At 65.5% G+C, this 111939-nt stretch carries 108 protein-coding genes, 2 tRNA genes, 2 pseudogenes and 1 riboswitch (2 of these 113 only partly in view); of the genes and pseudogenes, 57 read left to right on the top strand and 55 right to left on the bottom strand.

Annotated features, from left to right (window positions below; genetic code table 11):
• From P73_RS18370 to P73_RS18330, 9 genes are all read right to left on the bottom strand, one after another.
• On the bottom strand, window positions 1-702 hold the 5' portion of the coding sequence (locus tag P73_RS18370) for a threonine aldolase family protein (protein WP_043870705.1). The gene continues 336 nt to the left of window position 1, outside the view; 702 of the gene's 1038 nt are visible here — the first part of the coding sequence; it begins with the start codon at window positions 700-702; its stop codon lies beyond the left edge, outside the window.
• Window positions 702-1151: a YcgN family cysteine cluster protein gene (locus tag P73_RS18365; protein WP_043870704.1), complete on the bottom strand. Its 450-nt coding sequence runs from the start codon at window positions 1149-1151 to the stop codon at window positions 702-704. The genes P73_RS18370 and P73_RS18365 overlap by 1 nt, the downstream gene beginning before the upstream one ends.
• Window positions 1148-2074 carry a bifunctional riboflavin kinase/FAD synthetase gene (locus tag P73_RS18360; RefSeq protein WP_043870703.1) on the bottom strand — a complete coding sequence of 309 codons (927 nt, stop codon included), beginning with the start codon at window positions 2072-2074 and terminating at the stop codon, window positions 1148-1150. The genes P73_RS18365 and P73_RS18360 overlap by 4 nt, the downstream gene beginning before the upstream one ends.
• A 31-nt stretch (window positions 2075-2105) precedes the next feature.
• Window positions 2106-2549: a MaoC family dehydratase gene (locus tag P73_RS18355; RefSeq protein ID WP_043871932.1), complete on the bottom strand. Its 444-nt coding sequence runs from the start codon at window positions 2547-2549 to the stop codon at window positions 2106-2108.
• Between the two features lie 127 nt (window positions 2550-2676).
• Complete coding sequence (locus P73_RS18350; protein ID WP_043870702.1) at window positions 2677-3549, bottom strand: TIGR01459 family HAD-type hydrolase; 873 nt, start codon at window positions 3547-3549, stop codon at window positions 2677-2679.
• Between the two features lie 88 nt (window positions 3550-3637).
• Window positions 3638-4114 carry a GNAT family N-acetyltransferase gene (locus tag P73_RS18345; protein WP_043870701.1) on the bottom strand — a complete coding sequence of 159 codons (477 nt, stop codon included), beginning with the start codon at window positions 4112-4114 and terminating at the stop codon, window positions 3638-3640.
• Window positions 4115-4163: 49 nt separating this feature from the next.
• Window positions 4164-5084 carry a manganese-dependent inorganic pyrophosphatase gene (locus tag P73_RS18340; protein WP_043870700.1) on the bottom strand — a complete coding sequence of 307 codons (921 nt, stop codon included), beginning with the start codon at window positions 5082-5084 and terminating at the stop codon, window positions 4164-4166.
• Between the two features lie 84 nt (window positions 5085-5168).
• Entirely contained in the window at window positions 5169-5507 is a 339-nt protein-coding gene (locus P73_RS18335) for a DUF4440 domain-containing protein (protein WP_043870699.1), read from the bottom strand.
• Between the two features lie 13 nt (window positions 5508-5520).
• Window positions 5521-6243 carry a ZIP family metal transporter gene (locus P73_RS18330; protein WP_245629195.1) on the bottom strand — a complete coding sequence of 241 codons (723 nt, stop codon included), beginning with the start codon at window positions 6241-6243 and terminating at the stop codon, window positions 5521-5523.
• Between the two features lie 40 nt (window positions 6244-6283).
• On the opposite strand from P73_RS18330, the gene P73_RS18325 reads away from it, so the two are divergent.
• The 4 genes from P73_RS18325 to P73_RS24545 all read left to right on the top strand — a co-directional run bounded on the left by P73_RS18325 (window position 6284) and on the right by P73_RS24545 (window position 9824).
• Window positions 6284-6949, top strand: a complete 666-nt coding sequence (locus P73_RS18325) for a DUF2161 domain-containing phosphodiesterase (RefSeq protein WP_174446916.1) — start codon at window positions 6284-6286, stop codon at window positions 6947-6949.
• Window positions 6950-7129: 180 nt separating this feature from the next.
• Window positions 7130-7417 carry a co-chaperone GroES gene (gene groES, locus P73_RS18320; RefSeq protein ID WP_043870698.1) on the top strand — a complete coding sequence of 96 codons (288 nt, stop codon included), beginning with the start codon at window positions 7130-7132 and terminating at the stop codon, window positions 7415-7417.
• Window positions 7418-7453: 36 nt separating this feature from the next.
• A complete protein-coding gene (gene groL / locus P73_RS18315; RefSeq protein WP_043870697.1) occupies window positions 7454-9097 on the top strand; it encodes a chaperonin GroEL in 1644 nt (547 codons plus the stop codon).
• 226 nt (window positions 9098-9323) lie between these two features.
• On the top strand, window positions 9324-9824 hold the full coding sequence (locus P73_RS24545; RefSeq protein WP_052453401.1) for a GNAT family N-acetyltransferase: 501 nt from the start codon (window positions 9324-9326) through the stop codon (window positions 9822-9824).
• Between the two features lie 17 nt (window positions 9825-9841).
• Here the strand turns inward: P73_RS24545 and P73_RS18305 are convergent, their stop codons facing one another.
• Genes P73_RS18305 through P73_RS18295 form a run of 3 tightly spaced genes read right to left on the bottom strand, consistent with a single transcriptional unit; the run spans window position 9842 to window position 11672 of the window.
• Complete coding sequence (locus tag P73_RS18305) at window positions 9842-10918, bottom strand: 5-(carboxyamino)imidazole ribonucleotide synthase (RefSeq protein WP_043870696.1); 1077 nt, start codon at window positions 10916-10918, stop codon at window positions 9842-9844.
• Entirely contained in the window at window positions 10911-11396 is a 486-nt protein-coding gene (gene purE, locus P73_RS18300; RefSeq protein WP_043870695.1) for a 5-(carboxyamino)imidazole ribonucleotide mutase, read from the bottom strand. The genes P73_RS18305 and purE overlap by 8 nt, the downstream gene beginning before the upstream one ends.
• A gap of 57 nt (window positions 11397-11453) precedes the next feature.
• A complete protein-coding gene (locus tag P73_RS18295) occupies window positions 11454-11672 on the bottom strand; it encodes a YdcH family protein (protein ID WP_043870694.1) in 219 nt (72 codons plus the stop codon).
• Between the two features lie 228 nt (window positions 11673-11900).
• On the opposite strand from P73_RS18295, the gene P73_RS18290 reads away from it, so the two are divergent.
• The 3 genes from P73_RS18290 (at window position 11901) to P73_RS18280 (ending at window position 13534) form a co-directional block, all read left to right on the top strand.
• Window positions 11901-12314: an Hsp20 family protein gene (locus P73_RS18290; RefSeq protein ID WP_043870693.1), complete on the top strand. Its 414-nt coding sequence runs from the start codon at window positions 11901-11903 to the stop codon at window positions 12312-12314.
• 4 nt (window positions 12315-12318) lie between these two features.
• The gene (locus P73_RS18285; protein ID WP_043870692.1) at window positions 12319-12546 is read left to right on the top strand and encodes a DUF1150 family protein; all 228 of its coding nucleotides are present in this window, start codon (window positions 12319-12321) and stop codon (window positions 12544-12546) included.
• Window positions 12547-12637: 91 nt separating this feature from the next.
• Window positions 12638-13534, top strand: a complete 897-nt coding sequence (locus P73_RS18280; protein WP_139267123.1) for a glycosyltransferase family 2 protein — start codon at window positions 12638-12640, stop codon at window positions 13532-13534.
• 59 nt (window positions 13535-13593) lie between these two features.
• On the opposite strand, the gene P73_RS18275 is transcribed toward P73_RS18280, so the two are convergent.
• Together P73_RS18275 and trxB are read right to left on the bottom strand one after the other, a co-directional pair.
• A complete protein-coding gene (locus tag P73_RS18275) occupies window positions 13594-15306 on the bottom strand; it encodes a bifunctional sulfate adenylyltransferase/adenylylsulfate kinase (RefSeq protein WP_043870691.1) in 1713 nt (570 codons plus the stop codon).
• Window positions 15307-15571: 265 nt separating this feature from the next.
• Window positions 15572-16516 carry a thioredoxin-disulfide reductase gene (trxB, locus tag P73_RS18270; protein ID WP_043870690.1) on the bottom strand — a complete coding sequence of 315 codons (945 nt, stop codon included), beginning with the start codon at window positions 16514-16516 and terminating at the stop codon, window positions 15572-15574.
• 296 nt (window positions 16517-16812) lie between these two features.
• On the opposite strand from trxB, the gene P73_RS18265 reads away from it, so the two are divergent.
• Window positions 16813-17313, top strand: a complete 501-nt coding sequence (locus P73_RS18265) for an Lrp/AsnC family transcriptional regulator (RefSeq protein ID WP_043870689.1) — start codon at window positions 16813-16815, stop codon at window positions 17311-17313.
• Between the two features lie 15 nt (window positions 17314-17328).
• On the opposite strand, the gene P73_RS18260 is transcribed toward P73_RS18265, so the two are convergent.
• From P73_RS18260 to lgt, 5 genes are all read right to left on the bottom strand, one after another.
• A complete protein-coding gene (locus tag P73_RS18260) occupies window positions 17329-18138 on the bottom strand; it encodes a Hint domain-containing protein (protein ID WP_052453399.1) in 810 nt (269 codons plus the stop codon).
• 211 nt (window positions 18139-18349) lie between these two features.
• Complete coding sequence (locus tag P73_RS26200; RefSeq protein WP_169747684.1) at window positions 18350-18496, bottom strand: hypothetical protein; 147 nt, start codon at window positions 18494-18496, stop codon at window positions 18350-18352.
• Window positions 18497-18756: 260 nt separating this feature from the next.
• The gene (gene pgeF / locus P73_RS18255; protein WP_043870688.1) at window positions 18757-19515 is read right to left on the bottom strand and encodes a peptidoglycan editing factor PgeF; all 759 of its coding nucleotides are present in this window, start codon (window positions 19513-19515) and stop codon (window positions 18757-18759) included.
• Window positions 19512-20582, bottom strand: coding sequence for a class I SAM-dependent methyltransferase (locus P73_RS18250; protein ID WP_043870687.1), 1071 nt, complete (start codon window positions 20580-20582; stop codon window positions 19512-19514). The genes pgeF and P73_RS18250 overlap by 4 nt, the downstream gene beginning before the upstream one ends.
• Window positions 20579-21448, bottom strand: coding sequence for a prolipoprotein diacylglyceryl transferase (gene lgt, locus P73_RS18245; RefSeq protein WP_174446929.1), 870 nt, complete (start codon window positions 21446-21448; stop codon window positions 20579-20581). The genes P73_RS18250 and lgt overlap by 4 nt, the downstream gene beginning before the upstream one ends.
• Before the next feature lie 117 nt (window positions 21449-21565).
• Here lgt and P73_RS18240 point away from each other — a divergent pair, with 117 nt between their 5' ends.
• From P73_RS18240 to P73_RS18225, 4 genes are all read left to right on the top strand, one after another.
• Complete coding sequence (locus P73_RS18240; protein ID WP_043870686.1) at window positions 21566-21814, top strand: accessory factor UbiK family protein; 249 nt, start codon at window positions 21566-21568, stop codon at window positions 21812-21814.
• 280 nt (window positions 21815-22094) lie between these two features.
• On the top strand, window positions 22095-22595 hold the full coding sequence (locus P73_RS18235; RefSeq protein ID WP_043870685.1) for a type III secretion system chaperone family protein: 501 nt from the start codon (window positions 22095-22097) through the stop codon (window positions 22593-22595).
• 108 nt (window positions 22596-22703) lie between these two features.
• Entirely contained in the window at window positions 22704-23507 is an 804-nt protein-coding gene (proC, locus tag P73_RS18230) for a pyrroline-5-carboxylate reductase (RefSeq protein ID WP_043870684.1), read from the top strand.
• On the top strand, window positions 23504-23845 hold the full coding sequence (locus P73_RS18225) for a tRNA-binding protein (RefSeq protein ID WP_043870683.1): 342 nt from the start codon (window positions 23504-23506) through the stop codon (window positions 23843-23845). The genes proC and P73_RS18225 overlap by 4 nt, the downstream gene beginning before the upstream one ends.
• Before the next feature lie 22 nt (window positions 23846-23867).
• Here P73_RS18225 and P73_RS18220 read toward each other — a convergent pair whose 3' ends face one another.
• Complete coding sequence (locus P73_RS18220; RefSeq protein ID WP_043871925.1) at window positions 23868-24455, bottom strand: thymidine kinase; 588 nt, start codon at window positions 24453-24455, stop codon at window positions 23868-23870.
• 363 nt (window positions 24456-24818) lie between these two features.
• Here P73_RS18220 and P73_RS18215 point away from each other — a divergent pair, with 363 nt between their 5' ends.
• Window positions 24819-25277, top strand: coding sequence for a hypothetical protein (locus tag P73_RS18215; protein WP_043870682.1), 459 nt, complete (start codon window positions 24819-24821; stop codon window positions 25275-25277).
• Between the two features lie 66 nt (window positions 25278-25343).
• Here the strand turns inward: P73_RS18215 and P73_RS18210 are convergent, their stop codons facing one another.
• From P73_RS18210 to P73_RS18195, 3 genes are all read right to left on the bottom strand, one after another.
• Window positions 25344-26651: a DEAD/DEAH box helicase gene (locus tag P73_RS18210; RefSeq protein ID WP_043870681.1), complete on the bottom strand. Its 1308-nt coding sequence runs from the start codon at window positions 26649-26651 to the stop codon at window positions 25344-25346.
• A 556-nt stretch (window positions 26652-27207) separates the two neighbouring features.
• Window positions 27208-30567 (bottom strand): carbamoyl-phosphate synthase large subunit, encoded by a 3360-nt coding sequence (gene carB, locus P73_RS18200; RefSeq protein ID WP_043870679.1) that lies wholly within the window; start codon window positions 30565-30567, stop codon window positions 27208-27210.
• A 128-nt stretch (window positions 30568-30695) separates the two neighbouring features.
• Entirely contained in the window at window positions 30696-31982 is a 1287-nt protein-coding gene (locus P73_RS18195; RefSeq protein ID WP_043870678.1) for a glycosyltransferase 87 family protein, read from the bottom strand.
• Window positions 31983-32201: 219 nt separating this feature from the next.
• Between P73_RS18195 and aspS the strand changes: the two genes are divergently transcribed.
• Window positions 32202-33995 (top strand): aspartate--tRNA ligase, encoded by a 1794-nt coding sequence (gene aspS / locus P73_RS18190; protein ID WP_043870677.1) that lies wholly within the window; start codon window positions 32202-32204, stop codon window positions 33993-33995.
• 207 nt (window positions 33996-34202) lie between these two features.
• Here the strand turns inward: aspS and P73_RS18185 are convergent, their stop codons facing one another.
• Both P73_RS18185 and P73_RS18180 read right to left on the bottom strand, forming a co-directional pair.
• A complete protein-coding gene (locus tag P73_RS18185; protein ID WP_043870676.1) occupies window positions 34203-34679 on the bottom strand; it encodes a hemerythrin domain-containing protein in 477 nt (158 codons plus the stop codon).
• Window positions 34680-34752: 73 nt separating this feature from the next.
• Window positions 34753-35472 (bottom strand): response regulator, encoded by a 720-nt coding sequence (locus P73_RS18180; protein ID WP_043870675.1) that lies wholly within the window; start codon window positions 35470-35472, stop codon window positions 34753-34755.
• 155 nt (window positions 35473-35627) lie between these two features.
• Between P73_RS18180 and mce the strand changes: the two genes are divergently transcribed.
• Window positions 35628-36032, top strand: a complete 405-nt coding sequence (mce, locus tag P73_RS18175; RefSeq protein WP_043870674.1) for a methylmalonyl-CoA epimerase — start codon at window positions 35628-35630, stop codon at window positions 36030-36032.
• Window positions 36033-36057: 25 nt separating this feature from the next.
• Window positions 36058-36339 (top strand): DUF1467 family protein, encoded by a 282-nt coding sequence (locus P73_RS18170; protein WP_043870673.1) that lies wholly within the window; start codon window positions 36058-36060, stop codon window positions 36337-36339.
• Between the two features lie 21 nt (window positions 36340-36360).
• Here P73_RS18170 and P73_RS18165 read toward each other — a convergent pair whose 3' ends face one another.
• Together P73_RS18165 and P73_RS18160 are read right to left on the bottom strand one after the other, a co-directional pair.
• Complete coding sequence (locus P73_RS18165) at window positions 36361-37059, bottom strand: EI24 domain-containing protein (RefSeq protein WP_174446915.1); 699 nt, start codon at window positions 37057-37059, stop codon at window positions 36361-36363.
• Window positions 37059-37637, bottom strand: coding sequence for a nitroreductase family protein (locus P73_RS18160; protein WP_043870671.1), 579 nt, complete (start codon window positions 37635-37637; stop codon window positions 37059-37061). The genes P73_RS18165 and P73_RS18160 overlap by 1 nt, the downstream gene beginning before the upstream one ends.
• Window positions 37638-37722: 85 nt before the next feature.
• Here P73_RS18160 and P73_RS18155 point away from each other — a divergent pair, with 85 nt between their 5' ends.
• Complete coding sequence (locus P73_RS18155) at window positions 37723-37995, top strand: DUF167 domain-containing protein (protein ID WP_043870670.1); 273 nt, start codon at window positions 37723-37725, stop codon at window positions 37993-37995.
• Window positions 37996-38049: 54 nt separating this feature from the next.
• On the top strand, window positions 38050-39282 hold the full coding sequence (locus P73_RS18150; RefSeq protein WP_043870669.1) for an Hsp70 family protein: 1233 nt from the start codon (window positions 38050-38052) through the stop codon (window positions 39280-39282).
• Here the strand turns inward: P73_RS18150 and P73_RS18145 are convergent.
• From P73_RS18145 to P73_RS18135, 3 genes are all read right to left on the bottom strand, one after another.
• Window positions 39279-40229, bottom strand: a complete 951-nt coding sequence (locus P73_RS18145; protein ID WP_043870668.1) for a 1-phosphofructokinase family hexose kinase — start codon at window positions 40227-40229, stop codon at window positions 39279-39281. The two genes, P73_RS18150 and P73_RS18145, sit on opposite strands and share 4 nt — an antisense overlap.
• Before the next feature lie 193 nt (window positions 40230-40422).
• Window positions 40423-41352 carry an MBL fold metallo-hydrolase gene (locus tag P73_RS18140; protein WP_043870667.1) on the bottom strand — a complete coding sequence of 310 codons (930 nt, stop codon included), beginning with the start codon at window positions 41350-41352 and terminating at the stop codon, window positions 40423-40425.
• 117 nt (window positions 41353-41469) lie between these two features.
• Window positions 41470-41886 (bottom strand): metallopeptidase family protein, encoded by a 417-nt coding sequence (locus P73_RS18135; protein ID WP_043870666.1) that lies wholly within the window; start codon window positions 41884-41886, stop codon window positions 41470-41472.
• An 84-nt stretch (window positions 41887-41970) separates the two neighbouring features.
• Between P73_RS18135 and gltX the strand changes: the two genes are divergently transcribed.
• The 7 genes from gltX (at window position 41971) to P73_RS18100 (ending at window position 49329) form a co-directional block, all read left to right on the top strand.
• On the top strand, window positions 41971-43293 hold the full coding sequence (gene gltX, locus P73_RS18130) for a glutamate--tRNA ligase (protein WP_043870665.1): 1323 nt from the start codon (window positions 41971-41973) through the stop codon (window positions 43291-43293).
• 110 nt (window positions 43294-43403) lie between these two features.
• Window positions 43404-43889: a DUF411 domain-containing protein gene (locus P73_RS18125; protein WP_043870664.1), complete on the top strand. Its 486-nt coding sequence runs from the start codon at window positions 43404-43406 to the stop codon at window positions 43887-43889.
• Window positions 43890-43973: 84 nt separating this feature from the next.
• Window positions 43974-44059: riboswitch (glycine riboswitch) on the top strand.
• Window positions 44060-44236: 177 nt separating this feature from the next.
• Window positions 44237-45373, top strand: coding sequence for a glycine cleavage system aminomethyltransferase GcvT (gene gcvT / locus P73_RS18120; protein ID WP_043870663.1), 1137 nt, complete (start codon window positions 44237-44239; stop codon window positions 45371-45373).
• Between the two features lie 43 nt (window positions 45374-45416).
• Entirely contained in the window at window positions 45417-45776 is a 360-nt protein-coding gene (gene gcvH, locus P73_RS18115) for a glycine cleavage system protein GcvH (RefSeq protein ID WP_043871924.1), read from the top strand.
• Between the two features lie 10 nt (window positions 45777-45786).
• Window positions 45787-48633 (top strand): aminomethyl-transferring glycine dehydrogenase, encoded by a 2847-nt coding sequence (gcvP, locus tag P73_RS18110; protein WP_043870662.1) that lies wholly within the window; start codon window positions 45787-45789, stop codon window positions 48631-48633.
• 78 nt (window positions 48634-48711) lie between these two features.
• Entirely contained in the window at window positions 48712-49170 is a 459-nt protein-coding gene (gene trxC / locus P73_RS18105) for a thioredoxin TrxC (protein ID WP_043870661.1), read from the top strand.
• A gap of 83 nt (window positions 49171-49253) precedes the next feature.
• A tRNA-Ala gene (locus P73_RS18100) sits at window positions 49254-49329 on the top strand.
• 124 nt (window positions 49330-49453) lie between these two features.
• Here the strand turns inward: P73_RS18100 and P73_RS18095 are convergent.
• Both P73_RS18095 and P73_RS18090 read right to left on the bottom strand, forming a co-directional pair.
• Window positions 49454-53134 carry a translocation/assembly module TamB domain-containing protein gene (locus P73_RS18095; protein ID WP_043870660.1) on the bottom strand — a complete coding sequence of 1227 codons (3681 nt, stop codon included), beginning with the start codon at window positions 53132-53134 and terminating at the stop codon, window positions 49454-49456.
• On the bottom strand, window positions 53131-54906 hold the full coding sequence (locus P73_RS18090) for an autotransporter assembly complex protein TamA (RefSeq protein ID WP_043871923.1): 1776 nt from the start codon (window positions 54904-54906) through the stop codon (window positions 53131-53133). The genes P73_RS18095 and P73_RS18090 overlap by 4 nt, the downstream gene beginning before the upstream one ends.
• Window positions 54907-55185: 279 nt before the next feature.
• On the opposite strand from P73_RS18090, the gene P73_RS18085 reads away from it, so the two are divergent.
• On the top strand, window positions 55186-56136 hold the full coding sequence (locus tag P73_RS18085; protein ID WP_043870659.1) for a class I SAM-dependent methyltransferase: 951 nt from the start codon (window positions 55186-55188) through the stop codon (window positions 56134-56136).
• Window positions 56137-56236: 100 nt separating this feature from the next.
• On the opposite strand, the gene P73_RS18080 is transcribed toward P73_RS18085, so the two are convergent.
• The gene (locus P73_RS18080) at window positions 56237-56443 is read right to left on the bottom strand and encodes a cold-shock protein (RefSeq protein ID WP_043870658.1); all 207 of its coding nucleotides are present in this window, start codon (window positions 56441-56443) and stop codon (window positions 56237-56239) included.
• A 476-nt stretch (window positions 56444-56919) separates the two neighbouring features.
• On the opposite strand from P73_RS18080, the gene P73_RS18075 reads away from it, so the two are divergent.
• The gene (locus tag P73_RS18075; RefSeq protein WP_043870657.1) at window positions 56920-57132 is read left to right on the top strand and encodes a hypothetical protein; all 213 of its coding nucleotides are present in this window, start codon (window positions 56920-56922) and stop codon (window positions 57130-57132) included.
• A gap of 117 nt (window positions 57133-57249) precedes the next feature.
• On the opposite strand, the gene ettA is transcribed toward P73_RS18075, so the two are convergent.
• A complete protein-coding gene (gene ettA, locus P73_RS18070) occupies window positions 57250-58905 on the bottom strand; it encodes an energy-dependent translational throttle protein EttA (protein WP_043870656.1) in 1656 nt (551 codons plus the stop codon).
• 66 nt (window positions 58906-58971) lie between these two features.
• On the opposite strand from ettA, the gene P73_RS18065 reads away from it, so the two are divergent.
• Both P73_RS18065 and P73_RS25745 read left to right on the top strand, forming a co-directional pair.
• Window positions 58972-59223, top strand: a complete 252-nt coding sequence (locus P73_RS18065) for a hypothetical protein (protein WP_139267120.1) — start codon at window positions 58972-58974, stop codon at window positions 59221-59223.
• A 36-nt stretch (window positions 59224-59259) separates the two neighbouring features.
• Window positions 59260-59757, top strand: coding sequence for an HNH endonuclease (locus tag P73_RS25745; RefSeq protein ID WP_139267119.1), 498 nt, complete (start codon window positions 59260-59262; stop codon window positions 59755-59757).
• On the opposite strand, the gene P73_RS18060 is transcribed toward P73_RS25745, so the two are convergent.
• Window positions 59711-60586, bottom strand: a complete 876-nt coding sequence (locus P73_RS18060) for a GNAT family N-acetyltransferase (RefSeq protein WP_043870654.1) — start codon at window positions 60584-60586, stop codon at window positions 59711-59713. The genes P73_RS25745 and P73_RS18060 overlap by 47 nt on opposite strands.
• Before the next feature lie 102 nt (window positions 60587-60688).
• On the opposite strand from P73_RS18060, the gene P73_RS18055 reads away from it, so the two are divergent.
• On the top strand, window positions 60689-61294 hold the full coding sequence (locus P73_RS18055) for a nicotinate-nucleotide adenylyltransferase (protein WP_043871922.1): 606 nt from the start codon (window positions 60689-60691) through the stop codon (window positions 61292-61294).
• A 120-nt stretch (window positions 61295-61414) separates the two neighbouring features.
• Window positions 61415-62899 (top strand): D-alanyl-D-alanine carboxypeptidase/D-alanyl-D-alanine endopeptidase, encoded by a 1485-nt coding sequence (gene dacB / locus P73_RS18050; RefSeq protein ID WP_043870653.1) that lies wholly within the window; start codon window positions 61415-61417, stop codon window positions 62897-62899.
• 24 nt (window positions 62900-62923) lie between these two features.
• Here dacB and P73_RS18045 read toward each other — a convergent pair whose 3' ends face one another.
• A complete protein-coding gene (locus tag P73_RS18045) occupies window positions 62924-63358 on the bottom strand; it encodes a tellurite resistance TerB family protein (RefSeq protein ID WP_043870652.1) in 435 nt (144 codons plus the stop codon).
• A gap of 113 nt (window positions 63359-63471) precedes the next feature.
• On the opposite strand from P73_RS18045, the gene P73_RS18040 reads away from it, so the two are divergent.
• Window positions 63472-65115, top strand: a complete 1644-nt coding sequence (locus P73_RS18040; protein ID WP_043870651.1) for a lysine--tRNA ligase — start codon at window positions 63472-63474, stop codon at window positions 65113-65115.
• Between the two features lie 93 nt (window positions 65116-65208).
• A complete protein-coding gene (locus tag P73_RS18035) occupies window positions 65209-65607 on the top strand; it encodes a DUF4864 domain-containing protein (protein WP_043870650.1) in 399 nt (132 codons plus the stop codon).
• Between the two features lie 24 nt (window positions 65608-65631).
• On the opposite strand, the gene P73_RS18030 is transcribed toward P73_RS18035, so the two are convergent.
• Window positions 65632-66519 (bottom strand): CHAD domain-containing protein, encoded by an 888-nt coding sequence (locus P73_RS18030; RefSeq protein ID WP_052453397.1) that lies wholly within the window; start codon window positions 66517-66519, stop codon window positions 65632-65634.
• Window positions 66520-66682: 163 nt separating this feature from the next.
• Here P73_RS18030 and P73_RS18025 point away from each other — a divergent pair, with 163 nt between their 5' ends.
• Entirely contained in the window at window positions 66683-68995 is a 2313-nt protein-coding gene (locus P73_RS18025) for a glycosyl hydrolase family 28-related protein (protein WP_338032840.1), read from the top strand.
• A gap of 85 nt (window positions 68996-69080) precedes the next feature.
• On the opposite strand, the gene P73_RS18020 is transcribed toward P73_RS18025, so the two are convergent.
• Complete coding sequence (locus P73_RS18020) at window positions 69081-69596, bottom strand: HugZ family pyridoxamine 5'-phosphate oxidase (RefSeq protein ID WP_043870648.1); 516 nt, start codon at window positions 69594-69596, stop codon at window positions 69081-69083.
• A gap of 157 nt (window positions 69597-69753) precedes the next feature.
• On the opposite strand from P73_RS18020, the gene P73_RS18015 reads away from it, so the two are divergent.
• Both P73_RS18015 and P73_RS18010 read left to right on the top strand, forming a co-directional pair.
• On the top strand, window positions 69754-70071 hold the full coding sequence (locus tag P73_RS18015; protein ID WP_043870647.1) for an antibiotic biosynthesis monooxygenase family protein: 318 nt from the start codon (window positions 69754-69756) through the stop codon (window positions 70069-70071).
• Window positions 70072-70242: 171 nt separating this feature from the next.
• Window positions 70243-71370, top strand: coding sequence for a mechanosensitive ion channel family protein (locus P73_RS18010; RefSeq protein WP_052453396.1), 1128 nt, complete (start codon window positions 70243-70245; stop codon window positions 71368-71370).
• 531 nt (window positions 71371-71901) lie between these two features.
• Here the strand turns inward: P73_RS18010 and uvrB are convergent.
• A complete protein-coding gene (gene uvrB, locus P73_RS18005) occupies window positions 71902-74085 on the bottom strand; it encodes an excinuclease ABC subunit UvrB (protein ID WP_043870646.1) in 2184 nt (727 codons plus the stop codon).
• A 548-nt stretch (window positions 74086-74633) separates the two neighbouring features.
• On the opposite strand from uvrB, the gene P73_RS18000 reads away from it, so the two are divergent.
• Entirely contained in the window at window positions 74634-74945 is a 312-nt protein-coding gene (locus P73_RS18000) for an ETC complex I subunit (RefSeq protein WP_043870645.1), read from the top strand.
• 82 nt (window positions 74946-75027) lie between these two features.
• Window positions 75028-75104 (top strand) — tRNA-Arg (locus P73_RS17995).
• Between the two features lie 151 nt (window positions 75105-75255).
• Here the strand turns inward: P73_RS17995 and P73_RS17990 are convergent.
• Window positions 75256-77124: a TniQ family protein gene (locus tag P73_RS17990; protein ID WP_158401957.1), complete on the bottom strand. Its 1869-nt coding sequence runs from the start codon at window positions 77122-77124 to the stop codon at window positions 75256-75258.
• 374 nt (window positions 77125-77498) lie between these two features.
• Here P73_RS17990 and P73_RS25160 point away from each other — a divergent pair.
• Window positions 77499-78492, top strand: a pseudogene (locus tag P73_RS25160) (IS5 family transposase).
• 69 nt (window positions 78493-78561) lie between these two features.
• A pseudogene (locus P73_RS25740) lies at window positions 78562-78729 on the top strand (IS481 family transposase); the annotation flags it as partial.
• A 149-nt stretch (window positions 78730-78878) separates the two neighbouring features.
• Here the strand turns inward: P73_RS25740 and P73_RS17975 are convergent.
• Complete coding sequence (locus tag P73_RS17975; protein WP_338032839.1) at window positions 78879-79346, bottom strand: very short patch repair endonuclease; 468 nt, start codon at window positions 79344-79346, stop codon at window positions 78879-78881.
• A 98-nt stretch (window positions 79347-79444) separates the two neighbouring features.
• Between P73_RS17975 and P73_RS17970 the strand changes: the two genes are divergently transcribed.
• The gene (locus P73_RS17970) at window positions 79445-80938 is read left to right on the top strand and encodes a DNA cytosine methyltransferase (RefSeq protein ID WP_043870643.1); all 1494 of its coding nucleotides are present in this window, start codon (window positions 79445-79447) and stop codon (window positions 80936-80938) included.
• A gap of 21 nt (window positions 80939-80959) precedes the next feature.
• Here P73_RS17970 and P73_RS17965 read toward each other — a convergent pair whose 3' ends face one another.
• Genes P73_RS17965 through P73_RS17950 form a run of 4 tightly spaced genes read right to left on the bottom strand, consistent with a single transcriptional unit; the run spans window position 80960 to window position 88136 of the window.
• Window positions 80960-83050, bottom strand: coding sequence for an AIPR family protein (locus tag P73_RS17965; RefSeq protein ID WP_043870642.1), 2091 nt, complete (start codon window positions 83048-83050; stop codon window positions 80960-80962).
• Entirely contained in the window at window positions 83037-84014 is a 978-nt protein-coding gene (locus tag P73_RS17960) for a PD-(D/E)XK motif protein (RefSeq protein ID WP_052453394.1), read from the bottom strand. The genes P73_RS17965 and P73_RS17960 overlap by 14 nt, the downstream gene beginning before the upstream one ends.
• Window positions 83992-86748: a Z1 domain-containing protein gene (locus P73_RS17955; protein ID WP_043870641.1), complete on the bottom strand. Its 2757-nt coding sequence runs from the start codon at window positions 86746-86748 to the stop codon at window positions 83992-83994. Before P73_RS17955 ends, P73_RS17960 begins: the two co-directional genes overlap by 23 nt.
• Window positions 86745-88136 (bottom strand): ATP-binding protein, encoded by a 1392-nt coding sequence (locus P73_RS17950; protein WP_202966913.1) that lies wholly within the window; start codon window positions 88134-88136, stop codon window positions 86745-86747. The genes P73_RS17955 and P73_RS17950 overlap by 4 nt, the downstream gene beginning before the upstream one ends.
• Window positions 88137-89261: 1125 nt before the next feature.
• On the opposite strand from P73_RS17950, the gene P73_RS17940 reads away from it, so the two are divergent.
• The 4 genes from P73_RS17940 (at window position 89262) to P73_RS17925 (ending at window position 94710) form a co-directional block, all read left to right on the top strand.
• A complete protein-coding gene (locus tag P73_RS17940; RefSeq protein ID WP_043870638.1) occupies window positions 89262-90359 on the top strand; it encodes an AAA family ATPase in 1098 nt (365 codons plus the stop codon).
• A gap of 312 nt (window positions 90360-90671) precedes the next feature.
• The gene (locus P73_RS17935) at window positions 90672-91424 is read left to right on the top strand and encodes a PDDEXK family nuclease (RefSeq protein ID WP_043870637.1); all 753 of its coding nucleotides are present in this window, start codon (window positions 90672-90674) and stop codon (window positions 91422-91424) included.
• Window positions 91421-93694: a hypothetical protein gene (locus tag P73_RS17930; protein WP_043870636.1), complete on the top strand. Its 2274-nt coding sequence runs from the start codon at window positions 91421-91423 to the stop codon at window positions 93692-93694. Before P73_RS17935 ends, P73_RS17930 begins: the two co-directional genes overlap by 4 nt.
• Before the next feature lie 41 nt (window positions 93695-93735).
• A complete protein-coding gene (locus P73_RS17925; protein WP_043870635.1) occupies window positions 93736-94710 on the top strand; it encodes an ATP-binding protein in 975 nt (324 codons plus the stop codon).
• Between the two features lie 423 nt (window positions 94711-95133).
• Here P73_RS17925 and P73_RS17920 read toward each other — a convergent pair whose 3' ends face one another.
• From P73_RS17920 to metG, 3 genes are all read right to left on the bottom strand, one after another.
• Window positions 95134-95967: a DMT family transporter gene (locus P73_RS17920; RefSeq protein WP_158401956.1), complete on the bottom strand. Its 834-nt coding sequence runs from the start codon at window positions 95965-95967 to the stop codon at window positions 95134-95136.
• Window positions 95968-96186: 219 nt separating this feature from the next.
• A complete protein-coding gene (locus tag P73_RS17915) occupies window positions 96187-96534 on the bottom strand; it encodes a lysozyme inhibitor LprI family protein (protein WP_043870633.1) in 348 nt (115 codons plus the stop codon).
• Window positions 96535-96716: 182 nt separating this feature from the next.
• Window positions 96717-98435: a methionine--tRNA ligase gene (gene metG, locus P73_RS17910; protein ID WP_043870632.1), complete on the bottom strand. Its 1719-nt coding sequence runs from the start codon at window positions 98433-98435 to the stop codon at window positions 96717-96719.
• A gap of 202 nt (window positions 98436-98637) precedes the next feature.
• On the opposite strand from metG, the gene P73_RS17905 reads away from it, so the two are divergent.
• From P73_RS17905 to P73_RS17890, 4 genes are all read left to right on the top strand, one after another.
• Window positions 98638-99678, top strand: coding sequence for an aldo/keto reductase (locus tag P73_RS17905; RefSeq protein ID WP_043870631.1), 1041 nt, complete (start codon window positions 98638-98640; stop codon window positions 99676-99678).
• 33 nt (window positions 99679-99711) lie between these two features.
• A complete protein-coding gene (locus P73_RS17900; protein WP_052453393.1) occupies window positions 99712-100065 on the top strand; it encodes a hypothetical protein in 354 nt (117 codons plus the stop codon).
• On the top strand, window positions 100053-100565 hold the full coding sequence (locus P73_RS17895; RefSeq protein ID WP_043870630.1) for a lipocalin family protein: 513 nt from the start codon (window positions 100053-100055) through the stop codon (window positions 100563-100565). Before P73_RS17900 ends, P73_RS17895 begins: the two co-directional genes overlap by 13 nt.
• A gap of 104 nt (window positions 100566-100669) precedes the next feature.
• Window positions 100670-102028 (top strand): MATE family efflux transporter, encoded by a 1359-nt coding sequence (locus P73_RS17890; RefSeq protein ID WP_043870629.1) that lies wholly within the window; start codon window positions 100670-100672, stop codon window positions 102026-102028.
• Here P73_RS17890 and P73_RS17885 read toward each other — a convergent pair.
• The 3 genes from P73_RS17885 to P73_RS17875 are packed head-to-tail and all read right to left on the bottom strand — an operon-like array spanning window position 102016 to window position 104002.
• Window positions 102016-102432, bottom strand: coding sequence for a hypothetical protein (locus P73_RS17885; protein WP_043870628.1), 417 nt, complete (start codon window positions 102430-102432; stop codon window positions 102016-102018). The genes P73_RS17890 and P73_RS17885 overlap by 13 nt on opposite strands.
• Window positions 102429-102803 (bottom strand): bleomycin resistance protein, encoded by a 375-nt coding sequence (locus P73_RS17880; RefSeq protein ID WP_043870627.1) that lies wholly within the window; start codon window positions 102801-102803, stop codon window positions 102429-102431. The genes P73_RS17885 and P73_RS17880 overlap by 4 nt, the downstream gene beginning before the upstream one ends.
• Entirely contained in the window at window positions 102800-104002 is a 1203-nt protein-coding gene (locus tag P73_RS17875; RefSeq protein ID WP_043870626.1) for a pyridoxal phosphate-dependent aminotransferase, read from the bottom strand. The genes P73_RS17880 and P73_RS17875 overlap by 4 nt, the downstream gene beginning before the upstream one ends.
• Before the next feature lie 121 nt (window positions 104003-104123).
• Between P73_RS17875 and P73_RS17870 the strand changes: the two genes are divergently transcribed.
• Together P73_RS17870 and P73_RS17865 are read left to right on the top strand one after the other, a co-directional pair.
• Window positions 104124-104402: a succinate dehydrogenase assembly factor 2 gene (locus P73_RS17870; protein WP_043870625.1), complete on the top strand. Its 279-nt coding sequence runs from the start codon at window positions 104124-104126 to the stop codon at window positions 104400-104402.
• An 89-nt stretch (window positions 104403-104491) separates the two neighbouring features.
• Window positions 104492-104989 (top strand): MarR family winged helix-turn-helix transcriptional regulator, encoded by a 498-nt coding sequence (locus P73_RS17865; protein ID WP_043870624.1) that lies wholly within the window; start codon window positions 104492-104494, stop codon window positions 104987-104989.
• 23 nt (window positions 104990-105012) lie between these two features.
• Here the strand turns inward: P73_RS17865 and P73_RS17860 are convergent, their stop codons facing one another.
• Window positions 105013-105435: a VOC family protein gene (locus tag P73_RS17860; RefSeq protein WP_043870623.1), complete on the bottom strand. Its 423-nt coding sequence runs from the start codon at window positions 105433-105435 to the stop codon at window positions 105013-105015.
• 131 nt (window positions 105436-105566) lie between these two features.
• On the opposite strand from P73_RS17860, the gene P73_RS17855 reads away from it, so the two are divergent.
• The 4 genes from P73_RS17855 (at window position 105567) to P73_RS17840 (ending at window position 107700) form a co-directional block, all read left to right on the top strand.
• Window positions 105567-106361, top strand: a complete 795-nt coding sequence (locus tag P73_RS17855; RefSeq protein WP_043870622.1) for a thymidylate synthase — start codon at window positions 105567-105569, stop codon at window positions 106359-106361.
• Window positions 106362-106369: 8 nt separating this feature from the next.
• On the top strand, window positions 106370-106843 hold the full coding sequence (locus P73_RS17850) for a dihydrofolate reductase (RefSeq protein ID WP_043870621.1): 474 nt from the start codon (window positions 106370-106372) through the stop codon (window positions 106841-106843).
• A 158-nt stretch (window positions 106844-107001) separates the two neighbouring features.
• Window positions 107002-107310, top strand: a complete 309-nt coding sequence (locus P73_RS17845; protein ID WP_043870620.1) for a hypothetical protein — start codon at window positions 107002-107004, stop codon at window positions 107308-107310.
• 63 nt (window positions 107311-107373) lie between these two features.
• Window positions 107374-107700, top strand: a complete 327-nt coding sequence (locus P73_RS17840) for a hypothetical protein (RefSeq protein WP_052453392.1) — start codon at window positions 107374-107376, stop codon at window positions 107698-107700.
• Here P73_RS17840 and P73_RS17835 read toward each other — a convergent pair.
• Together P73_RS17835 and P73_RS17830 are read right to left on the bottom strand one after the other, a co-directional pair.
• Window positions 107697-108335 carry a GDSL-type esterase/lipase family protein gene (locus tag P73_RS17835; protein ID WP_043870619.1) on the bottom strand — a complete coding sequence of 213 codons (639 nt, stop codon included), beginning with the start codon at window positions 108333-108335 and terminating at the stop codon, window positions 107697-107699. The two genes, P73_RS17840 and P73_RS17835, sit on opposite strands and share 4 nt — an antisense overlap.
• A 69-nt stretch (window positions 108336-108404) precedes the next feature.
• Window positions 108405-108611 carry a cold-shock protein gene (locus tag P73_RS17830; protein WP_043870618.1) on the bottom strand — a complete coding sequence of 69 codons (207 nt, stop codon included), beginning with the start codon at window positions 108609-108611 and terminating at the stop codon, window positions 108405-108407.
• Between the two features lie 238 nt (window positions 108612-108849).
• Here P73_RS17830 and P73_RS17825 point away from each other — a divergent pair, with 238 nt between their 5' ends.
• Window positions 108850-109167, top strand: a complete 318-nt coding sequence (locus P73_RS17825; protein ID WP_043870617.1) for an ArsC/Spx/MgsR family protein — start codon at window positions 108850-108852, stop codon at window positions 109165-109167.
• A gap of 60 nt (window positions 109168-109227) precedes the next feature.
• On the opposite strand, the gene thrS is transcribed toward P73_RS17825, so the two are convergent.
• Window positions 109228-111174: a threonine--tRNA ligase gene (gene thrS, locus P73_RS17820; RefSeq protein WP_043870616.1), complete on the bottom strand. Its 1947-nt coding sequence runs from the start codon at window positions 111172-111174 to the stop codon at window positions 109228-109230.
• A gap of 220 nt (window positions 111175-111394) precedes the next feature.
• On the opposite strand from thrS, the gene P73_RS17815 reads away from it, so the two are divergent.
• A protein-coding gene (locus P73_RS17815; protein ID WP_043870615.1) for an alpha/beta hydrolase crosses the window boundary here: on the top strand, window positions 111395-111939 show its 5' portion. 199 nt of this gene lie beyond the right edge of the window; only the first 545 of its 744 coding nucleotides appear in the window; it begins with the start codon at window positions 111395-111397; its stop codon lies beyond the right edge, outside the window.

Raw genomic sequence — 111939 nt, 5'->3', positions numbered from 1 at the left:
CTTCGACAGGTTGTGGCCGCTGCGCATCCGCTGGCTTTCGAACGCCTCCCCCGGCGCCGGATCGAACAGCACCGCGGCCTCGGCGGCCATCGCCCCCGTCTTCGTCGCGCCGAGCGAGAGGGCGGAGAGTTCCCGCGTCATCTCCCAGGGGGAGGCCCCGCTTGCGGCGATGGCATTGGCGAAACGTGCCCCGTCGAGATGCAGCGGCAGGCCGGAGGCATCCGCAAGGGCGGCGATCTCCGCGGGACGGTACAGCTCCCCGAATTCGGTGAGATTGGTCAGGGAGACGGCGGCGGGCGGGCTGGCGTGGATGTCGTCGCGCGCCCGGTCCGCGGCGATCTCCGTGCGCAGCCGTTCGGGATCGAGGCGGCTCGCCCGCCCCGGCAGCGGCCGGAGCCGTGCCCCGCCGGAGAAGAACGGGACGGAATTGCGTTCGTCCCTTTCGATATGCGCGGTCTCATGGCAATAGACCGTGCCCCAGGGCGGCGTCATCGCACCGAGAAGCGCGGCGTTGGTGCCCGTTCCCGACGCCATCGGCCAGACGAGCGCATCCGGCGCCTGGAACAGGTCGCGCAGCCGTTCGGTGAGTTCCGCGCTCCAGCGGTCGGCGGCATAGGCGGGCGCATAGCCGTCATTGGCGCGGACGAGCGCCTCCATGATCTTCGGATGGACGCCGGAGGTGTTGTCGGAGGCGAAGTGCATCAGTCGGGTTCCTCGATGATGTGATCCTCCCAATCCTCCTCGTCCACCTCGAATTCCGGCACGGTGCGCCCGCGCACGGAGACGCCCGCGGCATGGGTGCTTTCCGGATCCCCCGTCAGGAGCGGATGCCAGCCGGGCAGGGGGCGGCCCTGCCACAACAGGCGATAGGCGCAGGTCGTGGGCATCCAGTAGGCGTGGTCGGCGATGTTCTCCGGCGTCAACTGGATGCACTCCGGCACGAGCCGCTTGCGGATCGCATATTGCCCGCACTGGCAGGAGTGATCGTCGAGAAGACGACAGGCCACGCGGGTGAGAAAGACTTCGCCGGTATCCGCATCCTCGATCTTGTTGAGGCAGCATTTGCCGCAGCCGTCGCAGAGCGCCTCCCACTCCTCCTCCGTCATCTTCGCAAGCGGCACCGTCTCCCAGAATTTTTCGCGCCGGCTCATGCCACTGCGCCGAGGATGCGGCGGGCGTCCTCGCAATCCGCCTTCATCCGGGCGATCAGCCCGTCGAGAGAGGTGAAGGTCAGTTCGGGGCGCAGGTAATCGACGAAGGCGACCGAGAGATGTTCGCCGTAGAGATCGCCCCTGAAGTCGAAGATATAGCTTTCGAGGCAGGGCAGGTTCGCGCCGAAGGTGGGTTTCACGCCGAGGGAGGCGGCCCCCTGGTACTGGCCCTTGTGCGGTCCGGTGAGCACGTCAACGAACACGGCGTAGACCCCGAATTTCGGCGTGTGGAGCCCCGCAACGGACATGTTCGCGGTCGGATATCCGAGGTCGCGCCCGCGCTTGTCGCCGTGCTGCACCGCGCCTTCGATCCGGTGCCAGTGGCCGAGCAGGTCGGCGGCGACCTGAGGCTTGCCCTCGGCAAGGGCCTTGCGGATCGCGGAGGAGGAGGAGATGCCCCGGTCGGTTTCGAGGAGGTCCGCGACCGTCACGCCAAAGCCCATCTCGCGGCCGAAACGTTCCAGATCCTGCGCCGATCCGGCGCGTTTCGCGCCGAAGTGGAAATCCTCGCCCGCCACGATATGAGACAGGCCGAGCCCGTCGCGGATCACGTCGCGGGCAAAGGCTTCGGGCGTCATCGTGGCGAGGTTCCGGTCGAACGGAAGCTGGAACAGATGTTCGACGCCGAGCTTGGACAGCCGGTTCGCCCTGGATTCGGCATTCATGAGACGGAAGGGCGGCGCGCCGGGTGCGAAATATTCCCGCGGATGCGGTTCGAAGGTCACCACGCCGAGCGGACCGTGCGCGCGGGCGAGATCTATGACGCGGCGGTGCCCGAGATGGATGCCGTCGAAATTTCCGATGGCGGCGGAACAGCCTTTGGCCGTATCAGGGATCTCGGTCCAGGAGGTGTGGATCTGCATGGGGCTCCTCGCGAGGGCTCCCCCCGCGTCGTCAGTCGAATTTCCGGCTCGGCGCCAGCACCATGGCCTCGCCTTTCAGGACCACGGTATCCCCCACCGTGCAGCGACAATCAAGTGCAACACGGCGTTTCGCGTGCTGGATGTCGGTCACGGTCACCTCCGCCAGCACCGTGTCGCCGGGGCGGACGGGTCCGAGGAACTTCAGCGTCTGGCCGAGATAGATGGAGCCGTGGCCCGGAAGCTGCTCCCCGATCACGGCGGAAATCAGCCCGGCGGTCAGCATGCCATGGGCGATGCGGCCCTCGAAAATCGTGTCTTCGGCATAGGCATCGTCGAAATGGACCGGGTTGCGGTCGGTGGAGACCTGGCCGAACAGCTCGATATCCTGATCCGTCACCGTCTTGCGCAGGTGGCGCGTCATCCCGATCTCGATATCCTCGATGCAGATGGTTCCGCGGGGCAAGTTATCCAACATGATCTCCGAATCCTTCCCTCTGTCGCGGTGCAGCATAGCGGAGGAACGCGAAAGAAACAATCTTTCGCGAAATAAAATTTTCCATATATTGCTGCGGGTGAATTTAAATTATTTCACCATGCGCTTCTCACCGCAGGAAGGAGATCGCCGCCGTGGGGGAGAGGTTCTGTTCCGCCAGCCATTCGCGCAGCCGTGCCCGGTCGGGCGTCGCGGGATCCGTGCCGAATTCCTTTGCCGCGAGCCCGCCGGTGATGAAGAGCGTGTCGAAGCCCTCCCCGATCGCGCCGAGAATATCGGTGCCGATCCCGTCGCCGATGCACAGGATGCGGCTGTCCTCGACCGGGGAGACCCTTGCGAGCCGGCGGCGGGCGAGGTCGTAGATCGGCGGATGCGGCTTGCCGAAATAGAGGCTTTCGCCGCCCATGTCGGTGTAGAGCGCCGCGAGCGCCCCGGCGCACCATTCCCGCACCTCGCCGCGGTCGACGACGATGTCGGGATTGGCGCAGAGGAGCTTGAGCCCCTTTTCACGGGCGTAGAGGAATTGCGGGCGATAGACCTCGGGATCGGCCAGCGGATCCTCGGGGCCGGAGACGACGATGCCCTCCGCCTCCTCGAGCGGGACGAGCGTCACCGCGACCGGGTCCTCGAGGAGGGACATCGGCTGGAAGAACTCCTCCTCGAAGACCTGTCCGATATGCCAGATCCTTTCGCCGACCGCGCCGAGGAACATCGCCATCCGCGCCGAATCGCCCGAGGTGGCGATGGCGTCATAGGCGTCCTCGGGGACGCCGAATTCCGCGATCTGCCGGGCGACCGAGCGCCAGGGGCGCGGGGAATTGGTGACCAGGACCACCTTTCCGCCGGTCGCGCGATAGGTCTGCATCGCCGCGACGGCCTCGGGGAAAGCCGTGACGCCATTGTGCATGCAGCCCCAGAGGTCCACGAACAGCGCGTCGTAATCGGCGGAGATTTCGGAAAGCGATTGGATCAGGCGGGTCATGCGGGCCTCGTCAGTGGCGGTCGCGTCTTGTTAGCGCGCGCGGCCGGGAAAGGATAGGGGCAGGCCGTCTGCCGGGCGGGGAGGGCGGCTAGCCGAACGCTTTCGGATAGACCAGCTCCGTCGCCGCAGTGCCGGCCGGTCCGGCGGTCAGGGTGTGATCGGTCGGGTAGGGGGAGCGGATGCCCGCGGAGAGCGGGGCGAAACCGCAGCGCGCGTAGAAGGCGGGATCGCCCAGCACCACCACCGTCGCGCCCGACATCGTCGCCCATTGCGCGATCATGCCGACGAGCCGCCGCCCGTAGCCGCGTCGCTGGACATCCGGCCGGATCGCGACGGGGGCAAGGCAGAGCCAGCCCTTCGGCGCGCGCATCGCGGAGAGCGCGGCATAGCCGACGATCCCGCCGGCCATGGGCAGAACCATCTCGCCGGCCATCGCGCCGCTCTTGCGCAGCGCGCCGACGAGCTGCGATTCGTCCGGGCGTCCGAAGGCGGCGTCGAGCAGGGCGGCGACCTCCGCCTCCTCGCCGCGCTTCAGCTCACGCATGAAATCCGGGGCTGTGAGCATGGGCTCTCCGAATAAAAGGCCCGCCGGTCGGGCGGGCCTGCGGTGCCGATCAGACCTTCAGGTTCGGAATGATCTGTTTCTTGCGCGACATGATGCCGGGAAGCACCACCGTGTCGCCGGTCGCTGTCGCGCCAAAGGATTTCTCCGCCACCGATTTCGTCAGCTCGTTCGGCGTGAAGAAGGTCGCCTCCTCGTTGAGGATGTCCACGACGAAGAGCAGGACCTGGTCGACCCCGTCCTCCTTCGCCACGTCCGCGAAGGATTTCACGAGGCTGTCCTTGCGGTCGAGCACGAGCTTCGGTGCCGTGGTCTCGAGCACGGAGACGCGGAATTTCGTGCCGTCCACCTCGTATTCCTTGCTGTCCATGCGGATCAGTTCGGCGTCGGAGAAGGCGGAGATGTCGGATTTCGCCTCGAACATCTCGGAGGCATACTGGCTGATCGTGATGTTGAGCTCGGAGGCGAGCTGTTCGGCCAGCGCGCGATCGTGATCCGTGGTGGTGGGCGAGCGGAATTCGAGCGTGTCCGACAGGATGCAGGACAGCATCAGCCCCTTGATCCGGTCGGGCATCTTCTGCGCGTCGGGCCCCATCAGGTCGAACATGACCGTCGCGGTGCAGGCCAGCGGCCGGATCGTGATCTCGATCGGTCCCTTCGTCTCCAGCCCGCCGACGAGCTTGTGGTGGTCGATGATCTCCGCGATATCGGCCGCGTTGATGTTCGCCGGAAGCTCGGCGGGGTTGTTCGTGTCCACGATCACGACCGACTGCCCGTCCGCAAGCTCCGAAAGGATCTCCGGCTTGTCGCAGTTCCATTTCTCAAGGACGAAGGCGGCTTCGGTGTTCGGTTCCCCGAGCAGGACGGCCTTCGCGTCGATGCCTTTCACCTCATTGAGGTACCATTCCCAGATGAGCGGGGAGCCGGTGGAGTCGGTGTCGGGCGACTTGTGGCCGAAAACGAGCGTGGTCATATGCACTGTCCCATGGATATTGGCGAGTTTCGGCGCTCTTATAGGCGGCGCGGCATGGCTTGTCACCACTCGCGCGCCGAATGTCTAGGCCAGCGGGGACTGGTGGTGGCTGACGAGCGCCCAGGCGCCGGTGTCCGAGCGGTGATAGGTCGAGGAACAGGCCGCCCGGTAGTCCCCCGCGGCCTTCACCGCCGTGGCGAAATAGGCGAGCACGGCGACGTCGTCGGAGTGATAGAGGGTCTGTCCGGTGAAGCTGACCTCGCGCCAGCGTTCGGCATCCCGGAGCGCCGCGAGAATGTCGGGGCCCATGAGGATCCCGCGCCCGGCGAAGACCATCACGCAGCCGGGGTCCATGTGGCGGCGGTATTCTTCGGCGCCCTCGATCCAGAAGCGTCTTTCCTGTGTCCACAAGTCGTCGGGCATGAGTCCCTCCCGTCTATCCGAGTTTGCTGAGCCCGTGCGCGGCCAGCAGGCCGAGGGCGATGGCGAGGCCGGTCCAGAGCTTGTCTTCCCTGTAGGCCTTCGGGAAGACCTCCGTGGCGAGCGAGGCGGCGACGACCCCGCCGGCAAAGGTGCGGATGATGGCCAGCGGCTGTTCCCCGACATTGGCCAGCGCGAGCTTGCCCGCCAGCGCCGCGAGGGCGAGGATCACCGCCGTTCCCGTCCAGATCGCGAGCACGCGGCTCCCCGAAATGCCGTCGGAGACCATGCCGCGCGCGCCACCCGCCGCCTCGGGCAGGTTCGACAGGAAGATCGAGCCCGCAAGCGAGGCCGCCATCAGCGGGTCCGCCCCGATCAGCGCCACGCCGAGCGCGAGATTCTCCGGAATGCCGTCGAGCGTGACGGCGAGCAGCAGCCCGCCGCCGCTCTCCGCGCCGAGATTCTTCATCACGTAGCGGTCCGCGAGGACGAAACAGACGGCGCCGCCCAAAAGTGCGGCGGCGAGCAGGGGGAAGGCGATCTTCTCGCTCGCGGGTTCGACGAGTTCGGACATGACCGACACGATGAGTGCGCCGCCCGCCAGTGCGATGAGAAACCCCTCGGTGCCCTCGGACGGCGGACGCCAGACACCCCAGAGCGCCCCGATCAGAAGTGCGGCACTGACGGCGGCGAGTATGGCGAGGGTCATCAACATGAACAGGCAACGCCGGCTGTGCATGCCGGGTTCCTCGCCGCGCGGCGCTCGGCTATGAAGGGGCATGAGCCAGATCCGCGAAACCGACCTCTATCTGCCCGTGAAGGCCTTTCTCGAAAGCCTCGGCTACGAGGTGAAGGCAGAGGTGAAGGACGCCGATGTCGTGGCGCTGCGCGACGGCGCGCCGCCGGTGATCGTCGAGCTGAAGACGGGGTTTTCCCTTCTCTTGCTGCAACAGGGCGTGGCGCGGCAGGCGCTGAGCGATCAGGTCTATCTCGCCGTCCCGCGCTGGCGGGGCCGGGCCGGCTGGCGGATGTTCAAGGGCAATCTGGGGCTGTGCCGGCGTCTCGGGCTCGGCGTGCTCTCGGTCGATCTCGCGACGGGCGGGGTGCAGCTCCATCATGAACCCGGCGCGACGCGGCCGCGCCGCAATGCGCGAAAGGCGCGGGGGCTCCTGGGCGAATTCGCCGCGCGGGAGGGCGATCCCAACCTCGGCGGATCCCGCGCCGGTGGGCGGGTCACGGCCTACCGGCAGGCGGCGGAGAAATGTCGTTTGCATCTTTCCGAACACGGTCCGACAAAGGGCGCGGCGGTCGCGCAGGCCACGGGCGTCGTGCAGGCGACGCGGCTGATGCGGGACAACCATTACGGCTGGTTCACGAAGGTGTCGGTGGGGATCTACGCGCTGACGGAAGCCGGCCGCGGTGCGGGTGGCGGCACGGCGGAGTGACCCCGGCACCGGCGTCCGCCCCGCGGTGCATTTTTTCGTTCACGCGCTGTTGACAGCCTCGGGAGCCCTGCCTAACTATGCGGCGTTATCACTCGCCACCAATGAGTGCTAACGTCCGATTTACCACCGTCCGACAGGGCGGCCCCGACAACTGAAACTGTGAGCGAAGGAGCCTCCAAGATGGCATTCAAACCGCTGCACGACCGTGTTCTGGTCGAACGTGTTGAAAGCGACGAAAAGACCGCAGGCGGTCTCATCATCCCCGATAGCGCGAAAGAAAAGCCTGCCGAGGGCAAGATCGTCGCCGTCGGCGAAGGTGCGCGCAAGGACAGCGGCGAGCTGATCGCGCCGTCCGTGAAAGAAGGCGACAAGATCCTGTTCGGCAAATGGTCCGGCACCGAAGTCACCCTCGACGGCAAAGAGCTTCTCATCATGAAAGAGTCGGACATTCTCGGCATCATCGCCTGAGACGTCCCCCTGAAAACCTTCAGATTGGAGTGAACAATGGCTAAAGACGTCAAGTTCGATACCGACGCCCGCAACCGCATGCTCAAGGGCGTCAACGTCCTCGCGGACGCCGTCAAAGTGACCCTCGGCCCGAAAGGCCGCAATGTCGTGCTCGAAAAATCCTTCGGCGCCCCGCGCATCACCAAGGACGGTGTGTCCGTGGCGAAAGAGATCGAGCTCGAGGACAAGTTCGAGAACATGGGCGCGCAGATGGTGAAGGAAGTCGCTTCCCGCACCAATGACGAGGCCGGCGACGGCACCACCACCGCGACCGTTCTGGCCCAGGCCATCATCAAGGAAGGCCTCAAGCAGGTTGCCGCCGGTCTCAACCCGATGGACCTGAAGCGCGGCATCGACCTCGCGACCTCCAAGGTCGTCGACGCGATCAAATCCGCCGCCCGTCCGGTGAACGACAGCGCCGAGGTTGCGCAGGTCGGCACCATCTCCGCCAACGGCGAGGCCGAGATCGGCCAGCAGATCGCCGACGCGATGCAGAAGGTCGGCAATGACGGCGTGATCACCGTCGAAGAGAACAAGGGCATGGAAACCGAGACCACCGTGGTCGAGGGCATGCAGTTCGACCGTGGCTACCTGTCCCCCTATTTCGTGACCAACCCCGACAAGATGATCGCCGAGCTCGACGACGCCATCATCCTGCTGCACGAAAAGAAACTCTCCTCGCTGCAACCGATGGTTCCGCTGCTCGAGCAGGTGATCCAGTCGCAGAAACCGCTCCTCATCATCGCCGAGGACGTGGAAGGCGAAGCGCTCGCGACCCTCGTCGTGAACAAGCTGCGCGGCGGCCTGAAAATCGCGGCTGTCAAGGCTCCGGGCTTCGGCGATCGCCGTAAAGCCATGCTTCAGGACATCGCGATCCTGACCGGCGGCCAGGTCATCTCCGAAGATCTGGGCATGAAGCTCGAGAACGTCACGATGGACATGCTCGGCTCGGCCAAGAAGATCACCATCTCCAAGGACGAGACCACCATCGTCGACGGCGCTGGCGAGAAGGCGGAAATCGAGGCGCGCGTCGCCCAGATCCGCACCCAGATCGAGGAAACCACCTCCGACTACGACCGTGAGAAGTTGCAGGAACGTGTGGCCAAGCTCGCCGGCGGCGTCGCCGTCATCCGCGTTGGCGGCATGACCGAGGTCGAAGTGAAAGAGCGCAAGGACCGCGTGGACGACGCGCTGAACGCGACCCGTGCGGCCGTTCAGGAAGGCATCGTCGTCGGCGGTGGCGTGGCGCTCGTCCAGGGTGCGAAGGCGCTCGACGGCCTCACCGGTGCGAACCCGGATCAGAACGCCGGTATCGCCATCGTGCGCCGTGCGCTCGAGGCGCCGCTGCGTCAGATCGCGGAAAACGCCGGTGTGGACGGGTCCGTGGTCGCGGGCAAGATCCGCGAATCCAACGACCTGAAATTCGGCTACAACGCGCAGACCGACGAATATGGCGACATGTTCAAGTTCGGCGTGATCGACCCGGCGAAAGTGACCCGCACCGCTCTGGAAGACGCGGCCTCCGTCGCCGGCCTGTTGATCACCACCGAAGCCATGGTCGCCGACAAGCCGGCCAAGGAAGGCGCCGGTGCCGGCATGCCCGACATGGGCGGCATGGGCGGCATGGGCGGCATGATGTAAGACTGCGGCGCGCCCTTCGGGGCGCGACGCGGGCACATCCCGCACCTGCCGGAAAAACGAGAGGGTCGCCCTTCGGCGGCCCTTTTCTCATTCGGGCCCGAAAGTGCCCGCTATTGCAGCAGATGGCGCGGATTTCCGCGGCAGGCGCGGCGATGCCCTGCCGCGGGCTTGCACGGCGCTCCGCCGGTCCGCAGTCTCGCAGAGACAGCCTTTGTCGGGATCCGCCATGCATCTGCGCGCCCTCTCCGCCGACGACGACCTGCCGCTTTCGATCCTGCTCGACAGCACGTTCGACGGGCCGCAGATGTATCGTTTCGCACGCGCGCTGCGCGGGGAGGGGGCGGTCGCGATGGAGCGCATTGCCTGCGAAGGCGGCAGGGTGCTCGGCTATGTCTGTTTTGCCCGGATGATCGTGCCCGCCGACTGGTGGGCGCTGTCGATTCTGGCGATCTCCCCCAGCCATCACAAGCGCGGGATGGGGCGCGACCTCGTCGCGCAGGGCCTGGACGACGCGCGGCGGGAACGGGCGAAAGCGGTGGTGGTGATCGGAGATCCGGCCTATTTCGGGCGGCTCGGGTTCTCCACGCTCGCCGCCTCGCGGCTCGAAACACCGATCGCCGCCCGGTTCACCGCGCTCTATCCGATCGCGCCGGGCACAGGCATGTCGTCACAACGCCTGATCTACCCGCTCGCCTACAGCCGGTTCGACGAACGCCTCGTGACCTGACGCGAGGCGCGCGCCGGTCAGGCGGCGGGGCCGAGCAGGCGGTTCACATGGCCCATCTTGCGACCGGGCTTTGCCTCCGCCTTGCCGTAGAGGTGGATCGCGACGGAGCCGTCCCTGGAGAAATCGGGAATGCGCGCGACATCCTCACCGATCAGATTGAGCATCTCGACGTTGGAATGCCGCTTTCCGTCGCCAAGCGGCCAGCCGGCGACGGCGCGGACATGTTGTTCGAACTGGTCGATGACACAGCCGTTCTGCGTCCAGTGGCCGGAATTGTGCACGCGCGGCGCGATCTCGTTCACCACGAGCCCGGTTGTCGTGACAAAGAGCTCCACTCCCATCACCCCGACATAATCGAGCGCGTTCAGGATCTTGGCGGCAAGAAGCACGGCGTCGGTCCGCTGGGCGGGGGTGAGGCGGGCCGGCACGGTGGTCTTGTGCAGGATGCCGGATTTGTGCACGTTCTCGCCCGGATCGAAACAGGCGACATCGCCGCCGAGCCCGCGCGCGGCGATCACCGAGACCTCGTGCGAGAAATCGACGAAGCCCTCGAGGATCGCGGAGGCACCGGCCATGTCGGCGAGCGCCGCCTGTGCCTCCTGCGGCGCGGCGATCCGCGCCTGCCCCTTGCCGTCATAGCCGAAGCGGCGGGTCTTGAGGATCGCGGGCGTGCCAATCTCGTCGATGGCCTCCACCAGGTCGACCTCGTCATCCACCGCGGCATAGGGCGCGACGGCGAGGCCCAGCCCGGACAGGAACGCCTTTTCCGTCAGCCGGTCCTGCGACACGGCGAGCGCCTTGCGGTTGGGGCGGATCGGCACGAGCGATTCGATGAGATCGAGCGCGGACGTCGGCACGTTCTCGAATTCGTAGGTCACCACGTCCACCGAGGCGGCGAAGCGGCGCAGCGCCTCCTCGTCCTCGTAGGGCGCGCGGACATGGGACTGCGCGACATGGGACGCCGGGCAGTCGCCGCCGGGCTCGAAGATGCAGGTCCTGAATCCGAGGCGCGAGGCCGCGACGGACAGCATGCGCCCGAGCTGGCCGCCGCCGAGAATGCCGATGGTCGCACCGGGCTGGAGGGGCTCAGTCATCGGCGGGCTCGTCGGGAATGGAGGCGGAAAGCGCCTCGCGCCAGGCGTCGAGCCGCGCACCCAGCGCCGGATCGGAGACCGCGAGGATGCCCGCGGCCATCAGCCCCGCATTGGCCGCGCCCGCCTCCCCGATGGCCATGGTGGCGACGGGAAAGCCCTTCGGCATCTGGACGATGGAATAGAGGCTGTCGACGCCCGAGAGCGCGCGGGTCTGGATCGGCACGCCGATCACCGGCACACGGGTTTTCGATGCCATCATGCCCGGCAGGTGCGCGGCACCGCCCGCGCCGGCGATGATCACCTTGAGCCCGCGTCCGGCGGCCTGCTTGCCATAGCTCCAGAGCCGGTCGGGGGTGCGGTGGGCGGAGACGATTTTCGCCTCGTATCCTATGCCCAGATCCCCGAGGATTTCCGCTGCGCGTTTCATGGTCGGCCAGTCCGACTGGCTGCCCATGATGATGCCGACATCGACGCTCACTTGGCTCTTCCTTCGTGCAATCCCGTGTTGGGGTGCACTTATAACGGCCCGCGAGGCTTACGCAATGATGTCGGGGGTGATCTGGTCCTCGATCATGGCGATCCGGTCCTTCAGCGCAAGCTTCTGCTTCTTCATGCGCTGGAGCCGGAGCGCGTCGAGATGGCCGGTCTCCTGCATCGCTTCGATGGCGGCATCGAGGTCGCGATGCTCGCGCCTGAGGATTTCGAGCTTCACCCGAAGCACGTCGAGATGATCCATTCGGTTGGACACGTTCATCGCGTTGTCTCTAGTCTGTTCTTTGCGTCCTGTCTCACACGCGCGCCGCGGCTCAGGGGGCCGGGGCGACGGGGGCGAACGGATCCACCTTACTCCCAAAGCGCGAAAACTCAAAGCGTTCTGAACGGTATCTTGAACCCCCCTGCGCAATCCCCATATCCTCAGGGAAAGGGTTGCCGCTTTCGGGACCCGCAACGAACACAGTCGCTTCGATGAAAGGGCGTGTAGATGACGAAAGTGACCTTTGGGGCCCATCCGTTTCTTCTGGGCTTCGATCAGCTCGAACGGCTGGTCGAACGGACAGCGAAGTCCGACGCGGGTGGCTATCCTCCCTACAACATCGAGCAGTCGTCGGAAAACACCTACCGTATCACGCTCGCCGTGGCCGGATTTTCCGAGGACGATCTCGCGATCACGCTCGAAGACCGTCAGCTCGTCGTGCGCGGGCGCCAGTCCGACGACGGCGACGGGCGCGTGTTCCTGCACCGGGGGATTGCCGGACGTCAGTTCCAGCGCTCCTTCGTGCTGGCCGAAGGGGTCGAGGTGACGGGCGCGTCGATGGAGAACGGCCTTCTCCATATCGACCTCACCCGCGCCGTGCCCGAAAGCGTGGTCCAGACCATTCAGATCAGGAAGGGATAAGCCAATGAATGTCGAATATCCGCATCTTCCCGCCGCCGGGGAAAAGATCGTCTATGTCCGGCCCGTCGCGGTCGCCGACCTGCCCGAAGAGGTTCGGGCGCAGGCGCAGGGGCTCGACCGGATCTATGCCGTGCACGATGCCGATGGCGCACAGCTCGCGCTGGTGGCCAACCGCCAGCTCGCCTTCGCGCTGGCGCGCGAACATGACTATGCCGCGGTGAACGTGCACTGAGCGCCGGCGTGGCGCGGGACTGTCTTGCCACCGCGCGGGCTCTGACCTATCGAGGGGCGATATATTTACATATTCGCCCCCCGGAGATTCCATGAAAGACTTCGTCGTATCGTTGACCGCGATTCCTCCGCGTTTCGACGATCTCATGCCGACGCTGCTGTCGCTGCGCGCGCAGCGGCAGGTGACCGTTCGAGAGATCCGTCTCGACCTGCCGCAAGGTTTTCGCCGCTTCACCTTCGATCCCGCGACCGACCTGCCCGACCTGCCGGATTGGGTGACGGTGCGGATCGTCGGGCGCGACTACGGACCCGCGACAAAGATCCTGCCCGCCGCACAGGATTATGCGGGACAGGACGTGTTCCTGTTCTATTGCGACGACGATCAGCGATACGAGCCGGATCTGCTCCACAAGCTCGGCACCGCCGCGGAGGCGCGGCCGAACGACGTGATCGCCAATATGGGCTACAACCTTCACGAACGGCTCGACAATCCCTGCTACGATTTTCCGCACGGTTTTCAGCCCCGTGCTCAGCGCAGGCGCAAGGACTGGCGCTACCGGCTCTGGCGCCTGCGCTCGGGGTTCCGCAAGAAGTTCGCCTTCGTCGGGACGCCGGGCTATATCGACATTGCCGAAGGCTTCGGCGGGGTGCTGGCGCGCCCCTCCTTCTTCACGCCCGACATGTACGACATCCCGGAGATCCTCTGGACGGTGGACGATCCCTGGCTTTCGGGGCATTTCACGAAGAACGGGCATGGCATCTGGCGCCCTGCCGACACCTTCCGTTTCGACCACAACAGGGGAGCGGAGGCGCTGGCGAATTTCGTCTGCGAAGGTCACGGGCGCGCGTCGGCGGACACGCTCTGCATCGAATACTTCCGGCGCGAGTACGGGATCTGGGGCGGGGACGATCCCTCCACCCGTTTCGAGCGCGACCTGACGCGCCCGCGCGGCTGGGCGCCTGACGCCCGCGCCGTGTCCCGGCCCTGACGGAAAAGCCCCGGCCGAAAGGCCGGGGCTTTGTCCTGTGAGGCGATGTCGCGCGGTGCTCAGTGCGCGGCGATCAGGCCCATGCTCTCGAGCTTCAGGATGACCTGATGGGCGCAGTTGTCGACGTCGTGGCCCTCCGTCTCCACCCGCAGTTCCGGGGTTTCCGGCACGTCATAGGGGTCGGAAATGCCGGTGAATTCCTTGATCTTGCCTTCGCGGGCGAGCTTGTAGAGCCCCTTGCGGTCGCGGCGTTCGCATTCCTCGAGCGAGGTGGCGACATGCACCTCGACGAAGGCGCCGAAATTCTCGACATCCTCCCGCACCGCGCGGCGCGTCGCCGCATAGGGCGCGATCGGGGCGCAGATGGCGATGCCGCCGTTCTTGGTGATCTCCGAGGCGACGTAGCCGATGCGGCGGATGTTCAGGTCGCGGTGCTCCTTCGAGAAGCCGAGTTCCGAGGAGAGGTTTTTGCGCACGATATCGCCGTCGAGCAGCGTCACGGGACGCCCGCCCATCTCCATCAGCTTCACCATGAGGGCGTTCGCGATGGTGGACTTGCCGGAGCCGGAGAAGCCGGTGAAGAAGACGGTGAAGCCCTGTTTCGAGCGCGGCGGACGGGTGCGGCGCAGTTCGGCCACGACCTCGGGGAAGGAGAACCATTCCGGGATCTCGAGCCCCTCCGCGAGGCGGCGGCGCAGTTCCGTGCCGGAGATGTTGAGGATGGTCACGTTGTCCTTGTCCTCGATCTCGTCGGCCGGCTCGTACTGGGCGCGCTCCTGCACATAGACCATGTGTTTGAAGTCGACCATCTCGATGCCCATCTCGTCCTGATGTTGGGCAAAGAGCTCCTGCGCGTCATAGGGGCCATAGAAATCCTCACCGGCCGAATTCTTGCCCGGCCCGGCATGGTCGCGGCCGACGATGAGATGGGTGCAGCCATAGTTCTTGCGGATCAGGCCGTGCCAGATCGCCTCGCGCGGGCCGGCCATGCGCATGGCGAGCGGCAGCAGGCTCATCGTCGTCGTCGACCCCGGATATTTGTCGAGCACCGCCTCATAGCAGCGCACGCGGGTGAAGTGGTCGACGTCGCCCGGCTTCGTCATGCCGACGACGGGATGGATCAGCAGGTTCGCCTGCGCCTCCTTCGCGGCGCGGAAGGTGAGCTCCTGATGCGCGCGGTGCAGCGGGTTGCGGGTCTGGAAGGCGACGACGCGGCGCCAGCCGACCTTGCGGAAATAGGCGCGCAACTCGTTGGGCGTGTCGCGGCGGGCGCGGAAATCGTAATGCACCGGCTGCTGGATGCCGGTCACGGGGCCGCCGAGATAGATCTTGCCCGCCGTGTGGTGCAGGTAGTTGACGGCCGGGTGCGCGACGTCGTCGGCGCCGAAGACCTTTTCGGCCTCCCGCGACTTGTTCGGCTCCCAGCGGTCGGTGACCGTCATCGTCCCGAGGATCACGCCCTCCTGGTCGCGCAGCGCGATGTCCTGGCCGAGCTCGAGCTTTTCGGCGAAGTCTTCGGAAACGTCGAGGGTGATCGGCATCGGCCAGAGCGTGCCGTCGGCGAGGCGCATGTTCTCCACGACAGTGTCGTAATCTGCTTCGGTGAGAAAGCCCTTGAGCGGGTTGAACCCCCCGTTCATCAGGAGCTCCAGATCGCAGATCTGCCGCGGGGTGAGGTCCAGACTGACGAGGTCGGCGGCTTCGACTTTGAGCTTTTGGGCGCTGTCGTAAGAGACATAGAGCTCGGGGATCGGTGCGAGGTTCTGCGACATATGCTGTGCCTTCTTGCGCTGGGGCTCGTGAACGGAAACAGGCCCGCGAGGAAAGCTGCGGCGGGCTGTCCGGGCCTTACCTCCATGGTTGTATCGAAATCAATAGAGCGCGGCGCAAGAAACGGAAAATGAGGCGTTCATGCCTCATTTTCTCTTGATAATGCGGCGATTTTCCGCCCTTTGGCGCCTCGGGCGGACCATTGTTCCGCCGCGCCTGTGCTGCGGTGCGGCGGGACCCGCGGGGGCCGTCCAAAAACCCCGACGGTCAGTCCTGGGCCGCGAGCCAGTGCTCGGCGTCGAGCGCGGCCATGCAGCCCATGCCCGCGGAGGTGACGGCCTGGCGATACTTGTGATCGGTGAGATCGCCCGCCGCGAAGATGCCGGGGATCGAGGTCTCGGTGGTGCCGGGCTTCACCTTCACATAACCGCCGTTGTGCAGTTCGAGCACGTCCTTCACCAGTTCGTTCGCCGGCGCATGACCGATGGCGACGAACACGCCCTTCGCCGCGAGATCGGTGATCTCGCCGGTCCTGACGTTGCGCGCCTTCACCCCGTTCACGCCCTTCATCGGTGCGTCGTCGCCATAAACCTCGACGAGCTCGTGATCCCAGAGCGGATGGATCTTTTCGTTCTTCAGCAGCCGGTCGATCAGGATCTTCTCCGCGCGCAGCGTGTCGCGGCGGTGGATGAGCGTCACTTTCGAGGCGAAATTGGTGAGGAACAGGGCCTCCTCGACGGCGGTATTGCCGCCGCCGACCACCACGATCTCCTGGCCGCGGTAGAAGAAGCCGTCACAGGTGGCGCAGGCGGAGACGCCGAATCCCTTGAAGTTCTCCTCCGTCGGCAGGCCGAGCCATTTCGCCCGCGCCCCAGTGGCGAGGATCACGGCATCGGCGGTATAGACGGTGCCGGAATCGCCGGTGGCGGTGAAGGGGCGGGTGCCGGTGTCGAGTTGGGTGATGATATCCGCGACGATCTCCGCGCCCATCGTCGCCGCATGGTCCTGCATCTTCACCATGAGGTCGGGACCCTGCACCTCCGTGAAACCCGGAAAATTCTCCACCTCGGTCGTCGTCGTGAGCTGGCCGCCCGGCTCGATGCCCTGCACGAGGACCGGCGAGAGCATCGCACGCGCGGCGTAGATCGCGGCGGTATAGCCCGCCGGGCCTGAGCCGATGATGAGAACCTTGGTGTGTTTCGTGTCCGCCATGGCAGCGACCTCGTTCCTTGAGTGTTGTCTTTTCCGTCGGCTTCGATATAGACACCGCCCGGCTGCGACGCAAACCCCGGCGCGCGGCGGCATTCGTATCCCGGCGTGGACGGTAGGCGGCAGGGTCCGGCACCCGGACGGCGGGCGTTCCTGCGCATGCCCCGCCCCGTCGCCCGCGTCGCGAAATCCTCTTGAAATGAAATTGCTAAAATGTGAAAGAATATTGCGCGTAGCCGCCTCAATGCACATGTTTCGGAAAACACCGCCTGTTTCGGCCAATAAGAACGGAGTAGCCCATGCCCTCTCACAAGCTCGACGAGATCGATCGCAAGATCCTTGCGGAGTTGCAGGCCGACGGGCGCATGACGAATGTCGAACTGGCCAGGCGGGTGGGCATCTCCGCACCGCCCTGCCTGCGCCGTGTGCGCACGCTCGAGGAGGCCGGCTATATCCGGGGGTATCACGCGGTGGTGGACACCCGCGCGCTCAATTTCGAGGTGCAGGTCTTCGCGATGGTCGGACTTCAGAGCCAGGCGGAGGTGGACCTGTCGAAATTCGAGGCGAAATGCCGGCAATGGCCGCTCGTGCGCGAATGCCACATGCTGAACGGCGAGGTGGATTTCATCCTCAAATGCGTCGCCCCGGATCTGTCGACCTTCCAGAGCTTCCTCACCGGGGAACTCCTGTCGACGGAGAACGTCGCTTCGGTGAAGACCTCGCTCGTGATCCGCTGCGCGAAGGACGAGCCCGGCGTGCCCTTCGAGGTGCTCGAGGCGCGTCTGGCGCAGGACGCCTGAGCGCCGCGCAGCGGCTCAGGAGGCGCGGGCGAGCCTCTCCGCCGGCGTCAGCCGCGGATGGCACGGCCTGCCGAATTCCGCGAGCGTGCCGAGATGCGGGAAAAGCGTGAGGAATTTCGCGCGCAGCTCGCCGGACAGCTCCGTGTTCGCGGTGGGGCCGGGGTGAAAGCTTTCGAGCTCGAGACCGTTCACCCGGATCGCCGCATGCCGGGTCAGCCGCAGGTGATAGCACCGCACCGCGGCAGGCGGCCGCATCTCCACCACGGAAACCCCGTCGACAAGGCCCCGGATCGGAGCAAGGGCGCGGGAGGCGGCGTGCCGGATCAGCAGCCGCGCGGCGGGGCCGAGTACGAGATCGGGGGTTGGGCGACCGAGGCCGAAGGCGTCGGCGGTGATCCGGTAGAGCGGTTCGGGATGGGCGCCGGGCGCGCGCCGGCCCTGCGTGTCGAGCGCCACCGAACCCAGCCAGTCGACCGGGACGAAATCGCCCTCGGTCGTTTCCACCTCGTCGCCGGGAAGAAGATCCTCGATCGCCACCGCCCCCTGTCGCGTCGGGAGCAGCGCGCCGCGGGCGAAGGCGGTGAAGGCGCTTTCGAACAGCGGCAGGGCAGGGGCGTTGAGCTGCGCGTCGCGGATCCCGCCACGCGCGTCGCGCCAGAGGATGTCGTAGCGGCGCAGGGGAAGGGGCGTTCTCTCCGGGAAGGACGTCCGCCGGACGGTCCACGCGGAATGCGACGGCGGATCGACGCGCCGCACGGGGAGCTCCGGGGAACCGAAGGCGGTCCGGGACGCGACCGGACGGGCACGGGACAGGGGCTGGGACATCGGACGTTTCCACTGCATCGGCCCCCACCGACGGTGATGCGGAACGATCGCAGGAAACGCGGAGCTTTGTCAAACAGTCCGCGAATTCGTCGCCGCGCCGGAACCGGTCTTCCTTCCGCCGCGGCTTTGTTTCGTGAGCCGGTGCCAATGCCGGCGCGTCTCCCGTCCCGTGCGGATCCGCTGCCGAATCGGCGCCGGAGGAGCGCCGGCTTCAGGCGGAGGCGGCGAGGCGCGCGGTCGGCTGCGTGGATTTCTTCGCGATGAAGGCGGCGCGGCGGGCGCCGCGGCTCCAGGGCATCTGCACTTCGGTCTTCTTCGCTTCCCTGATCATCGAGGTCATCCAGCGGCGGGTCTTCATCTCTGTTCTCACTTGTCTCTCGCGGGCGCCTCGGGCCCGTCTGTTTCCGTTCTGGTGACAATATGGCGAGTCGCTTCGGCGAAAATACGGCGGACGGGACAGTTTCTCCGGCCCTGTCTGGCTCCTCCACAGGTGCTGCGGGAGCTTCAGTAAGAAATTGGAAATAAATAGGAATTTTAGACCCGCAGCATCGGCGCGGGGACTTTGGGGCGGGATTGCGGCGCGCGTCGGCCCGAGTCTCGCCCGAATCTTCCGCGCTCTCAGAGGCGGATCGCGGAGATCAGCCGCCCGTAATCCGCTTCGCCGCGATGCACGGAACGGCGGTAGGAGTAGAAGCGCGAGGGGTCCGAATAGGTGCAATGCCGCGTCCATTCGGCATGGCCCACCCCCGCCTCGCGCAGCCGGTGCAGACCGTAGGAGGGCAGGTCGAAGAGATAGCGGTCGCCCTCTCCGTTCGCGAAGAAGCGGGCGTTCTGCTGGTCCTCGAGAAGGAAATCCTCGAGGAATTCGGGACCGACCTCATAGGCGCGTTGCGAGATCGTCGGGCCGATCACGGCGACGATGTCCTCGCGCCGGGCGCCGAGCGCGACCATGGCCGAAAGCGTCTCGTCGAGCACCCCCTCGAGCGCGCCTCTCCATCCCGCATGGGCGGCGCCGATCACGCCGGCCTCCCGGTCCGCGAACAGCACCGGCTGGCAATCGGCGGTCAGGATCACGAGGGCGAGGCCGGGCCGGTCGGTGACGAGCGCGTCGGCGGTCGGAAGCGGCGCCTCCTGCGGCCCGTCGATCACCGCGACGTCGGGGGAATGCACCTGGTTGACCCCGCAGAGCGCCTCGAGCGGAAGGCCGAGCGCCCCCGCCACGCGGCTGCGGTTGATCTTCACGATGTCGGACTGATCGGAGGAGCCATAGCCGCAGTTGAGCCCCTCGAACACGCCCGAGGAGGCGCCGCCCCTGCGGGTGAAAAATCCGTGGGTGAGCCCGCGAAGGGCGTCGGAGGTGATGATTTCAAGGCTCATGCGTCAAATCCCGGTGGCAAGGTCTGGGGCGAGGGCGCGAGGGCGAGGGCTTTGAAAAGCGTTCCCATTTTGTCGGGCGAGGTCAACCGTTCAAATGCGGCGATATGGCTGTCGAGTTCCGCGCCGCCCAGTTTCGCGGCGAGCGCCTCGGCGCGCGGGCCGATCCCGAGACGGGCGAGCAGAGGCCCCTGTGCGATCATCCGGGAAGGGGTCGCGCCCGCCGCCCGTGCCGCTTCTGCCAGCGCCTCGAAATCGACATGGGCGGTCAGGTCGGCCTTGCCCGGCCGGGCCAGCGGATCGACCGCCCGATGCGCTTCGAGCGCCTGGAACGTGTCCCCGCGCGAATGCCAGTCGCCGTAGTCGATCACCACCGCCGCGCCGCCATGGGCCACGAGGCGCCGGGCGATCTCCGTGACGATGGGCCCCGCGGCGGGGCAGGTCTCCACCACGTCGCCCTCCACCGTGTCCCCGAGCCGGTGCGCGAGCCCGGCGAGCGGGGCCGGCGCCGAGAGGCCGAGCGTGAGTGCGCCCTCCCTCAGCCCGACCAGCGTCTCGCGCCAGCCGTCGCCCGCACGGGTGAACTGCCGGATCGGCAGCGCGTCGAAGAACTCGTTGGCGACGAGCCAGAGCGGCGCCTCGGGCAGCTCCGCGATGCCCTGGCACCAGCGCACCTCGGTCCCTGCGAGCGCGTGGCGCTGTGCCGCGCGCAGGGTGGGGGAGGCCTCGACCAGGTGGACGCGCATCGCGGCATGAAACCCCGGCACGCCCCGCGTCGCGCGCAGGATATCGGCCATCAGCGTGCCCCGGCCGGGGCCGGGCTCGGCCAGGACGAAGGGCGCCGGCGCGCCCTGGTCCAGCCAGCTCTGCGCAAGGCAGAGGCCGAGGAGTTCACCGAACATCTGGCTGATTTCCGGCGCGGTGATGAAATCGCCCGCGGCCCCCAGCGGATCGCGCGTGGTGTAATAGCCGTGCCGGGGATGGAGCAGGCATTCCGACATGTAATCGGCCAGGCTGATCGGTCCGGTCTGGGCGATCCGCCGTGCGAGGATCTCCGCGAGCGGGGTCATGCGCGCCGGGCCCGCAGGACGAAGAAGAGGCCCACCAGGATCATCGGCAGCGACAGCAGTTGCCCCATGGACAGGATCCACAGCACATTGCCCTCGGGATTCGTCGGGCTCGTGAACTGGGCATCCGCGACGCGGTAGAACTCGACGACGAAGCGCGACAACCCGTAGCCCGCGAAGAACAGCCCCATGACGAGGCCGGGCCTGCGGAAGGCGCGCGCCCCCCAGACCAGCGCGATGAGCAGCGTGCCGAGCAGAAGCCCTTCGAGCCCGGCTTCGTAGAGCTGGGAGGGATGGCGGGCGCAGGCCGCGGTCACGGTGGCGCAGGACTGGGCGGCCTCTCCCGGAAAGATCACGCCCCAGGGCATGTCCGTCGGGCGCCCCCAGAGCTCGGCATTCACGAAATTCGCGATCCGCCCGAACAGGAGCCCCGGCGGCGTCGCATAGGCGAGGATATCCCCGAGCGTCAGCAGCGGCTTGCCGTGCCGCCGCCCCCAGAGCAGCGCCGCGACCACCACGCCGAGGAACCCGCCGTGAAAGGACATCCCCCCCTGCCAGACCATCGGGATCTCGACGGGGTGAGCGAGGAAATAGGCGGGCTTGTAGAACAGCACATAGCCGAGCCGCCCGCCAAGGATGACGCCGAGGATGAGCCAGGTGAGCAGGTCCTCGAATTCCGTGCGCGACAGCGGCGGTGTCTGCGCCGGCCAGAGCCGCGGCACCCTCAGCGCCCGCAGCACGAGAAACCAGCCCGCGACGAAGCCGAAGATATAGGCGAGCGCGTACCAGTGCAGCGCGAAATGCACGGGGCCGATGTCGATCTCGAAGAGGATCGAGGAGATATCGGGAAATTCGATGGCGGCGGGCATCAGGTGGCGCATGGCCGCATCTGTCGCGAGCGCAGGCGGGAAGTCAACCTTGTGATTGCCGCCCATGCGCCCCATATTGATCCCGAACGCGACACAGTGCCGGCTTGGGAGAGCGACATGCAGACCCGGAACAAGATTTTTGACGACATCTCGCAGCTCATGACCAACGCCATGGGCGTGGCCCAGGGCGCGCGGGACGAGGCGGAGACCGCGATGAAGGGGCTGGTGGACCGCTGGCTCGCGGATCGCGATTTCGTGACCCGCGAGGAATTCGACGCGGTGCGCGCGATGGCGCAGAAGGCACGCGAGGAAAACGAGGAGCTGAAGACGCGCCTCGACGCGCTGGAGCGGCGCGAAAAGGCGTGACCGGCTCCTTTCCGCCGGGCGATGAGAAGGCTCCTTCGGGAGCCTTTTTTCTTGTCCACAGGGGCGGTCGGGAGTTGTGGAAAAAACCGGCAACCTGTGGAGCGACCCGCTTTGCTGGGGATAACACAAATATTTCGCTTTACAGATTTGCGCATTTGCTGACACCATATCTAGTAAAGGGGAGGCACCGATCCCGCCGATCCTTGAGCAGGCACCAAGTCCTAGTGGCCGCCATGGGGATGTCGCGTAAGCCACCGGACCAAAACAGGCGAGGCCGCATATGTCGTTTACTGAGCAGAGCATTTCCACCGAAATCCACCCGATCGACCTGTGCGAGCATCTCGCCGAATACAACGATTGGGAATTCGACCGGGTCGCCGAAGACCAGATCGCGATGGCGGTCGAGGGACAGTGGCGCACCTATTCGATCACGCTCGCCTGGTCCGAATACGACGAGACGCTGCGCCTGATCTGCACCTTCGAGATGGAGCCGCCCGAGGAAAAACTGCCGCAGATCTTCGACGTGCTGAACCGCGCCAACGACCAGATCTGGACCGGGGCCTTCACCTATTGGCAGGAACAGAACCTGATGGTCTATCGCTACGGCCTCGTGCTGTCGGGCGGGCAGATCGCGAGCCCGGAACAGGTCGACCGCATGATCGGCGCGGCGGTGGGGGCCTGCGAACGCTTCTATCCGGCGTTCCAGCTCGTCGCCTGGGCCGACCGCACGGCCGCCGAGGCGATGGACGTGGCGATCCGCGAGGCCTACGGGCGCGCCTGACCCGGCGTTGCCGCCGCCGGACGGATTGAACCCGCCGGACAGATTGCTAGAGTGCCCTCCGACGCCCCTCGGAGGGCTTTCCTTTTCCATCGGACGAAAGGCGGGATCATGGACGATCTGAAGACGCGGGGCATGGTGCTTCTGGGATGTGGCAAGATGGGCTCGGCGATGCTCCGCGGCTGGCTCGACGGCGGTCTGCCGCCCGCGTCGGTGACGGTGCTCGACCCTAACCCGTCGGACTGGCTCAAGGCGACCGGCGTGCGCCTCAACTCCGCGCTTCCCGACGCTCCGGCCATCGTGCTCATCGCGGTGAAACCGCAGATGATGGGCGACGCGCTTCCGGCGCTGAAGGCGCTCGGCGGCGGCGCGACCCTGTTTCTGACCGTGGCGGCGGGGATCTCCATCGCGACCTACGAGGAGATGCTCGGAGCCGACACCCCGATTGTGCGCGCCATGCCGAACACGCCGGCAGCGGTCGGGCGCGGGATCACGGGCATCGTCGGCAATGCGCGGGCGAGCGCTGCCGATCTCGATCTCGCCGAGGAGCTCCTGCGCGCGGTGGGGCAGGTGGTGCGGCTCGAGAGCGAGGCGCAGATCCGCCCGCTCACCGCGATCTCCGGCTGCGGTCCCGCCTATGTATTCCACCTGATCGAGGCGATGGCGGCGGCAGGCGAAAAGGCCGGCCTGCCCGCCGACATGGCGATGAAACTCGCAAAGGCGACGGTCGGCGGCGCCGGGCAGCTTGCGGAGACCTCGGACGAGGACCCGGCGCAATTGCGCATCAACGTCACCTCGCCGGGCGGCGTCACCGCCGAGGCGCTGCGCGTGCTGATGGACGAGGAAACCGGTCTGCCGCCCCTGATGGACCGCGCGGTTCAGGCGGCGATCAAGCGCGACGAGGACCTGGCGTGACGGATGAAATTTCCTTCGACGACTTCCTGAAGGTCGATGTGCGGGTGGGGACCGTCACCCGCGCCGAACCCTATCCGGAGGCGCGCAAGCCCGCGATCAAGCTCTGGATCGACTTCGGCCCGGAGATCGGGGAGAAACGCTCCTCCGCCCGGATCACCGCGCATTACACGCCCGAAACGCTCGTCGGGCAACAGGTCATGGCGGTGGTGAACTTCCCGCCGCGCCAGATCGGCCGCTTCATGTCCGAGGTGCTGGTCCTGGGCCTTCCCGATGCCGGTGGCGAGGTGGTGCTCGCGCGCCCCGACCGCCCGGTGCCGGTGGGCGGGCGGCTCCACTGAGTTTCCTTTGCTGTGAAAATACTCACGCGGGGCGGTCCCCCACCGCCTCGCGCCAATGCTTCCGGCAGAGCGAGACGTAGCGTTCGTTGCCGCCGATCTCGACCTGCGCGCCCTCGGTCAGCACACGCCCGTCCTCGGCCATGCGCACGACCATCGTCGCCTTCTTGCCGCAATGGCAGATCGTGCGGATCTCCCGCATCTCGTCGGCCAGCGCCAGCAGGGCGGCCGAACCGGGAAAGAGATGACCCCGGAAATCCACCCGCAGCCCGTAGCACATGACCGGCACCTTCAGGTCATCGACCACGCGGGCCAGTTGCCAGACCTGCGCGCGGCTCAGGAACTGCGCCTCGTCGATGAAGATGCACGCAACGTCATTTCGGGCGATCCGGGCGGCGATCTTGGCGAAAAGATCCTCTCCCTCCGCGAAGGTGTCCGCCACCTCCCCGATGCCGATCCGGCTCGCGATCCGCCCCTCGCCGGCGCGGTCGTCGAGGCGCGCGGTGATGAGATAGGTCTCCATCCCGCGTTCGCGATAGTTGTAGGATGCCTGAAGCAGCAGGGTCGATTTCCCCGCGTTCATGGTCGAATACTGGAAGTAGAGCTTTGCCATGCGGAGGCTTTGCCAGAAGGCCCGCCGCAGGATCAAGACGCCTTCGCCGGGCAGGTGCGAAAAACCGCAGATCGCGTCCCCGGTTGACGGGTGGGAGCCGAAAGATCCTGCATCCGCGAGCCGGGCCCGACGTTGTCCGTTTCGGGACATTGGGGATGAGGGTGCCGGGACCCTTCGGATCGTCGGCGTGCAGTTTCTTCCGTTCCGGCTCCCACCCGAACCGATGTGCCAGGACATCGGATCCTCGTCACGCCTGCAACGGCAGGTAGACACTTGTATGTCATGTGCTATTCAGGGCAGTAATGGGAAAGAATGCGGCACATTCCCCCGGATGTGTCGCCATGAGCAACAGAGATACGCAGAATGACCTCTGCCGGAAATTATTTGAAGAAGCATACCGAGGCTCTGGTCAAGGATGTCGGCCTCGAGGCGGCCTGCGCCCTCACCGGAAAATCGAAGGCCACGCTGGGGCGGTATTATTCGACGGCGGAGGAACATGCCGACCGTTACATGCCCGTGGATGCCGTGGCGCAGATCGAGGCGGCGGCGAGCTATCCGCATGTCACCTCCGCGCTGGCCGAGCTCAAGGGAATCGCGCTCTCCTACGATGCCGCGCGCAACCGGCCTCCCGCACAGGGCGGGGTGAATTCCGACGTCGTGGCGCTGTCCCAGCGTTTCGCCATGCTGATGGCCGAATATTCCGACGCGATCGGCGACGGCATCATCACCATCACCGAGGCCAAGCGTCTGTTGCGCGAAACGCTCGAACTGCAACAGGTGCTCATCATCATGAAGCTGCATCTGGAGCAGGAGGCGACCTGAGCCTCCCCGCCTGCGCGACAGGAAGGGACATGGAAAAGGCGACCCGCGGGGGTCGCCTTTGTTCGTTTACGCCTCGACCTTGCGGCGGGGACGGCGGGCCTTGGCCCTGCCGCGGTTCTGGCCCTGACCCTGACCCTGGCCTGCTCCCGCCTTCGCCGCGCCGGGACGGCCGCCGCCACCACCGCCACGGCGGCGTCCGCCGCCCTGCGGTTTCGGCTTCGGTTCGGCGCGCACGTCATCGGCCGCCCAGGAGGCGGGGGTGGCGATCGGGATGCGCAGTTTCATCACCTTCTCGATCGCGCGGAACTCGTCGAGCTCGGTCGGCGCGCAGAAGGCCACGGCCTTCCCGTCCCGCCCGGCGCGCGCGGTGCGGCCGATCCGGTGCACGAAATTCTCCGGCACGTTCGGCAGCTCGAAGTTGTAGACATGGCGCACGAGCGGAATGTCGATCCCCCGCGCGGCCACGTCGGTCGCGACCATCACGTCGATCTGGCCTTCGCGCGCCGCCTTGATCGTGCGCTCGCGCTGGCCCTGCGACTTGTTGCCGTGGATCGAACCGGACTTGAACCCGTCGCGTTCGAGCTGGCGCGACAGCCGCTCGGCCCCGTGCTTGGTGCGCGCGAAGACCAGCGCCAGCTCGCCCGGATGCTCGGAGAGCAGATCCTTGAGCTTCGTGACCTTCTCGGGCTGCGGCAGGAAGTGGACCTCCTGCTCGATCTTGTCGGCGGCCTTACCCGGAGGCGAGACCTCGATGCGCACGGGCGAGGAGAGGTAGCTCTGCGCGATCTCGTTCATCTGCTTGTTCATCGTCGCCGAGAACAGCATCGTCTGGCGCTCCTTCGCGAGCATCGGGACGAGCCGGCGCAGGGCATGGATGAAGCCCATGTCGAGCATCTGGTCGGCCTCGTCGAGCACGAGGAAGGTCGTCTCGTCGAGCCGCACCGCCTTGCGGTCGATGAGGTCGATGAGACGGCCCGGCGTCGCCACGAGAATGTCCGTGCCGCGCTCGAGCCGGTTCACCTGCGCGTTGATCGACACGCCGCCGACCACGCGGTTGAGTTTCAGGTGGCTGCCCTTGATGAAGGGGAAGAGCCCGTCGGCGATCTGGTTCACCAGTTCGCGGGTCGGGGCGAGGATGAGCGCGCGCACGGTCTTCGGCGCGGGCTTGGACCCGTCGGTCAGCGCCATGTGCAGGAGCGGCAGGCCGAAGGCGAGCGTCTTGCCGGTGCCGGTCTGGGCAAGGCCCATCACGTCGCGGCCGTTCATCACCTCGGGGATGGCGCGGGCCTGGATGGGGGTGGGCGTGTCGAGGCCAAGCTCATCGAGCACGGAGAGAAGCTTCGGCTTGAGGCCGAGCATGGTAAAATCAGTCATGTATATCCTTTGGTGGGCGGACCCACACGCGGCTCGCGCCCGGTTCGGGGCGCGCATCATTGGTCGCGGAAAAGGTCTCCGGAAAGGGCCACATGCCCGCCCCGTCTTTCCGCCGGACCCCTGCGTGATGTTGGGAACCTCTGGGCGTGTGCCGCCCGTCATCTCGCACCTGCGGCGCTTCAGCGAAGCGCGGCTGCTCACGCGGCAGCATGGGGTGCGGATAGATGTCAGATGGAGGACGCGCGGCGATAAGTCAAGGGATTTGAGGTTGATCTTCGTCGAGAGCGGAAAGAAATGTCCATGATCGAGAGCAGGAGGCCGAAGTCTTCCCCCGGATATTCCGGCTGTCAGTTGGTCTGCTTGATGACATCCAGATCCCGATGGAGGCGGCGAACGCCGCGGACAAAACCCGTGACGAGGACATCTTCGTTGCCGATCCCGCGCCTCGCGATATTTCTTTTCCGGTTCGCTGGCGCCGCGTGGGCAGGCAGAACGCAAAACGCCCCGCTGCGGCGCGGGGCGTTTCGGTTCGTGGACTTTCCGATGTGGCCGAGCCTCACCCCTCCTGAAGGCTCTGCACCTCGATCTCGCCCTCTTCGCGCGACTTGATCGCCATCGCCGCGGCGTGGCTGGCCGCGGCCGTGGTGAAATAGGGGATCTTGTCGTAGAGCGCGACGGAGCGGATCTCGCGCGAGTCCTCGACCGCCTGAGCGCCCTCGGTCGTGTTCAGCACCAGGGCGATCTCGCCGTCCTTCATCATGTCGACGATGTTCGGGCGGCCCTCGTAGACCTTGTTCACGATCTGGCTCCCGACGCCGTGTTCCTTGAGGAATTTCGCCGTGCCGCGGGTCGCGATGATCTCGAAGCCGAGATCGGAGAGCGTCCTGATCGCCTCCACCATCTTCGGTTTCTTGTCGTAATTCTTCACCGAGACAAACACCTTGCCCGACCGCGGCAGGTCCGATCCGGCGCCCATCTGCGACTTCAGGAAGGCGCGGGCAAAGCTCTTGTCGGCGCCCATGACCTCGCCCGTCGAGCGCATCTCCGGCCCGAGGATCGTATCGACGCCGGGGAAGCGGGCAAAGGGCAACACCGCCTCCTTCACCGCGAACCGGCCGGTTCCGGCGGGATCGACCAGGTCGAAGGCGTCGAGCTTCTCGCCCGCCATCAGCCGCGCGGCGATGGAGGCGATGGGGCTGTTCACCGCCTTGGCGACGAAGGGCACGGTGCGCGAGGCGCGCGGGTTGACCTCGATGAGGTAGATCACGTCGTCCTTGACCGCGTATTGCACGTTCATCAGGCCCACGACGTTGAGCGCGAGCGCGAGCGCCTCGGTCTGGCGCTTCAGCTCCTCGATGATTTCGGGCTTGAGCGAGTAGGGCGGCAGGGAACAGGCGCTGTCGCCGGAATGCACGCCCGCCTCCTCGATATGCTGCATGATGCCCGCGACATGGACCTTTTCCCCGTCGCAGAGCGCGTCCACGTCGATTTCCGTCGCGCCCGAAAGATAGCTGTCGAGCAGCACGGGGCTGTCGCCGGAGACCACGACGGCGTCGCGGATGTAGCGTTCGAGCCCTTCCATGTCGCGCACGATCTCCATCGCGCGGCCCCCCAGAACATAGGAGGGGCGGATGACGAGCGGAAAGCCGATGCCGGCGGCGATCTCGATGGCCTCGATGTCCGAATGGGCGATGCCGTTCTTCGGCTGCTTGAGATCGAGACGGTTCACGAGATCCTGGAAGCGTTCGCGGTCCTCTGCGAGGTCGATCGCATCGGGCGTGGTCCCGAGGATCGGGATGCCCTCCGCCTCGAGCGCGTTCGCGAGTTTCAGCGGCGTCTGTCCGCCGAACTGGACGATCACCCCGTGCAGCGTGCCGTTCGACTGCTCCACCCGCAGGATCTCCATGACGTGTTCGAAGGTCAGCGGCTCGAAATAGAGCCGGTCGGAGGTGTCGTAATCGGTCGACACGGTCTCCGGGTTGCAGTTGATCATGATCGTCTCGTAGCCCTGTTCGGTCAGCGAGAAACAGGCATGGCAGCAGCAGTAGTCGAACTCGATCCCTTGCCCGATCCGGTTCGGCCCGCCGCCGAGAATGACCACTTTCTTGCGATCCGAGGGCCGCGCCTCGCATTCCACGTCGCCCATCATCGGGGCCTCGTAGGTGGAATACATATAGGGGGTCTGGGCCTCGAATTCGGCGGCACAGGTGTCGATCCGCTTGAACACGGCGGTGACGCCGAGGTTGCGGCGCGCGCGGCGCACGTTGGCCTCGTCGCGGCCGGTGAGCTTGGCGAGCCGGGCATCGGTGAAGCCCATCATCTTCAGCCGGCGCAGCCCTTCCTCGGTCACCGGCAGGCCGGATTTGCGGATCTCGCATTCGGTGGCCATGATCTCCCGGATGCGGGCGAGGAACCAGGGATCGAAACTGTTGATCTCGTTGATCTCGTCATCGGTGAAACCGAAGCGCATCGCCTGCGCGATCACCCGCAGCCGGTCGGGCGTGGCGCGGGCGAGCTCGCGGGTCAGCGTCTTGTCGATCATCTGCTGGGCGGCCTCATCGGCGCCGAGGAAGATGCGCGGCAGCGTGTCCGCGGCCCCCTCCGCCTCGACGATCTGCGCGGGCTTCGGCATGTCGGGCAGATCGATCTCGTCGAACCCGGTCAGGCCCGACTCCATGGAGGCAAGCGCCTTCTGCATGGATTCGTGGAAGGTCCGGCCGATCGCCATCACCTCCCCCACCGATTTCATCGCGGTGGTGAGCTCCGGCTTGGAGCCGGGAAACTTCTCGAAGGCGAATTTCGGGATCTTCGTCACGACATAGTCGATGGTCGGCTCGAAACTGGCGGGCGTCACCTTGGTGATGTCGTTGTCGAGCTCGTCGAGCGTGTAGCCCACCGCGAGCTTCGCGGCGATCTTCGCGATGGGAAAGCCCGTGGCCTTCGAGGCGAGCGCCGAGGAGCGCGACACGCGCGGGTTCATCTCGATCACCACCATGCGCCCGTCCGCCGGGTTCACCGCCCATTGCACGTTCGAGCCGCCGGTCTCCACCCCGATCTCGCGCAGCACGTTGATCGAATGCGTGCGCATCAGCTGGTATTCCTTGTCGGTCAGCGTCAGCGCGGGGGCGACGGTGACCGAGTCGCCGGTGTGCACGCCCATCGGATCGACGTTCTCGATGGAACAGACGATGATCGCGTTGTCGGCGCGGTCGCGCACCACCTCCATCTCGTATTCCTTCCAGCCGAGAAGGCTCTCGTCCACGAGGATCTGCGCCACCGGCGAGGCCTCGAGCCCCGAGCGGCAGATCTTTTCGTAATCGTCGCGGTTGTAGGCCACGCCGCCGCCGGTGCCGCCGAGGGTGAAGGCCGGGCGGATGATCGCCGGCAGGCCGATATGCTCGAGCGCCTCCATCGCGATGGCCATGCCCGCGGCGATGTCGTAGGTGCCGTTCTCACGCTTCGGCGCGGCGACGATATCGGCCTTCGGGTTCTCGATGCCGAGGCGGTCCATCGCTTCGCGGAACAGCTTGCGGTCCTCGGCCATCTCGATGGCATCGCGTTTCGCGCCGATCAGCTCGACGCCGAATTTCCCGAGCACGCCGAGATCGTCGAGCTTGAGCGCGGTGTTCAGCCCGGTCTGCCCGCCCATCGTCGGCAAGAGCGCGTCGGGGCGCTCCTTCTCGATGATCTTCGCGACGACCTCGGGGGTGATCGGTTCGATATAGGTCGCATCGGCCATGCCCGGATCGGTCATGATCGTGGCGGGGTTCGAGTTCACGAGGATGACCCTGTAGCCCTCCTCCTTCAGCGCCTTGCAGGCCTGCGCGCCGGAATAGTCGAATTCGCACGCCTGCCCGATGATGATCGGCCCCGCCCCAATGATCATGATCGACGAAATATCGGTTCTCTTCGGCATGGCGGACCCCGGCAATGTTGTGAGCAGCGTGTCGCGCGGCTTCCGTGCAGGACCCGCGCAAATTGTCGTGGGTTATAGCCATGGGGCGGCGAGGTGCAAGACCCTGCGGCAGGGCTGTCGTCAGAAATTCATCTGGGCGAAGCGGCGCGGGATCCGGCGCGCGCCGGAAGCAGCACATGAAGCGTCAGTCCGAGCAGCATCAGTAGCGGAGGGATCTGGCTCACCATGAGGGGTTCGTTGAAGGGAATGAGCGCGCTGTAGAGCGGAAAGGAAAACAGGATCGCGAAAGCTGCGAGCCAGAGCCGGTCCGTGCGGCGCGCGCCGTCTTCGAAAAGGGCAGGGAGGAGCATCGTCGGGAGCACGAAATAATGTCCCCAGGACAGCGGCCCGAAGAGCGCGCCGAGCAGGGCGAGGGCGAGCCAGAGCCGGGGCCCGGTGAACCGGCGGGCCCGGAGGACGAGGCTGAGCAGACCGGCCGCGAACAGGAGCTTGGGCACGGTCTGCACCCAGGAAGGCGCATCGAGGATCGGATAGGCCATGGCGCGCCCGTCGGGGAGCGGCGTGCCCTGAAGAACCTGGGAGATCTGGTAAAGCAGGCTTTCGAGCGCGTAATTCACCTTTGTGTAGACGACCATCGCGTCGATCTCTGCCAGGCGGGCGAGCATGTCGCGATGTGCGTCGAGGCCGCCGAGCAGGAGGGACAGCGACAGAAGCGCGCCACCCGCGCACGCCATCGCCCCGGCCGCGCGCCAGTTGCGTGTGAGCAGGAAGACAAGGCCGAAGAGCGCGGGTTGAAGCTTGAGCGCGGCGGCGAGGGCGAGCAGGAGCCCCGCGGAGACGGGCCGGTCGCGCCGGGCGGCGAGCGCCGCCAGAAGCACGAGGAAGGTGACGGCGATCTGCGGCTGGTTCTGGATGATCGCGCCGAGGCTTGGTGCGGAGGTGAGCAACAGGAGAAATCCGATGGGCAGCCAGTGGCGCAGCGCCAGTCCCGCCGGCCGCGCGATCTGCCAGCCGATCCAGGGCATCGCGGCCAGCATCGCGAGATGGAGGATCAGGACGGTGTTGAAGAACGCCATCGGAGGGACGACCTCGGTCAGAGGCGCCAGAAGATGCGCCCAGAGCGGCGGGTAGAGATAAGGCAGGATCACCTTGTCGCCATGGCCGGTGCCCTCGGCAAGAGCGACCCAGGGCGCGGGTGTGCCGGGAGAAAAGAAATCCGGCGGCGCCGCATAGATCGCGCCGGGATTGCCCGTCGCAACGGATTTCGCGGCAAAATACACCGCGGAAAGATCCGCGGGCCAGCCGTTCCAGAACATCGTGGCGAAGACATGGACAAAGGCCGCGCCCAGTCCGATCCGGAGCGCCAGACCGGTCCGGTCCGAAGCGGGGCGGGGGCTGTCTGACAGATCGCTCATCTGGGGCGTCGGACTTGCTTTGCGGCGGCGCGCGGGCGGTCGGGGCGCACGCGCAGGGGAGAAATGGCGGGTCGGGACGCCCGAGCGGAGAGTGCCGGAGGATTTCGCCCGGCGCAACCCTTGCGCGCCCCGCCAAGGCTTGACTTTCCCGCCCCACAGGGGTGTATCAGCGCGAGCGTCACATGACAGAGCCGTCTCAGAACTCCGAAGGAAGTCCCCATGCATGTCTATCGCAGCCACACCTGCGCCGAACTGAACGCCTCCAACGTGGGCGAGACCGTCCGCCTGTCGGGCTGGGTGCACCGTATCCGTGACCATGGCGGCATTCTCTTTGTCGACCTGCGCGACCATTACGGGGTGACGCAGGTGCTCTGCGATCCGGACAGCCCCGTCTTCTCCGAGATGGAAAAGGTGCGTTCGGAATGGTGCATCCGCATCGACGGCGTGGTGAAGGCGCGGGATGCGGATCTGGTGAACCCGAAGCTGCCGACCGGCGAGATCGAGGTCTTCGTGCGGGATCTCGAGGTGCTGGGCGCGGCGAAGGAACTGCCGCTCATGGTCTTCGGCGATCAGGAATATCCCGAGGAGACGCGCCTGAGATACCGCTATCTCGACCTGCGCCGCGAGGTGATGCAGCGCAACATGATCCTGCGCTCGAACGTGGTCGCCGACCTGCGCAAGCGGATGTGGGCGAAGGGGTTCAACGAATTCCAGACGCCGATCATCACCGCCTCCTCCCCCGAGGGCGCGCGCGACTTCCTCGTGCCCTCGCGCCTGCATCCGGGCAAGTTCTACGCCCTGCCGCAGGCCCCGCAGCAGTTCAAGCAGCTCCTGATGGTCTCGGGCTTCGACAAGTATTTCCAGATCGCGCCGTGCTTCCGCGACGAGGATCCGCGCGCCGACCGCTCGCCCACGGATTTCTACCAGCTCGACATGGAGATGTCCTTCGTCACCCAGCAGGACATCTTCGACGTGATGGAGCCGGTGATCGCGGACATGTTCGATACCTTCGGGGAAGGGCGCAGGTCGAACCGCGACTGGCCGCAGATCTCCTACCGCGATGCGGCGCTCTGGTACGGCACCGACAAGCCCGACCTGCGCAACCCGATCCGGATGCAGGACGTCTCCGAACATTTCCGCGGCTCGGGTTTCGCGATCTTCGCCAAGCTCCTCGAACAGGAGGGCAACGAGGTCCGCGCCATTCCCGCGCCGAAAGGCGGCTCGCGCAAGTTCTGCGACCGGATGAACAAGTTCGCCCAGCAGGAGGGCCTGCCGGGGATGGGCTATATCTTCTGGCGGGAGGCCGGGGACGGCATGGAAGCCGCCGGTCCCCTCGCCAAGAACATCGGCCCCGAACGTACCGAGGCGATCCGCCAGCAGCTTGGGCTCGGCGTGGGCGACGCGGCCTTCTTCCTCGGCGGGCGTCCGAAGACTTTCGAACGTGTCGCCGGCAAGGCGCGCACGGTGATCTGGGAGGAGACGCCGAAAGATCCCGCCGACGAAAACTGGCGCGAGCAGTTCATGTTCGCCTGGATCGTGGATTTCCCGATCTACGAGCAGGACGAGGAAACCGGCCGGATCGACTTCGAACACAACCCCTTCTCCATGCCGCAGGGCGGGATGGAGGCGCTTGCGGGCGATCCGCTCGAGGTGCTGGGCAACCAGTACGACCTCGCCTGCAACGGCTATGAGCTGGTGTCCGGCGCGATCCGCAACCACCGCCCGGAGATCATGTTCAAGGCCTTCGAGATCGCGGGATACGACGAGGCCGAAGTGCGCAAGCGGTTCGGCGGTCTCGTCAACGCCTTCCAGTACGGCGCCCCGCCGCACGGCGGCTGTGCCCTCGGCATCGACCGCGCGGTGATGATCCTCGCCGGTGAGGAGAACATCCGCGAGGTGATGCTCTTCCCGATGAACCAGCGGGCCGAGGATCTGATGATGGGCGCGCCGTCCGAGCCCAGCAACGAACAGCTGCGCGAGCTGAGCCTGCGCATCCTCCCGCAGGAGGGCTGAGCCCCGCCCGGACCGGCGGCCGGCGCGGAAGGGCAGCCTCCCGCGCCTTTTTCATGCGCGCGGAAAGGAACATCCCCACCGACGCGGGGAGGGGGCGTTCCCCCGCCTCTTGCCGCCCTTTGCGGTGCGCCGGATTTTCCTGCACACCGGCCATCCCGGACGGCAGGTCGTCCCCGCGGACTGCCGTGTCCCGCGCAGCAGGGCGCGTCAGTCCTCCAGGTGATCCTCCCGCTTCCTGTCGACGAGCGTCCTCTCCTTCTCCTTGCGGTCGAGGAATTTCCGGCCGTAGGCGTCGTTCTCCTCCTCGCCCACCACGTCCTTCGCGCGGGCGAAGACTTCGTCTTCCTCCTCGTCCATATGGTGCTCGTAGTCGTGCCTGAGTTGTTTGAACTTCCTCAGCCAGGCGGGAGAGGACATGTCCATCCCGTCGAGCTCCTCCATGAGATCGTCCATCCCGGCATGTTCCTCGACCGAATGGCGGGCGGCGTCCTGCCCCCATGTTTCCGACATGAGCCGGGAATAGAATTCCTCCTCCTCCGCGGCGGCATGGCTTTTGACGTCGTAGAAGAACTCGTGCCACGCCTTGCGGCGGGCCTCGCTGTCGCCCTCTGTCCCGGCGATGGTGGCAAGCAGCTCGCGATGGCTGTCATGGTCGGCCTTGATGGCGTCGTAGATGCTTGGCATTGGACCTTCTCACTCTTGAAAAACTTGTCTGGACAACGCCTTGGCGCCTCCGGCGGTTCCACGGGACGCTCCCTCAGACGACCTTTCGCGGCTCGATCCGGCCATGGACCAGCCCCGCGATCCGGGCGATCTCCGGCCCGTAGGGCAGGCCCGCCTGCCGCAGCCCTGCGAGGCGGCGGGCGGCATCCTCCATCTCCCCGTCTCCGGCGGTGCGGGCGACGCCCGAGAGGAACTGCGCGATATAGTCGAGCATCCCCTCGCCGGTCTCCGTCGTGAGCAGGTCCGCGACATGCACGAAATCGTCCTGGAGCGCGATCGGGTCGGGGGAGACGCGGTCCTCGGCCCCCGCCCGCAGCCCGCGGGGCCGGGCCTCGGGCGGAAGGGCGCCCAACACGGCCGCCTGGAATGTCCCGAGCGAGGAAATCGGCTTCCCGATGAAACCGTCGGCGCCGGCCTCCCGCGCCAGGCTCTCCGCGCCGCTGTCGCCGGACATGCCGAGCAGCACGTCGACCCGCGGCCGCGCGGCGTCCAGCTCCCCGATCAGCTCCGCGCCCGACCCGTCGGGAAGGCCGAGATCCACGATCACCACGTTCGGGCGATAGACGCGCAGGTGCTTTCGCGCCGCCGCGAGACTGTCGGCCCGGCGGATGCGCGCGCCTGAACGCAGACACAGAAGGCGCATCGCCTCCGAGGCGAAGCGGCTGTCCTCCACCAGGAGGACGGTCAGGCCCAGGAGCGGGCGGTCGGGCGTCGGCGCGGCGAGAAGGCTTTCGAAACTGTCGGTCATGGTCATGGCTCCGTCCAATGCGACTCGGATTTAACCCCGACTCCGGTGAAGGAGCCGTTAACCCGCCGCGCGCAAAACCCGCGGTTGGCGCTAACGGCCCTTGCGGCACCCTCCCGCGCACGCGATAAGCCGGGCGGAACAGCCTGACAACGGAGGATCGGATGATCGGACGCCTGAACCATGTCGCCATTGCCGTGCCGGATCTGGAGGCGGCCTCGGCGCAATACGCCAACACCCTCGGCGCAAAGGTGAACCCGCCGCAGGACGAGCCCGACCACGGGGTGACCGTCGTCTTCATCGAACTGCCGAACACCAAGATCGAACTGCTTCACCCGCTGGGTGACAATTCCCCGATCAGCGGCTATCTTGAAAAGAACCCCGCCGGCGGCATCCACCACATCTGCTACGAGGTGGAGGACATCCTCGCCGCGCGCGACCGTCTGAAGGCCGAGGGCGCGCGCGTGCTGGGCGACGGCGAGCCGAAGACCGGCGCGCATGGCAAGCCGGTGCTGTTCCTGCACCCGAAGGATTTCAACGGCTGCCTGATCGAACTCGAACAGGTCTGAACGACCCACAGAAGGAAGCGCCGCCATGGCCATCACCTCCGCTTTCGTCCTCTATGCCGTGACATGGTTCCTGACCATGTTCATCGCCCTTCCGATCGGGCTGAAGACCCAGGGCGACATGGGACAGAAGGTCGAGGGCACCCATGACGGCGCCCCGGCCAACTACAACCCGAAGCGAAAGGCGCTCTGGGTGACGGTGGTCGCGACGGTGATCTGGGCCGGGCTCGTGACCTTCGTGCTGACGACCGATCTCACCTGGCGCGATCTCGACTGGACGGCGAAACTCCCGCCCGTCTCCGGCTCCTGAGCTTTTTGCTGCCCGAAATACTCACGGCGCGGCTCTGCCGCCCTCGAGCCGCATGAACAGATGCGTGAAGGTGGCCGCCCCGAGCACCGGGATCAGCAGGTTCACGACCGGGATGGAGAGCGGCACCGCCATCAGCGCCCCGGCGAGCCAGATCTTCGGCATGTGCCGGGCCCGCGCCGCCTTCGCGCCCTCCCGCCCGAGGCGCCGCATCGCGACGAGCTGGAAATATTCCCGCCCGAGCAGGAAGCCGTTGAGCGCCCAGAAGATCACCGGGGCTGCGACGTTGAGGAGGAGATAGAGCACCAGCGCCACGAGATTGGCCGCGACGATCACGCCGAGGAACCCGAGGCTGTCCATCGTGATGTCCCAGAGCGTCTGGCGCGGCACCTCGGGAAGGCCGGGGTAGTACCGGTCCTCGACGGCTTCGGCCACCTCCTCGAGGAAGAGGCCGGTAAAGGCGGAGGCGACCGGCACCATGAGGAAGACCGACAGCAGGATCATGAAGAAGAACGATCCGATCGAGAGCGCGTTGTCGACCCAGGCGACCTCGCCGATCAGCGGCAGGGTGAAGGTGTCGGGCACGAAGGCGCCGATGATCCAGACGAAGGCGAGGTAGACCGCGACGAGGAGGGCGAGCGTCAGGCCGATCCCCTTGGCGAGCACCGCCTGGAACCGCCTGTCGCCCATCTGCGCGAGCGCCTTCGCGAAATCGGAGACCATCAGGCGTCCACCCAGCTCGTGATCGCGGCGATGTCCGGGCGCGGGCGTTCCGGCGGGGCGAGCCTCTCCGTGCCGATATGGACGAAGCCGACGACGCTCTCATGCGGCGCGAGGCCGAGCTCCGCGGCGCAGAATTCCGCATCGTGCGAGGCCCAGCCCGAGAGCCAGTTCGCCCCCCAGCCCGCGGCCAGCGCCGCGTTCAGCAGCGACAGGCACACCGCCCCCGCGGAATAGCGCTGTTCGATCTCGGGCACCTTGTCGCTGTCCTTCGGCGCGTAGACCACCGCGATGGCGAGGTCGGCATCGGCATATTGGCGACGCAGCTTCTCGATCTTCTCTTCGGCGATCCCGCGCGCCTCGCCGAGCGGGACGACGCGGTCGGCAAGCCGTGCCAGGGCGGCCTTCCCGAAGACGATGAAGCGCCAGGGCTCGAGCTTGCCGTGATCGGGCGTGCGCGCGGCGGCGGTCAGCAGGAGCTCGATCTCCGCGCGCTCCGGCACGGGGGTGGTGAGCGTCTTCGCGGGCCGGGACCGGCGGGTGAGCAGGAAATCGAGGGCGGCTTGGTTCTTTTCAGGCATCGGGATGGGCCCTTTCTGGTGCAGTCGTCTTCCATGTCGGCGTTTTTGCGCGCAACTTCAACCGCCTTCGGGTAAGGAGACGGATATGGACAAGGCAGAACTGAGAACGCGGCTGGAGGCCGCCGTGGAGGACGGGCACCTTGCGGTCCGGGTGACGCCGAAGGCGTCGCGCAACGCGGTCACCGTCGAGGACGGTCAGGTGCGGGTCTATGTGACCACCGTGCCCGAGGCCGGGCGCGCGACGCGGGACGTGGTGAAACTTCTGGCCAAGGCGCTGGGCGTGGCGAAGATCAGGCTCACCCTAGTCCGGGGCGAAACCGCGCGCGACAAGCTGTTCCGCCTCGACCGGGATGCTTGATCCCACGCGGCGGCAGGGGTAGAAGGCGCGCTTCCGCCACCAGGGGAGCGCGTCATGGGACTGACCATCGGCATAGATTTCGGCACGTCGAATTCCGCCGTCGGGCTGGCGGTCGGGGGCCGGCCCTGGCTCGTGGAGCTCGAGGACGGGGCGCGCACGCTGCCCTCGGCGGTGTTCTTCGACACCCGCGGCCGGATGCGGCTCGGCGCGGCGGCGAACCGGGCGCTGATCGACGGGGAGGAGGGGCGCTACATGCGGGCGCTCAAATCCGTGCTCGGCACTCCGCTCCTGCGCGAGGAACGCGCGGTCGGCGGCAGGCGCCAGAGCCTCCTCGACGTGATCGCGGGCTTCCTCGCGGAGCTGAAGGCCCGCACCGAGGCGCAGACGCGCCAGCCGGTGACGGGCGTGGTCTCCGGCCGTCCGGTGCATTTCCATTCGCGCGACGCGGGGATGGACGCGCAGGCGGAGCGTGACCTGCATGAGGCCTACACGCGCGCGGGGTTCGAGACGATCCGTTTCCTTCCCGAACCCGAGGCCGCGGCCCTCGCCGCCGAGGACCTCGCACCGGGAGAGACCGGCCTCGTCGTCGACATCGGCGGCGGCACCTCGGATTTCACGCTGTTCCGCAAGGCGGCGGGGCGGGCCGAGATCCTGGGCTCCCACGGGATCCGGCTCGGCGGGACGCATTTCGACCGCAGCCTGAGCCTCGCGCATGCGATGCCGCTGTTCGGCGCGGGGACGGAGGTCAACCGCAGCCTGGCGGAGGGGCGGCTTCCGGTGCCCGCGGCGCTGTTCAACGATCTTGCGAGCTGGCAGAAGATCCCGTTCCTCTACACCCGCGACACGCTGGCGCTGGCGCGCGATCTCGAACGGCATGCGGTCGAGCGGGAGAAGCTGTCGCGGCTCGTGGAGGTGATCGAGGCGGAGCTCGGCCATGACGTTGCCTTCGCCGTGGAGGCGGCGAAGATCGCGGCCAACGGCGGGGCGGCGGCGGCGATCGACCTGTCGCTCGTGGAACGCGGCCTCGCCGCGCCGCTCGCCCCCGCCGATCTCGCCCGCGACCTCGCGGGCTTCCGCGCCGAGCTGACGGAGGCGGTCGGGGACACGCTCGCGCGGGCGGACCTGCGTCCCGAAGCGATTGGCGCGGTGGTCTATGTCGGCGGCTCGAGCCTGATGCGCGTCGTCTCCGACGCGGTGGAGGCGGTCCTGCCCGAGGCGCGCGCGATCCGGGGCGAGGCGTTCACCGCCGTGGTCGACGGGCTCGCGCTGGCAAGCGCCGACGCCTAGAGCGGGACCACCTCGCATCCGGGCAGCAGGCGCGCGACATCCTCGGCGGTGCAGAGCTGCGTTCCGGCCGTCAGAACGGCGGCGGAGGCGGCGGCGGTGCCGTAGCAGAGCGCGTCGTGCAGGCTGTCGCCGCGCGAAAGGGCGATGCAGAAGGCGCCGACGAAACTGTCGCCCGCCCCCACGGCGGAGACGACCTCCTCCGGCCGGATCGGGCGGCAGGCGTGCCAGCGCCCCTCCGCGGTCGCGAGGGTCGAACCGTCCGCACCGCGGGCGACGATGACATTCCGCGCCACCCCCCCGGCGACGAGGCCGGAGGCGAAATCGGCCGTGTCGGCGCGCGTCGGAAGCGGCCGGCCGGCCAGATCCTCGGCCTCCACATCGTCCATGCGCAGCACGAAGGGATTGGCGGGATGCCGCGCCAGCTCGTGCAGCGGCTTGCCCGAGGTGTCGAGGAAAAGCTGGACGCCCGCCGCCTCCAGAAGGCGCGACAGGCGCGCGGGGTAGTCGAGCGGCACGCCGGGCGGCTGCGAGCCCGACAGCACGACGATCCCGCCCTCCGGCGCGGCCTGCCGGATCGCGGTGAGGGAGGTGTCGACCATCTCGTCGCTCCAGGAGGGGCCGGGCATGACGAAGCGGTATTGCTCCCCGGTCGCCTCGCTGGTCACGGCGATGCTTTGCCGCGTGTCGCCGGTGACGGAAAAGGCGGTGAAGCGGACCCCTTCCTTCGCCAGCAGCCTGAGCAGCAGCGCGCCGGTCTCCCCGCCGACGGCGGTGAAGGCGGTGCTGTGCCCGCCGAGGAAACGGATCGCGCGGGAGACGTTGATCCCGCCGCCGCCCGGATCCGCGAGCGGTGTCGTGCAGCGAAGTTTCGGACCGGCGGAGACTTCGGGCGTGGAGGTGGACAGGTCCACCGTCGGGTTGAGCGTGATCGTCAGGATCTCAGCCATGGGGGCCTCTGCAAAGGACTGTGGGAGCCGGGCGGCGCGGCCGCTGCGTGGGTCGGGGCGGCGGGAGCTGCCTCGGGCGGGCCGGCGCGCGGGGAGGGTCGGGCGGTGTTGGGGCCATCCTAACCGCTCGGACGGGAAACGAAACGGGCCGCGACGGAAAATCCGCGGCCCGCAGTTTCGGAAGGGTCCGGCCTCAACGTTCGATCATCATCTGGTAGGAGGCGGGAACATAGGTATAGCCGTCGTCCCTCGCGGCGACATATCCGAGCGCCGGGAAGGGCATGTGGTAGCCGATGAAGGGCACGCGGTCGGCCGCGAGCATGTCGAGAAGGCGGCGGCGCGTCTCCGCGGCCTGCGCCTTGTCCGCGTCATAGGCCACCTCCCAGTCTGGATGGGCGAGCGACCAGACGTAGTGATTGGCGAAATCCGCGCCGAGCAGGAGCCGCTCGCCCTCGCTCTCGATATGGAAGGCCATATGTCCCGGCGTATGTCCGAAGGCCGCCATGGCGGTGATGCCCGGCACCACCTCGCCCCCGTCCTCCACGAGGTCGAACTCCTCCCGCAGCGGCCGGATCTTTGCCTCGAAATTCTCGTCGCCCGTGGAGTCCCAATGGTTCATCTCGGCCGAGCCGGTGGTGTAGGCGGCATTGGCGAAGGTCGGCACCTCGCTGTAGAGCCCGCCGATATGGTCGCCGTGCATGTGGGTGATCACCACGCGGTCCACCCGCGCCTCGGAATAGCCCGCCGCGTCGAGGGCCGCGGTGATGCCCGCCGGATCGTTGCCGGTGTCAAACAGGATCAGCTCGTTGCCGGTGTTCACGAGCGTCGGCGTGAAGAAGAACTGCGCCGCGTCGGCGGGGATGAAATTCGCCTCGGAGACCTCGGCGAATTCCTCGTCGGAGACATTGAGCCCGAAGATTTCATGCGGGTTCGGCACGGTGCGCGTGCCCGAGAGCAGCGTCGTGACCTCGAAACTGCCGAGCAGGAAGCGCCGGTAGGGCGGCAGGGCGGCGCCCAGCATGGGCGAGACCGCGCCCGCTCCGAAGGGCAGGGCGGAGGCCAGCGGCAGGGCGGCGGCGCCGGTCAGGAGATGGCGGCGCGAAACATAGGGGCTGTCGGTCATGTGCGTCCTCCCGGAGAAATGCAGCGTGGATGAAGGGCTTCTGCCGGGAAGGATAGCACAGGTTTCGCCGCCTTCGACGCGCGATCACGCGCTCGTGAGCGCAAGGGGCGCGGCGGGTCAGTCGTATTCCCACCATTTGTCGATCGTGGCGATGTCCTCGTCCGACCAGCCGAAATGATGCGCGAGCTCGTGCACGGTGACATGGGCCACGATCTGTTCGAGCGTGACATCCCCCCGCGCCACCCATTCGTCGAGGATCGGACGGCGGAAAAGCCAGATCGTGTCGGGCGACATCGGCTGATCCATCGAGGATTTCTCCGTCAGGGGGATGCCGGTATAGAGCCCGGTGAGTTCGAAGGGATCGTCGATCCCGATCTCCGCCAGAAGGTCGTCGGGTGCGAAATCCATCACCGCGAGCGAGACCTGTGTCGCCAGCACCTTGAAGGCGGGCGGCAGCTCCGCCATGGTCGCGCGGGCGATCTCCTCGATCAGGTCGAGATCGGGGGCGGTGGCCTCGAGAAGCGGCTCTGTCATGGCGGGTCTCCGGGTTGCGGGTGCCTCCCGATATGGACTCTTCATGCGCGATATGAAAGAGGAAGCGGCAACAGGAGTTCGAAAATGATCGTCACACGTTTCGCCCCTTCTCCCACGGGCTTCATCCATATCGGCAACCTGCGCTCGGCGCTGTTCAACTACCTGCTGACGCGCAAGGCGGGCGGGCAGTTCATCCTGCGTCTCGACGATACCGATCAGGAACGCTCGAAACAGGAATATGCCGACGGCGTCCTCGAGGATCTCGAATGGCTCGGCTTCACCTGGGACCGGTTCGAGAAACAGTCCGACCGGATCGGCCGCTACGAGGAGGCGGCGCAGGAGCTGCGCGACAAGGGGCGGTTCTACGAGGCGTTCGAGACACCGACGGAGCTCGACCTGAAGCGCAAGAAACAGCTCAACATGGGCAAGCCGCCGGTCTACGACCGCGCCGCACTTGCGCTGTCGGAGGCCGAAAAGGACAGGCTGCGCGCGGAGCGGGGCAACGGTGTGTGGCGCTTCAAGCTCGACCAGGAGCGCATCGAATGGGAGGACGGCATCCTCGGCCCGATCTCCATCGACGCCGCCTCGGTTTCCGACCCGGTGCTGATCCGCGCGGACGGGCAGTTCCTTTATACGCTCGCGTCGGTCTGCGACGACATGGATTTCGGCGTGACCAACATCGTGCGCGGCTCGGACCACGTCACCAACACCGCGACCCAGATCCAGATCATCGCGGCGCTCGGCGGCACCCCGCCCGCCTTTGCGCATCACTCGCTCCTGACCGGACCGCAGGGGGAGGCGCTGTCCAAACGCCTCGGCACGCTCAGCCTGCGCGACCTGCGTGCGCAGGGGGTGGAGCCGATGGCGCTTTTGTCGCTGATGGCGCGGCTCGGCTCGTCGCAGCCGGTGGAGCTGCGCAGCTCCATGGACGAGCTGATCGAGGGGTTCGATCTGTCGCAATTCGGTGCCGCGCCGACGAAATTCGACAGTCAGGAACTGTTCGCGCTCACCGCACAGATCAACCACGCCCGCCCCTTCGCGGATGTCGCGGACGAGGTCGCGGCGCTTGGCGTGCCCGGCGAGATCGCGGAGCCGTTCTGGACCGTGGTGCGCGAGAACATCACGGTGACCGCCGACATGGCGGGCTGGTGGACGCTCTTCCGCGACGGCGCGACGCCGGTGGTGGCGGAGGAGGACCGGACCTTTGTCGAGGAGGCCTTCGCGCTGCTGCCCGAGCCGCCCTATACCGCGGAGACGTGGAAGGACTGGACGGCCGCCGTGAAGGAGGCGACCGGGCGCAAGGGCAAGGGCCTGTTCATGCCGCTGCGCAAGGCCGTCACCGGCATGGAGCGCGGGCCGGACATGGCCGACGTCATGCCGCTGTTGCAGACGAAGCCGGTGCTCTGAGCGCCCTTCGAAGATCACGAATGGCCCCCTCGGCACCGAGGGGGCTTTTTCTTTGCCGGGGGCGGGGATAGGCTCGGAGTATTGCCGCAATCCTCCAAGGAGCCGTCGCCATGGCCCGTTTCCCCCTGTCCCGTCGCAAAGTCATTGCCTCCGGTCTCGCCCTCGCGGGCCTCTGGGCTGCGCCCGGCTTGCGGGCCGAGGCGCTGCCGGGCCTGCGCGTCTACAAGGATCCGACCTGCGGCTGCTGCGGCGCGTGGATCGAGGTCATGCGCGACGACGGCTTTCCGGTCGAACTGCGGGAGGTCGACACCATGGCCCTCGCGCGGCTCAAGGCCGAGCTCGGCATTCCCGAGGATCTCGCCTCCTGCCATACCGCCGTCATCGAGGGCTATGTGGTCGAAGGCCACGTCCCGCCCGCCGACCTGCGCCGCCTTCTGGCCGAGCGGCCGGAGGCGCTCGGGCTGAGCGTGCCGGGAATGCCCTATGGGGCGCCCGGCATGGGGCCGGAGAGCGAACGTGACGCCTATGACGTGTTGCTCATGACGCCCGGCGCGCCGGCGACGGTGTTTGCCCATTATGACGCCGCACCGCAATAAACTCCTGTCGAAACGTCGCAAATTTTCTGGACACGGTCCTTTCCTGCTTGCCCCGAATCCCGCTCCTGCGTATCACTCCGGCCAAATCGCGTGTCGGGAGAAGGGCTCGGGCCCTACCGAAGGAGCAACCGCCCCGGAAAACTCTCAGGTAAACGGACCTTCACGCGGTCAACACTCTGGAGAGAGAGGCGTTTCGCCTCCGCCGAAGGGATAACGATCTCAGGCGCAAGGGACAGAGGGGGCATCGGGCGAGGGCCATCACGGCCCCCTTGCCATGATGCCGGAGGTTTCCGATCATCCGGCCAACCCCGTGGGGCGGCGCAGGACGTGCGCCCGGAAAGGACGAGATGACCGACGCAGCCGCGCTCCGCCGCACGCCGCTTTACGATTTCCACCTGGCGCAGGGGGCGAAGATGGTGCCTTTCGCGGGCTACGGGATGCCGGTGCACTATCCGCTTGGCGTGATGAAGGAGCATCTGCACACCCGCGCCGCCGCCGGGCTGTTCGACGTGTCGCATATGGGCCAGGTCATGCTCACCTCCTCGCGCGGCGGGGAGGCGCTCGCGCTGGCGCTCGAGGGGTTGGTGCCGGTCGATGTGCTCGGCCTCGCGGAGGGGCGTCAGCGCTACGGGCTGTTCACCGACCCGTCCGGCGGCATCCTCGACGACCTGATGATCGCCAACACGGGCGAGGGTCTGTTCCTCGTGGTCAACGCCGCCTGCAAGGCCGCGGACATCGCCTATCTCGCCACACATCTGCCGGACCATGTGCGGGTGGAGGAGATCGCCGACCGCGCGCTCCTGGCGCTCCAGGGGCCGCAGGCGGAGCGGGCGCTCGCCCGCCTCGTGCCGGAGGTGGCCGGGATGCGGTTCATGGACAGCCTGCGCATCGCCGTGGACGGGGCGGAATGGTGGATTTCCCGCTCCGGCTATACCGGCGAGGACGGGTTCGAGATCTCGGTCCCCGCGACGATTGCCGAAGACGTCGCCGCACGTCTCGTGGCGATGGCGGAGGTCGCACCCGTCGGCCTCGGCGCACGCGACAGCCTCCGGCTCGAGGCGGGGCTGTGCCTCTACGGCCATGACATCGACCGGACCACCTCGCCCGTCGAGGCGGCGCTGGGCTGGGCGATCCAGAAGGTGCGCCGGGCGGGCGGCGCGCGCGAGGGCGGGTTTCCCGGCGCCGGACGCATCCTCGCCGAACTCGAGACGGGCGCCCCGCGCAGGCGCGTGGGCCTGTTGCCGCAGGGGCGCGCGCCCATGCGCGAGGGCACGCCGCTCTTCGCCACGGAAGAGGGCACCGACCGGATCGGCACGATCACCTCGGGCGGCTTCGGCCCCTCGGTGGAAGGGCCCGTCGCGATGGGCTATGTGCCGGATGCCCAGGCATCGCCCGGAACCGGGATCTTCGCGGAGCTTCGGGGCAGGCGACTGCCCGTGACGGTCGCGCCGATGCCGTTCCTCACCGCCAGCTACAAACGTTGACCACAGTTTCAGAGACCAAAAGGATCGTTTCATGGCCGCTGACATCAAATTCACCGAAGAACACGAATGGCTCCGCATCGAGGACGATCTCGTCGTCGTGGGCATCACCGAACACGCCGCCGAACAGCTCGGCGACGTGGTCTTCGTCGAACTGCCCGAGGAGGGCACGACGGTGTCCAAGGACGACGAGGTCGTGGTGATCGAGAGCGTGAAGGCCGCCTCCGACATTCTGGCGCCGCTCGACGGAGAGATCGTCGAGGTGAACGAGCCGCTGTCGGAAGACCCCGGCAAGGTGAACGAGGATCCCCTGGGGGATGCGTGGTTCTTCAAGATGAAGATCGAGGACATGTCCGAACTCGACGACTTCATGACGGAAGCCGAATACAAAGATTTCATCGGCTGAGGATCACGACGTGGCCTATACCCCTTCGAGCTACAACCCCTACGATTTCGCCAACCGCCGCCATATCGGCCCCTCTCCCGCCGAAATGGAGGAGATGCTGGCCGTGGTGGGTGCGCGTTCGCTCGACGCGCTGATCGACGAGACGGTGCCGATGGCGATCCGTCAGAACACGCCGCTCGACTGGGCGCCGATGACCGAACACGAGGTGCTGGGCCATATGCGCAGCGTGGGCCGGCGCAACCTCGTGATGACCTCGCTCATCGGGCAGGGGTTCTACGGCACGGCCACGCCGCCGGCGATCCAGCGCAACATCCTCGAAAACCCGGCATGGTACACGGCCTATACGCCCTACCAGCCGGAGATCGCGCAGGGGCGGCTCGAGGCGCTTCTGAATTTCCAGACCATGGTCAGCGACCTGACCGGCCTGCCTGTCGCCAATGCCTCGCTCCTCGACGAGGCGACCGCCTGCGCCGAGGCGATGACCATGGCGCAGCGGCTCGCGAAATCGAAGGCGGCGGCATTCTTCGTCGACGAGAACTGCCACCCGCAGAACATCGCGGTGATGCAGACGCGCGCCGCCCCGCTCGGCATCGAGATCGTGATCGGGGATCCGCGGGATCTCGACGCGGGAAAGGTCTTTGGCGCGATCTTCCAGTATCCGGGCACTTTCGGCCATGTGCGGGATGTCACGCCGCAGATCGCCGCGCTGCACGAGGCAAAGGCGGTCGCGGTCATGGCGACGGATCTCATGGCGCTCACCATGCTGAAGGAACCGGGCGCGATGGGGGCGGATATCGCGGTGGGGTCGGCACAGCGCTTCGGCGTGCCGATGGGCTTCGGCGGGCCGCATGCCGCCTTCATGTCCTGCCGCGACGAGATGAAGCGCGCGATGCCCGGCCGGATCGTCGGCGTCTCGGTCGATGCCGCCGGCAACCGGGCCTATCGCCTCAGCCTCCAGACCCGCGAACAGCATATCCGGCGCGAAAAGGCGACCTCGAACGTCTGCACCGCGCAGGCGCTGCTTGCCGTGATGGCCTCCTTCTACGCCGTATTCCACGGGCCGCAGGGGCTTCGCGCCATCGGGGAGCGGATCCATGCGAAGGCCGTGCATCTCGCGGCCGGGTTGCGGCAGGCGGGCTTCGCCGTCTCCCCGGAGGCCTTCTACGACACGATCACGGTCGAGGTGGGCGCGATGCAGGGCGTCATCCTGCGGTCGGCCCAGGCGGAGGGGATCAACCTGCGCAAGGTGGGGACGGACCGGATCGGCATCTCGCTCGACGAGATGGTGGACGACGGGACCGTCGCGAAGGTCTGGCGCGCCTTCGGCCATGAGGCGGAGGTGCCCGCGGGCTGGCCAGGCCTCGGCTTCCCCGAGGCGCTCGTGCGCCGGAGCGACTATCTCACGCACCCGATCTTCGGCATGAACCGCGCCGAGGGCGAGATGATGCGCTACATGCGCCGCCTTGCGGATCGCGACCTCGCCCTCGACCGCGCGATGATCCCGCTCGGTTCCTGCACGATGAAGCTCAACGCCGCGGTCGAGATGATGCCGATCACCTGGCCCGAGTTCAACGCGCTCCATCCCTACGCGCCCGAGGACCAGACCGCGGGCTATCGCGAGATGATCGACGACCTTGCCGCCAAGCTCTGCGAGATCACCGGCTATGACGCGATGTCGATGCAGCCGAATTCCGGCGCGCAGGGCGAATATGCCGGCCTCCTGACGATCAAGGCCTATCACCGGGCGAACGGGCAGGGCGGGCGCGACATCTGCCTCATCCCGACGAGCGCCCATGGCACCAACCCCGCCTCCGCGCAGATGTGCGGGATGAAAGTCGTGGTGGTCAGGTCCGCGCCCAACGGCGATATCGACCTCGACGATTTCCGCGCCAGGGCGGAGGCGGCGGGCGACCGGCTCGCGGCCTGCATGATCACCTATCCCTCGACGCATGGCGTCTTCGAGGAGACCGTGCGCGAGGTCTGCGAGATCACGCACAGGCATGGCGGTCAGGTCTATCTCGATGGCGCCAACCTCAATGCGCTCGTGGGGCTGGCGAAGCCCGGCGAGATCGGCTCGGACGTGAGCCACCTCAACCTGCACAAGACCTTCTGCATTCCCCACGGCGGCGGCGGTCCCGGCATGGGGCCGATCGGGGTGAAGGCGCATCTCGCGCGCTTCCTGCCGGGCAGCCCGCTGGGCGGCGAGGAGATGGGGCCGGTCTCGGCGGCGCGCTTCGGCTCGGCCTCCATCCTGCCGATTTCCTGGGCCTATTGCATGCTCATGGGCGGGCAGGGGATCACGCAGGCGACGAAGGTCGCGATCCTGAACGCCAACTATATCGCCGCGCGGCTGGGCGAGGCCTTCCCCGTGCTCTACAAGGGCCGCCAGGGCCGGGTGGCGCATGAATGCATCCTCGACCCGCGCGGCTTCGAGAAGACCACGGGCGTCACCGTCGACGATATCGCGAAACGGCTGATCGACAGCGGGTTCCACGCCCCGACCATGTCCTTCCCGGTGCCCGGCACGCTGATGATCGAACCGACCGAGAGCGAGACCAAGGCCGAGCTCGACCGCTTCTGCGAGGCGATGCTGTCGATCCGCGCGGAGATCGCGCAGATCGAGGCGGGCGAGCTGCCGCAGGACAGCAATCCGCTCAAGCATGCGCCGCATACGGTGGGCGATCTCGTGGCCGACTGGGACCGCCCCTATCCGCGCGAGCAGGGCTGTTTCCCGCCCGGCGCCTTCCGCACGGACAAATACTGGCCGCCGGTCGGTCGGGTGGACAACGCCTATGGCGACCGCAACCTCGTCTGCCTCTGCCCGCCGCCCGAACATTACGTCGAAGCGGCGGAATGACATGGCCGTCGCGGCCCTTGACCGGGTGGGGGCCGCGACACATGTATTCACGCAGATGAATGTCATGGGGAGGCCGGGATGGCCACGCTCGGAAAAGATGCGGTGAAACTCGCCTGCGCCACCTGCGGCCAGCTCAACCGCGTGCCCGTCGCGAAGCTCGGGGCGGGACCGAAATGCGGCACCTGCGGCGCGCCGCTGATGTCGGGAAAGGTGGCCGAACTCGACCCGAAGGCGCTGGCCGCGCTGTCGGCGAAGGACGATCTCCCGGTGATCGTCGACTTCTGGGCGCCCTGGTGCGGGCCCTGCCGGATGATGGCGCCGGATGTCGCGAAGGCCGCACAGGCGCTCAAGGGCCGGGCGCGGTTTGCGAAGATCAACACCGAGGAGTTTCCGCAGGTTTCCGCACGGAACAACATCCGCGGCATTCCCGCGCTGATCCTCTACCAGGCCGGGCGCGAGGTGGCGCGTCTGACCGGCGCGCGGGCGGCGGCGGATATCGTCGCCTTCGTCGAGCGGAACGGGAAATTGCCTGCCTGATTTTCCGGCCTGATTTTCCGCCGGTTTCCGGCCGGGGGGTGCTTGACATCCCCGCCCAAAAAGTCCAAATCAACGCCCAGCGTGGGGTTGTAGCTCAGTTGGGAGAGCGCGTCGTTCGCAATGACGAGGTCGTCGGTTCGATCCCGATCAACTCCACCAATAAAAACCGGCCGCCGATCAGGCGGCCGTTTTTTGTTGTCGAAGTCCGGCGTATGGAGACCGGCTGCGTTCCGCACCGAATCCCGGCCTGCGCGACAGACGCGCCGCGGCTGTGGCCTGGCACTCAGTAGTCGCGTTCGAAGAACACGCCGAGGCCGGTGTCGCCCTCCGAGGAGACGGACCCCTTCACCGTCACGTTCCGCGTCGCGTCGAGGTTGATGTTCACCTCGGATTCGCCGTTCTGGTCGATGGTGACATCGGTATAGATGTTGTCGGAAAGGTATTTCCCGAGCTTCACCGCGCTGCCGCCGTCTTCGGAGGTCTGGAAGTCGAGATCGTCGAGCCCGACGCTGTCGCGGATATTTCCGACCAGCCCGCCGCCGTTCCCGGTGAGCGTCGCCACGGCGGAGGCCATCTGGGCCGCCTGGAGCGGCGAGATCTGGTCGAGACCGCGCCCGAACAGGAGCTGGGAGAGGATTTCCTCTTCCGGCAGGCTGGGGGAGGAGGAGAGCGTCAGCTCCGGTGCGCTCACCCGGCCCTCCACCGCGAGCTGGACAACGATGTCATCCGTCGAGGTCTCAGCGAGCAGCCGCAGCGTCGGATCGAGCTCGCCCTGGAGGGTGAGCGCACCCTCCTGCATGTCGATCCTCTGGCCGAGCAGGGACAGGCGCCCGCGGATGAGCGTGAACTGTCCCACCGGCACGACGTCGGCGGTCGTGCCGCGCAGGCGCAGCTGCCCGCCCAGCTCGGCGTCGAGGCCGCGCCCGCGCACGAAGATCTGGTTCGGGGCGGAGATCGCGATGTCGAGCCCGTAGGCCGGCCCGCCGCCGCCGCCGGCGTCGTTCTCGCTTCCGAGGAGGCCGGCGCGGTCGCGCGTGGTTCTCTGCGCGGCGCTTTCCCCGACATGGGCGACGTCGGGAATGTCGCCCCCGCCGCCGAGGCCCGAGGGGTTCACCGAGATATTCGTCTCTCCCAGCGTCAGGGCGCCGGAGATCTGCGCGCCGCCGGTCAGCGGGCCGTCGATGGCCAGATCGCCGCTGACCGAGGTGCGGTAGAGCCGCGGGTCGCTCAGCACGAGGTCGCGCAGCCGGACCGCGAGATCGCCGGAGAAGGGCGCCGCGAGGCCGATCGTGCCGGAGGCGGTCATCGTGCCGCCACTGTCCGCCGCCGCCTCGAGATCGAGCCGGGCGCTCTGGCCGGAGAGGGTGACGGCGCCGCGGGGGATGGTGAGCGCGATCCCCGCGCCCGAGACCACGACCCGCGCGCCGGAGGTCTGGGCGGTGCCGGAGACCGAGGAGAGCGCGAGCGGGCCGTTCAGCCGCAGGTCGAAGGAGGCGTTGCCCTGCACGAGCGCGGCGCTGGTGAAACTGTTGGCGAGACCGAGCGGCGCATTGCCCGCGAGCGACAGATCGGCGCTCGAGGCGTCGGGCGCCACGCTGCCCGACAGCGTCGCGGTGGTGCCGCCGGGACCGGTGAGATCCGTTCGGGTCTGCCAGGGGGCGGAGCCGTCGGCGCGGGTGAGGCTGCCATCCACGGTGAGCGGGCCGGTGAGCGCCACGCCGAGGCGCGCGACATTGTCGAGACGGGCGGTCAGATCGAAATCGGCCGCCGCATCGGGGCGCATCTCTCCCGTGACGGAGGCCACGACGGCGCCGGTGTCGAGCGCCGCGGTGTCGATGCGGAGCACGCCGGTCTCGGGGTCGCGCCCGGCCTCGAGATCGAGCGACAGGGGCCCCGCAAGGAGCGTGTCGATCTGCGCGATCCCGGTGCGGATGTTGCGCCCGGTCGCGGTGACATCGACCAGGCTCAGATCCTGCGCCACGGTTCCGGTGACCGTGGCGGTGGCCGTGTTCGGGCCGGTGAGATCGACCGTCCCGGACCACGGATCCTCGGCCCGCGGTCGGGCGATGTCGGCGGCCACGGTCAGCGGGCCGCTGAGGCCAAGATCGAGGCGACCGACGTCGTCGAGCGAGGCCTCGAGCGTGAGCGCGCCGTCGTCCGAGGACAGCCGTCCCTCGGCATCGAGCGCGACCGCATTCGTGTCGAGCGAGAGCGCGCGCAGGGTGAGGCCGGTCTCGTCGCGCCGGGCGTCGAGCGAGACGGTGCTGGCCCCGGCGGTGAGCGCGTCGAGCTGGGCGATGCCGCTGTGCAGGTCGGTGCCGATCGCCTGCGCCTGGAGGTCGAAGAGGCCGCCGAGCGGGGCGACGCTGCCGGACGCGCGCAGCGACAGCGCGCCGGAAAGGTCGCGTCCCGCCAGCGTCGCGAAGCGGTCGAGGGAGGGCGTGTCGACACCGAGGCTGCCGGTGAATTCGAGCCCGCTCTCGAGACCGTCGAGCTCGCCCGTCGCGGTGACCGTGGTCGCGTCCGTGTCGAGCGTCAGCGCGTCGATGGAGAGCGGTTCGCCCTCGCGCCAGTCGAGCGCGCCGGTCAGCCGCGGGTTGGCGCCGATCGCCTCCTGGAGCCCCTGGTCCTCGGAGGCGAAGCCGGTCAGCGCTGCCTCGATCTGCGCGGTCACGCGGCCGAGCGCCGTGCCCGCCTCGCCGGTGTCCCGGCCGATGGTGCCGGTGGCCTCGATCTCGGCGGTGCCGATGTCCATCCCGGCCTGGGCGTAGCCGTCGGCGCGGACCGTCGCGGACCAGCTTTCGCCCTCCGCCGCGTCGTATCGCGCCGCGATCCGGGCGCTGTCGAGCTGGTGGCGCGCGGTGCCGAACGGCAGGAGCACCGGCGTTCCCGCCTCGCTCGTGATGGCGCCGGTGAGGTCGAAGGAGGAGGGAAGCCCGTCGGCGGCGATATAGGCCTCGCCCTCGAGCGAAAGCGCCTGGGTGGAGAGCGCGAAGCGGTCGAGATCGAAACGCCCGTCGGGATGGGAGGTGCCATGCGCCTCCAGCGTGCTCCGGGCGCCGAAGAACCGCGCGTAATCCGGGCTGAAGAAGGGCGTGAGATCCCCCGAGAGCGCCGCGTCGAAGACGCGCGGGGCGGGTGCCTCGGGATCGTCCGCATCGGCCTGCGCCTGGAGCGCGACCGTCCCGCTCACGCGGTCCTCGCCATCCGTGGCCAGCGCGATATCGGCGGAAAAATCGTCGAGCGGACCCGAACCCTGCGCGGTGAGCGCGAGAGCCGGCGTGCCGGGAAGGTTCGCCAGCGTGGAGACGATGCCGCCCTCCGCCTCGGTCAGCGACAGGTCGAGATCGAGCACCTCGGTCGCATTGTCATAGGCGACATCGACGGTAAAGGCACCCTCCGTCGCGTCGAGCCGGTTGATGTCGAGCTGGGTCTGGCCGGAACCGCCGGCCAGCTCCGCGCTGCCCGAGACGCTCAGCACCACGTCCTCGCCGAGCTTCAGCACCGGCGCACCGAGTTCCACGCGCTCGGCCTCCAGTGCCTCGATGCGCACCGAGACCGGCAGGTCGGGGAGCGAGAAGCCGGAGGCCTCCGGATCCGGCAGATCCTCGTTCATCGCCGCGGTGGGGAGGCGTTCGAGAATGATCTCGCGCGCCGCGATCCGCTCCACCTCGACCCGGCCACGCAGCAGGGCGCTGCGGCTCCAGTCGAGTTCGGCGTCGCGCAGGGTGAACCACACCCCCTCGTCATCGGCGATGGTCAGCTCGTCGAGCGTGGCGGTCGAGGAGAGCAGACCCTCGAAGCCTTCGATGCGGATGTCGCGTCCCGCCCCCGAGAGCTTGTCCTCGAGGAACCCGACGATGAGCGAGCGGTCGCGCGCCGTCTCCGACCCGTTGCCATCGTCCTGGGCGAGGGTGGCGAGCGGCACGACGGCCACGGCGGCTATGGGGAGGAGCTTTTTCAAAACGCCTGTCCGATCCCGATATAGAGTTGCACACCTTCGCCGGTATCGCCCGTGACCGGGCCGGCGACGTCGACGCGGATCGGGCCGAAGCCCGTGTCGTAGCGCAGGCCGAGCCCCGCGCCGGAATGCCATTCGGCCTGCTCGCCCGGCAGGGCGGTGGTGCCGATCCCGCCGATATCGTAGAAACCGACGAGGGAGAACGCGCCGCGCAGCTTCGCGCGCAATTCCGCGGAAACGCCGACGAAGCTCGATCCGCCGGTCCCCTCGTCGTCGCCGAGCTCGACATGGAGCGACTGGTAGGGCTGGCCGCGCACGGTGCCGCCACCGCCGGAATAGAACAGCAGGTCGGGCGGCACCTCGGTGTAATCCGCCCCCGTCACGGAACCGAGTTGCAGCCGCCCGGCGAGCGTGAAACGGTCGTCCGCCCCGAAGGAGAAATAGCCGCGCCCGTCCCCGAAGAGCCGCGCGCCCGTCTCCGATCCGCTCACGCCGATGAAGGGCATGATCTCTGCCTCGACATAGGTGCCGGACTTTGGGTTGAGCTTGTCGTCGCGCGTGTCGCGCGCACCTTCCATGGGCAGGATCACATGGTTGAACTCGCGATCGCCCAGGGCGTCGTCGACCTGGGAATAGCGATAGCCGACGCCGAAGGAAAAGCGCGAATTCGGGGAGGTCTCGACCTCCGCGCCCACGGTGAACTCGCCGGTGTCGGAGGTATAGTCCGGCTCGTCGAGATGCGCGATTTCCGCCGCGATCACCAGCGTCGTCTTGCGCGACACCGTCGCCGGGCGGCGGTAGGTCGTGCCAATCGAGTAGTCGGTGCCGGTCGTGCCGCCGATGCCGGAAATCGCCGCATCGAACCGCAGGCGGTCGGCATTGTTCGTCAGGTTGCGGTGCATCCAGTAGGCGGTGAGCGTGCCGCCCTCGAGCGAGGAAATCTCCGCGCCGAAGCCGAAGCGGCGGCGTTTCTCGTCGGTGAGCGTCGCGATGATGTCGATGGTGCCGTCGGGATTGACGGTTTCCGCCTCGCGCAGGGTGATCGAGCGGAAGGTGCCGGTATTCTGGAGCCGGCGCGTCACCAGGTCGAGCGCATCGGGGTCGAAGGCGCTGCCCGAGGGCAGGTTGGCGATGCGCAAGAGCCGGTCCTCGCGCACCGTCGTGTCGCCGCGGAACTGCATGTGCCCGAAGCGGAGCGCCGGGCCGGGGTCGATGGTGAGCTCGACATCGACGCGCCGCTGCGGATGGTTGGCGACGATGCTCTGGCCGGCCAGCTCCGCCTTGGCATGGGAGGCCTGCCGCCAGGCGTCGATGGCGACGTTCTTCGCTTCGCCGATCAGCGCGGATTTGGCGACCTCTCCGGGCGCGAAATCCTCCGGCAGCTCCGTGCCCGGCGCCAGCGGGGCGACGGTCGTCTCGCGGAACCGGAAGCGGGGGCCGGGCGCGACCGCGATGTCGACGCGGTTGACCGACGGCGGAAGGGAGATCAGCGGGATGTCCGCGCCTTCGCGCCCGTCCACCCGGATCGAGATCTCGGGCGCATAATAGCCGTTGCGGTACAGCACCCCAAGCAGCGCGCGGTAATCGGACTGGACCGCGGCAAAGATCTCGTCGGTCGTGGCCTCGTCATTGTCGGCGGCCTCCATCACGGCGGAGATCGCCTCGAGCGCGTCGCGCAGGTCGTCGTTCGCGGTGGTGTCGAGCTGGGCCTCGAAGGCCTGCGCCGACCCGGTCGAGAGGATCCAGGCAGCGGCGAGTATCGTTCTTTTGAGCACCTTCAGACTGTTCCGTTCTGTCAAATCGTTACAACAGCCCCCGCTGTCCTGTCCGCCGACTATGCGGTTTTCACAGCGTCCTGAAAAGGGGGCGCTCCGGGAATTTGCAAAATGGAAGGGGGACAGGCGGTTCGCCGCTCGTGCCCGCCGGACAGTTGACAGCGCGGCTTTCGCGCAGTAACGCGAGGCCGATGCAGGACGGATGTCCGATGCAGCGTGCCGCCCGCCGCGTGGCGTTGTCAGCTGACAATCGTGCGGGCCCTTTGGGATTGAGAGACCATGGCGGGGACCCTGTTTTCCTCGGGCGATCTGGCGGTGGACCGCCGGGCGTCCTTTGCCGAAACCCTGGCGCATCTGGGCGATCTGGCCGGAGCGATCGAGACGCTCTCGGGGGCGCTGTCGCTGGCGCCCTCCTGGGCTGCCGGGTGGTTCCGGCTCGGGGAATGGCTCGAGTCGGCCGGGGACACCGCGGCGGCCTGCGAGGCCTGGGACGAGGCGGTGCGGGCCGATCCCGCCGACGCGCTCGGCGCCGGGCTGAAACGCGATCTCGCGCGGCGGGTCCCGGTCGTGGAGGCGATGCCGCCGGCCTTCGTGGAACTGCTTTTCGACCAGTATGCGCCGAGATTCGAGCACTCCCTGCGGGACAAGCTCGCCTATCGCGGGCCGGAGGTGCTTCTGGACAGCCTGCGGCGCGCGGGGCGGACGCGGTTCGGATCCGTGCTCGATCTCGGCTGCGGCACCGGGCTTATGGGGGCGGCGATCCGGCCCTTCTGCGACCGGCTCTCGGGCTATGACCTCTCCGACGGCATGCTCGTGGAAGCGGAGCGGAAGGGCATCTACACCCTTCTGGAAAAGCGCGATATTTCCCGGCTCGAGGTCGGGGCGGAGCGCTACGACCTGATCCTCGCCGCCGATGTGTTCAACTATCTGGGCGCGCTCGAGCGGGTGGTGGCGTGGTGTGCGGGATCGCTCGCCGACGAGGGCGTCCTGGCCTTCACCGTGGAGGCGGGGGAGGTGCCGGTGCACCTGCGCGAGAGCCGTCGCTTCGCCCATTCCCGCGCCTATGTGGAGACGCTGCTCGCCGATGCGGGATTCGCCGCCGTGCAGGTCACGCCCTGCGTCCTGCGCGAGGAACGCGGCATGCCGGTGGAGGGGTTCGCCGTCGTGGCCGCCGGTCCCATCGCGCGGCTCGACCGGGAAGGGGACGGCGACGTGATGGCGCACGCCTGAGGGCGGGGCCGGGCCTTGGGGCAATGGAACCTGCGGCAACGGAAAACGCCCGCGGACATCCGCGGGCGTTCGGTGTTTCGACGTTCCGAAGGGTCGGAACTCAGGCGAGCGCGAGGTTCACGGCGCTTTCGCGGCCGTCACGGCCGGCTTCGATGTCGAAGGTGACCTTCGCGCCATCGGCCAGGCCGTTGAGGCCGGAACGCTCGACGGCGGAGATGTGGACGAACACGTCCTTGTTGCCGCCTTCGGGCTGGATGAAGCCGAAGCCTTTGGTGGAATTGAACCATTTCACGGTGCCAGTGGCCATCGTGTGTACTCCTGGGTCTATGCCGCTCGCGGAAGTGCAGCGGCCCGGCGTCGTCAGGGATCGTTTCGATGACTGTGGCCGGTGAAGGGGTACAGAAGGGTCGAAAGAAATAACGTAGCAACAGGATGTATATCAGGTTTTCGCCCCCCATGACAGCAAAATCGGCGGGGTGAGCGGAAAGGTGTCGGTGGGGGGAGCGACAGGAAAGACGAGCTTCAGTTTCCATTAAGGTCTGGCTGTTAAGGTCACGATGGTTTTCCCCGGAGACCGGCCATGCAGTTCACGCCCGCCCGACTCAGAACAGCCTTCGCGCCGTCTGTGGCTACAACCGGCAAGTCGCTCGATCTGGCGGCCATGAAGGCCGCGCAGGGGCAGACGGTGCATGCCGTGCACAGGGCCGAGCTCACGGCCCCGGCCGATCCGGGCGGCCGTGCCCTCCGGGAGGAGAAGGCGTTCGACCATCTCGTCCGCTGCGTATGGACCTCTACGTCAACGCGGAATACCTGGCGGAATACCTGAAGGTTACCTTCGGCATCGAAGGGCCGATTGTGGAGGAACTCGGCGGCAAGCTGGAAATCCGCGCCTTCGACATCGAATATGGCGGTGAAACCATCGCCCGCTCCGTCGGAGGCGGAAGCATCGCGCCCTGCCGTGCGGACGGCACCCTGGAACTGGACCGGCTGGGCTGAGCCACGCCGCGCACACCCCGGCCTGGTCAGTCTGGCGGTGTCACCGGACGCTTACGCGACAAAAGCGCCCAAGGGCGCTTTTGGACGTGGCTTCACCCGAAAAGGGAAACCCCGGATTTATCTGGAAAATTTCTTATACTTCAACCGCTTCGGCTCAAGCGCATCCGGCCCGAGCCGCCGTTTCTTGTCTTCCTCATAATCCTCGAAGTTGCCTTCGAACCATTCCACGTGGGCGTCGCCCTCAAAAGCGAGGATATGCGTGCAGATGCGGTCGAGGAAGAAACGGTCGTGGGAGATCACCACGGCGCAGCCGGCGAAGTCGGTCAGGGCGTCTTCCAGCGCGCGCAACGTTTCGACGTCCAGATCGTTGGTCGGTTCGTCGAGCAGCAACACGTTGCCGCCCGATTTCAACAGCCGCGCCATGTGCACACGGTTGCGTTCGCCGCCCGACAGCACGCCGACCTTCTTCTGCTGATCGCCGCCCTTGAAGTTGAAGGCGGAGCAATAGGCGCGGCCGTTCATTTCGGCATCCCCAAGCGCGATGACCTGTTGCCCGTCAGAGATGGCTTCGAACACGGTGGCGTTCGGGTCGAGATCGTCGCGGGACTGGTCGACATAGCTGAGTTTCACCGTGTCGCCGTATTCGACGGTCCCGGCGTCGGGCTCGAGCTGGCCGGTGAGCATGCGGAAAAGCGTCGATTTGCCGGCGCCGTTCGGACCGATGACGCCGACGATGCCGCCCGGCGGCAGGGAGAAATCGAGCCCTTCGATCAACTGCTTGTCGCCCATGTGTTTCGAGAGGCCATGCACCTCGATCACCTTGGCGCCGAGGCGCGGGCCGTTCGGGATGACGATCTGCGCGCGGGTGATCTTGTCGCGCTCGGATTGCGAGGCCAAATCGTTGTAGCGGTCGATCCGGGCCTTTTGCTTGGCCTGACGGGCTTTCTGACCCTGACGCATCCAGTCAAGCTCGCGTTCGAGGGTCTTCTGACGGGCCTTGTCTTCCCTGGCTTCCTGTTCGAGCCGCTTGGCCTTCTGTTCGAGCCAGGCGGAATAGTTGCCCTCGTAAGGAATGCCGCGGCCGCGGTCGAGCTCGAGAATCCAGCCGGTGATGTCATCGAGGAAATAGCGGTCGTGGGTGACGATCAGGATCGTGCCCTTGTACTCGATGAGGTGCTGTTGCAGCCAGGCGATGGTCTCGGCGTCGAGGTGGTTGGTCGGTTCGTCGAGCAGCAGCATGTCGGGCGCCTCGAGCAGCAGCTTGCAGAGCGCGACGCGGCGTTTCTCACCGCCCGAAAGCGTGGTGACATCGGCATCGTCGGGCGGGCAGCGCAGGGCCTCCATGGAGACGTCGATCTGACTGTCGAGATCCCAGAGGTTCTGGGCGTCGATCTCGTCCTGGAGCGTCGCCATCTCCTCGGCGGTCTCGTCCGAGTAGTTCATCGCGAGTTCGTTGTAACGGTCGAGGATCGCCTTTTTCTCCGCCACACCCAGCATGACGTTGCCGCGCACGTCCAGAGACGGGTCGAGCTCCGGCTCCTGCGGCAGGTAGCCGACCTTGGCCCCCTCGGCGGCCCAGGCCTCGCCCTGATAATCCTTGTCGATGCCGGCCATGATGCGCATGAGGGTGGATTTACCGGTGCCGTTGACACCGACCACCCCGATCTTGACGCCGGGGAGGAAAGAGAGGCGGATGTTCTCGAAGACCTTCTTGCCGCCGGGGTAGGTCTTGGACACGCCGTCCATGTGGTAGACGTATTGATAGGCTGCCATGGGAGGGCTCCTTGGGAATGCGGGTTTGGGCCTAGATAGCGAAGAGATCGGGGAGGGGCAATTGGGATGGGAAAGAGTTTGAGCGATCTGGGGATCGGCAAAACCGAGCTGTTGCGGGGCGTGGATGCCATGGCGGAGCGGCACTTCGCACCGAGCCAATGGTCGGGGAAGGTTTATCTCTTCGACCCGCGGACGGGGCGGCCCTGGGACCTCAAGATTGCCCTGCGCGTGACCGCCGGGCTCTGCGGTGTCGCCCTGCCCGAGGGGTTCACCTCGGACCGGTATCGCAGGGACGTGCTGCGTGCGGGGCTGTCCTAGATCGTTTTCGACACCGACGCCCGCCGCAGGCTGGGCGTGTCCGGTTTCGATCCGGAGGAGATGGCCGATGCTCATACTCTCTTTGAACCGGACGGGCCGCCGCGACGGGTCGATGCCGGGGGGACGGTGTTCCGCCTCGCGGAGGGCGGGGAGCAGGAGACCGGGCTCATCGGCTATGAGACACGGCTGGCACGGACCCACCGCGTCTGGGAACGGCGCGGCACCAGCACGCGGCGGGTCAAGGAGATCAGGGGCCTGGTCTGCGAAGGCTGCGGGCTCGATGCCGAGGCGCGTTTCGGCCGCGGGATCGCGATGAGCTGCATGGAGGCGCATCATCTCTCCCCTGTCGCCCGGATGCCGGAGGAGGAGCGTCCCGTCCGTGCGGAGGAGTTCGCGGTTCTGTGCCCGACATGCCATCGCGTGAGTCACCGTCTCGACCGGCCCGACGATCTCGAGGGGCTCAGGGCCATCGTCCAGAGATCCAGCCTCACACCCGCTTTTCGAAGAACAGGTCCGGGTAGGGATCGTCGTTGAACCGCCCGATCTCCGTCCAGCCGGTGCGGCGATAGAGCTGTGCCGCTTCCGGCAGGGCGGAGTTGGTGTCGAGCCGCAGGGTCGTGACGTCCAGGCTGCGGGCGCGGGTTTCGATCTCGTGCATCAGCCGTTTCGCCAGTCCCAGCCCGCGTGCGGCGGGGGCGGTCCAGAGGCGCTTGATTTCCGCATATCCCTTGTCCGTGCCCTTGAGGCCGACGCAGCCGGAGGGCAGGCCGTCGGACAGGGCGACGAGGAAGGCGCCGCGGGGCGGGCGCATGTCGGACGCGTCGAGGCGGGCGGCCCTGGCCGGGTCGAAGCCCATGTCGAACCGCGCCGCCAGTTCGGCATAATAGCTTTCGAGGCAATGGAGCGCGGCGGGGCTGTCTGGGTCGGCCTCGCGCAGTTCGATCCGGTCGCGGCCGAGCGCGGAGGCGACGAGGTCCATGGCCGCGAGCAGGCGGTCGGGATGCGGGTGGCGGTCGAGCAGCAGCCGGGCGCGGTCGTCGGAAAGCCGTTCGTATGCGGCATATTCCGCATGGCCCGCCTCGGTGAGGGCGGCGATCCGGCGGCGGCGGTCGCGGCGATCCTCGACGAGGGCGATCAGGCCCTCTTCCTCGAGACCGCGCAGCAGGCGGGAGAGCAGGCCGGTGTCGAGCTCCAGCGCCTCCCGGATATCGGACACGCTGCGCCCCGCGGGGCCGATCGCGTTGAGCACGCGCGCCGCGCCGATCGGGCGGCCGCGGCCGAGAAAGCTCTGGTCGAGCACACCGGTTTCCGTGGTGACGGCGCGGTTGAAACGGCGGATGCGGGAGACGGGATCGGAATACATGTTTGACCTGTGTCAGATACTTTACCTGACTTAAGTCAGTCAAATCCCGCCGTCAATCCTTCACAATTGACAGATGCGGCGGGGCCGGTCATGGAAAACGGAATGCGCCATCATTTGCCATACGCCCGCGCCGGTCAGGTCGTCGGCCTGCTCGGGGGATCCTTCGATCCCTCGCATGAGGGGCATGTGCATATCACGGAAATCGCGCTGAAACGCTTTGCGCTCGACCGGGTGTGGTGGCTGGTGAGCCCCGGCAACCCGCTGAAGGCCGAGGGCCCGGCGCCGATGGCGCGCCGTCTCGACCATGCGCGCCGGCTGATGGTGCATCCGCGTGTCGAGGTGACGGATCTCGAGGCGCGGATCGGCACGCGCTATACGGCGGCGACGCTGAGCGCGATCCGCGACCTCTATCCGGGCGTCACCTTCGTCTGGCTGATGGGCGCGGACAACCTCGCGCAGTTCCACCTCTGGCAGGGGTGGCGCGGCATCATGATGACGACGCCGGTGGGGGTGATCGCGCGGCCGGGCCCGCGCGGGGCGGCCATCCATTCCGTCGCGGCGCGGACCTTCTCGGCCGCGCGGCTGCCGGGGCGCGCCTCCCGCCTCCTCGGGCGGCTCGATCCGCCCTGCTGGTGCTATATCGACGTGCCGATGTCGGATGCCTCCTCGACCGCGATCCGCGCCAGGGGCGACTGGTCGCGGGTGTGAGGGCCGGGGCGGACCGGTGCGGGGCGGCGGGGGAATGCCGCGCGGGGAGGCTTGCCTGCGGCGGCGCGGCCATGTTTACTCGCGGCAGGATATGGAGAAGCGGGGAGCGGCGGGACGGGCATGCGGCTGGGCCGGCGGATGATGTTGGGGCTGATGCTGGGCGGGGTCGCCCGCACGGCGTTCGGGGAGGAGGTGACGGTCTCCCCCTATCCGAAGGCGCGGCCGGAGGGGCTTCAGACGCGCGCGATTCCCTCCGGCGAGGATCTCGTCGCGAAGGCGGGGCTCGGCGGGGCGGTCGCCTATGCGGTGGCGGAGGCGGCGACGGGGGAGATGCTCGAGGTGCGCAACCCGCTCCTGCGCCTGCCGCCCGCCTCGGTGGCAAAGACGGTGACGGCGCTCTACGCGCTCGACCACCTCGGGGCGGAGCACCGTTTCGTCACGCGGGTGATCGCGACCGGGCCGGTGCGCGAGGGCATCGTCCAGGGCGACCTGGTGCTTGCCGGCGGCGGCGATCCCACGCTCGACACGGATGGGCTCGGCCTGCTCGCCGAACAACTGGCGGAGGCGGGCATCCGCGGCGTGAGCGGCGCGTTCCGGCTTTATGACGGCGCGCTGCCGCGGGTGGCGCAGATCGACGGGGAACAGACGGAATATGCCGGATACAACCCGACGATCGGCGGGCTGAACGTCAATTTCAACCGGGTGCATTTCGAATGGCGGCGGCAGGGGGAGGATTACAGCCTGCGGATGGACGCACGCGCCGAACGCTTCGCCCCGGACGTGCAGGTCGCGCGGGTGCGGATCTCCACGCGCGATGCGCCGGTCTTCGACCACGAGCCGGGGGAGGAGCGCGACGAATGGACCGTGGCGCGGGCGGCGCTGGGCAATGGCGGCGCGCGCTGGCTGCCGGTGCGCCTGCCGACGGTCTATGCCGGCGAGGTGTTCCGCGCGGTGGCCGCGCAGCAGGGCGTGACGCTCGATCACGGCACGCGGGTGGAGGCGCTGCCGGAGGGCCGGGAGGTGGCGCGGCTCGAGAGCGCGCCGCTGACGGTGGTGGTGCGGGACATGCTGAAATATTCGACCAATCTCACGGCGGAGGTGCTGGGCCTCGCCGCCAGCCGGGCGCGGGGGCTCGGGGTGACGAGCCTGCCGGCCTCGGCCGCGGCGATGACGCATTGGGCGCGGGCGCGGCTCGGGATGCGGCACATCGACTTCGTCGACCATTCCGGGCTCGGCGGCGCCTCGGCGGTGACGGTGGCCGATCTCGTCCACATGCTGAGCGCGGAGGGGGTGGAGGCGCAGCTCGCCCCGCTGATGAAGCCGGTGCCGATGCGCGATGCCCAGGGCAACGTGATGCGCGATCCGCCGGCCCAGGTCCATGCGAAGACGGGGACGCTCGATTTCGTCTCCACGCTGGCGGGCTATGCGGAGGCGGCGGGCGGGCGGCGCATGGCCTTCGCGATCTTCGCCGCCGATCTCGACCGGCGGGCGGCGGCGAAGGCCGCGGGCGTGGAGATCCCGCAGGGCGCGCGCGGCTTCAACGGCGGCGCGAAACGGCTGCAACAGGCGCTGCTCGGGCGCTGGGCGGGGCTTTACGGCGGCTAAGGCGGCGAAATCGCCTGACCCCGGTCAGCTATCCGTGTGGAAAGTCATGTAGCGCGCCCGCGCCCCGCGTTCGATGGCGGCGGCGTGCAGGCGGTCGATGTCGAGTTCGTAGCGGATCTCCTCGAGCAGGCGCAGCTCCGCCTCGTAGGTGTGCAGGTCGGAGGCGGCCACGTCGCAGGCGAGCGCATAGGCGGTCTCGAACAGATAGGCGGGCAGGTTGCCCCGGATCAGCCCGAAGAGCGCGTCGAGCCCGTCCTCCTCCCCGAAGAGATCGAAGACGGTGGAGGACACGGTCTTGATCCGGTCGGCATCGTAGCCGGCGAAGATCGGGAGGTGGTTCACGATATTCTCGATGGTCACGAGCTCCGCGGTGCGCATCGTCTCGTCGGACATGGACTGGGCGATCATGACGGCGACGAGGCAGTCCTGGGCCGTGAGCGAATGGGGAATATCGTTCATATGTCTGCTCCTGAGGGGCGTTTCGGGGCGAACAATATTGACGGAAAGCCTCCTGTTCAATAGGAAGCGGGGCTTGCGGGGAGGCCCCCTGCGCCACAAGAGGATTGCCTGACATGACTGACCTGCGCGACGCTGGTATGAGCTCGAAAGCCTGGCCCTTCGATGAGGCCCGGAAGGTTCTCAAACGGTACGAGCAATCCGGGGACAGGAAGGGCTATGTGCTTTTCGAGACGGGCTATGGACCGTCGGGCCTGCCGCATATCGGGACCTTCGGGGAGGTGCTGCGCACGACGATGATCCGCCGCGCCTTCGAGGTGATCTCGGACGTGCCGACGCGGCTGATCTGTTTTTCCGACGATCTCGACGGGATGCGCAAGGTGCCGTCCAACGTGCCCAACCAGGAGATGCTGCACGCGCATGCGCAGAAGCCGCTGACCTCCGTCCCCGACCCGTTCGGGGAATACGAGAGCTTCGGGCATCACAACAACGCGATGCTGCGCCGGTTCCTCGACACGTTCGGTTTCGATTATGAATTCTATTCGGCGACGGAATTCTACAGGTCGGGGCAGTTCGACGCGGTGCTGAAGCGCGCGGTCGAGAAATACGACGAGGTGATGAAGGTCATGCTGAAGTCGCTGCGCGAGGAGCGTCAGCAGACCTATTCCATCTTCCTGCCGATTCACCCGGAAACGGGCCGCGTGCTTTACGTGCCGATGAAGGAGGTGAACGCGCAGGACTACACGATCACCTTCGACGACGAGGAGGGGCGCGAGTGGACCCTGCCGGTGACGGGCGGGCATGTGAAGCTCCAGTGGAAGCCGGATTTCGGCGCGCGCTGGGCGGCGCTGGGTGTGGATTTCGAGATGTACGGCAAGGACCATTCGACCAACACGCCGATCTACGACCGGATCTGCGAGATCCTCGGCGGGGTGAAGCCCGAGCATTTCACCTATGAGCTGTTCCTCGACGCGAATGGCGAGAAGATTTCCAAGTCGAAGGGCAACGGCCTGTCGATCGACGAATGGCTGACCTATGCCTCCACCGAAAGCCTGGCCTATTTCATGTACCAGAAGCCGAAGACGGCGAAGCGGCTGCATTTCGACGTGATCCCGCGGATGATGGACGAATACCATCAGCAGCTCCGCGCCTATCCCGAACAGGATGCGGCGCAGCGGGTGAACAACCCGGTCTTCCATATCCACGGTGCCGATGTGCCGGCCTCGGACATGGTGGTGCCCTTCACCATGCTGCTGAACCTCGCCTCGGTCGCGGGGGCGGAGGAGAAGGAACAGCTCTGGGGCTTCATCCGGCGCTATGCGCCCGACGCCTCGCCGGCGCACAACCCGCAGCTCGACGCCGCGGCGGGCTATGCGGTGCGCTACTACAACGACTTCGTGAAGCCGGAAAAGGTCTTCCGCGCGCCGACCGGCCAGGAACGCGCGGCGATGGAGGATCTGAAGGCGGCCTTCGGTGCCGAGGATCTCGCGCTCGTGCAGATCGCGCAGAAGAACGCCGCGATGGGCATCAGCGAGCCGCTGCCCGAGGCGGATTTCACCGATGGCGATTTCCTCCAGTCCATCGTCTTCGCGGTGGGCAAGAACCACGGGTTCGAGAATCTGCGCGACTGGTTCAAGGCGCTCTACGAGGTGCTCCTGGGGCAGTCGCAGGGTCCGCGTTTCGGTTCCTTCGCGGCGCTCTACGGCGTGGAGGAGACGATCGCGCTCATCGACCGGGGGCTGGCGGGAGAGCTGGCCTGAGCGGCGCGCGGGATTTCGCTCACGCAGGGCTCACGCGCTGTTGATCCGACCCTCCGCCGGGCTAGTATGGGGCCAATTGCGGAGGGTCTTTTCATGTCCGGTGCACGTCTTCTCGCGCTCCTGCTCGCCTGTCTGAGCCCGTTCGCCGCCATGGCGGATGCGGTCGAGGACGTCATTTCCGACCAGCTTCGCGCCTTCCAGGCGCGCGACGTGACGGCGGCGTGGGACCACGCCAGCCCGGCGATCCGGCGCGCCTTCGGCTCGCCCGAGCGGTTCGGGGAAATGGTCGCGGGCGGCTATGCGACGATCTGGAACAATGACGTGGTGTGCTTCGGCCTGCGGATGGTGCAGGCGGGGCGGGTGCGCCAGACGGTGATCGTGACGGACCGCGCCGGCGCATCGCAGGTCTTCGACTACGACCTCGTGGAGACCGGGGGCGGCTGGAAGATCAACGGCGTGCGCCCGCTTGCGCGCGACAGCGACGCGGCCTGAAACGCGGCCGGGCCGCGCGCGCCCTCATTCGGTGAGCCAGTGCGTCCACCAGGCGGACCAGCGCGCCGCCAGCGCCTCCGGCGTGTCCGCGAGCAGGCGCCCGCCCATGTGGAAGGCGGTCCTTTCCTGATCACGGGCGCGCGCCGCGAGGGAGGCCTCGAGCCCGGCGAGGCTGTCGCCGGAGAGCCCCGCCGCCCGCGCCTCCTGCGCCAGCACGGCAAGGTCGTGATGCGCGCCCAGAAGCTCGCCCAGCCGGTCGGCGAGCCTGTCATGCGCCTTGATCGCCTCGGGCCAGACCGGCCTGAGGATCTTGCCGTGATACCAGTGGTATTTCACATGCTTGCGCCAGGTGTGGAAATCCTCCGTGTCGCGGCTCCTGCGGGCCTTTTCCATCGCCTTCCGGGCGGCGCCATAGGTTTTTCCGAGGCCGGGAAAGATCGCCTTCGCGCCTTTGTGGCCGAGGGTCCAGTCGCCGCTCGCCTCCCGCAGCTCCCGCAGGTCGACGCGGACCCCGGCCAGAAGCGGCCCGGCCTCCGCGTCGGAATAGGCGCGGTCGCGGGCCGCGCGCAGCTCGGCGCGGTAGTCGGCGAGCAGATCGTCCTGCACCGAGAAATCGCGCACGAGCTGGTCGAGCGTGTCGAGCCGCACCTTCGCGTCGCGCAGCGGCGAGAGCTTGCGCCCGGTGTCGCGCAGCGCGGCATTGGCGGCATCGTAGCCGGGGAAATCGGGCCGGACGAGCCGGATCAGGCCGCGCAGCTCCTTGATGCGCTTGCGGATGTCGTGGACCGCCTCGAAACGCTCCTCGACGCCCTGGGCCTCGGTCGCCTCGAGCGCGGTGTCGAGGCGGTCGGCGGCCATGCGGCGCAGCGCGTCGGTCATGGTCGGGTCTTTCCTGCGGATGTGATAGGCCATGCGTTCTCCTTCGGACGCAAGAGATAGGCCCGAACATGTAACCGGGCAATGACAGGGGCATGGCGCCCGGTGTTGCGTCCGCAGCGCCCCCTGCGCGCGCCCGCTTAAGCGCGTGGTGACGCCGGTGCTGTAGAACCCTTCCATCCCGCGGCGAGAGACCGCGGTGCAGGATGTGAAAGGGGTTGCGATGAACAAGGCGATGACTGACGGGCTGGTGCTGATGCCGCCGGCCTTTGCGGAGGGGCTCGGCCGGTGGTCGAGCGAGGATGGAACGCCGGGCTCGGCGCGCTACGAGGGCGCGCCCAATGCGGCTCTCGTCGCGGCGGATGCGGATTTCGGCGGCTGTCTCGAACTCGTCAAGACAGGCCCGGTGACGAAGCTGCGCTATATGGGCGAGACGCCGCTGCGGCCGGGGATGTACCTGAAGATCACCGCGCGGGTGAAGGCGGTGGCGGGCAACCTTCCGACGCTGCGGATCGCGGGATGGGCGGGGAGCGCCGCCCTGTCGCATGTTCCGGGGCTGACGGAGACGGGGCCGGAGGTCGCGCTCACCGCCTATGGCGAGGTGGTGGAGGTCTCCGCCATCGTCGGGTCCGGCGTGCGGGGCGGGGTGGCGATGCCCTGGGGGATGCAGGCGGTCTACGGCCATTTCGGGCTCGACCTGACCGGGCCGACCGGCGGCACGGTGCGGATCGACGACCTCGCGATCGAGGACGTGTCGCATTATTTCCTTGCCGACAGCTCGGGGGTGATCGACCTGCGCGACTATGGCGCGGTGGGCGACGGGGTGACCGACTGCCACGCCGCCTTCCAGGCCGCCGACGCGGCGGCAGAGGGGCGCCGGATCCTCGTGCCCGCCGGCCGCTATCGCATCGGCAGCACCCTTTCGATGCGCAGCGAGGTGACCTTCGACGGGACGCTGGTGATGCCCGCGGCGGCGCGGCTGACCTTGCAGCGCGAATTTCACCTCAACAGCTATATCGACGCCTTCGGCGACGAGCTCACCGGATTCAGGAAGGCGCTCCAGGCGCTGTTCTACTATTCGGATCACGACAGCCTCGACATGTGCGGGCGCCGGATCGAGCTCAGCGAGCCGCTCGACGTGGCGGCGATCACCGGCGCGAGCACGCTCGAGGTGCGGCGGGTGATCCGCAACGGGCAGATCAACGCGGTCGAGAGCGGCGCGTGGGAGACCGCCTTCGTCACCTCCACCGCCTCCTATTCGGCCGCCGCGCCGCGCAGGCTGACCAATGTCGCCAATGTGGCCAATATCGCGGTCGGCGCCCTCGTCACCGGAACCGGCGTCGGGCGCGAGGTCTATGTGCGCGAGGTCAACATCGGAGCGCAGACGATCACGCTGAGCCAGCCGCTCCATGCGGCGAAGGCGACGCAGAGCTATACCTTCACGCGGTTTCGCTACTGTTTCGACTTCTCGGGCCTGTCAAAACTGTCGCAATTCGCCTTTTCCGACGTGGAATTCCTGTGCAACGGCCGCGCCTCCGCGGTGATGCTCGCGCCCGCCGGCAACACGTTCCAGCTCAGGGACTGCCACATCAAGGCGCCGCGCCACCGCGGCGTGACCTCGATCGGGGAGGGCTGTCAGGACCTGCATCTCGACCGCTGCTTCTTCGTGTCGAACGAGCAGGCCGTCGCGGCGGCGGACCGGCAGTCCATCGCCTTCAACGTCAATGCCAACGACGCGAAGATCCGCGACACCCGCTTCCAGCGGTTCGGGCATACCGGCGTCCTGTTCGGCAACGGGCACCTGTTCGTCGGCAATCACTGGTTCCAGGGCGACAACGGCACGGATACGCCGCGCAAGGCGGGGATCGTCTTTACCTATCCGAACCTGAAATCGGTGATCACCGGCAACTATCTCGACAATTCCTTCATCGAGATGACGAACGAGCATGACGCGGCGCCGGAGTTCAACGCCGAATATTCCTTTGGCGGGCTGACGGTGACGGGCAACATCTTCACCGTGAACGACAGCGCGGACTCCTTTGCCTGGATCGTGGTGAAACCCTACGGGCCGGGGCATTTCATCCAGGGGCTGTCGGTGGTCAACAACACGTTCAAGTCGCTCAACGGTTCCGTCGCGCGGGTGGAGAAGGTGGACACGAGCTTCGCGGATCTCGAATACAACGCGATCCGCAACGTCACCTTCGCGGGCAACACGTTCAACGGCGTCGCGCAGAACACGATCAATCCGGTCTCGCTCGAATTCAGCCAGGGCACCGCGGCGCAGGGCTGGGTGCTCGATCCCTCGGGCTATCTGCCCTTCGGCGGCTGGGCGCGGGTGGTGGAGAGCGTCGTGTTCCGCACCCCGCTCACCGATGCCGCCGGCGCGGCGCTCCAGGAGACGCCCTGGGTCACGGCGAATTACGGGCCGGGGAGCAACCAGGTGCGGCTGAATTTCCGCACCGCCTGCAAGGGGACGGTGAATGTCGTGGTGCGGATGGACCGGCCGATCTGAGCCGGGGGCGCGGCGGGCGGCATACGGGTCCGGGCGGCGCGGGCGCCCGGACCTTCGCAGACCGGTCTCCCGCATGTGCGGTCCCTCACAGCTCCGGCGTTTCATCCGCCGGGGCGAGATCGCCGGCCGTGAGGCGGAACGCCTTGCCGAACCCGCCGTTCAGGTCCGCGGCGCGCGGCGTGAGGGTCACGAAGGAGAAATCCGGGAAATCCACGTAGAGCGCCGATTTCGGATGGTGCGAGAGCCAGGCCGAGCGGAACCCGGCGTGGCGGGGATCGTCGCGGGAGACAAACGCCGCCTCGACCTCGACCGAGAGGCGGGGGAAGGCGAGCGGATCGCCCTTCGCGGGCGGCTCGCCGAGCAGGAGGCCGGCGCGCGGCGCGGCCCTGAGCGCGGCGGTATGGGTGGCGAGGGTGGAGACGAGCGTGAGCCACGTCCCCTCCGCGTCGAGCCCGAAGGCCACGCGCGACACCCGCGGGACGCCGGTCTCGGGATCGGTCACGGCCAGCGCGGCGATCCGCGCGCCGGAGACCAGCTTGCGGGCGAGGCCGCGGGCCTCGTCGTCGGTGGGGCGGATCGGAGAGGGTCTGTCGTCGGTCATGGCGCGACGCTAGACGAGCTTGCCCGCGCTGACCAGAGGCAAGTTCGGCCCCTGCCGCGCCGGCGGGACGGGGCGGGCGGGCGCGGCAATCGCGATCCGTGGCACGGCGCTTTCATGATATGCTCGCACGGACAGGCACGACATCAGGGAGGAGACGATGCCGACGATTTCGATGGAAAAGAGCTGCCAGACGGTCCTGACCACCTTCGAGACGACGCCGGGCGCGGCGCAGGATCTCATGGAGGCGCTTCAGGCCGCCTATGCCGAGGTGATCTCGAAACAGCCGGGATTCCTCGCGGCGGCGCTGCATATCAATGATGCGCAGACGCGGATCGCGAATTATTCCCAATGGCAGCGGCGGGAGGATTACCAGGCGATGCTGCGCACCGAGGAAATGCGCCGGCGCAACCGGGAGATCAACACCATGTGCAAGACCTTCGAGCCGGTCATGTACGATGTCGCCGGGGTCTACTGACCGCCGCGGCGCTCCGCGGCTGCGCGGCGGGTAAGGCGCGGCGGGGAGCGGTGGCGGCCCGCCGCCCCCGGCGGCGCAGGCGGAGCGCGCGCCGGAACCAAACCCGCGCTTCGGCGTTCCCCTCCGAGATCGCCCGCGCGATGTCGGACCAGCAAGAGGCATGCCGCAGCTTTGACCTTCCAGGACCTGATCTCCAGAACCGAATTCTTCATTCGGCGTCTCGACTATTTCATGGTCGATATCGCCGTGATTCTTGGCGCGGTGCTCGCCGGCCTCGCCTTCAACTGGGCGCTGCGCGGGCTGATCCGCCGGGTCTATCGCGATCCCTCCCATGTCGCGCGGGTCATCATGCGTCAGGCGCTGATCCCGGCGCGGCTCATGGCGGTGTTCCTGTCGCTGATGATCGTGCTGCCGCTCGTCTCGCTGCCGTCGGTCTGGCTCGCCAATATCCGGCATGTGATGGGCATCATCTTCATCGTCACGCTCGGTTGGGCGGCCTATATCGTGGGCAACCACTTCACCACCCGCGCCATGCTGCGCTACCAGACCGACGACGAGGAAAACCTGACCGCGCGCAAGACGCTGACCCAGTTGCGCGTGCTGCGGCAGGTGATGTTCTTCGCGATCTTCCTGTTCACCGCCGGCGGCATCCTGCTGACCTTCCCCGGCGTGCGCGAGATCGGCGCGGGGCTCTTTGCCTCGGCGGGGGTCGCGGGGCTGGTGCTCGGCATCGCGGCGCGCCCGGTGCTCTCGAACGTCTTCGCGGGCATCCAGATCGCGCTCACCCAGCCGATCCGCCTCAACGACGTGGTGATCGTGGAGGGCGAATGGGGCTGGATCGAGGAGATCACCGCCACCTATGTCGTCATCCGCATCTGGGACTGGCGCAGGCTCGTGGTGCCGCTCACCTATTTCATCGAGAAACCCTTCGAGAACTGGACGCGCGACAGCACCAACGTGATCGGCGCGGTGATGTGGCGGGTGGACTACACCGCCCCCGTCGACGAGATCCGCGCGAAGGTCCAGGAATTCGTGCGCGAAAGCCCCTATTGGGACGGGCAGGTGGCGAACTTGCAGGTGACGGACAGCGCCTCCGACGTGGTCGAGTTGCGCGGGCTGATGTCGGCCCGGACCTCTCCGCGGCTCTGGGAATTGCGCTGCGAGGTGCGCGAGAAGCTCCTGACCTGGTTGCAACGCTCCTACCCGACGGCGCTGCCCCGCACCCGCGCGAGCTTTGAGATCAAGGGCGAGACGCCGGAAGGCGGCGGCCCGTTCGGGAAGATGCGGGCGGCGGAGTAGGGGGGCGCCGGGGCCAATCGGAACTGCCGAGGCATTTCCGAAAACGCCCGACCCGCCCTATGGGCGGGCGCTTTGGCATTGATCCATTGCGCCCTGATTTGTGCGCGTCGACCGAATCATCTAATATTTCCGCCGCCACAAAACAAAACTAAATGCAATAAAAATATCATCCTTTTGTTGCATTGGTGTGGTGAGCGCATTTACTCATTCTGTGACAAAGGGTCCGCCGATTTGGAAAATCTCTGCCAGCTTACTTTACCTCGACCTCGCTTTGACGACTTTACCGACCAATTTGAACGAGAGATTTGGGAAGCAAAAAAGCGAGTGCGCAGCCGAGCGACGGGTTTGAGCGAGCCTGAATCCGGTCCCGATGACTACGACATTGCGAAATGCAAGGCGCTTTCAAGAATTTACGCGGATTGTGGACACAATCTCACGATCGAGCAAAGGGACTACATCTATAGCGTTTATGGCAATGACGGGTTTCAGAAATGCCCACAGTGTCGGTTTCGCGAAGGAGTTGATTTCTAGTCACCCCTTCCGCCTCCGCCGCCCCGCGGTTCCCCCTCTCTGCCCCGGCCGTCCCGCCGTCGAGCGTCCGCTGGCCTTCTTTGCCGTGTCCACCGCCTGATCCACCGCCGTCTGCCGGGCCATCGGGTCGTCGTGGAGCACGAGGTCGACCGTCTCCAGCCGCTTGATCTCGTCGCGCAGCCGGGCCGCTTCCTCGAATTCCAGGTTCTCCGCCGCCTTGCGCATGTCGGTCTTGAGGCCGTCGAGCACGGCCTGCAAATTCTGCCCCGCCGCCGGCTTGTCGATCGTCGCGGTGACGCGGTTCATGTCCACGTCGCCCCTGTAGAGGCCGGCGAGGATGTCCTCGACATTCTTCTTCACCGTCTCGGGCGTGATGCCGTGGGCCTCGTTATAGGCCATCTGCTTCTCGCGCCGCCGGTCGGTCTCCGCCATGGCGCGTTCCATCGAGCCGGTGATCCGGTCGGCGTAGAGGATCACCCGCCCCTCGGCGTTGCGCGCGGCGCGGCCGATGGTCTGGATCAGCGAGGTTTCCGAGCGCAGGAAGCCCTCCTTGTCGGCGTCGAGAATGGCGACCAGACCGCATTCGGGAATGTCGAGCCCCTCGCGCAGCAGGTTGATCCCGATCAGCACGTCGAAGGCGCCGAGCCGCAGGTCGCGCAGGATCTCGATCCGTTCGATTGTGTCGATATCGGAGTGCATATACCGCACGCGCACCCCCTGTTCGTGCAGGTATTCTGTAAGATCCTCCGCCATGCGCTTCGTGAGCGTGGTCACGAGGACGCGGCGGCCGAGATCGGCCATCCGGCGCGCCTCGTCCAGCAGGTCGTCGACCTGCGTCTCCACCGGCCGGATCTCCACCACCGGGTCCAGAAGGCCGGTGGGGCGGATGATCTGTTCGGTGAACACGCCGCCGGTCTGTTCCAGCTCCCAGGCGGCGGGCGTGGCGGAGACGAAGACGGATTGCGGCCGCATCGCGTCCCATTCCTCGAACTTGAGCGGCCGGTTGTCCATGCAGGAGGGCAGGCGGAAGCCGTGTTCGGCGAGCGTGAACTTGCGCCGGTAGTCGCCCCGGTACATGCCGCCGATCTGCGGCACGGAGACGTGGCTCTCGTCGGCGAAGACGATGGCGGTGTCGGGGATGAATTCGAAGAGCGTGGGCGGCGGCTCGCCCGGCGCACGGCCCGTCAGGTAGCGCGAATAATTCTCGATCCCGTTGCAGAAGCCCGAGGCCTCCAGCATTTCCAGGTCGAAATTCGTCCGCTGTTCGAGCCGCTGCGCCTCCAGAAGCTTGCCCTCGTCGGTGAGCTGCGTGAGGCGCTGTTTCAGCTCGGTCCTGATGCCGGTGATCGCCTGTTTCAGCGTCGGCTTGGGCGTGACGTAGTGGGAATTGGCGTAGATGCGGATCTTTTCGAAGCCGTCGGTCTTCTTGCCGGTGAGCGGGTCGAATTCGGTGATGCTTTCCAGCTCCTCGCCGAAGAAGCTGAGCCGCCAGGCGCGGTCCTCGAGGTGGGCGGGCCAGATCTCGAGACTGTCGCCGCGCACCCGGAAGGAGCCGCGGTCGAAGGCGGCGTCGTTGCGGCGGTACTGCTGCGCCACGAGATCGCCCATGATCTGACGCTGGTCGTAGCTCTTGCCCGCCTCCAGGTCCATGGTCATCGCCATGTAGAGCTCCGGCGAGCCGAGGCCGTAGATGCAGGACACCGAGGCCACGATGATCACGTCGTCGCGTTCGAGCAGGGCCCGCGTGGCGGAGTGGCGCATGCGGTCGATCTGTTCGTTGATCTGGCTTTCCTTCTCGATGAACGTGTCCGAGCGCGGCACATAGGCCTCGGGCTGGTAATAGTCGTAATAGGAGACGAAATATTCGACCGCATTCTCGGGAAAGAAGCCCTTGAACTCGCCGTAGAGCTGGGCGGCGAGCGTCTTGTTCGGGGCGAGGACGATGGCGGGGCGCTGGGTCGCCTCGATCACCTTGGCCATGGTAAAGGTCTTGCCCGTCCCGGTCGCCCCAAGGAGCACCTGGTCGCGCTCCCCCGCCTCGATGGCCGCGGCGATCTCGGCGATGGCGGTGGGCTGGTCGCCGGAGGGCTCGAAACTGCTGTGCATGACGAAGCGTTTGCCGCCCTCGAGTTTCGGGCGGGATTTCAGCTCGGCGGCGGGCGCGCTCATCATCGGGAGATCCATGCGGGGTCCTTTGGGGGCAGGGGCAGGGGACGGTTAACAGATGATCTCTTTTTGTTCACGTTTCAAGTGTGGAGCGGCGGAGGGGGGAGGGGGGCAGGAGTGGCGCGCCTGGTCCCGGCGACTCAGGCCGGACCTTCCGCCGCCTGGGACGGGGGGTGACGGGGGGTGACGGCGGGCGGGCGCAGGCGCTCCCTGCGCGATCCGATGGCGCGGCAGGATTAACAAAGTGTTACTACTTTCACGAGAGTTTTATCGAAAACAATACAACCCTGACGATATTTTTCGCTTGATCGAGGGCGCGACTGTCCTTAGGGTCGTCCGTGCAAGCAGCAGAAAGGACTGTCCGGCTCCGGGCGCACCACCCACCCCACCCCTCGCTCCCAAGTCCGGGGTCGGCAGTCATCCCTTCGAAATCGTTCGAAGTCACCCGCCCGGTCCCCCACCGGGCGGGTTTCGCTGTGCCGGGACGGCGCGCGGTTGGCGCGCGAAGGGCTTGAAACGCCGCCCGGAAACGGGGATAAGGCTTGGCAGGCAACAAGGAGTCACCGATGCGCGCCCGTATCTATCAGCCCGCACGCAATGCCATGCAGTCCGGCCAGGCGAAGACGAGACAATGGTATCTCGACTACGCGCCCGCCTCTGCCCGCAACATCGACCCGCTGATGGGCTGGACCTCCTCGAACGACACCCAGACGCAGGTGCGGATGACGTTCGACAGCAAGGAAGCCGCGATCGCCTATGCCGAGGAGCACGGGCTGGAATTCGTCGTGCAGGAGCCGCACCGGCGCGCGCCGAACATCCGGCCGGGCGGCTATGGCGAGAATTTCGCGACCAGCCGGCGCGCGCCCTGGACCCACTGACCGGAGACCCGCCGATGCGCCGGACGGGGTCCGGCGCCCTTGCCGAAAGGCAGCCTTTCCCACCGGCCGACGGCCGGATCGCGGCCCCTTAGCTCAACTGGATAGAGCAGCGGACTTCTAATCCGCAGGTTGAGGGTTCGAGTCCTTCAGGGGTCGCCAAATTTCCCGTCAGCTGCCAATGCACCATAAGCTTGCACGATTTGGCGGTTTTCATGCACACCCCCTGTCAAGAGGCTTGAGGTGCGATGGCGCAGATTTCTTCTAGTGCATTGAGATAAAACTCTGTTTCAGAGAAGCCCGTGGCTCGCTGTCATTTTGTGCCTTGAGTTTGCAAGAGTGCCACAACTGGCTCAACTTCGTTCCGAAGATAGATCCGTCCGACATCCAAGCCGTTCGGTCGGAACGGCTGGACCCCCTCGCTCTCAAGAACGGCCAGAATCGTGTTCCTATGCGCACCGGTTTCGGCCGAAAGCATCGTTGGTGTCGTGTAGCTGGCTTCAAACGCAGCAATATCGTCGCGGCTCATGCGCCATTCCCGTCGCATGGTCGTGGGATTCAAAACCAACATCGCAGGCGTGTAACCACCTTCGATCAGAGCCAAAAATTGACCTTTGCCCCGAATGCCAGCCGTCCGGGCGAAGGCCGCTGCGGTCACCTCGCCATGGTTGGTCGATGGCTTGCGCTTCGGCGCGGCCTTCTCCTTGAACGCAGCAACCTCAGTGATTTCCACCACAAACCCGTGGTAGCCGAACACATCAGAACGCTTACCAAGGCGCAGAAAACCAGTCCTGATAGCGGCAATGATCGCGCCAACAGGAAGGTCCAGCCGCTTGTGAACGAGTTGGATCGTCTCCCACCCTGGCTCCTCTGGGGCAACCGGCTGCGCATAGGCCTCCAACTCCTCAAGAAGAGCTTGGCCATCCGCAATCCGCCAAGGCGATTTGATCGTTGCGATTTTGGTCCTCGGGACGAGAACACCGTCTGCCTTCAACCCTTTCAATTCGGCCAGCGTTGCGCCGATTGCCCGTCGCAGAGCAATCGGGCCGACCAATGTAGGGATTTCATCAAGAATGTGCTGCCAAGCTTTCGCATCAAAGGTCTTGCGGGCATCGGCACGCGCGTCACTGAGCGCAAACGCGCCCGCTTCTGTCAAAAAATCATTAAGAACAGCCGGGCCGATTCCGGTTTCCTTGGATGCTGATGTAAGAGAGTGGAGGCGCCGCTCTGTCACGGCCTGCCCGAGAAGGTCATCACCCGGCGCCAACGGCCATATTTCCAGAAAATAGTCACGAAGGATCCCGCGAAATACCGCAAAGGCATCGTCATCAAGGTAGATGCTCTTGAGGTGTCTGAAGAGCGGAGCCAATTCGCCCTGCGTCACGATGTGCCCACCGTCCTGTGATCGCATAAGGATGTCCAGAGCCGCTCGGATCCCATCAGGGCCTTGCGAGACAAAGGCAAAGCCCGTGGCCTTGGCATGCCGATCGTCCGGAGCCTCGCCTTGTTTGCGCAGCAAAGCTGCACCGATAAACTCGCAGATTGTGATCGCTGGAAACACCGGCTGTGAGGCCAGCCATGTTTTGTCCGCAGAGATACCTTGCGAGAGACGTTTATCAAGCCAAAGGTCATAGTCGGTAGGATCAATGCGCACGCAGTCGAATGATCCGACTCGCAGGTCTGGCAGGATTTCCGCCAATCTCGCTCCAATATCATCCCGTTCGATGGGGCGCGAACTAGACCACAAGGGAACCAGCGGATGGTGGTGCTGGTGGCAAATATCAACACCTCTGCAGAGCCAGTCCCCCCGCAAGGCAATGTGCCGCAATGGATGGGGCTGATCCGCGGCATGCTCACGCATGCAGTGTGGACAGCCCCGAATGATCGGGTTTCGTAGCGCCCGCGAGACGAAGACTTCCTTCCGAAACCGCATTCGGACGTCTCCGATGCGTTCACCTGTCCAAGAGAGCAGCTCGGCGAGCTGCGTGGCCGACAGCCCTGCGCGTTCTGCAAAAATCGCGACAGCCTCTTCGTCCTGCTCCAGGATACGCCGAAAGGTGGTACCGAGATCGAGGGCGAAGTTGGCAGCGTCGGTTCCATTCAGGATTGCCATGCGCGAAAACAGCGACGGGAGCGTCTCGCGGTCAACGGGCTCCACTGTAAGGGCGAGTTTCCGCAGCAAGTACACCTCCTGTGTGATCAAACGCCCCACGTGTTGCGATACGCCGCTCCATAGCCGTTTCGGGATCGGAAGCGAAGTCGCCATTCGCTGCAAGCGCAGATGGAAACATGTGCCATGCGGGGCCTGATAGGGATGCTACCGACGTGAACGGCCCAATCCGGACCTTCACCGGAAGGGTCAACGCTGCGGTGCGGCTACCACTCAACAGTCATTCAGGACATCATGCGGCATGGCTGGGTAGGCCGAAGTCGGCGGCGGGGGCCGTCGCCGAGTTTGCACCAATGTCCTCTTTCCTGTTTGTGGCTTCGATCGGCTTTGTTGCGCAAATTCCGTGAGGGATTCATCTCGTGAAACCAGCATGGTAGCTCGGGTGCATGAGCAGACCCACATCCCCGACCTACAGGACCAGGAGCTGGCCAGCCTACAATGAAGCGCTCAAGCGCCGGGGATCGCTGACCATCTGGTTCGATCCCACGATGAGCTGGGATGCCGCGCCGTCAGGCAGGCGTGGCCGCCAGTAGACCTAAAGCGATGCTGCCATTCAGACCTGCCTGACGATGAAGGTGCTGTTTGGGATGGCGCTCCGGCAGACGACCGGCTTCGTCGAGAGCCTGCTGCGATTGGCCGGTCTGAACTGGCAGGTCCCAGACTTCAGCACGCTGTCGCGCCGCCAGAAGACGCTGGCCGTGAACATCCCATATCGCGGTTCCGACGGGCCACTGCACCTGCTGATCGATAGCACGGGCATCAAGGTCGAGGGCGAAGGCGAATGGCATGCCCGCAAGCAAGGTGGCCCCAAACGGCGGGTCTGGCGCAAGATCCATCTCGGGATTGATGAGGAAACACTGGAGATCCGCGTTGTTGAGATCACCGGGAGCCTTATCGGTGACGCACCGGTGCTGCCCGACCTGCTCGGCCAGATCCCGGCGAGCGAGCAGATCGGGAGCGTCACCGAAGACGCTGCCTACGACCCGGGGCTTCGCCCGTTCAGGGCTGAATTGATCCACTGGATCAATTCCGGGACGCCCTTCACCCCGCAAATGCCACGATGCCATCGCTGACCGTGGCGCCCACGCTGTCATTCCGCTCTGCAAGAACGCCAAACCGTGGAAGGCTATCACCGCTGGCGCGGTCACACGAAACGAAGCACTGCGGACATCGAAATACCTCGGCCGCGCGATCCGGCGGCGATGGAGCGGATATCACCGCCGAAGCCGTGTCGAAACGAATATGCATTGCGTGAAACTGCTGGGCCAGCGGCTCATGGCTCGGGACTTCGACCGTCAGGTCGCCGAGCTCCAGGTCCGCATCGCCGTCCTGAACGGCTACACCGCGCTCGGCATCCCTGTCACGGAAGCCGTGGGATAAGTCTGTCCGGGGAAAGGGGAACCTCGGCCATCAGGCGATTTGCGCAACAGAGCCCTATGACACCCGTGTCAGCTGCGGACGCACCTCGCAGACTTCATGGCAGCTTACAACTTCGCGCGCAGGCTCAAGACCCTCAACGGGCTCACACCCTACGAATACATCTGCAATATCTGGACTTCAGAACCAGACAGTTTCATCTTGAACCCGATCCACCAAATGCCGGGACTGAACACCTAGAATGCTCGTCACGTGCTTTTTGCCGCGTCGATCACCAATCCCACGGAAAAGGTTTACGGGCAAGGATTTATCGTATCGAAATACCTTGGCGCACGGTCATCCCATTGCATCGCCGTGTTCCCAGTGCGCGGCCACGGTCGGCAGCGACTTTACGCCTCGACGACTGCAACATCTGGCTTCCCCACTTCAGCGAAGTGGACAGGATGATTGGGACCAAGCTTGATGAAATCCTCTATCATATCAATTGCCTTTGCCAGTCCGGCCTTGTCGAGACAGCACTCCCAGACCACGAGGATGCGCCACCCCTCCTCCAAGAGCCTCTCGACCGCAGCAGCGTCTCTTTCAACATTGGCCCGAAACTTCTCCGCCCAAAAGGAGGCATTAGTGGACGGATTGGTGGCCTTGGAACAACCGGAGTGACGATGCCAGAAACAGCCATGAACCTGTATCGCAACCTTCCATTTCGGCAACACGATATCTGGTCGCCCAGGAAGTCGTTTGTCATGAATGCGAAATCGGAAGCCTCGCGCATGCAATGCCCGGCGGACAAGCATCTCCGGCTTCGTGTTCGTTGCCCTGATCCCCGCCATCATTCGTGATCGCGTTTTCTTGTCCACCACATCCGTCATGAGGGAAATGTAGCCATTTGGCCCCCATTTTCCACCTGGCATTGATAGCAAAACCTGGTAGAGATGCGCGTCCAGGAAGGATTGCCATGACCCGGAAATTTGCCATCATTGATCTATTTGCGGGACCCGGTGGCCTCGGTGAGGGCTTCTCGCGGGCTGGTCGTGCATCCGATGCAGGGATGAAGATCCATCTGTCCGTCGAAATGGATGACCACGCCATCCAGACGCTGCGATTGCGCGCTTTCCTGCGGTCCTTCGACGAGTTTCCTCAGGAATACTACAATGCGCTGAACAAGGGCGCACCTTTTCCTGACTGGTCGGAACTCTATCCATCGAACTGGAAGTTGGCGGAACAGGAGGTCAGGCAGCGGGTTCTGGGTGGGGACGGCGTGTTCGAAGAGCTGGCTGTCGAACTCGACCACGCCCGCGAAGCGCACGGAGGAAACACGATCCTGATCGGGGGGCCGCCCTGCCAAGCCTATTCCCTCGCGGGTCGTTCAAGGAACAAGGGCAAGGCTGATTACGTGCCGGAGCAGGATGAGCGGCACTACCTGTATCGAGAATACGTGCGAATTCTGGATCGCCTGAATCCGGCGGCCTTTGTCATGGAGAATGTCAAAGGCATGCTATCGAGCAAGGTCGATGGCGGGGGCATCTTCAGCAGGGTTCTGGATGATCTCGAGGCTTCGGGGGACGGGTATCGACTGCTCCCCCTGGCTCAACCGACACCCCAAGATGGCAGCCGGGCTGAGGCGCGCAGCTTCCTTATCCGGGCCGAAGACCATGGTGTTCCTCAGGCTCGCCACCGTGTCATCATCCTCGGGATACGCAAGGACATCGCGGCAGGTCTGGATTTGGATGGCCCGATCCTGGGGGAACCCCAGCCGCCGGTCACGGTCGGTGAGGCCATCACCGGCATGTGGCAATTGAGAAGCGGTTTGAGCCGACAGGACAGCGTTGACAGTTGGCACCACGCTGTCCGTGAGCAGGCCCTCGCCATCGCGAATGCCAGTGAAATCCCCGACGATGTACAAGCAATCGCGCGCGCGATCGCCTCGGCCAACGATCTGCCTCACCATCGCAGCAGTGGTTGGAAGGGTGAGAAGTCAAAAATGCCGGATCATCTCCAAGCTTGGTTCTCTGACGACCGGTTGCGCACAACACTCCAGCACGAGACCCGCGGCCACATTCCGGAAGACCTCGGGCGGTACATGTATTCGGCCGCCTACACTCATGTATTCAAGAAAGCCCCGAAGCTGATCGAGTTCCCTGAGTTTCTGCAGCCGAAACACAAAAATCGCAGCTCCGGAGACTTCGCCGACCGTTTCCGGACGCAGGCAGCAGGCAAGCCGTCAACGACCGTGACCAGCCACATCTCGAAGGACGGACACTACTTCATCCATCCGGATCCGAAGCAATGCCGCGCGCTGACTGTGCGCGAGGCAGCACGTTTGCAGACGTTCCCGGACAACTACTGGTTCTGCGGCCCACGCACGAAGCAGTATCATCAGGTCGGCAACGCGGTTCCACCCTACCTTGCACATCAAATCGCAACGGCCGTCATGCGGTTGCTGTCGTGAAAACGATGCGACGAAGGCCGATCACTCGCCCGCCTTCGCCTCTTCAGTGATACCGAAGCCGTTGCTCTCCAGCTTGGCGAGCGCCTTGATTGCAACTGCGGTCTGGTTCTCGGTGGGGATACGGTCAGGAATTTTCGCGCAGATTCCCAAGACCTGATATTCCATGGGAGTCAAAAGCTTGTGGCTCCGCCCCCAGTTTCGCGCTTCGTCCCAGAACTTCGGCCCGAGTTCGAACACCCGAGTTTGATCCTCGACGCTCTTGGTCAATTCGACGTCATCCTTGATCGCGTCGTCCTCACTGCGCGCTTCCTCGGGAGCTATCAGCATTCCTTTGAAGTCTTCCGGGTAATCCAGCTTCGTTTTTCTGAAACGCTCCCAGCAGGCCTGCTTCTTGGCCCATTCGCTCATGTTCCGGATGCCTTCCGGCGGACTGGTGATCAGGCTCTGTGCTTCGGCGGCGGCGACCAGCAGCGCCTCTTCCAAGGCGGCTGGTACGGTCTGCATGCGCCAGACCCGTTGGAGATCGACTTGCTTCTCTGCGGCTTCGGCGTCGTGCGCGACCTTTGCGATGGCATAGGTGACGATGTTCGCCCGGTAGCCACCTTCATACCATTCCTGTGCCGAGACCAGCTTTTCCAGCCTGCGGAAGATGATGGCCTTCGCAATCAATTGACGATACCAGACTTCGTCCACCCGGGCACCACTCTTGCCCCAGACTTTCTGGATCACCTTGGCGAATTCCGCGAAGTTCTTCTGAGCCCCCTTTGAGACCTCTTCAGGACGCCCGCTCCATGAGTTCTCGAACTTGGCCAGGTCGGTCTTGGTGAAGAACTGCGACTTCGGGAATTCGGCATCCCATTTGTTTCTCTGAGCGGAGGTCTTCTTGGCGCGTTCGTCTGCGAACTGACCGCGCGCCCGTTCGTAGAACCATTTGGTCTCCCGGTATCCATCTGCTCCAGCCGGCGCGAGGATCTTCCGAGATAGTTCTTCAATGCGAATGTGAAACGGGTGGTTGGCAAAGAAGTCCGCGGCGTTGACCTTGTTTTGGCTGTTGGCGAATTCCGAGATCTGCGGGACCACCGTCGGTGCCAGTGTCGGAGGAACGACATTCAGTTTCATCTGGACATAGATGTCTTTAAGACCTTCGCCAGCCAGCTTGCGGGCAGCATGGATTGAGGCTGTAGTCTGACCTCCATTTACGATCTGAAGGTTTTCGGCGCGGGTAATCACCAGACCGTCTTCGGTCTTCTCGCAGATGACGTTTTCTGCTGTGGCGGAAAGCCCGTTATTATAGGCAAAAAACATCTGGGGATCATCCTTGATGGTGTCCCTGATGCCTCTGTTCACCTTGCCGCGCGCCTGAAGGAAGCTCCTCACGTTGGCTTCCAGCAGACGGGCACCCCATCGATCGTAAACCTGGGCAAGCTGCGCACCCGGAATGACCGCGAGATAGCTTTCGAGTGCCGTATCCGCCCCGGACGCCCGGAGAACCGGCACTGCACCACCGAATTCACCGGCGAAATCAATCGTCAGATCTTCGCGGGCTCTGCCCTGTTCGAGGTATGCCTGAAGGCGTTTCAGGTCCCACGAACTGTAAGTGACGGGCTTGCCGCCAATTTCACCTGCGGGTTTGGCGTCCGCCTTCGCCCGGTTGTCCGAATTTGTGACATAGATCAGTTTGATCTTTTCGACGAGCGGCCACCGGGTCTGGATGAGCTCGACCAGTTGCGCGGCATTGCTGGTTTCTTCCAGGTCATCGAGGAATTGCTCCGTCCGCGAATGTCTCAGGAACTCCACCAACTTCGCAAACTGCGTTTGCAGGTGCTTGCCATCAGTTTTGCGCACCTCCGGCGTGATCTGGAAGTCTGTCAGGATCAGTGCAAGCTCACCGTTGGTGTCACGTGGATCGCCGCTGTATCCGCTGACCTGCAACGTGACCCTCCCCCGCTTGCCAGCGAAGTGGCAGTAGTCGGCTTCCTCGATCTCGCCGGCTTCGTTGAGGATCTCTCCAACCTTTTCAAAGAAAGCTTCCTGGACATAGGCGCCCATCGCATCGGCGTTGCCCTGGATATCCGCGATCAGACTCTGATGGAATTCCTCAAGCTCCGACATCCCGTGTCTCCCCCAATAGCAATGTCTTCAAATCTGTTGTGGTCTCGAAGCCGGTGCAGGCGTCGAGGCGTATCGAATAGGCCAGTTCTTCGGTCCCTGCTGGCAGGGGCGGGACAATCCTCGGGAAGCCCTCGACGACCTGAAACAGCCGTGCCGCTCCAAGGTGCCAGCGACGTTCCGGTTCGACGGCGTCTTCCGCATAGGGGCTTTCGGCGATGCGCTGCTCCCACACGTCCAGCGCTGCAACATCATCTTCGAACAGCTTCGCCGTTCTGTTCACATGATCCTTCAGGTTGTCACCCTCGGCATCCAGTGCGGTGTCCACATCCTGGACGCGAAGGAACAGCTGGGCTCCGACGATGTCCATCAGTTGGGCCTCGGACGAAATCCGGATCTTCGGATGGGCCGCGCTCCTCCGCGCCTTGACTTCGAAGAACATGCCGGGAAGCTCGAAGTCCTTCGCGCTGTCATCCGGCCCTTTCCAAGCTTCCACCGCCTTGCTCGGACCGATGACAGCGACGAGCTCGCGCAGAAATGCAAGTTCGCCGACTAGGCCACGTTGCACTTCCAGCGGCATTCCCTGCTTGCCGCCCCGCAGAAGATGGTGCCAGCGCATGGCCCGCCGAACGGCGCGGCCGAGTGCCCCTTGGAGATCGGCGGCCTCTTCACCCGCTGAAACCACGTCCCGACAAAGTGTTTCGAAAAGGTCGATATGGGCGAATTCGGACAGCGTGATGCAAAGGTGGTTGGCGCCCTCGACGACCCGGTAGAAAACGCCGACATGCTTGAGCTTCGGCAATGGGCGCACCTCTTCGACGCCAGCCGAGAGGCGCAGCACCAAACCCGGAGCCCCGTCAGGCATCCTCACCCAGAAGAAGTCGAACCGCCCCTTGCTGTCGACACGCCGCGCCTCGTTCTCGGCGAGGCTGGCCCACGGTCCCTCAATCGTCCTCATATGCGCCATCGTCATCCTCTTCGGAGCCGTAGATTTCGCGGAACTTCACCATGTTGATGATGTATTCCACCCGATCATTCGGTTTGGCGGACGGGGGAAGGCTGATGCTCCAACCGATCACGGGACGCTCGGGCAGCCGGTCGAGCACGCTCTTGTCACGCAACTGATCAATGTCCTTTTCCTCAGGCTGGCGAACCTGCACGACATGAAGCACGAACAGTGGCTTGTCGCGGACCTGGCGATAGATCCGGTCTGGGAATGACGGGCGCTTTTCCTCGTCCGTTCCATCGAGTTTCTCAGCGGCCAGATATGCTGCTTCAGCTTGCTTGGCCTTTTCCTCATCGACCCCGATACGCTCTACGCCACGGGAAGCAATGCGGGCGCGCTTGCCACTCATGGACAGAAGATGATCGCCGAGGTCGGCGTAACCGATACGGCGCATCTGCGGTCCGACGGTCCAGCCGCCGATATCAAAGTTGTCGGCTTCGCTCTTCACGTCGGTGACAAGAACGTCCCACTCTTTCAGTTCGTCATCTTGCCGATCGCGTATGTAGCCGCGAACCGGCCCGGGTTGGGTCAGGAAGGCTTGTTCATGGTTGCGCCAGGCGAGCAGAAACTGGTCGATCAATTCGACCGGCACGTCCTTCAGAAGATGTCCACCGTTCACCTTGTCAGCTGCCGCCGGTCCAAGTCCTCGTGCGGCCATGCCCTTCAGCAGGCGCACAGCGGCTTCATGGTTCGCTGCAAGTTCCTTTGGCTTGGCCGTGATCTTTGCGGTCTCAACCCAAGCGTTGGACAGGCCGATCAGGATGTGTTTCTGGCCTGACCCCATTTTGTTGCGGGCAGTCACCAAGAGCGATGCTGGGTGGCTGCGCACGGCCAAGCCGAAGTCGGAAGGCGTCGCCTTGGCCTTCTCCATCTTCTTCAACTCGAGATGCAGTTCCTCGCTCGCTTCGGCGATGTGAGCATACCAGTCGATCGCATCGGAGGGCATCCAGATGCGGCACAGATCCTCGTAGCCGCCACGATAGCCGAACCATCGGCCCATCTGCATCAGCGTGTCATACATCATGGTGTTGCGGAGGAACCAGGTGACCGTCAGGCCTTCGAGCGTGAGGCCCCGCGACAGCGAGAAGCCGCCAACGGCAATGACTGTCTGGCCAACGTTGGACTCGCCGGTATAGTCGAGGCCGTTGGCGCGGCTGTTCACCTCGACGACCTTCGCCGCCGCGACCGCTTCAAGCATGGCCGCAAGCACCTTGGACCAGTCCGGCTCGGCGTCGAAATACTCCCTCTCCCAAGTCTCATGCAGATCCGCAATCATCGCGTCGCGCAAAGCGGCGTCACCACGCGCACCGTTGACACGCAGCGAGTCCTGAATGCCGCCGACGTATTGGTGCAACCGGTTCCGCAGCAGACCCTGCACATCCGTGAAGCGGCTTGCATTCACAAGCATCGAGCAGTGTTTCGAGGCTTGGCCGCGCAGATTCCGGATTGTCCGCGCGATCAGAAACGCTCGCACGGCCTCTTTCAGGCTTTCAGGTAATTCATCGACCGTCTGGTCGATGCGGTGCTTCATCGGCAGAACGTCTTCGTTGTCAGTGATGTAGCGCAGCCAGACAGGGTCGCCATCATCGGGAATTCCGTCGATGAAAATCTTCTTCGCGCCGAAGTAGTTCGACGGCGCATCCAACCCCACGATGAAGTGCTTCGGGAAAAGATCTTCCTTGAGCGCTTCGTCATACTGGTCCGGGTCGACGAAAATGTTGGCGAAGGGCGTTGCCGTGTAACCTACGTAGCAACTGCGGTGGAACATGTTCAGCAGATCGCGGATCTGCCCATTGATCTTGGTGATCTCGTCCTTCGAATACTTCGTATTGATCGAAGCGTTGTCGGCCTCGTCATCGATCAGCAGCATCGGCTGGTCGATCATCTGATCGTCGCCCCTGGCACTGTTCTCGCGCAGCCAGTCCAACAGGTTGCGCAGCGTGTTGTGGTTCTTCTTGATGACCAGAACCACCGGCACCTTGTATGAATCGATCTGGCTGGTGTTGGTGGACGCCGTGTCCTTTCGGAAGTCGGCGAGTGTATTCGTCAAGCCAACCGGGACATGGCGGTCATCAAACAGTCCGACACCGATGGCGCGGTTGCCCTTCTTGCCCTGCGTTGCCAGCCGCCCGGTATCACGACCGATGAAGCCTTCGTCGATCCTTTCCTGGGTTTGGTTGCGCAGATTGTTGTGGATGCCCGCGATCACGACGATCAGTCGGTAGCCCGCATCCGCCGCCTTGCAAATCAAGCCGGTGTAGTTCGCCGTCTTGCCGCTCTGGACGTGGCCGACAACCATCCCCCGGCGATCCCATTTCTCATCGAGTCCCGGATTGCCCAAGCGACCGAGGATGCGGTCAGTTAGTTCGTCAGTGGTGGTGATGACGTCTTGTGGCAGGCCGTTCTTGTGCAGCAGCTTTTTGTAACGGTCCCAGTAGAACGGGTCGATGGACGCCTTGGCCTCATCCAGCCAGGGGCGAAAGCTCTCGTCATCGACCATCGCCCCGAGCCCCATGGTGATGCCGAAACGCTCCTCAATGTCACGTGCGAGCTGCTCGATGGCATCCGGCCCGGCATTCACGTTCAACGCCCCGTTCATCGTAGTTATGAACGTCCGCAGTTCGGTGCCGCTTTTGCGCTGATGCGCCAGTGATTGCGAAACGACATCATCAAGATGCTTGAGCTCTGCGGTCACGAGGGTTCTCCCTGTATTTCTTCGACAAGCCGTCGAATCGCGTCCTTGTGGTGGATGAACGGCTCGGTCGAGCATAGAGCTCGCACCACGTCATTTCCTGTCATGTTCGAATGCAGCAAAGCCCTGATGGCGATCTCGGCCGAGTCGGCGAAATCCGCGAAATCTGCCGCGTCTTGGGTCACATCCTCGGCGCCGCCCAGCATGTCCGCGTGCAATGCAGCAATGGGCAAGCCGCTGCCCAGAAGACTGATGCAGGTCCTGAACCCATGCCGAAACTCTTCAGGCAGCGCGGCGGCGAAACCGGTGATCGAGGGGTGCTCGACATTGGGGCGGTAGACGATGCCACCATCCCTCTGCACGCGGTTCCAGAGCGGCAGATACTCATCGGACACGAGCTTTCGGCCCCGGCGCTGGTAGGTTCGCTTCGATGTTCCCTGGAGCCGTTCAACGATCCTCCGCAATCGTTCGCGCACAACTGGCGGCATCTGGGCCGATGCCTTGCGAACGTCGATCTTCCAGTCCGAGTCCATGGTGTTCGGGATGTCGACACGCACCCTTGCCAGTTTCGTCAGTTCTGTCTGCCGTGCGAGGCCCAGCCAACTGCCGGCGATGATGAGACGGCGCTCACGATAGATGTAGAAGCCTTGGGACCTTAGATGGCCTTCGGGGCCACCGAGGTCTTCCCAAGCCGTCTTCGACATCTTTTTGTGATGGGGAAGCGTGAAGCACTGGGTAACCACTTCGCCGTTGAGTAACGGCAAGATATCTTCGGGATCCGTCTGCGTTGCCGGGTGATCCGTCGCAAAGGGGTCTATCGGCAAGAGCTTTCGGTCGTTCAGCAGTATCCGCAGAGCGGGTTTGCTGCCCTCCATGTAGCGATGGAAGCAGAGCCGCAAGTGGCGCTCCGCACCCGAAATGGCCTTGTTGATTTCAGCTGAGCGCTTTGCAACATCATTCCGAAAGTTCGTCGAGAGCCGATCGAGCTTGCGCCAAAGCACAATGGTCCCGGCATTCGGCAGCCTGTCCGCTGCGGGTATATCTGTCAGGTCATCCTCGAGGTCTACGCGCCAGTCATTGCTCTCCGCAACCTTGTCGAGATCCCATGTCGCGGCAGATGTATGACCATCCTTCCTGGAGATCACGGTCAACTGGCGGCATTGCGAAAAGCTCGCGCTCTTCAAGCCCAACCCGAACCGTCCGAGATCATGACCTTCGCGTTCCTGAAGCGGATTTTTCGTCCCAGGCCGCATTGCTTCAATCAACTCGGGTTCGGTCATGCCTGTCCCGTTGTCGACGATTGCGATCCACGGATCATCTGTCGCCGTTTCTGCGAGAATTTCGACCTTGGTCGCCTTGGCAGTCACCGAATTGTCGATGACATCTGCCATTGCAGTTTCCAAGGTATAACCGAAATCCCTCATACCTTCGATCAGTGATGCCGCGTACGGAGTCGCGTCTGCCTGTCGTTTTGTTGTACGCACAACCATACTTCTCTGCGTTTGAGCAACACATTTTCGCTATGGCCCTCCCTCTCGCGAGCCGTTGCATTTCAATGTGAACACACGGCACACGTAAGTTGAAGATGAAAAGCATTTTCTTTTGGAGCGTTGCGATGGCCGTGAGCCCATTGGAATGTGAGCCTCAGCCAGACTCACACGAACGGCGCGAGCTTGACCCTGACACGTGCTACCGCGAGTATTTTGCCACAGGCATGCTCTCAGTATGACGGTATCCTCAGTAAGAAAGGAAAGCGCATGATCGGTCCGTTCATCTGCATAGCTGGCATAGTGATCAGCTTCGTAGGAGCCATCCATTGCTGGCTCGTCTACCGGGATTGTGTCCGTCGGGCCCATGTCGACCCTGAACGGGTTAAGAGGTTTGTGGAAAGTGCGCCGCTGCATCTCCTCGAGGAGTTGAAGGCGAAGCGCCCGGCCTGTCAGTGCTGCGGTGCGCCACTCAGGCTGCAGGGCGAGCAATCGTGAAGGTTCTTCCTACCTGGCCAGGCGAGGTACCAATGGAATCGTTGATCAATCATTTATGGGCGGCATGCCGAACGGTCCCTATGGGACCTACAGCCTCGGTCAAGTTTGCAGCAGCGCAGCAATAAAAATTAGTGGGTCGCATGGCTCACGCTTTTGGTGAGGTGCGGGCGCCGCCCAGGACACCTGCCGATCAGTCGGCCTCGTGTTTGCGAAAAACCAAATCCGTTTTTTCGCAATAATATCATACCATTAGAATCACTTGCGGCGGTTTGAGTGCTATGGCATGGGCGCTCCAGATAATCGTCCACTCCCGATGGAATGGTGCGTCCCTCCCATGTCTGTCCTCAGCGAGTGCCCGATGATACCTGCGCTACATACCCCTAGCTGACACTGAATTCTTCCTGCCCGGCCAGCCTCCGGCTCAGAGAGATGTTCGACGCACAGCGAACTCAATCTTCCTTCCAATCCGAGGCTCTGCCCGCATGTCCGCCATCATGGCGGCTGGCGGAGCTATGACGAAAGTCCCCATCCATGCCCAAAATCCGCTTCATCCTGAGCAAACAGCTCGATCCGGCACTCGACGAGGCCGCCATCATCAAGCGTCTCAAGGAATTCTACACCGCCTTGCAGGACAAGCGGCAGATTTCCGATGGCATCCCCCAGGAAGAGCGCGCCGCCCACAATGAACTATGGCGCTACCCGCAGAATGAACTCCCGAAAGCGCTCGAGATCCGGATCAGGCGGTGGGCGCAGAAGATCCACCGCCACCATCTGAAGGAGGTCGAGCCAACGCGCCTGTCGCGAGAAGACCGTGCCATGCTGCAGGGCTGTCGCGATGGCGCCGAAATCTTCGACCTGCGCTCTGCGCATCATATCGACGAGATCGCCGCGGCGCTTCATACGGAGTTCCCATGGGTCGCAGAGGCGACGACACATGTATGGCGCAGCCTCCACCATCATCGCGCAAGTGGCAGGCCCGGTGCTCAATTTGCGCCGATTCTTCTCGATGGCCCGCCTGGCATTGGCAAAAGCGCATGGGCACGTCGTCTTGCGCAGCTGCTGGAAACGCCGGACATGACCCTCGACGCCACAGGCGAGAATGCCAGTTTCGGACTGATAGGAAGCCAACGCGGCTGGGCAAATGCCGGCCCCGGCCGGCTTGTGAGCCTGATGCTGATGCGGCAGGTTGCTAATCGGCTTGTCATTATTGACGAAATAGAAAAATCCGGCACGCCTAGGTCTGACAAGGGCCGGGCTTTCAGCCTACCGAATGCCCTCCTACCGCTGCTTGAAGACCTGACAGCAAGTCGGTGGACCTGTCCATACTTCCAGCACCAGTTCGATATGTCTTTCGTCAACTGGGTCTTCACGTCCAATAGCCTGCGCGGCCTGCCGGAACCGCTCCTGTCGCGGATCCGCGTCGTCAGCGTGCCCTCACCCACGCCGGGGCAGATCAATGACCTTGTCCTGCGTGAGGCCGAGAAGCGGCAGCTTTCCCCGCTCATCATTGCGGCCATCACGACCGCGCTGGCTGAGGCGTTCGAGGCAGGCCATCAGATCAACATCCGGACTGTCAAACGGATGCTGGAGCTGGGCTTGGACCAACAGGGCCGGCCGATGCTCCATTGACCCGAGCGGATCAGATTAATCATTAAAAATCATATGGTTAAGTGAGTTTTCCACATTCATGAAGACTTGGCGACCCGTTTTCAATTGGGATTTTCGCCGACTTCGCGGAAAATAAGCGCATGGCCCACCCAAGCGCTACCGGGTGGGGCAGGACGGAATTTCGCCCAGACCGGGCACCAGAAGCAGAGGTACTGCCGCATCATCACATCTGTCACGCTACCGATAGCGGTTGAGCGTGGCAAGAGTGGCATGTCCTCTTGAAAAGAAACAAAAATGCACCCGGCGCAACGCTGTTCCGGGAACGGAGAAGTCATGTCTGCCGATCAGACTATTGATCATGACAGCTGGAACTATTCGCCGGCGAAGCTGCCCAGGCAGTCCAAGATCAAACTCGGGCGGATCCACGGTGTCCTGCCTTTCACCGGCGTTCGCAATCCCGGCTTCCGGAGCTCGAGCTCGCATCGGGTGTGGATGACCTACCGGACCATCGCGAATGACTTCCAGCCCAAGTCCGGCATTGCCGAGAGTGCAGCGGAAGCCGCCGTCGCCCACGAGCTGCTGCTCTCGCCTCTCCTCTATGATCTGCAATTCCAGCCGCTGAAGGTCTATCTGCGTCCTGGTGACCGCAAAGGTCCGAGCTATACGCATGACTTGCTTGCCACTTTCGTGGATGGACGGCGCACGCTCATCTTCGTTCGCAACTCCGACAGCCTGCAAAAGCCTCGGACGCGGCGCGATATCGAAGCGATCCAAGCGGCGACACCCTCGCGCGCTGCAGATAGCATGATCATCGTCGATGCTGGCCGCTATTCGCGGCAGCGACGGGAGAACCTGTTCCGGCTGCATGAGGCCATCCAGACACCCGATCCGGAAATCGACGACATCGTGCTCTGGACCGCCTGCAACCATCGTTCGCTCTGGCTGAGGCGTGATCTTTTTCCGCTGCTCGATTTGCCGCAGAAGACGGTCTTTAAATCCTGCTACCGCCTGATCGCGCGTGGCGCCCTGCGTGCGAACCTCGATCATGTGATCGCGGAGTGGTCGCGCGTCGAGGTTGCGTCATGACGATCGCGCCTCGCTACAACTTCGAAGCCGGAACCGAAATCGTGGTCCAGGGGCGCGACCTCCTGCTCCGCAAGGTCGGTTCGCAAGGCTATGAGCTGGCGGACCCGATGGGCGGCCAGATGAGTATCCTTGGGTTCTCATCCTTCGTCGAATTGATGAAATCCGGCGCCGTGACTTTCGCCCCTTCGCAGCTGTTGCCGGAGGGAAGTGCCAAGCTCAGGCTGGGTGGTCTGAGCGTCGCGGCTCAACTCTCCGATGAGCAACAGACTTATGGCCGCTTCCACTACGCGATATGCAGGGCGATCGATGAGCTCCATTGCCACCGGACCATTGTCGAGGGCGATGAGGACTTCCGGATTTCCATCGGCGCCTTGAACGACCCCGCGAACAGGAAGTTCTTGCGTCCACTCGTCGAAGCCTTTTTTGGCGAGCGCGTGCATCTGGGGGCGGCCACCTTGAAGGGCGGCCAGCAGAAGAGCTGGTTTCTCTACAAAGGGCGGACGCTGAAGAAATACTACGGGATCTATCAGGGTCTCCAGGACGGTGATGATGTCATCGCTGGGCTGGCAACACTTGACCACCTGAAAGGCAACGAGACACCGCGTCTGCCCTTGCGTCTGAAAGAACTCATGACAGAGGCGTGGGAGGAGATCGGCTTGGATCTCAAGGGACCGTCGGTGGCGAATGTGCATGGCTACCTTGCAGCACTGATCAACAGGGAAAACCGGCAGCGGGCGCTCAACGACCTCCCCGCGCTCCCGGTCCCATCCCATCAATCCGTTCTTCGTCACCGCAAGGAGCTGCTCACGCCGACCGAATACATGGTCGCGACGAAGGGCGAGCGCCACGCGCGCAACAAGCGGGGCCGCGGCAGTTCTGACGTGCGGGCGCTCATGATCGGCGAATTCTGCGAGATGGACGAATGTCGGGCCTCCCTGATTACCTCGGCCAAGGCCAAAGGCTATTGGCATACGCTGTCTGAAGATATGAAGAAGGCTATGGAATGGGCGGATGAGGAGATCCGCAGCCGCCTCAGCATCCTTGTCATGATCGATGTCGCAACACGCATGCCGCTGGCCTGGGTTGTCAGCGACCAGCCAAAAGCGGAAGCCACGATGCAGCTGCTGCGGATGGCAACGCGCGACAAGACCCGCGAGAGGCGCATCTACGGTTGCGAGGGCGAGGCTATGCCGGCCATGGGGCTCGGCATGGTGCGCAACGACAACGGTACCGGCCTGCGGAACGCCGAGGTCAAGTCCGCGCTCATGGGGATCGCATCGGCGAATACCGATGTGCGGACCTACGCGTCGGCAGACAAGCCGTATGCCGAACGGATGTTCGGCACCACGGAATCCGTCTTGTTCAAACTGCTTCACGGCTACACGGGTCGCAAAGCAGGAGAGCTGCCCGGATATGACGCCAAAAAATCAGGCGTCCTTGACATCGATCTTCTCTATGAAATCCTGACCAAGTTTTTCATCGACGAGTACCCGTCCCTGAAACACATGGGCGTCGGTATGAGCGGGCGCCGCCCAGCAGAGGTCTATCAAGAACTGAATGAGACCAGGGAGACATTTCGTCTTTTGGATGAAGATCTCCGTCGCGTCCACTTGGGCTGGCCATTCAAGTTGCAGCCCAACGATGAGGGTGTGCGGGTGCTTGAAGGCCTCTTCTATGCGTCAGACGAATTCCAGGCCGCCCGCGAACACCACAAGGGCAAGGTCACCGTTTATATCGATCCGGACGATCTGAGCTTTGCGACCGCAGTGATCCCGCGTGATCCAAAGACATACAAGCTTGCACTACAGACGACCGTCTTCGCCGATCTGACCGCATCCGAATTCCTGGAGCTGATGACGCACTACCGGCGTGAAAACCCCGAGGTGACAACACTCTACGAAGACCGGATCGCAAAGGTTCGCCTCGAGAGGCATGATCAGCTCAAGAAAATCGGCGTCGAGCGGCGTTTGCCGAGGAGCTATGTCACTCAGGCCGAAACCTGCAAGAAGGCCAAGAGCCTGTTTGCCGCATCTCGGCTGGTCACCACGCACGTGCCGCTCGACACGGTCGCCCCAGGTACCCTGGCCACCGCGATCTCGGGCCCGGGGATCCTTCCTCTCGGCGGAGCAAGCCTCATCGACCACGAGCCTGCGGAGCCGTCCTCTACGCCAGCAATACCAACCAGGAAATCGAAGCCCAAGGCGGAGAACCCGCCTTCGGAAACCCCTGTCAGGCTCGGCCGCCCCGCCCAGAAGGGCGAGCTCTCGTGACTACCGCCACCTCAACGACGTCCAGCAATTCAAGGATACCCATGGGTTTCATCGACCAGAACCGCGTCAACGCATCGGTTGCTCTGCAGCGTGGGCACTATACCTTCCCGCGCGCGGCAAAGCTCCGCGAAGCTTTCGAAAACTGCCTGCACGACTACTACGTCAAGGCCTCCATCGGCGGGCATTTCGAAGCACGCGGCTTGCTGGTGACTGGGGAATCGCGGGTCGGCAAGACCTCGGAGACCGTCCGGCTTGTGGAGAAATTCAACGCCAGCATGACCGCGATGCCCAATGGGAAGCCGGGTAAGTTCATCTACTGCAAGCTTGACGGGTCGATCAGCTGGAAGGATCTGGGTCACAAGACGCTCGAAGCTCTCGGCTACCCCGCGAACCCCCGGCGCACCCAAGGTGAACTCTGGAACATGGTTCGCCACCAATGCCGCGAACAGGGCGTCATCGGCCTCTACTATGACGAATGCCAACACGCCTTTACTTCTGGCGAAATTTCCAATGCAAAGCTCCGCGACCGCTTCAAGGCGCTGATGAAGGAACCGGAATGGCCATTGATGCTCATCCTGTCAGGCGTGCCGGTCTTGGCCAGCCATGTAAACTCTGAAGAGCAGATCGCCCATCTCCTCTCCCACATTCATTTCGATGAGATCCACTTGGGCAGGTTCGCTGATCCGACAAGGGACCCGGACATGATCGAACTGAACAAGCTCGTCTACACCTATGCCGAACGCGCGGATATCGATGTCTACGACCTCGTTGATGTCGATTTTCTGCAGCGCCTCGATTTTGCCTGCGTTTCCAGGTGGGGCCTCGTCATCGAGCTGCTGATCCGCGCCTTTGGCTTGTGCAGACTTCGCAGCCAGAAGACCGCCACGGTCAAAATGTTCTCCGAGGCCTACGCCCAGAACTCCCGCCTGCCTCAGGGCTTGTGCCCTTTCACCGCGCCCGGCTATCGCGACATGATCGACGGCGACAAGCTCATGGAGATGGTGCTGGACGAATAGCGGCTGGCCAATACCGGTATGGACGTTTCAGGGCTCGCATTGCGGGCCCTTTTTTTGACCGCAACCGTGCATGCTTATGTGTCTGCTGTGCATGCTTATGCCTTGCGGTGAAGAGCGCACTACGATAAGCAACTGAAATACATAACATATTCATGTAGAATACAGCCGCCGAATCATCTGGGTGTGCAAACTTATGGTACATTGGCAGTCAGCCAATCCGGCACAAGCGTGCCCGTTCGCGGTGTTCATGCACGCCCCTGTCGGGGGGCTCTCCGTGATGATCCGGGACACTCGGGCCAAAGATGTCTTCCCCGGATGGCGCAGACACGGCGGGGCCCGCAGAAAGCCGACTTCGGTGGTCCATGCCGCGGAAGCCGGTTCGGGGGTGAAAATGCGCATTCACCGGGACATGGCGAAGGTCAGCTATTCCCCACGGGGCGGCTTCGCCCGTTTCGCCAACAGGCCAGATGCCGCGACCGCACCGATCACGACCAAGAGCGCTCCCAGCAATGCTCCCCAACTGACAGTCGCCACGCCGAAGAGTGCCAACAGGGCGATTGATCCCACCGGGGTCAGATAGGCGATGCCGGAAATGGTCGAGGCGAAGCCGGTCCTGGTTGCCTTGTCCCAAAGGACGTTCGACAGGGTCAACGGGGCGATCCCAATGCCCGCGACCGCGAACCACTGCACCGCCGACAGCGTCGTTCGCTCTTCAAACATGCAATGTGCCAACAGCGCCATCACCGCCAGAATGCCCATCGACGGGCCGATGACCTCACCAGTGCCTTTCGCAGCCGATCTGATTGCCGCGTAGACTGCGAAAGTAAGCCCGCTGAGGAACGCCAGGAGGATGCCGAACTCGTCGAAGCCGTGCTCGAAAGTCGGACCAATCGCGAGTGCTGCGCCAAGAAACCCGAGGCAAATGCCTGTCTTCGCGAGGAACGACAGCCTTTCACCCCTGGTGACCGACAAGATCGTCACCAACATGACCGGCCAGAGATATGCGACAACGTTCGCTTCGGCTGGTCCGATACGCGGCATCGCCATCAGGTAAAGCACGTTGTTCACAAGCAAGGCGGTGGCGACGAACGCCATGGTTCCGGGGCTTGTCCGCACAAAAGCGCGCGCATGACCCTGGGCAGCAGAAATCAGAAATGCGATCACGAACCCAATGGCAGAGGCCAGACCGAAAACCAGAAATGGCGGCGCAGCCCCCGCGACCGTCGCAAGCGTTGGCCAGGTCGACCAGAACAGCACAGCCCCGCCTGCAAGCCCGACGGCCTTCCCCCGCGGAGGGAGAGGCTTGTTCGGCAACCAACTGGCTTGGAACCACGAAAAGGAGTGTGAGATGGCGCTATTCATTCCGAAACAGTAGCCTGTGCCGTGATCTCTGCAAAGCCGTCAGGGGGGAACGGCCGCTCCGTTCCGCAGATCCCGCCGCAAGGAAGACGCCCGCCCTTGTCCGGCGCGCGGCCTTCACAGCGGGCGGTCGATTCCCTGATAGATCTCCTCGAGCGCCTTCTGGCGGCGGTCGTAGGCGTCGCGGATGCAGGCGGCGTCCGCGCCGCAGGCCTGGCGCTGTTTCAGCCAGGCAATCTGGCTGTCCTGGATGCTGCCCCGCATGCCCATGGCGAAGAGGCCGGTGAGAAAATCGAAGGTCGTCACCATCCGCACATCCGCGTCGTTGAGCTCGCGCGTGTCGCAGATCACCTGTTCGTCGGGCGCGAGGTCGGGAAGGTCGCAGTCGAAGCTCGCCGCCATGGCCGCAGGGGCGAGCGCGGTGCCGGGCAGGGCAAGGACGAGGCAGAGGAAAAGGGATTTCATCGGGGTCTCCGTCGCTGTCTCGGTCCGGCGGTGATCTAGCGCCGCAGGCCGGGGCGGCCAGTCACGGCTTCGTGGCCTGCCCGACGGAAGGCCGACGCATATCCGACGCAGGTCCGGCAGGCGGGGGACGGCCCCGCCGGAGCAGGTTCCGTCACGTTTCGAACATTCCCGGCTATGCCGCCTCAGGCGCGCCGGCCGGCGAAGCGGTTCTGCCAGTCCTCGCGCTGCTCGTCTGTGATCTTGGTGAAGAGGTTGTCGGGCACGACGAATTCCCGCCCCGGCGCCAGGGCTTCGAGCGCGGTGGCGACATCCTCCGGCCAGTCGAGGCTGTCGAGGCCGAGGGCGGTCTGGAGCTTTCCTGCCGTGTCGGGGAGGAAGGGCGCGGAGAGGCGGGCGTAGAGCGCGATGAGATTGAGCCCGAGCCGGACCTGTGCCGCGGCCTTTTCCGGGTCTTCCTTGAACGTCGCCCAGGGTGCGGCCGACTGCATGTATTCGTTGCCGGCCACCCAGATCGCGCGCAGCGCCGCGGCACCCTTGCGGACCTCGATCGCATCCATATGCGATTGATATTCCCTGACCTTTTCCGTCAGATCGGCAATCAGCGCCGTCTCCTGCTCGCCATGGGCGCCGCCCTCCGGCACCGCCTCGGAGAATTTCGAGCGGCAGAATTTGGTGATGCGGGAGACGAAATTCCCGAGCACGTCGGCAAGGTCCTTGTTCACCGAGGCCTGGAAGTTTTCCCAGGTGAATTCGGCATCGGAATTTTCCGGCGCGTGGGAGAGCAGCCACCAGCGCCAGTAATCCGCGGGCAGGATGGAGAGGGCCTGGTCCATGAACACGCCGCGCCCGCGCGAGGTGGAGAATTGTCCGCCGTCGTAGTTGAGGTAGTTGAAGGATTTGATGTAGTCGACCATCTTCCACGGCTCGCCGGAGCCCAGCAGGGTGACCGGGAAGGAGAGGGTGTGGAAGGGCACGTTGTCCTTGCCCATGAATTCCACATATCGAACATCGTCGGCGCCCTTGTCGGTCCGCCACCAGCGCTCCCAGTCCTCTTCCCCAAGCCCTTGTTTCGCCGCCCATTCCGCGCCGCAGGCGATGTATTCCACAGGGGCGTCGAACCAGACGTAGAACACCTTGCCGTCCATGCCTTCCCAGGGCGCGCCCTCGAATTGCACCGGCACCCCCCAGGACAGGTCGCGCGTGATGCCGCGATCCTGGAGGCCGTCGCCGTCGTGGAGCCATTTCTTCGCGATGGAGGTGGTGAGCACCGGCCAGTCGATCTTGGTCTCGATCCAGTCGTTGAGCGCGTCGCGCATCTTCGACTGCCGGAGATAGAGGTGTTTCGTGACCCGTTCCTCGAGATCCGTCGCGCCGGAGATCGTCGAATGCGGGTTGATGAGGTCGGTCGGGTCGAGCTGTTTCGTGCAATTGTCGCACTGGTCGCCGCGGGCGCCGTCATAGCCGCAATTCGGGCAGGTGCCCTCGATATAGCGGTCGGGCAGGAAGCGGCCGTCCGTCTCGGAATAGATCTGGGTCTCCTCCACCGCCTCGATCAGCCCTTCCTCGCCGAGGCGCCGGGCGAAATGCTGGGTCAGCCGGTGGTTCTGCGGCGAGGAGGAGCGGCCGAAATGGTCGAAGGAGAGGCGGAAGCCCGCGGCGATCTCCGCCTGGACCTTGTGCATCTCGGCGCAATATTCCGCGACGGGCTTGCCGGCCTTCTGCGCGGCGATCTCGGCGGGCGTGCCGTGTTCGTCGGTGGCGCAGAGGAACAGCACCTCGTCGCCCCGCGCCCGGCGGTAGCGCGCATAGAGATCGGCCGGAAGCTGGGAACCGACCAGATTGCCGAGATGCTTGATGCCGTTGATATAGGGCAGGGCCGAGGTGATGAGCGTGCGTGCCATGAGCGAGCGGGTCCGTCCGTTAGCGAATGTCTTGTGGTTTCTCTATCGCGGCTCGGAGGAAAGAGCCAGAGGCGCGGCGCGATGTCTGCAAGCGGGTCTGACGAAAAGCGCAAGGCCGTGGCGTTTGCACTTGCAGAAACTGTCGGTAAGTTGGCGTCCGGGCGCCGCGCCGCCCGGCGACAGAAGAAAGGACGACCACCGGATGAAACTGCGCAAAATCGGCACGAGCGATCTTCTCGTCTCCGAACTCTGCCTCGGCACGATGACCTGGGGCAGCCAGAACACGCAGGAGGAGGGCCATGCCCAGATCGACCGTGCCAAGGAGGCCGGGATCAACTTCCTCGACACGGCAGAGATGTATCCCGTCAATCCGGTGAGGAAGGAGACCGCCGGCCGGACGGAGGAGATCGTCGGCGCCTATTTCGCGAAATCCGGCGGGCGCGGCGACTGGGTGATCGCCACCAAGATCGCCGGTCCGGGCAATATCAACGAGGAGGGCATTCTCGCCTCCACGCTGGAGGCCCGGCTCGACGCCTCGCTGCGGCGCCTCGGGACGGATTACATCGACCTCTACCAGTTCCACTGGCCCAACCGCGGCTCGTATCATTTCCGCCAGAACTGGGGCTATGCGCCGTCGGGACAGCCGTCGCGGGCGGAGATCGAGGATGAGATGCACGGGGTTCTGGAGGTGATGGCCGCGCTGCGGAAGAAGGGCAAGGTGCGCGACTTCGGCACGTCGAACGAGACCGCCTGGGGCATGTCCCAATGGCTCGGCCTGGCGCGCGCGGACGGGGCGCCGAAGATGCAGTCGATCCAGAACGAATATTCGCTGATGTGCCGGCTGTTCGATACGGATCTGGCCGAGCTTTCCGTGCGGGAGGAGGTGACGCTGCTGGCCTATTCGCCGCTCGCCGCGGGGATGCTGAGCGACAAGTACCGGGGCGGGACCGTGGTGCCGAAGGGCTCGCGCCTCGATCTCAACGGCAATCTCGGCGGCCGCGCGGGGGCGCGGGGCTGGGCGGCCGTGGCGGCCTATGTCGAGGTGGCCGGCAAGCACGGGCTCGACCCGGTGGCGATGGCGGTGGCCTGGACGCTCACGCGGCCTTTCGACGTGGTGCCGATCCTCGGAGCGACGTCGGTCGAACAGCTCGAGGCGTCGCTCGGGGCGGCGGATCTGACGCTGACCGAAGAGGTGCTGAAGGATCTGGAAGCCGTTCACAAGGCGCATCCGATGCCCTATTGAGAGGCTACGGGGGTCAACGGAAAGGGTCGCCTCATGTCTTTGCGCCGTCTCGGTGTCTGCGCCGTCCTCTTCCTGGCCGCCTGCCTGCCCGTGACGCCCCGCCCCGGACCGGTGTCCGGCGGGCAGGGGGCGGATCCGGCGGTGACGGCCAGCGAGAAACGCGCCTGCGAGGCGCGGGGCGGCGAGTTCCGCAGCGGCGGCATGGCCGGCTTCCTGACCTGTTTCACGACGCCGAAGGATGCGGGGAAATCCTGCAAGGCCTCCGGCGATTGCGGCACCGGGAAATGCCTTGCCCGCTCCGGGACCTGTGCGCCGATCACGCCCCTGTTCGGGTGCAACGAGATTCTGGACGCCCAGGGACGGAGGGTGACGCTATGCGTGGACTGATCGCGGTCATGGGCCTGCTCGCCCTGCTGGCGGGGTGTGCCGGGACGGGGGAGCGGGCGGCGCAGCCGACGGGCACGCGCGATGCGCAGGTGGCGATGTCGTCGATTGCCGCGCTCGACACGGGGAAATTCGCCGGGCGCTGGTACGAGGTCGCGGGCTTCGTGCCCGAGGGCGCGTCCTGCACCATCGGGGCGGTGACCTTTGCGCCGCAGCGGTCGGGCGATCTGACCGTGACCGAGGGCCCCTGCGCGGACGGGCGGCCGGTGCAGGGCGTGGCGCGCCGGATCGGGCCGGGGCGCTATGCCTTCAAGGGGGAGGAGCTCTGGGTGCTCTGGGTCGACGGGGAATATCACACGGCGGTCATCGGCTATCCCTCCGGCGCGGCGCATGTCCTGAGCCGCGACCTGGTGTTGCCGCCGGACCGGCGCGCGGCGGTGGAGGGCATCCTGTCGTGGAACGGCTATGACGTGAGCCGCCTCAGGCCCGCACGGCGCCGGTAGGCCGGGCCGGCGATGGGCGGGGCGCTGCCGCATTCCGATCCGTGAGCCCGCTCATCGCGAAATTTGACTAGGCGGTCAGGAGTTTGGCGGCTATAGCCCGGATCATGACGCCACAGCTTTCATATTCCGCGCATGCCAGGCGCCTGCTCGCGCTCGGCATTCCGCTGGCGGGCAGCCAGCTTGCGCAATTTTCCGTGCATATGACGGATGTGGTCATGATGGGGTGGTACGGGCTCGATGAGCTTGCCGCGCTGGTGCTGGGCTCGGGCTTCTGGTTCATCCTGTTCATCTTCCTCGCGGGCTTCGGCTTTGCCGTGATGCCGCTCGTCGCCACCGCCTCGGGGCAGGGGGATGCGACGACGGTGCGCCGCGCCACGCGCATGGCGATCTGGCTGTCGCTTCTGGCGGCGATCCTGATCTATCCGGTCTTCCTCTTTTCCGACCGAGTGCTGCTCGCCCTCGGGCAGAAGCCCGAGATCGCGGCGCTGGCCCGCCCCTATCTCGCCATCGCCGGGGTAGAGATGATTCCCGCGCTCATGGTGGCGGTGCTGCGTTCCTATTTCTCCGCGCTCGAACGCACCCGGATCATCCTGATCGTCGTGCTGGGGGCGGTGGTGCTGAATGCCGCGCTCAACTGGGTGCTGATCTTCGGCAATCTCGGTATGCCCGCGCTCGGCGTGTCCGGGTCGGCCATCGCCTCGCTGATCGTCAATATCGCGATGGTCGTGGTGCTCGCGCTCTACGCGCAGGCGAAGACGCCGGAGAACGACCTGTTCCGCAACCCGTTCAAGCCGGACTGGCCGATGTTCCGCACCGTCTTCCGCATGGGAATTCCCATTGGCGCCACCGCGCTGGCCGAGGTGGGGCTGTTCAACGCGGCGGCGGTGATGATGGGCTGGATCGGCACGGCGAGCCTCGCCGCGCATGGCATCGCGCTCCAGATCACCGCGCTGACCTTCATGGTGCAGATCGGGCTGTCGCAGGCGGCGACGATCCGGGTCGGCAATGCCGCCGGGCGTGGCGACCGGGCGGAGATGCGGCGCGGCGCGGCGGTGGCGGTGGTGTTGTCGGTGGTGATGGCGACCTTCTCGACCGTGCTGTTCCTGTCGATGCCGGAAACGCTCATCGGCCTGTTCATCGCACCCGACGAGCCGGAGCGCGACGCGGTGCTCGCCATCGGCGCCTCGCTCATGTTCTTCGCGGCGGTCATGCAATATTCCGACGGCGGCCAGGTCGTGACGCTGGCGCTTCTGCGCGGGCTGCATGACACGGCGGTGCCGATGTGGCTCGCCGGGGTCAGCTACTGGATCATCGGCCTGCCGGTCGCCTATCTGTTCGGCTTCGTCTTCGGCTGGGGGGCGGAGGGCGTGTGGATGGGCTTCATCTTCGGCCTCACGATGGCCTGGCTGTCGATGAGCTGGCGCTTCTGGCGGCAGAAGGCGGCGATACCTCAGCCGGCCTGATCGCCGCGGGCCAGAAGCCGCTCCGCCTTCTTGCGCACCAGGACCGAGCGCAGGTCGTGCATGGCGAGCAGCAGCGCGTCGGTGACGTTTTCGAGCTGTTCGTCGGTTGCCCGCGCCTGGGCCCAGTGGGTCGTGAGGTTCAGATGGTCGACCGCCCGGTGGATGTCGTCGATGTCGCGCCGGGCGAGAAGCGCGACACGTTCGGCCATCCAGTCCTCGATCACCTGCATCTCCGCCGGCGTGAGGTCGCGATTGCCGTGCGGCTTGATTTCGCCGTTGCGGATGTTCACCGCGGCGATCTGGTCCATCTCGATCCGGCGCTGGCGGTTCTCCGTGTCCACGCGAAAGACGAAGGCGCCGTTCTCGCGCACGCGGAAATAGTATTCGGGCAGGTTGACGCTCATCCCGGCAGGTCCCCCTGGTCGATCACGCGCCAGAGAGAGCCGTCCTCGTCCACCAGCGCGAACATGCGCGGCGCGGAGGCGTGTTTGAAGATGCCGGTGAGCCGCGGGATGGAGAGGCGGTCGGTCGGCAGGCCCGCCCCGGAGAAGCGCGCATGCAGCGCCTCGATATCGTCGGAGCGCAGGCAGGCGGAGAACCAGCTCGTCTTCGGATCCACCTCGGGATGGGGAAAGAATTCGGCCTGCGTGTCGCCGAGGCCGAGGATCATCCAGCCGTCATCGCGAAACCGCGTCTCGAAGCCGAGCCGGGCGTAGAAGGCCTCGGTCCGCGCGAAGTCACGCGAGGGCAGGTTGGCGGTGATGGTCTCGCTCATCTCAGCCCCTCGCAGAAGGCGCGGATCCGGGTGCAGGCGTCTTCCAGGGCCGCGTCCGAGGTGGCGTAGGACACGCGGAAATTCGGCGACAGGCCGAAGGCCGCGCCGAAGACCACGGCGACGCCGGTCTCCTCGAGCAGCGCGGTGGCGAACTCTTCGTCATTGGTGATCTTCGCGCCGCCCGCGGAGGTCTTGCCGATGCAGCCGGAAATGTCGGGATAGACATAGAAGGCGCCTTCGGGGGTCGGGCAGGTGAGGCCCGGCGCCTCGTTCAGCATCTTCACCACGAGGTTGCGGCGGCGCACAAACGCCTCGTTGTTGGCCGCGATGAAATCCTGCGGCCCGTTCAGCGCCTCGACCGCGGCATATTGCGAGATCGAGCAGGGGTTGGAGGTCGATTGCGACTGCACCTTGCGCATCGCGGCGATGAGATCCACCGGCCCCGCGGCATAGCCGATCCGCCAGCCGGTCATCGCATAGGCCTTCGACACGCCGTTCACGGTGAGCGTGCGCTCATAGAGGCCCGGCTCCACCTCCGCAGGGGTGCAGAATTCGAAACCGTCGAAGGCGAGATGCTCGTACATGTCGTCCGACATGACCCAGACATGGGGATGACGCATCAGCACATCGGTGAGCGCCTTCAGCTCGTCGCGGGAATAGCCCGCGCCGGTGGGATTCGACGGCGAGTTGAAGATGAACCATTTCGTCCGGTCGGTGATCGCCGCCTCGAGCTGCTCCGCGGTGATCTTGAAGGCGGTCTCGAGCCGGCCCTCGATCGCGACCGGTGTGCCGCCCGCGAGCAGCACCATGTCGGGATAGGAGACCCAGTAGGGCGCGGGGATGATCACCTCGTCGCCCGCGTTCAGCGTCGCCATCAGCGCGTTGTAGAGCACCTGCTTGCCGCCGCCGGAGACCGACACCTGCGCGGGCGTGTAGTCGAGCCCGTTGTCGCGCCTGAACTTCGCGCAGATCGCCTCCTTCAGCTCGGGAATGCCGTCTACGGCGGTGTATTTCGTCTTGCCCTCCTCGATGGCACGGATGCCGGCCGCCTTGACGTTCTCCGGCGTGTCGAAATCGGGCTCGCCCGCGCCGAGGCCGATCACGTCCTTCCCGGCGGCCTTGAGTTCGCGCGCCTTGTTGGTGACGGCGATGGTGGGGGAGGGTTTCACGCGGGAGAGTGTCTCGGACAGGAAGGGCATGGGGCATCCTCGGGATTGGTGTCGGGCGTAGTGATAACGTCAAATCCCGGCTCCCGCCAAGACGTCCCCTTGCGATATCGCGCGGCAAGGTGCAAAAACGCGGCGAAAAGGGAGTTGCCGCATGAGCGAGAGCGTGGAAATCCGCCGCAAGCGCCTCAGGATCCGGGCCTGGCGGCGCGGGATCAAGGAGATGGACCTGCTGATCGGCGGCTATGCCGACCGGCATCTCGCCACGATGGACGAGGCCGCGCTCGATGCGTTCGAGCGGCTGATGGAGGAGCACGACCAGGACCTGCTGGCCTATGCCACGGGGCTGAAGCCCACGCCGGCGGCGCTCCGTCCGATGCTCGACCGGCTCATCGCCGCGGCCGATCACGCCGACTGGGCGAAAAAGGGCTGAGGCCGCGGGAGGCGGAAACCTCCCCGGCTTAACTGAATCTTGGGAAATTGGCGCCAGTCTGTCCTCTGAGCCCCTTGGCGGAGTGACAGATGAGCATGCATTCGACCTTTCTCAAACCGAGCGACACCCCCTTCATGACGCAATATCTGGAGGCGCTGTCGCTCGTGGAGCGGCTGCATCGCCTGTTGCTCGACGTGATCAAGGACGAATTCGAACGGGTCGGCATTCTCGAGATCAACGCCGTGCAGGCGCTTCTCCTGTTCAACGTGGGGGAGAACGAGGTGACGGCGGGCGAGCTGAAATCGCGCGGCTATTACCAGGGGTCGAACGTGTCCTACAATCTCAAGAAACTCGTGGACATGGGGTACATGCACCACCAGCGCTGCGAGATCGACCGCCGCTCGGTGCGGGTGAAGCTGACGGAGAAGGGGCGCCATGTGCGCAGCACCGTCTCGGCCCTCTTCGCGCGCCATGCCGAGGGGCTGGACGCGAAGGGCGTGATCTCCTCCGAGGGGATCGAGGATGTCAATTCCGCGCTGCGCCGGATCGAGCGGTACTGGTCCGACCAGATCCGCTATATCTATTGACCGGCGCAGGCGGCGACCGGGCCTTACCAGTGGCCGGTGTTTTCCATCGACGCCCAGGGCTCCGCCGGGGCCTTCGCCTCGCCCTTCTGCAACAGCTCGATGGAGACGTTGTCGGGCGAGCGCACGAAGGCCATGTGCCCGTCGCGCGGCGGGCGGTTGATCGTCACGCCATTGTCCATGAGTTTCCTGCACAGCGCATAGATGTCCTCCACCTCATAGGCGAGATGGCCGAAATGGCGGCTGTCGGAGGGCAGGCCCTCGTCGCCGTCCCAGTTGTAGGTCAGTTCCACCGGGCATTCGGGCTGCCCCTCCGGCGCCATGAAAACCAGCGTGAACCGCCCCGCCTCGTTGTCGATCCGGCGGGTTTCCCGCAGCCCCAGAAGCTCGAAGAAACCCATGGTCTTCTCCAGGTCGAGAACCCTCACCATCGTGTGCAGATACCGCATTGCCGACACTCCTTTCGTTGTTTCGGGTGGCATCTAGCCCGCGCGGAGGGCAGAGCCAAGACGCGCTTCCAGAATCCCTCCGGGTCTTCTAGAAAGGAGGGGCACCACCACAATATCTTGGGGAGCGCGCCGTGCGTCAATACCACGAACAGTTGAGGACGATCCTCGCACAGGGGGTCGACACCACCGACCGGACCGGCACCGGCACGCGGTCCTATTTCGGGCTCCAGGCGCGCTATCCGCTTTCGGAGGGCTTCCCGCTCGTCACCACGAAGAAGCTGCATCTGCGTTCGATCGTCCACGAACTCCTGTGGTTTCTCTCCGGCGACACGAATATCCGCTATCTCAAGGAAAACGGCGTGTCGATCTGGGACGAATGGGCGGATGAGAACGGCGATCTCGGTCCCGTCTACGGCGCGCAATGGCGCAAATGGCCGGGCGGCGCGCGCGGCAGCATCGACCAGGTCGCCGGACTCGTGGAGGCGATCCGCAAGAGCCCCGATTCGCGCCGGCTCATCGTCTCCGCTTGGAATCCGGCGGAGGTCGACGAGATGGCGCTGCCGCCCTGTCACACGCTGTGGCAGGTGAAGATCCTCGGCGGCAAGCTGCATCTCCAGCTCTACCAGCGTTCCGCGGACATGTTCCTCGGCGTGCCGTTCAACATCGCCTCCTACGCGCTGCTGCTCGCGATGCTCGCGCAGGTCACGGGCTATGAACCGGGCGATTTCGTCCATACGATCGGCGACGGACATATCTATGCCAACCACATGGATCAGGTCGATCTGCAACTGTCGCGTGTGCCGAAGCCGCTGCCGCGCCTGCGACTCAATCCCGAGGTGAAAAGCCTGTTCGACTTCACCTTCGAAGACATCGAAATCCTGGACTATGACCCCGATCCGGCGATCAGGGCGCCGGTCGCGGTCTGAGGTTTGCCATGATCACGCTGATTGCCGCCCGCGACCGCAACGGAGCCATCGGGAAGGACAACACGATCCCGTGGAAGGCGCCGGAGGATCTGAAATTCTTCATGACCGAAACCCTGGGTGGCGCGGTCGTCATGGGCCGCCACACCTGGGAAAGCCTTCCGATCAAGCCGCTGAAAAACCGTCTGAACATCGTCGTCTCCTCGCGCGGCGTGAATCACGACCATGTGGTCGGCTCGGTCGGGGAGGCCATCGCGCTGGCACGCGCGGAAGGCCGCCTGCGGATCTATGCGACCGGCGGCGCGGGGATCTACGAGGCGATGCTGCCGCTCGCGGATCGGCTCCTCCTGACCGACGTGGAGACCGAGGTCGAGGGGGCGGACACATGGTTTCCGGCCTTCGACCCCTCCGACTGGCGCGAGGTGGCGCGGACGGTGCTGCGCGAGGCGGGGCCGCGCTGCGAGGTGGTGGAGCGGCTGCGCTGACGTGTTGCGCGACGCGGGACAGTTCGCGTGCAGGCAGGCCATTGTTTCCGCATCCATGGGTGGGGCAGGCGCCGGCGCTCTGAAACTTGCCAGGTTTCCGGCGCGGGGCTAGGCTGCGCCCATTGCCGTTTCTGCCAGCCCTCTCGGGAGCTTATGCCATGTTCAAAGTCCTTTTCACTCTCGCCGCCGCCAGCCTTTCCGCGCTTCCCGCGCTTGCCGCCGGGACGCAGCCCTACGCACCCGGCGTGACGGTCTTTGCCTATCCCGCCGCGGAAAATTTCTGTCCGGCGGGCACACAGCCGGTGCGCCATGACGGCGCGATCTCCTGCGGGACAGCCAATGCGACGGGCTATGGCGAGCCGGCCGCGCGCGCCGCGCGCAGGCCCGCCTATGCCGCGCCGGTCACCTATACCGATCCGAAATCGCCGCATTACATGCCGGACCGGATCGAGATGGGCGCGGACTGAGACGAGGGGTCGAGAGGGCACGGGACCGATGGTTCCGGCGTCATGAATCTGTTACGATGGGATATGGTTCCCTCTCGTCTCGCCCTTCCTGCCCTTGTCGTCTTCGCCGCCGCCGGCGCGGCGCAGGCCGTGTCGCCCATTGCCGAGGTCGTCTGCGGGCCGCGCGAGGAGATCGCGGCGAAGCTCGGCCGCCAGTTCGGCGCGGTCAGGACCGGCTCGGGCCTGCGCGGTCCGGAAGCGGTGCTCGAGATCTGGACCAATCCGCAGTCCGGCGAATGGACGCTCGTCCAGGCCTATGTCGAAGGCCGGAGCTGCATCCTCGCGATGGGTGAGGCCTGGGAAACGGTGACGCCGGAGGCCGCCGCGGGCGAGAGCGGGACCGCGGGTTAGGGCGCCGCGAATTCAGACATGACGAACCGGGCGACGGCCGCGCCGAGGATCTCGTGCGCCTCGGCATCGAAATGGACGCCGTCGATCGCGGAGACGGAAATCACCTCGTCGGCATCGAAGAAGGCCACGTCGCGCGCCTCCGCCTCGGCCCGCATCAACTCCCGCGTGCGCCGGGCCTTTTCCGCTGCGCCGGTGTAGATCTCCGACAGGACACCGGCCGCGTGGGGCGCGGGGGGCACGATGAGGAAGGGTTCGAAACCGCCGTGCAGCGCCTGCATCTCGTCGGAGAGCGCGACATCGAGGTGAAAGGCACAGCCGGCGGCGATCTGGTCGGGGGAGGCGTCGAAATGCGCCTTCAGGTCGTTGATGCCGAGCATGATCGTCAGGGCGTCGATCGGCCCGTGGCTCTCGAGCGCGACGAACAGGCCGAGACGGCCGTCCATATGCGGTCCCTTCTCGGGATCCGGGAAGGCGAAGGTCCGGCCCGGAAGCCCCTCCTCGAGGAGATCCCAGCCGAGCGTTTCAGCCATCACCACCGGCCAGCGCCGGGCGAGGCGGGGCAGGGCGGACGGCCGTGTGACCATCGGTTGCGTGCCGTGCGTGTTGCTGTCGCCAAAGGCGAGAATCGTGGGCATTTCGGCACGTCCGGGAATAGCAGCTCCGGAACCGGGTCCGGAGCCGCCGGATTGCGAAGGGGAAACCGGTCAGAGCGCGCGCAGTTCGGAGGCGGAGGCGCGCCCGTCACGGCCCTCGCGCAGCTCATAGGCGATCTTCATATTGTCGGCCAGGCCGGTCATGCCGGCACGTTCCACGGCGGAAATATGGACGAACACGTCCTTGCCACCCTCGTCGGGCGCAATGAAGCCGTAACCTTTGGTGGTGTTGAACCATTTGACGGTGCCAGTGGGCATAGTCCTTCAGTCTCCTAAGTCATTTCAGCCGCCACGACATGTGACGCGCCGGTGCAGCCGGGTCTTCCAAGTCTTCCAGCTGCCCCTTATGAAAAGGAGCGGACGTTCCAGAAAGTCAGCAGTCACATAATTCAGTTTGACGCAAGTCCGAATAAAGGCAAGCGACAAGTTCGCAACACGCAAGATGCGCCACATTTTTTGGGCAAAAACCCACCGATCTGCCATCGAGGAGACTGAAATGACAACGATTTACGGGCTGAAAACCTGCGACACCTGCCGCAAGGCCGGCAAGGCGCTGGGCGTGGGGGTGACGGATATTCGCGAAATGCAATTGTCGCGGGACGATCTCGAGCGGTTCGAGGCGGCGTTCGGCGCGGCGCTGCTGAACACGCGGTCGACCACATGGCGGGGACTCGCGGAGGCCGAGCGCGGCCGTCCGCCGCTCGATCTCATCGCGGATTATCCGGCGCTGATGAAACGTCCGGTGATCGAGCGGGACGGGGCGCTGTATCTCGGCTGGGGCAAGGATGTGCAGGAGGCGCTGCTCGGCGGCTGAGCGCCCCCGGCCGCGACGAGGAAGACCCCCGGATGCGGGGCCTTCCTCCCTCCGCGGGCGTCAGGCCATGTCAGGCGGGCAGGCCGCGGCCTTCAGCTCGTCCACGATCTCCGCGAGGGCGGCGACCGAGGTCTGTTTCTGGCCCAGGCGCCGCACGGTGACGGTGCGATCCTCGACCTCGCGCGCGCCGATGGCGAGGATCACCGGCACCTTGGCCAGCGAATGCTCGCGGACCTTGTAGTTGATCTTCTCGTTGCGCGTGTCGGCCTCGGCGCGGACCCCGGCGGCTTTCAGCGCCGCGACGACCTCGTGCACGTAATCGTCCGCCTCGGAGACGATGGAGGCCACGACCACCTGCCGGGGGGCGAGCCAGAAGGGCAGATGCCCCGCCGAGTTCTCGATCAGGATGCCGATGAACCGTTCGAAGGAGCCGAGCACGGCGCGGTGCAGCATGATCGGGCGGTGTTTCGCCCCGTCCTGACCGATATAGTTGGCGTCGAGCCGTTCGGGCAGGTTCGGGTCCACCTGAAGCGTGCCGCATTGCCATTCGCGCCCGATCGCGTCGGTGAGCACGAATTCGAGCTTTGGCCCGTAGAAGGCGCCTTCGCCCTCCTGGATCTCGAAATCGTATCCGGCGGCCTTGCAGGCATTGCCGAGCGATTCCTCGGCATGGTCCCAGCTTTCCTCGGTCCCGATGCGCTTCTCCGGCCGGGTGGAGAGCTTGATCGACCAGTCGGTGAAGCCGAGATCGGCATAGATCCTCGCGAGGAATTCGATGAATTTCTTCGTCTCCCGCTCGATGTCCTTCTCCTCGCAGAAGATATGGGCATCGTCCTGCGTGAAGCCGCGCACGCGCATGATCCCGTGCAGCGCGCCCGAGGGCTCGTAGCGGTTGCAGGAGCCGAATTCCGCCATCCTGAGCGGCAGGTCGCGATAGGACTTGAGGCCCTGGTTGAAGACCTGGACATGGCAGGGACAGTTCATCGGCTTGAGCGCGTTCACGGTCTTCTCGCGCGCATGGTCCTCGTCCACTTCGACGATGAACATGTTTTCCTGGTAGTTCTCCCAATGGCCGGAGGCTTCCCAGAGCCGGCGGTTCACCACCTGCGGCGTGTTCACCTCCACATAGCCGTCGCGCTCCTGCTGGCGGCGCATGTAGTCCTGGAGCGTGGTGTAGATCTTCCATCCGTTCGGATGCCAGAAGATCTGGCCCGGCGCCTCCTCCTGCATGTGGAACAGGTCCATCTCGCGCCCGAGCTTGCGGTGGTCGCGCTTCGCGGCCTCCTCGAGCATCGTCATATGCGCCTTGAGATCGTTGCGGTTGCGGAAGGCGACGCCATAGATGCGTTGCAGCATCGGGCGCGTGCTGTCGCCGAGCCAGTAGGCCCCCGCGACATGGGTGAGCCTGAAGGCGTCGGCGGGAAGCTGGCCGGTATTTTGCAGGTGCGGACCGCGGCAGAGATCCTGCCAGTCGCCATGCCAATACATGCGGATCGGCTGGCCCTCGGGGATCCGGTCGACGAGTTCCACCTTGAAATTCTCGCCGCGCGCCTCGTAAAAGTCGCGCGCCTCGTCGCGGCCCCAGATCTCGGTGCGGACGGGATCGCGGGCGTTGATGATCTCCTTCATCTTCGCCTCGATCCTGCCGAGGTCTTCGGGGGTGAAGGGCTCGGCGCGGTCGAAGTCGTAGAACCAGCCGTAATCGCGGACCGGCCCGATGGTGACCTTGACGTCCGGCCAGATCTCCTGCACCGCGCGGGCCATGACATGCGCGAAATCGTGGCGGATGAGTTCGAGCGCGGGCGCATCGTCGGACATGGTGTGGATCGAGATGGCGGCATCCGCCTCGATCGGCCACTGGAGATCCCAGTGCTGCCCGTCGACGGTGGCGGAGATCGCCTTTTTCGACAGCGATCTGGAAATGCTCTCGGCCACTTCGGCCGGCGTCACGCCCTTGTCGAAGCTGCGCGCATTGCCATCGGGAAAGGTGAGGGAGATCTGGGACATCTGAGGTCCTCCTCGTCGGTTCGGCGCCCACGGAACGCCCGGTTGCGGGTACGGTTTCCCGCACTGTCTGCTCGTCCGCGCGCAAGAAGTCAATGTGAAAGGAAAAACGCGAGGGTCCGCCGTTCCACCGGCTCTGCGTCCGCGTCTTCCGCGCGCGGCGCGCCGGGCCGATTGCATCCGCGCGCGCGGAGGGGTAGCCATGGGGGAAAGGGAGCCTGACATGACCGACCATCTCGACACCGCCGCCGGCCGCCGCATTGCCTATCACCGTCTGGAGGGCGAGGGGACGGGCGTCGTGTTCCTCGGCGGGTTGATGTCGGACATGACGGGGACGAAGGCGGTGGCGCTCGAACAATGGGCGGCGCTTCAGGGGCGTCCCTTCCTGCGCTTCGACTATTCCGGCCATGGCCAGAGCTCGGAGGCGTTCGAGGACGGGTGCATCGGCGACTGGGCCGAGGACGCGCGGGAGGCGATCGAGCGGCTGACCGAGGGGCCTCAGGTGCTCGTCGGCTCCTCGATGGGCGGCTGGATCTCGCTCCTGATGTGCCGGCGGCTGCCTGCGCGGGTCGCGGGCCTCGTGACCGTCGCCGCCGCGCCGGATTTCACAGAAGACGGGTTCTGGGCGGGGTTTTCGGATCTCGAACGGGCGAAGTTGATGCGCGAGGGGCGGATCTTCGTGCCGTCGGACTATGCCTCCCCCTATCCGGTCACGCGGCGGCTGATCGAGGACGGGCGCGACCACCTCGTGCTGCGCGACCCGCTCGC

It is taken from the genome of Celeribacter indicus, assembly GCF_000819565.1.
GTDB classification, from domain to species: domain Bacteria; phylum Pseudomonadota; class Alphaproteobacteria; order Rhodobacterales; family Rhodobacteraceae; genus Celeribacter; species Celeribacter indicus.
Note: the sequence above shows the minus strand (reverse complement) of the source record. Positions and strands in the feature narration are given on the sequence as shown.

What these genes read in the sequence shown, in the direction of transcription:
- P73_RS18365 (WP_043870704.1), bottom strand. Translation starts at nt 1,151, where the DNA reads ATGAGCCGGCGCGAAAAATTCTGGGAGACGGTGCCGCTTGCGAAGATG.
- P73_RS18360 (WP_043870703.1), bottom strand. Translation starts at nt 2,074, where the DNA reads ATGCAGATCCACACCTCCTGGACCGAGATCCCTGATACGGCCAAAGGC.
- P73_RS18355 (WP_043871932.1), bottom strand. Translation starts at nt 2,549, where the DNA reads ATGTTGGATAACTTGCCCCGCGGAACCATCTGCATCGAGGATATCGAG.
- P73_RS18350 (WP_043870702.1), bottom strand. Translation starts at nt 3,549, where the DNA reads ATGACCCGCCTGATCCAATCGCTTTCCGAAATCTCCGCCGATTACGAC.
- P73_RS18345 (WP_043870701.1), bottom strand. Translation starts at nt 4,114, where the DNA reads ATGCTCACAGCCCCGGATTTCATGCGTGAGCTGAAGCGCGGCGAGGAG.
- P73_RS18340 (WP_043870700.1), bottom strand. Translation starts at nt 5,084, where the DNA reads ATGACCACGCTCGTTTTCGGCCACAAGTCGCCCGACACCGACTCCACC.
- P73_RS18335 (WP_043870699.1), bottom strand. Translation starts at nt 5,507, where the DNA reads ATGCCCGACGACTTGTGGACACAGGAAAGACGCTTCTGGATCGAGGGC.
- P73_RS18330 (WP_245629195.1), bottom strand. Translation starts at nt 6,243, where the DNA reads ATGCACAGCCGGCGTTGCCTGTTCATGTTGATGACCCTCGCCATACTC.
- P73_RS18325 (WP_174446916.1), top strand. Translation starts at nt 6,284, where the DNA reads ATGAGCCAGATCCGCGAAACCGACCTCTATCTGCCCGTGAAGGCCTTT.
- groES (WP_043870698.1), top strand. Translation starts at nt 7,130, where the DNA reads ATGGCATTCAAACCGCTGCACGACCGTGTTCTGGTCGAACGTGTTGAA.
- groL (WP_043870697.1), top strand. Translation starts at nt 7,454, where the DNA reads ATGGCTAAAGACGTCAAGTTCGATACCGACGCCCGCAACCGCATGCTC.
- P73_RS24545 (WP_052453401.1), top strand. Translation starts at nt 9,324, where the DNA reads ATGCATCTGCGCGCCCTCTCCGCCGACGACGACCTGCCGCTTTCGATC.
- P73_RS18305 (WP_043870696.1), bottom strand. Translation starts at nt 10,918, where the DNA reads ATGACTGAGCCCCTCCAGCCCGGTGCGACCATCGGCATTCTCGGCGGC.
- P73_RS18295 (WP_043870694.1), bottom strand. Translation starts at nt 11,672, where the DNA reads ATGAACGTGTCCAACCGAATGGATCATCTCGACGTGCTTCGGGTGAAG.
- P73_RS18290 (WP_043870693.1), top strand. Translation starts at nt 11,901, where the DNA reads ATGACGAAAGTGACCTTTGGGGCCCATCCGTTTCTTCTGGGCTTCGAT.
- P73_RS18285 (WP_043870692.1), top strand. Translation starts at nt 12,319, where the DNA reads ATGAATGTCGAATATCCGCATCTTCCCGCCGCCGGGGAAAAGATCGTC.
- P73_RS18280 (WP_139267123.1), top strand. Translation starts at nt 12,638, where the DNA reads ATGAAAGACTTCGTCGTATCGTTGACCGCGATTCCTCCGCGTTTCGAC.
- P73_RS18275 (WP_043870691.1), bottom strand. Translation starts at nt 15,306, where the DNA reads ATGTCGCAGAACCTCGCACCGATCCCCGAGCTCTATGTCTCTTACGAC.
- trxB (WP_043870690.1), bottom strand. Translation starts at nt 16,516, where the DNA reads ATGGCGGACACGAAACACACCAAGGTTCTCATCATCGGCTCAGGCCCG.
- P73_RS18265 (WP_043870689.1), top strand. Translation starts at nt 16,813, where the DNA reads ATGCCCTCTCACAAGCTCGACGAGATCGATCGCAAGATCCTTGCGGAG.
- P73_RS18260 (WP_052453399.1), bottom strand. Translation starts at nt 18,138, where the DNA reads ATGTCCCAGCCCCTGTCCCGTGCCCGTCCGGTCGCGTCCCGGACCGCC.
- P73_RS26200 (WP_169747684.1), bottom strand. Translation starts at nt 18,496, where the DNA reads ATGAAGACCCGCCGCTGGATGACCTCGATGATCAGGGAAGCGAAGAAG.
- pgeF (WP_043870688.1), bottom strand. Translation starts at nt 19,515, where the DNA reads ATGAGCCTTGAAATCATCACCTCCGACGCCCTTCGCGGGCTCACCCAC.
- P73_RS18250 (WP_043870687.1), bottom strand. Translation starts at nt 20,582, where the DNA reads ATGACCCCGCTCGCGGAGATCCTCGCACGGCGGATCGCCCAGACCGGA.
- lgt (WP_174446929.1), bottom strand. Translation starts at nt 21,448, where the DNA reads ATGCCCGCCGCCATCGAATTTCCCGATATCTCCTCGATCCTCTTCGAG.
- P73_RS18240 (WP_043870686.1), top strand. Translation starts at nt 21,566, where the DNA reads ATGCAGACCCGGAACAAGATTTTTGACGACATCTCGCAGCTCATGACC.
- P73_RS18235 (WP_043870685.1), top strand. Translation starts at nt 22,095, where the DNA reads ATGTCGTTTACTGAGCAGAGCATTTCCACCGAAATCCACCCGATCGAC.
- proC (WP_043870684.1), top strand. Translation starts at nt 22,704, where the DNA reads ATGGACGATCTGAAGACGCGGGGCATGGTGCTTCTGGGATGTGGCAAG.
- P73_RS18220 (WP_043871925.1), bottom strand. Translation starts at nt 24,455, where the DNA reads ATGGCAAAGCTCTACTTCCAGTATTCGACCATGAACGCGGGGAAATCG.
- P73_RS18215 (WP_043870682.1), top strand. Translation starts at nt 24,819, where the DNA reads ATGACCTCTGCCGGAAATTATTTGAAGAAGCATACCGAGGCTCTGGTC.
- P73_RS18210 (WP_043870681.1), bottom strand. Translation starts at nt 26,651, where the DNA reads ATGACTGATTTTACCATGCTCGGCCTCAAGCCGAAGCTTCTCTCCGTG.
- carB (WP_043870679.1), bottom strand. Translation starts at nt 30,567, where the DNA reads ATGCCGAAGAGAACCGATATTTCGTCGATCATGATCATTGGGGCGGGG.
- P73_RS18195 (WP_043870678.1), bottom strand. Translation starts at nt 31,982, where the DNA reads ATGAGCGATCTGTCAGACAGCCCCCGCCCCGCTTCGGACCGGACCGGT.
- aspS (WP_043870677.1), top strand. Translation starts at nt 32,202, where the DNA reads ATGCATGTCTATCGCAGCCACACCTGCGCCGAACTGAACGCCTCCAAC.
- P73_RS18185 (WP_043870676.1), bottom strand. Translation starts at nt 34,679, where the DNA reads ATGCCAAGCATCTACGACGCCATCAAGGCCGACCATGACAGCCATCGC.
- P73_RS18180 (WP_043870675.1), bottom strand. Translation starts at nt 35,472, where the DNA reads ATGACCATGACCGACAGTTTCGAAAGCCTTCTCGCCGCGCCGACGCCC.
- mce (WP_043870674.1), top strand. Translation starts at nt 35,628, where the DNA reads ATGATCGGACGCCTGAACCATGTCGCCATTGCCGTGCCGGATCTGGAG.
- P73_RS18170 (WP_043870673.1), top strand. Translation starts at nt 36,058, where the DNA reads ATGGCCATCACCTCCGCTTTCGTCCTCTATGCCGTGACATGGTTCCTG.
- P73_RS18165 (WP_174446915.1), bottom strand. Translation starts at nt 37,059, where the DNA reads ATGGTCTCCGATTTCGCGAAGGCGCTCGCGCAGATGGGCGACAGGCGG.
- P73_RS18160 (WP_043870671.1), bottom strand. Translation starts at nt 37,637, where the DNA reads ATGCCTGAAAAGAACCAAGCCGCCCTCGATTTCCTGCTCACCCGCCGG.
- P73_RS18155 (WP_043870670.1), top strand. Translation starts at nt 37,723, where the DNA reads ATGGACAAGGCAGAACTGAGAACGCGGCTGGAGGCCGCCGTGGAGGAC.
- P73_RS18150 (WP_043870669.1), top strand. Translation starts at nt 38,050, where the DNA reads ATGGGACTGACCATCGGCATAGATTTCGGCACGTCGAATTCCGCCGTC.
- P73_RS18145 (WP_043870668.1), bottom strand. Translation starts at nt 40,229, where the DNA reads ATGGCTGAGATCCTGACGATCACGCTCAACCCGACGGTGGACCTGTCC.
- P73_RS18140 (WP_043870667.1), bottom strand. Translation starts at nt 41,352, where the DNA reads ATGACCGACAGCCCCTATGTTTCGCGCCGCCATCTCCTGACCGGCGCC.
- P73_RS18135 (WP_043870666.1), bottom strand. Translation starts at nt 41,886, where the DNA reads ATGACAGAGCCGCTTCTCGAGGCCACCGCCCCCGATCTCGACCTGATC.
- gltX (WP_043870665.1), top strand. Translation starts at nt 41,971, where the DNA reads ATGATCGTCACACGTTTCGCCCCTTCTCCCACGGGCTTCATCCATATC.
- P73_RS18125 (WP_043870664.1), top strand. Translation starts at nt 43,404, where the DNA reads ATGGCCCGTTTCCCCCTGTCCCGTCGCAAAGTCATTGCCTCCGGTCTC.
- gcvT (WP_043870663.1), top strand. Translation starts at nt 44,237, where the DNA reads ATGACCGACGCAGCCGCGCTCCGCCGCACGCCGCTTTACGATTTCCAC.
- trxC (WP_043870661.1), top strand. Translation starts at nt 48,712, where the DNA reads ATGGCCACGCTCGGAAAAGATGCGGTGAAACTCGCCTGCGCCACCTGC.
- P73_RS18085 (WP_043870659.1), top strand. Translation starts at nt 55,186, where the DNA reads ATGGCGGGGACCCTGTTTTCCTCGGGCGATCTGGCGGTGGACCGCCGG.
- P73_RS18080 (WP_043870658.1), bottom strand. Translation starts at nt 56,443, where the DNA reads ATGGCCACTGGCACCGTGAAATGGTTCAATTCCACCAAAGGCTTCGGC.
- P73_RS18075 (WP_043870657.1), top strand. Translation starts at nt 56,920, where the DNA reads ATGGACCTCTACGTCAACGCGGAATACCTGGCGGAATACCTGAAGGTT.
- ettA (WP_043870656.1), bottom strand. Translation starts at nt 58,905, where the DNA reads ATGGCAGCCTATCAATACGTCTACCACATGGACGGCGTGTCCAAGACC.
- P73_RS18065 (WP_139267120.1), top strand. Translation starts at nt 58,972, where the DNA reads ATGGGAAAGAGTTTGAGCGATCTGGGGATCGGCAAAACCGAGCTGTTG.
- P73_RS18060 (WP_043870654.1), bottom strand. Translation starts at nt 60,586, where the DNA reads ATGTATTCCGATCCCGTCTCCCGCATCCGCCGTTTCAACCGCGCCGTC.
- P73_RS18055 (WP_043871922.1), top strand. Translation starts at nt 60,689, where the DNA reads ATGCGCCATCATTTGCCATACGCCCGCGCCGGTCAGGTCGTCGGCCTG.
- dacB (WP_043870653.1), top strand. Translation starts at nt 61,415, where the DNA reads ATGCGGCTGGGCCGGCGGATGATGTTGGGGCTGATGCTGGGCGGGGTC.
- P73_RS18045 (WP_043870652.1), bottom strand. Translation starts at nt 63,358, where the DNA reads ATGAACGATATTCCCCATTCGCTCACGGCCCAGGACTGCCTCGTCGCC.
- P73_RS18040 (WP_043870651.1), top strand. Translation starts at nt 63,472, where the DNA reads ATGACTGACCTGCGCGACGCTGGTATGAGCTCGAAAGCCTGGCCCTTC.
- P73_RS18035 (WP_043870650.1), top strand. Translation starts at nt 65,209, where the DNA reads ATGTCCGGTGCACGTCTTCTCGCGCTCCTGCTCGCCTGTCTGAGCCCG.
- P73_RS18030 (WP_052453397.1), bottom strand. Translation starts at nt 66,519, where the DNA reads ATGGCCTATCACATCCGCAGGAAAGACCCGACCATGACCGACGCGCTG.
- P73_RS18020 (WP_043870648.1), bottom strand. Translation starts at nt 69,596, where the DNA reads ATGACCGACGACAGACCCTCTCCGATCCGCCCCACCGACGACGAGGCC.
- P73_RS18015 (WP_043870647.1), top strand. Translation starts at nt 69,754, where the DNA reads ATGCCGACGATTTCGATGGAAAAGAGCTGCCAGACGGTCCTGACCACC.
- uvrB (WP_043870646.1), bottom strand. Translation starts at nt 74,085, where the DNA reads ATGGATCTCCCGATGATGAGCGCGCCCGCCGCCGAGCTGAAATCCCGC.
- P73_RS18000 (WP_043870645.1), top strand. Translation starts at nt 74,634, where the DNA reads ATGCGCGCCCGTATCTATCAGCCCGCACGCAATGCCATGCAGTCCGGC.
- P73_RS17970 (WP_043870643.1), top strand. Translation starts at nt 79,445, where the DNA reads ATGACCCGGAAATTTGCCATCATTGATCTATTTGCGGGACCCGGTGGC.
- P73_RS17965 (WP_043870642.1), bottom strand. Translation starts at nt 83,050, where the DNA reads ATGTCGGAGCTTGAGGAATTCCATCAGAGTCTGATCGCGGATATCCAG.
- P73_RS17960 (WP_052453394.1), bottom strand. Translation starts at nt 84,014, where the DNA reads ATGGCGCATATGAGGACGATTGAGGGACCGTGGGCCAGCCTCGCCGAG.
- P73_RS17950 (WP_202966913.1), bottom strand. Translation starts at nt 88,136, where the DNA reads ATGGCAGATGTCATCGACAATTCGGTGACTGCCAAGGCGACCAAGGTC.
- P73_RS17940 (WP_043870638.1), top strand. Translation starts at nt 89,262, where the DNA reads ATGCCCAAAATCCGCTTCATCCTGAGCAAACAGCTCGATCCGGCACTC.
- P73_RS17935 (WP_043870637.1), top strand. Translation starts at nt 90,672, where the DNA reads ATGTCTGCCGATCAGACTATTGATCATGACAGCTGGAACTATTCGCCG.
- P73_RS17930 (WP_043870636.1), top strand. Translation starts at nt 91,421, where the DNA reads ATGACGATCGCGCCTCGCTACAACTTCGAAGCCGGAACCGAAATCGTG.
- P73_RS17925 (WP_043870635.1), top strand. Translation starts at nt 93,736, where the DNA reads ATGGGTTTCATCGACCAGAACCGCGTCAACGCATCGGTTGCTCTGCAG.
- P73_RS17915 (WP_043870633.1), bottom strand. Translation starts at nt 96,534, where the DNA reads ATGAAATCCCTTTTCCTCTGCCTCGTCCTTGCCCTGCCCGGCACCGCG.
- metG (WP_043870632.1), bottom strand. Translation starts at nt 98,435, where the DNA reads ATGGCACGCACGCTCATCACCTCGGCCCTGCCCTATATCAACGGCATC.
- P73_RS17905 (WP_043870631.1), top strand. Translation starts at nt 98,638, where the DNA reads ATGAAACTGCGCAAAATCGGCACGAGCGATCTTCTCGTCTCCGAACTC.
- P73_RS17900 (WP_052453393.1), top strand. Translation starts at nt 99,712, where the DNA reads ATGTCTTTGCGCCGTCTCGGTGTCTGCGCCGTCCTCTTCCTGGCCGCC.
- P73_RS17895 (WP_043870630.1), top strand. Translation starts at nt 100,053, where the DNA reads ATGCGTGGACTGATCGCGGTCATGGGCCTGCTCGCCCTGCTGGCGGGG.
- P73_RS17890 (WP_043870629.1), top strand. Translation starts at nt 100,670, where the DNA reads ATGACGCCACAGCTTTCATATTCCGCGCATGCCAGGCGCCTGCTCGCG.
- P73_RS17885 (WP_043870628.1), bottom strand. Translation starts at nt 102,432, where the DNA reads ATGAGCGTCAACCTGCCCGAATACTATTTCCGCGTGCGCGAGAACGGC.
- P73_RS17880 (WP_043870627.1), bottom strand. Translation starts at nt 102,803, where the DNA reads ATGAGCGAGACCATCACCGCCAACCTGCCCTCGCGTGACTTCGCGCGG.
- P73_RS17875 (WP_043870626.1), bottom strand. Translation starts at nt 104,002, where the DNA reads ATGCCCTTCCTGTCCGAGACACTCTCCCGCGTGAAACCCTCCCCCACC.
- P73_RS17870 (WP_043870625.1), top strand. Translation starts at nt 104,124, where the DNA reads ATGAGCGAGAGCGTGGAAATCCGCCGCAAGCGCCTCAGGATCCGGGCC.
- P73_RS17865 (WP_043870624.1), top strand. Translation starts at nt 104,492, where the DNA reads ATGAGCATGCATTCGACCTTTCTCAAACCGAGCGACACCCCCTTCATG.
- P73_RS17860 (WP_043870623.1), bottom strand. Translation starts at nt 105,435, where the DNA reads ATGCGGTATCTGCACACGATGGTGAGGGTTCTCGACCTGGAGAAGACC.
- P73_RS17850 (WP_043870621.1), top strand. Translation starts at nt 106,370, where the DNA reads ATGATCACGCTGATTGCCGCCCGCGACCGCAACGGAGCCATCGGGAAG.
- P73_RS17845 (WP_043870620.1), top strand. Translation starts at nt 107,002, where the DNA reads ATGTTCAAAGTCCTTTTCACTCTCGCCGCCGCCAGCCTTTCCGCGCTT.
- P73_RS17840 (WP_052453392.1), top strand. Translation starts at nt 107,374, where the DNA reads ATGGTTCCCTCTCGTCTCGCCCTTCCTGCCCTTGTCGTCTTCGCCGCC.
- P73_RS17835 (WP_043870619.1), bottom strand. Translation starts at nt 108,335, where the DNA reads ATGCCCACGATTCTCGCCTTTGGCGACAGCAACACGCACGGCACGCAA.
- P73_RS17830 (WP_043870618.1), bottom strand. Translation starts at nt 108,611, where the DNA reads ATGCCCACTGGCACCGTCAAATGGTTCAACACCACCAAAGGTTACGGC.
- P73_RS17825 (WP_043870617.1), top strand. Translation starts at nt 108,850, where the DNA reads ATGACAACGATTTACGGGCTGAAAACCTGCGACACCTGCCGCAAGGCC.
- thrS (WP_043870616.1), bottom strand. Translation starts at nt 111,174, where the DNA reads ATGTCCCAGATCTCCCTCACCTTTCCCGATGGCAATGCGCGCAGCTTC.